97 protein-coding genes, 1 pseudogene and 1 riboswitch are annotated in these 110946 nt (G+C 40.5%); of the genes and pseudogenes, 77 read left to right on the forward strand and 21 right to left on the reverse strand.

Features of this window, described 5'->3' with window-relative positions:
- The coding region (locus tag EKM65_RS11425; RefSeq protein WP_225420380.1) for a hypothetical protein at positions 1-197 on the forward strand (197 nt) is incomplete at its 5' end.
- 146 nt (positions 198-343) lie between these two features.
- Here EKM65_RS11425 and EKM65_RS02735 read toward each other — a convergent pair.
- The 3 genes from EKM65_RS02735 to rlmD are packed head-to-tail and all read right to left on the reverse strand — an operon-like array spanning position 344 to position 3069.
- Positions 344-823, reverse strand: coding sequence for a nucleoside 2-deoxyribosyltransferase (locus tag EKM65_RS02735; protein ID WP_125605265.1), 480 nt, complete (start codon positions 821-823; stop codon positions 344-346).
- A gap of 22 nt (positions 824-845) precedes the next feature.
- Positions 846-1646 (reverse strand): DUF975 family protein, encoded by an 801-nt coding sequence (locus tag EKM65_RS02740; protein ID WP_125605267.1) that lies wholly within the window; start codon positions 1644-1646, stop codon positions 846-848.
- A 40-nt stretch (positions 1647-1686) separates the two neighbouring features.
- The gene (gene rlmD / locus EKM65_RS02745; RefSeq protein ID WP_125605269.1) at positions 1687-3069 is read right to left on the reverse strand and encodes a 23S rRNA (uracil(1939)-C(5))-methyltransferase RlmD; all 1383 of its coding nucleotides are present in this window, start codon (positions 3067-3069) and stop codon (positions 1687-1689) included.
- A 95-nt stretch (positions 3070-3164) separates the two neighbouring features.
- On the opposite strand from rlmD, the gene recX reads away from it, so the two are divergent.
- The 4 genes from recX to EKM65_RS02765 all read left to right on the forward strand — a co-directional run bounded on the left by recX (position 3165) and on the right by EKM65_RS02765 (position 6366).
- The gene (gene recX, locus EKM65_RS02750; RefSeq protein WP_125605271.1) at positions 3165-3959 is read left to right on the forward strand and encodes a recombination regulator RecX; all 795 of its coding nucleotides are present in this window, start codon (positions 3165-3167) and stop codon (positions 3957-3959) included.
- A gap of 245 nt (positions 3960-4204) precedes the next feature.
- Positions 4205-4744: a nucleoside tri-diphosphate phosphatase gene (ntdP, locus tag EKM65_RS02755; protein WP_125605441.1), complete on the forward strand. Its 540-nt coding sequence runs from the start codon at positions 4205-4207 to the stop codon at positions 4742-4744.
- 102 nt (positions 4745-4846) lie between these two features.
- The gene (locus EKM65_RS02760) at positions 4847-5653 is read left to right on the forward strand and encodes a DNA/RNA non-specific endonuclease (protein WP_125605273.1); all 807 of its coding nucleotides are present in this window, start codon (positions 4847-4849) and stop codon (positions 5651-5653) included.
- Between the two features lie 188 nt (positions 5654-5841).
- Positions 5842-6366 carry a hypothetical protein gene (locus EKM65_RS02765; RefSeq protein ID WP_125605275.1) on the forward strand — a complete coding sequence of 175 codons (525 nt, stop codon included), beginning with the start codon at positions 5842-5844 and terminating at the stop codon, positions 6364-6366.
- Positions 6367-7201: 835 nt separating this feature from the next.
- Here EKM65_RS02765 and EKM65_RS02770 read toward each other — a convergent pair.
- Both EKM65_RS02770 and EKM65_RS02775 read right to left on the reverse strand, forming a co-directional pair.
- On the reverse strand, positions 7202-7669 hold the full coding sequence (locus EKM65_RS02770; protein WP_125605276.1) for a hypothetical protein: 468 nt from the start codon (positions 7667-7669) through the stop codon (positions 7202-7204).
- On the reverse strand, positions 7670-8122 hold the full coding sequence (locus EKM65_RS02775; protein ID WP_125605278.1) for a GNAT family N-acetyltransferase: 453 nt from the start codon (positions 8120-8122) through the stop codon (positions 7670-7672).
- 134 nt (positions 8123-8256) lie between these two features.
- Between EKM65_RS02775 and EKM65_RS02780 the strand changes: the two genes are divergently transcribed.
- The 3 genes from EKM65_RS02780 (at position 8257) to EKM65_RS02790 (ending at position 12751) form a co-directional block, all read left to right on the forward strand.
- On the forward strand, positions 8257-9408 hold the full coding sequence (locus tag EKM65_RS02780; protein WP_125605280.1) for an AI-2E family transporter: 1152 nt from the start codon (positions 8257-8259) through the stop codon (positions 9406-9408).
- A gap of 105 nt (positions 9409-9513) precedes the next feature.
- Positions 9514-10869: a hemolysin family protein gene (locus EKM65_RS02785; RefSeq protein ID WP_125605282.1), complete on the forward strand. Its 1356-nt coding sequence runs from the start codon at positions 9514-9516 to the stop codon at positions 10867-10869.
- A gap of 301 nt (positions 10870-11170) precedes the next feature.
- Positions 11171-12751 (forward strand): peptide chain release factor 3, encoded by a 1581-nt coding sequence (locus EKM65_RS02790; protein ID WP_125605285.1) that lies wholly within the window; start codon positions 11171-11173, stop codon positions 12749-12751.
- Positions 12752-12951: 200 nt separating this feature from the next.
- Here the strand turns inward: EKM65_RS02790 and EKM65_RS02795 are convergent, their stop codons facing one another.
- Positions 12952-13071: a DUF4044 domain-containing protein gene (locus EKM65_RS02795; RefSeq protein WP_125605287.1), complete on the reverse strand. Its 120-nt coding sequence runs from the start codon at positions 13069-13071 to the stop codon at positions 12952-12954.
- A gap of 90 nt (positions 13072-13161) precedes the next feature.
- Here EKM65_RS02795 and EKM65_RS02800 point away from each other — a divergent pair, with 90 nt between their 5' ends.
- From EKM65_RS02800 to EKM65_RS02910, 23 genes are all read left to right on the forward strand, one after another.
- Complete coding sequence (locus EKM65_RS02800; RefSeq protein WP_125605289.1) at positions 13162-13518, forward strand: DUF3397 family protein; 357 nt, start codon at positions 13162-13164, stop codon at positions 13516-13518.
- 167 nt (positions 13519-13685) lie between these two features.
- Entirely contained in the window at positions 13686-14117 is a 432-nt protein-coding gene (gene mraZ / locus EKM65_RS02805; RefSeq protein ID WP_125605291.1) for a division/cell wall cluster transcriptional repressor MraZ, read from the forward strand.
- 9 nt (positions 14118-14126) lie between these two features.
- Positions 14127-15074, forward strand: a complete 948-nt coding sequence (gene rsmH, locus EKM65_RS02810) for a 16S rRNA (cytosine(1402)-N(4))-methyltransferase RsmH (RefSeq protein ID WP_125605293.1) — start codon at positions 14127-14129, stop codon at positions 15072-15074.
- Between the two features lie 27 nt (positions 15075-15101).
- A complete protein-coding gene (ftsL, locus tag EKM65_RS02815) occupies positions 15102-15485 on the forward strand; it encodes a cell division protein FtsL (protein WP_125605295.1) in 384 nt (127 codons plus the stop codon).
- On the forward strand, positions 15482-17668 hold the full coding sequence (locus tag EKM65_RS02820; protein WP_125605297.1) for a penicillin-binding protein: 2187 nt from the start codon (positions 15482-15484) through the stop codon (positions 17666-17668). The genes ftsL and EKM65_RS02820 overlap by 4 nt, the downstream gene beginning before the upstream one ends.
- Positions 17669-17753: 85 nt before the next feature.
- Entirely contained in the window at positions 17754-18719 is a 966-nt protein-coding gene (gene mraY / locus EKM65_RS02825; RefSeq protein WP_125605299.1) for a phospho-N-acetylmuramoyl-pentapeptide-transferase, read from the forward strand.
- Between the two features lie 12 nt (positions 18720-18731).
- The gene (gene murD, locus EKM65_RS02830; RefSeq protein ID WP_125605300.1) at positions 18732-20117 is read left to right on the forward strand and encodes a UDP-N-acetylmuramoyl-L-alanine--D-glutamate ligase; all 1386 of its coding nucleotides are present in this window, start codon (positions 18732-18734) and stop codon (positions 20115-20117) included.
- Positions 20114-21226, forward strand: coding sequence for an undecaprenyldiphospho-muramoylpentapeptide beta-N-acetylglucosaminyltransferase (gene murG, locus EKM65_RS02835; protein WP_125605302.1), 1113 nt, complete (start codon positions 20114-20116; stop codon positions 21224-21226). Before murD ends, murG begins: the two co-directional genes overlap by 4 nt.
- 35 nt (positions 21227-21261) lie before the next feature.
- Positions 21262-22194 (forward strand): cell division protein FtsQ/DivIB, encoded by a 933-nt coding sequence (locus tag EKM65_RS02840; protein WP_125605304.1) that lies wholly within the window; start codon positions 21262-21264, stop codon positions 22192-22194.
- Between the two features lie 128 nt (positions 22195-22322).
- The gene (gene ftsA / locus EKM65_RS02845) at positions 22323-23786 is read left to right on the forward strand and encodes a cell division protein FtsA (RefSeq protein ID WP_125605306.1); all 1464 of its coding nucleotides are present in this window, start codon (positions 22323-22325) and stop codon (positions 23784-23786) included.
- A gap of 32 nt (positions 23787-23818) precedes the next feature.
- Complete coding sequence (gene ftsZ / locus EKM65_RS02850; RefSeq protein ID WP_125605308.1) at positions 23819-25063, forward strand: cell division protein FtsZ; 1245 nt, start codon at positions 23819-23821, stop codon at positions 25061-25063.
- A 33-nt stretch (positions 25064-25096) separates the two neighbouring features.
- On the forward strand, positions 25097-25531 hold the full coding sequence (locus EKM65_RS02855) for a cell division protein SepF (protein ID WP_125605309.1): 435 nt from the start codon (positions 25097-25099) through the stop codon (positions 25529-25531).
- Positions 25531-25806 carry a YggT family protein gene (locus EKM65_RS02860; protein WP_125605311.1) on the forward strand — a complete coding sequence of 92 codons (276 nt, stop codon included), beginning with the start codon at positions 25531-25533 and terminating at the stop codon, positions 25804-25806. Before EKM65_RS02855 ends, EKM65_RS02860 begins: the two co-directional genes overlap by 1 nt.
- A gap of 32 nt (positions 25807-25838) precedes the next feature.
- Positions 25839-26639: a YlmH family RNA-binding protein gene (locus EKM65_RS02865; protein WP_125605312.1), complete on the forward strand. Its 801-nt coding sequence runs from the start codon at positions 25839-25841 to the stop codon at positions 26637-26639.
- 19 nt (positions 26640-26658) lie between these two features.
- On the forward strand, positions 26659-27450 hold the full coding sequence (locus tag EKM65_RS02870) for a DivIVA domain-containing protein (RefSeq protein WP_125605314.1): 792 nt from the start codon (positions 26659-26661) through the stop codon (positions 27448-27450).
- A 363-nt stretch (positions 27451-27813) separates the two neighbouring features.
- A complete protein-coding gene (gene ileS / locus EKM65_RS02875) occupies positions 27814-30600 on the forward strand; it encodes an isoleucine--tRNA ligase (protein WP_125605316.1) in 2787 nt (928 codons plus the stop codon).
- 660 nt (positions 30601-31260) lie between these two features.
- Positions 31261-31962 carry a GntR family transcriptional regulator gene (locus tag EKM65_RS02880; RefSeq protein WP_125605318.1) on the forward strand — a complete coding sequence of 234 codons (702 nt, stop codon included), beginning with the start codon at positions 31261-31263 and terminating at the stop codon, positions 31960-31962.
- 13 nt (positions 31963-31975) lie between these two features.
- Positions 31976-32764: a PTS mannose/fructose/sorbose/N-acetylgalactosamine transporter subunit IIC gene (locus EKM65_RS02885; protein WP_125605320.1), complete on the forward strand. Its 789-nt coding sequence runs from the start codon at positions 31976-31978 to the stop codon at positions 32762-32764.
- Positions 32757-33557: a PTS system mannose/fructose/sorbose family transporter subunit IID gene (locus EKM65_RS02890; RefSeq protein ID WP_125605322.1), complete on the forward strand. Its 801-nt coding sequence runs from the start codon at positions 32757-32759 to the stop codon at positions 33555-33557. The genes EKM65_RS02885 and EKM65_RS02890 overlap by 8 nt, the downstream gene beginning before the upstream one ends.
- Before the next feature lie 22 nt (positions 33558-33579).
- Positions 33580-34059 (forward strand): PTS system mannose/fructose/N-acetylgalactosamine-transporter subunit IIB, encoded by a 480-nt coding sequence (locus EKM65_RS02895; RefSeq protein WP_125605324.1) that lies wholly within the window; start codon positions 33580-33582, stop codon positions 34057-34059.
- Between the two features lie 271 nt (positions 34060-34330).
- Positions 34331-35473, forward strand: a complete 1143-nt coding sequence (locus EKM65_RS02900; protein ID WP_125605325.1) for a glycoside hydrolase family 88 protein — start codon at positions 34331-34333, stop codon at positions 35471-35473.
- Between the two features lie 9 nt (positions 35474-35482).
- Positions 35483-37231 carry a glycoside hydrolase family 35 protein gene (locus tag EKM65_RS02905; protein ID WP_125605327.1) on the forward strand — a complete coding sequence of 583 codons (1749 nt, stop codon included), beginning with the start codon at positions 35483-35485 and terminating at the stop codon, positions 37229-37231.
- Positions 37232-37236: 5 nt separating this feature from the next.
- Positions 37237-37638 carry a PTS sugar transporter subunit IIA gene (locus tag EKM65_RS02910; RefSeq protein ID WP_125605329.1) on the forward strand — a complete coding sequence of 134 codons (402 nt, stop codon included), beginning with the start codon at positions 37237-37239 and terminating at the stop codon, positions 37636-37638.
- A 178-nt stretch (positions 37639-37816) separates the two neighbouring features.
- On the opposite strand, the gene EKM65_RS02915 is transcribed toward EKM65_RS02910, so the two are convergent.
- A complete protein-coding gene (locus EKM65_RS02915; protein WP_125605331.1) occupies positions 37817-39025 on the reverse strand; it encodes a toxic anion resistance protein in 1209 nt (402 codons plus the stop codon).
- Positions 39018-40049 carry a 5-bromo-4-chloroindolyl phosphate hydrolysis family protein gene (locus tag EKM65_RS02920; protein ID WP_125605333.1) on the reverse strand — a complete coding sequence of 344 codons (1032 nt, stop codon included), beginning with the start codon at positions 40047-40049 and terminating at the stop codon, positions 39018-39020. The genes EKM65_RS02915 and EKM65_RS02920 overlap by 8 nt, the downstream gene beginning before the upstream one ends.
- Positions 40050-40318: 269 nt before the next feature.
- Here EKM65_RS02920 and EKM65_RS02925 point away from each other — a divergent pair, with 269 nt between their 5' ends.
- From EKM65_RS02925 to recD2, 10 genes are all read left to right on the forward strand, one after another.
- Complete coding sequence (locus tag EKM65_RS02925; protein ID WP_125605335.1) at positions 40319-40885, forward strand: NUDIX hydrolase; 567 nt, start codon at positions 40319-40321, stop codon at positions 40883-40885.
- Positions 40875-41189: a hypothetical protein gene (locus EKM65_RS02930; protein ID WP_125605337.1), complete on the forward strand. Its 315-nt coding sequence runs from the start codon at positions 40875-40877 to the stop codon at positions 41187-41189. The genes EKM65_RS02925 and EKM65_RS02930 overlap by 11 nt, the downstream gene beginning before the upstream one ends.
- Positions 41190-41228: 39 nt before the next feature.
- Positions 41229-41945, forward strand: a complete 717-nt coding sequence (locus tag EKM65_RS02935) for a 5'-methylthioadenosine/adenosylhomocysteine nucleosidase (RefSeq protein WP_125605339.1) — start codon at positions 41229-41231, stop codon at positions 41943-41945.
- Positions 41945-43096, forward strand: coding sequence for a cysteine desulfurase family protein (locus tag EKM65_RS02940; protein WP_125605341.1), 1152 nt, complete (start codon positions 41945-41947; stop codon positions 43094-43096). The genes EKM65_RS02935 and EKM65_RS02940 overlap by 1 nt, the downstream gene beginning before the upstream one ends.
- Positions 43097-43145: 49 nt before the next feature.
- Positions 43146-43391, forward strand: a complete 246-nt coding sequence (locus EKM65_RS02945; RefSeq protein WP_125605343.1) for a hypothetical protein — start codon at positions 43146-43148, stop codon at positions 43389-43391.
- A 649-nt stretch (positions 43392-44040) separates the two neighbouring features.
- A complete protein-coding gene (locus tag EKM65_RS02950; RefSeq protein ID WP_125605345.1) occupies positions 44041-44385 on the forward strand; it encodes a DUF1831 domain-containing protein in 345 nt (114 codons plus the stop codon).
- A gap of 14 nt (positions 44386-44399) precedes the next feature.
- Positions 44400-45521 (forward strand): tRNA 2-thiouridine(34) synthase MnmA, encoded by a 1122-nt coding sequence (gene mnmA / locus EKM65_RS02955; RefSeq protein ID WP_125605347.1) that lies wholly within the window; start codon positions 44400-44402, stop codon positions 45519-45521.
- A 1004-nt stretch (positions 45522-46525) separates the two neighbouring features.
- Positions 46526-47194, forward strand: a complete 669-nt coding sequence (locus EKM65_RS02960; protein ID WP_125605349.1) for a histidine phosphatase family protein — start codon at positions 46526-46528, stop codon at positions 47192-47194.
- A gap of 20 nt (positions 47195-47214) precedes the next feature.
- Positions 47215-47850, forward strand: a complete 636-nt coding sequence (locus tag EKM65_RS02965) for a tetratricopeptide repeat protein (protein WP_125605351.1) — start codon at positions 47215-47217, stop codon at positions 47848-47850.
- A complete protein-coding gene (gene recD2 / locus EKM65_RS02970) occupies positions 47850-50309 on the forward strand; it encodes an SF1B family DNA helicase RecD2 (protein WP_125605353.1) in 2460 nt (819 codons plus the stop codon). Before EKM65_RS02965 ends, recD2 begins: the two co-directional genes overlap by 1 nt.
- Before the next feature lie 491 nt (positions 50310-50800).
- On the opposite strand, the gene EKM65_RS02975 is transcribed toward recD2, so the two are convergent.
- A complete protein-coding gene (locus EKM65_RS02975; RefSeq protein ID WP_125605354.1) occupies positions 50801-51988 on the reverse strand; it encodes an NADH-dependent flavin oxidoreductase in 1188 nt (395 codons plus the stop codon).
- A gap of 149 nt (positions 51989-52137) precedes the next feature.
- Here EKM65_RS02975 and EKM65_RS02980 point away from each other — a divergent pair, with 149 nt between their 5' ends.
- Complete coding sequence (locus EKM65_RS02980) at positions 52138-52515, forward strand: winged helix-turn-helix transcriptional regulator (protein WP_125605356.1); 378 nt, start codon at positions 52138-52140, stop codon at positions 52513-52515.
- Between the two features lie 210 nt (positions 52516-52725).
- Here the strand turns inward: EKM65_RS02980 and EKM65_RS02985 are convergent, their stop codons facing one another.
- From EKM65_RS02985 to EKM65_RS02995, 3 genes are all read right to left on the reverse strand, one after another.
- A complete protein-coding gene (locus tag EKM65_RS02985) occupies positions 52726-53190 on the reverse strand; it encodes a GNAT family N-acetyltransferase (protein WP_125605358.1) in 465 nt (154 codons plus the stop codon).
- A 307-nt stretch (positions 53191-53497) separates the two neighbouring features.
- Positions 53498-54268 carry an ABC transporter permease gene (locus tag EKM65_RS02990; RefSeq protein WP_125605360.1) on the reverse strand — a complete coding sequence of 257 codons (771 nt, stop codon included), beginning with the start codon at positions 54266-54268 and terminating at the stop codon, positions 53498-53500.
- Between the two features lie 2 nt (positions 54269-54270).
- On the reverse strand, positions 54271-55176 hold the full coding sequence (locus EKM65_RS02995; RefSeq protein WP_125605362.1) for an ABC transporter ATP-binding protein: 906 nt from the start codon (positions 55174-55176) through the stop codon (positions 54271-54273).
- Positions 55177-55636: 460 nt separating this feature from the next.
- Here EKM65_RS02995 and EKM65_RS03000 point away from each other — a divergent pair, with 460 nt between their 5' ends.
- The 4 genes from EKM65_RS03000 (at position 55637) to EKM65_RS03015 (ending at position 60069) form a co-directional block, all read left to right on the forward strand.
- A complete protein-coding gene (locus tag EKM65_RS03000; RefSeq protein WP_125605364.1) occupies positions 55637-56461 on the forward strand; it encodes a helix-turn-helix transcriptional regulator in 825 nt (274 codons plus the stop codon).
- Between the two features lie 88 nt (positions 56462-56549).
- Positions 56550-56966, forward strand: coding sequence for an SRPBCC family protein (locus tag EKM65_RS03005; RefSeq protein ID WP_225420381.1), 417 nt, complete (start codon positions 56550-56552; stop codon positions 56964-56966).
- 393 nt (positions 56967-57359) lie between these two features.
- Positions 57360-58802 (forward strand): basic amino acid/polyamine antiporter, encoded by a 1443-nt coding sequence (locus EKM65_RS03010; protein WP_125605366.1) that lies wholly within the window; start codon positions 57360-57362, stop codon positions 58800-58802.
- 13 nt (positions 58803-58815) lie between these two features.
- Positions 58816-60069, forward strand: a complete 1254-nt coding sequence (locus EKM65_RS03015; protein ID WP_125605368.1) for an arginine deiminase — start codon at positions 58816-58818, stop codon at positions 60067-60069.
- Positions 60070-60586: 517 nt separating this feature from the next.
- Here EKM65_RS03015 and murQ read toward each other — a convergent pair.
- A pseudogene (gene murQ, locus EKM65_RS03020) lies at positions 60587-61454 on the reverse strand (N-acetylmuramic acid 6-phosphate etherase).
- A 1-nt stretch (position 61455) separates the two neighbouring features.
- Entirely contained in the window at positions 61456-62304 is an 849-nt protein-coding gene (locus EKM65_RS03025; protein WP_125605370.1) for a MurR/RpiR family transcriptional regulator, read from the reverse strand.
- A 219-nt stretch (positions 62305-62523) separates the two neighbouring features.
- Between EKM65_RS03025 and EKM65_RS03030 the strand changes: the two genes are divergently transcribed.
- The 3 genes from EKM65_RS03030 (at position 62524) to EKM65_RS03040 (ending at position 66348) form a co-directional block, all read left to right on the forward strand.
- A complete protein-coding gene (locus EKM65_RS03030) occupies positions 62524-63819 on the forward strand; it encodes a PTS sugar transporter subunit IIC (RefSeq protein WP_125605372.1) in 1296 nt (431 codons plus the stop codon).
- A 476-nt stretch (positions 63820-64295) separates the two neighbouring features.
- Positions 64296-65330 (forward strand): MupG family TIM beta-alpha barrel fold protein, encoded by a 1035-nt coding sequence (locus EKM65_RS03035; protein ID WP_125605374.1) that lies wholly within the window; start codon positions 64296-64298, stop codon positions 65328-65330.
- A 268-nt stretch (positions 65331-65598) separates the two neighbouring features.
- Positions 65599-66348, forward strand: coding sequence for a sulfite exporter TauE/SafE family protein (locus tag EKM65_RS03040; RefSeq protein WP_125605375.1), 750 nt, complete (start codon positions 65599-65601; stop codon positions 66346-66348).
- A gap of 254 nt (positions 66349-66602) precedes the next feature.
- Here the strand turns inward: EKM65_RS03040 and EKM65_RS03045 are convergent, their stop codons facing one another.
- A complete protein-coding gene (locus tag EKM65_RS03045; RefSeq protein ID WP_125605377.1) occupies positions 66603-67172 on the reverse strand; it encodes a 5-formyltetrahydrofolate cyclo-ligase in 570 nt (189 codons plus the stop codon).
- A gap of 337 nt (positions 67173-67509) precedes the next feature.
- On the opposite strand from EKM65_RS03045, the gene spxB reads away from it, so the two are divergent.
- Positions 67510-69255 carry a pyruvate oxidase gene (spxB, locus tag EKM65_RS03050; RefSeq protein WP_125605379.1) on the forward strand — a complete coding sequence of 582 codons (1746 nt, stop codon included), beginning with the start codon at positions 67510-67512 and terminating at the stop codon, positions 69253-69255.
- A gap of 42 nt (positions 69256-69297) precedes the next feature.
- Complete coding sequence (locus EKM65_RS03055) at positions 69298-69924, forward strand: FAD synthetase family protein (RefSeq protein WP_164506791.1); 627 nt, start codon at positions 69298-69300, stop codon at positions 69922-69924.
- A gap of 30 nt (positions 69925-69954) precedes the next feature.
- Here EKM65_RS03055 and EKM65_RS03060 read toward each other — a convergent pair whose 3' ends face one another.
- Complete coding sequence (locus tag EKM65_RS03060; protein ID WP_125605383.1) at positions 69955-70782, reverse strand: helix-turn-helix transcriptional regulator; 828 nt, start codon at positions 70780-70782, stop codon at positions 69955-69957.
- 92 nt (positions 70783-70874) lie between these two features.
- On the opposite strand from EKM65_RS03060, the gene EKM65_RS03065 reads away from it, so the two are divergent.
- The 3 genes from EKM65_RS03065 (at position 70875) to EKM65_RS03075 (ending at position 74206) form a co-directional block, all read left to right on the forward strand.
- Positions 70875-71510 (forward strand): PAS domain-containing protein, encoded by a 636-nt coding sequence (locus tag EKM65_RS03065; RefSeq protein WP_225420383.1) that lies wholly within the window; start codon positions 70875-70877, stop codon positions 71508-71510.
- Position 71511: 1 nt separating this feature from the next.
- Positions 71512-72426 (forward strand): FAD:protein FMN transferase, encoded by a 915-nt coding sequence (locus EKM65_RS03070; protein ID WP_125605386.1) that lies wholly within the window; start codon positions 71512-71514, stop codon positions 72424-72426.
- A 121-nt stretch (positions 72427-72547) separates the two neighbouring features.
- Positions 72548-74206, forward strand: a complete 1659-nt coding sequence (locus EKM65_RS03075; RefSeq protein ID WP_164506792.1) for an ATP-binding cassette domain-containing protein — start codon at positions 72548-72550, stop codon at positions 74204-74206.
- A gap of 130 nt (positions 74207-74336) precedes the next feature.
- On the opposite strand, the gene EKM65_RS03080 is transcribed toward EKM65_RS03075, so the two are convergent.
- The gene (locus EKM65_RS03080) at positions 74337-74867 is read right to left on the reverse strand and encodes a DUF3278 domain-containing protein (protein ID WP_125605390.1); all 531 of its coding nucleotides are present in this window, start codon (positions 74865-74867) and stop codon (positions 74337-74339) included.
- Positions 74857-75060, reverse strand: a complete 204-nt coding sequence (locus EKM65_RS03085) for a helix-turn-helix transcriptional regulator (RefSeq protein ID WP_125605392.1) — start codon at positions 75058-75060, stop codon at positions 74857-74859. Before EKM65_RS03085 ends, EKM65_RS03080 begins: the two co-directional genes overlap by 11 nt.
- Before the next feature lie 214 nt (positions 75061-75274).
- On the opposite strand from EKM65_RS03085, the gene EKM65_RS03090 reads away from it, so the two are divergent.
- Both EKM65_RS03090 and EKM65_RS03095 read left to right on the forward strand, forming a co-directional pair.
- The gene (locus EKM65_RS03090; protein WP_125605394.1) at positions 75275-75640 is read left to right on the forward strand and encodes a pyridoxamine 5'-phosphate oxidase family protein; all 366 of its coding nucleotides are present in this window, start codon (positions 75275-75277) and stop codon (positions 75638-75640) included.
- 521 nt (positions 75641-76161) lie between these two features.
- Positions 76162-77070, forward strand: coding sequence for a hypothetical protein (locus EKM65_RS03095; protein WP_125605396.1), 909 nt, complete (start codon positions 76162-76164; stop codon positions 77068-77070).
- Between the two features lie 175 nt (positions 77071-77245).
- Here EKM65_RS03095 and EKM65_RS03100 read toward each other — a convergent pair whose 3' ends face one another.
- The 3 genes from EKM65_RS03100 to EKM65_RS03110 all read right to left on the reverse strand — a co-directional run bounded on the left by EKM65_RS03100 (position 77246) and on the right by EKM65_RS03110 (position 80634).
- A complete protein-coding gene (locus EKM65_RS03100; RefSeq protein WP_164506793.1) occupies positions 77246-78193 on the reverse strand; it encodes a diacylglycerol/lipid kinase family protein in 948 nt (315 codons plus the stop codon).
- Positions 78194-78721: 528 nt separating this feature from the next.
- Positions 78722-80419, reverse strand: a complete 1698-nt coding sequence (gene rnjA, locus EKM65_RS03105) for a ribonuclease J1 (protein WP_125605400.1) — start codon at positions 80417-80419, stop codon at positions 78722-78724.
- Complete coding sequence (locus tag EKM65_RS03110; protein WP_125605402.1) at positions 80419-80634, reverse strand: DNA-directed RNA polymerase subunit epsilon; 216 nt, start codon at positions 80632-80634, stop codon at positions 80419-80421. The genes rnjA and EKM65_RS03110 overlap by 1 nt, the downstream gene beginning before the upstream one ends.
- 345 nt (positions 80635-80979) lie before the next feature.
- Here EKM65_RS03110 and EKM65_RS03115 point away from each other — a divergent pair, with 345 nt between their 5' ends.
- From EKM65_RS03115 to EKM65_RS03215, 21 genes are all read left to right on the forward strand, one after another.
- The gene (locus EKM65_RS03115) at positions 80980-81441 is read left to right on the forward strand and encodes a hypothetical protein (RefSeq protein ID WP_125605404.1); all 462 of its coding nucleotides are present in this window, start codon (positions 80980-80982) and stop codon (positions 81439-81441) included.
- 249 nt (positions 81442-81690) lie between these two features.
- Positions 81691-82929: a chloride channel protein gene (locus EKM65_RS03120; protein WP_125605405.1), complete on the forward strand. Its 1239-nt coding sequence runs from the start codon at positions 81691-81693 to the stop codon at positions 82927-82929.
- Positions 82930-83059: 130 nt separating this feature from the next.
- On the forward strand, positions 83060-83716 hold the full coding sequence (locus EKM65_RS03125) for an ABC transporter ATP-binding protein (RefSeq protein ID WP_125605407.1): 657 nt from the start codon (positions 83060-83062) through the stop codon (positions 83714-83716).
- Entirely contained in the window at positions 83694-84458 is a 765-nt protein-coding gene (locus EKM65_RS03130) for an ABC transporter permease (protein ID WP_125605409.1), read from the forward strand. Before EKM65_RS03125 ends, EKM65_RS03130 begins: the two co-directional genes overlap by 23 nt.
- Positions 84459-84614: 156 nt before the next feature.
- Entirely contained in the window at positions 84615-85607 is a 993-nt protein-coding gene (locus EKM65_RS03135) for a LacI family DNA-binding transcriptional regulator (protein ID WP_125605445.1), read from the forward strand.
- A gap of 937 nt (positions 85608-86544) precedes the next feature.
- Positions 86545-88227 (forward strand): glycoside hydrolase family 13 protein, encoded by a 1683-nt coding sequence (locus EKM65_RS03140; RefSeq protein WP_125605411.1) that lies wholly within the window; start codon positions 86545-86547, stop codon positions 88225-88227.
- A 302-nt stretch (positions 88228-88529) separates the two neighbouring features.
- Positions 88530-89747, forward strand: coding sequence for an extracellular solute-binding protein (locus EKM65_RS03145; RefSeq protein WP_125605413.1), 1218 nt, complete (start codon positions 88530-88532; stop codon positions 89745-89747).
- A 218-nt stretch (positions 89748-89965) separates the two neighbouring features.
- Positions 89966-91315, forward strand: a complete 1350-nt coding sequence (locus tag EKM65_RS03150; RefSeq protein WP_125605415.1) for a carbohydrate ABC transporter permease — start codon at positions 89966-89968, stop codon at positions 91313-91315.
- A 3-nt stretch (positions 91316-91318) separates the two neighbouring features.
- Positions 91319-92173 carry a sugar ABC transporter permease gene (locus tag EKM65_RS03155; RefSeq protein ID WP_125605417.1) on the forward strand — a complete coding sequence of 285 codons (855 nt, stop codon included), beginning with the start codon at positions 91319-91321 and terminating at the stop codon, positions 92171-92173.
- A 142-nt stretch (positions 92174-92315) separates the two neighbouring features.
- Positions 92316-94097: a glycoside hydrolase family 13 protein gene (locus EKM65_RS03160; RefSeq protein WP_125605419.1), complete on the forward strand. Its 1782-nt coding sequence runs from the start codon at positions 92316-92318 to the stop codon at positions 94095-94097.
- Positions 94098-94295: 198 nt separating this feature from the next.
- The gene (locus EKM65_RS03165) at positions 94296-96584 is read left to right on the forward strand and encodes a glycoside hydrolase family 65 protein (protein ID WP_125605420.1); all 2289 of its coding nucleotides are present in this window, start codon (positions 94296-94298) and stop codon (positions 96582-96584) included.
- A gap of 178 nt (positions 96585-96762) precedes the next feature.
- Positions 96763-97725: a N(4)-(beta-N-acetylglucosaminyl)-L-asparaginase gene (locus EKM65_RS03170; RefSeq protein ID WP_164506794.1), complete on the forward strand. Its 963-nt coding sequence runs from the start codon at positions 96763-96765 to the stop codon at positions 97723-97725.
- Between the two features lie 42 nt (positions 97726-97767).
- The gene (locus EKM65_RS03175; RefSeq protein ID WP_125605424.1) at positions 97768-98484 is read left to right on the forward strand and encodes a GntR family transcriptional regulator, LSA1692 subfamily; all 717 of its coding nucleotides are present in this window, start codon (positions 97768-97770) and stop codon (positions 98482-98484) included.
- A gap of 14 nt (positions 98485-98498) precedes the next feature.
- Complete coding sequence (locus tag EKM65_RS03180; protein ID WP_125605425.1) at positions 98499-99023, forward strand: GrdB-related putative oxidoreductase; 525 nt, start codon at positions 98499-98501, stop codon at positions 99021-99023.
- A 14-nt stretch (positions 99024-99037) separates the two neighbouring features.
- Positions 99038-100354 (forward strand): PTS sugar transporter subunit IIC, encoded by a 1317-nt coding sequence (locus tag EKM65_RS03185; RefSeq protein ID WP_125605427.1) that lies wholly within the window; start codon positions 99038-99040, stop codon positions 100352-100354.
- Between the two features lie 24 nt (positions 100355-100378).
- Entirely contained in the window at positions 100379-101695 is a 1317-nt protein-coding gene (locus tag EKM65_RS03190) for a Sapep family Mn(2+)-dependent dipeptidase (protein WP_125605429.1), read from the forward strand.
- 51 nt (positions 101696-101746) lie between these two features.
- Positions 101747-101981: riboswitch (M-box (ykoK) riboswitch) on the forward strand.
- Positions 101982-102683: 702 nt separating this feature from the next.
- A complete protein-coding gene (gene mgtA, locus EKM65_RS03195; protein WP_125605431.1) occupies positions 102684-105317 on the forward strand; it encodes a magnesium-translocating P-type ATPase in 2634 nt (877 codons plus the stop codon).
- 215 nt (positions 105318-105532) lie between these two features.
- Positions 105533-106213, forward strand: a complete 681-nt coding sequence (locus EKM65_RS03200) for a TetR/AcrR family transcriptional regulator (RefSeq protein WP_125605433.1) — start codon at positions 105533-105535, stop codon at positions 106211-106213.
- The gene (locus EKM65_RS03205) at positions 106206-107942 is read left to right on the forward strand and encodes an ABC transporter ATP-binding protein (RefSeq protein WP_125605435.1); all 1737 of its coding nucleotides are present in this window, start codon (positions 106206-106208) and stop codon (positions 107940-107942) included. Before EKM65_RS03200 ends, EKM65_RS03205 begins: the two co-directional genes overlap by 8 nt.
- Positions 107935-109827, forward strand: coding sequence for an ABC transporter ATP-binding protein (locus tag EKM65_RS03210; protein ID WP_125605437.1), 1893 nt, complete (start codon positions 107935-107937; stop codon positions 109825-109827). The genes EKM65_RS03205 and EKM65_RS03210 overlap by 8 nt, the downstream gene beginning before the upstream one ends.
- A gap of 103 nt (positions 109828-109930) precedes the next feature.
- Complete coding sequence (locus tag EKM65_RS03215; protein WP_125605439.1) at positions 109931-110584, forward strand: hypothetical protein; 654 nt, start codon at positions 109931-109933, stop codon at positions 110582-110584.
- Positions 110585-110946: the final 362 nt, after the last annotated feature.

Here is a 110946-nt window from a genome sequence, read left to right on the forward strand (position 1 = left end):
ACTTACAACAAAGCTTGAGTTTGAGACGAATTGGTTTTGATTCGGCTCAAACCAATGCTCGCAGCGTTCCACCAGCGATTTACCGCAGGCACGAAGAAATGCAATATAACAGTTTTAGGTCTTGGCATTCGGTTCAAACCAATGCTCGCAGCGTTCCACCAGCGCATTTTCCGCAGGCACGAAGAACCGCAATATAACAGTTTTAGGTCTTTAATTAGAAACGCCTCAATATATACAAAAACGACCACGATATTTGTCGTGGTCGTTTAGTTAAATTATCATAAGATAAAATCAGCAAACAGAATCTACTACAAGCCAATCTTCGTCCTATTTTTAAAACCGATTATTTGGAAATGAATTGTTGAATACCCGCAAGTAAATCAATTTCGCTATTATAAATGGTGCCGTTCAGCTTGATTAAACCAGTGGTGTATAAATTTAGATAGTGGAATTGATTTTCGCAGATTTCGGCTAACGCGGCTAATTTTTTCGAGTTGTTGAAGCCTTGCTGACGTGAATCAGTGTATAAACCAAAGATGGGAATGTTTTTCGCATAAGCCACACCAATTTCACTGGCGACACCGGCATCAATGACCGGACCGTCTAGAATCGCAATCATTAAATCACTGCGTAGTACCTCATTGGTATCCGCTTGCGCAATCATCTTAGAGTCGGCATAGGCTTGTTTATCATTGATCGCCGCGTTTTCTTGTGGAAGATAAACGTCAATTTCTGGTGAAATCGCGCGAATCTTCGTGGCCAATTGTGCGTTGAAATTGACATCTGCTTGTGAGAATAAACCATTAGCAAAATAAAAATGCATTATTGTCCCTCCAAAAGCTGAATTAGTAATTAATAGTATCAGATGAATCAGTCGTATCGTTTGAGTTTTCAGTTGCCAACTCACTATTTTGATAAATATTGTCGTAAAAGGCTGCAAAGGCGAGATTATAATAAGGAATCACATAAAGTGACAATAAGCCAAAGGTGCAGATCACGCCTAAATACCACCAGAAGAAGCTTAATTGGAAGATGAATAAATCAAATTTGTGGCCGCGCATTAATTTCCAACTTAGCTTAAGTAATTCTAAGTAACCGTATTTGTCACCGACATCATAATAGAGTAGATAAACGATTCGTAGGGCATAGTCGAAGAGAATTCCGGGGATAATGAATAACATTAAACCAACTATGCTAGCAATTGACGTTAACAGATACAGCACAATGATACCTAAAAGATAGTCAAACTTAAAACCCTGAAAGGCTTTTTTGAAAGGGTGCTCCAGAACTTGGTCATCTTTGAGACGCAGCCATTCTAGTGAAGCAAAGACAATTCCCGTGTTGATAATTGTGCCGATCAAACTACCGCCGAAAGACGTGAATGGATTGATACCGCCGTTGCTAGCAGCTGAACCATCGCGGCCGGCTTTTGCAGCAGAATTAACGGCCGTGTTGACGGTATGGCGAAATGTTTCTGAAGTCAGATAGGCAGCGATGAAGACGCCAATACTGACAACCAGAATCAAACCGATTAAGATAATACCGATCATCGGTAACCAGTTGAGCGCAAACGCAGTGCCGTAATGATGTTTCATAGTTTGGCGTGCGCGTTTTTTAATTTGTGGTCGTGTTAAATAATTAGTCATTAGAATCTCCCTTCGTCTTTAAAAAGCTAGTTTTGCTATTTTAACGTAACTTTAGTTGGACGACTGCTTCAACGCGCGCTGTTTCTGGGAACATGTCGACCATTTGAATCTTTTCAACTTGATAGGCTTTCGTTAATTTGGTCAAATCACGAGCTAAAGTTGATTCATTGCAAGAAATGTAAACTATTTTTTCCGGTATTGCTGACAATAGGGTTTGAATCAAACTATCTGCTAAACCAACTCTTGGTGGGTCAACGACGACTGCAGAGAAGTAATTGCCTTCAGCTTGGAGTTTAGGCAGTTTGCTTTCCACTTTACCGGTGTAATAAATTGCGTTGGTAATCTGATTATGTTTGGCATTTTGCCGTGCATCAGCGACGGCGTCAGGAATTTCTTCAATACCGACTACTGAGTGAACTTTACTGGCGAGACTTAGACCAATCGTTCCTACACCGGCGTAAGCATCTAATAATTGATCGTCAGGTTGGGGAGCTAAGAATTTAGTCACAACTTGATAAAGTTTTTCAGTTTGGGCCAAGTTTAATTGTAGGAATGCACGGGGTGACAGTAAAAATTTTAAATCCCCTAGTTGTTCTTCAAGATAATCAGCACCAGCAAGTTTCCAAGTCTCGTCACCCCAGAATAATCCCTGTTTAGATTGATTGAGATTTTGAAAGATTCCTGTAACTTCTGGAATCTTCTCAGCAATCAGGGTTAGTAAGGGCTGTTTGTGAGGCATCTTCTTAGAATTAGTGATGAAAGTTAATTGCGCTTGGTGCCGTAATTGTGATTCGCGAACCGCCACAGCTTTAATAATCCCAGAATTAGTTTTAGCATCATAAATTGGCATCTGTAATTCAGTCAAGATTGGTAGTAAACGTCGCACAACACTTAAGGTCAGTTCACTTTGCGTGGGCATTTCCGGCAAATCGACTAAAGTTTGCGTATTTGGTTGATAGAGACCACTAATTAAAGTCCCATCAGCTAATTGCTCGATTGGAAATTGCGCCTTGTTGCGGTAGTGCCAAGGATTGTCAGCACCGATTGGTGGCAAGATTTGATAATGTTCGTAACCACGTGGCTTGAATTTCTCTAAAGCTTGTTTAATTAAATCATTCTTGTAAACAAGTTGGTCGGGATATTTAAGATGCGCAAATTCCAAACCACCAACTTTATTGCTGATTTCTGGAACGTCGGTAGCCCGCTGAGGGGATGTTTGCCGCAGCTTATGAATTTTGGCACGAATATAGCGATCAGTGACTTGTGTTGCTTCTACAACGGCAACTTCTTCTGGTAACAAGCCTGGCACAAATGTGACTTTATGTTGGAAATAGCCGATACCTTCACCATTAATGCCGATTTTATGGGCAGTAATTGGGAAACGTTGACCGACTTCGACGACAACATTATTTTGTTGTTTCATGGTTAACCTCTTTTTTATCATTCTCATGTTAAAATGATTAATGTTAGTCTAAGTATAAATGATTTCGTGCTTTAAAGCGATGTTGGAGGTAGTCAATGACTGCAAAAATTACAAAAATTACCGCACAGAAGCGTCCGGGTCGCTATAATATTTTCCTCGATGGTCAATATGCCTTTCCCGTTAGTGAAGATGTTTTGATTGATTTTGCCCTAATGAAGGATCAAGAAGTTGATGCTGAGTTAAAGAAGCAATTATTGGCGGCCGATGCTAATTCGCAAGCACATCAACTTGCCCTGAACTATTTAAGTTATCAATTACGAACGATCAAGGAAATGCGAACATATTTACACGATCACGATGTTGGTGCTGATACGATTGAAAAAATTATTGTGCAATTAACTGAACAGAAATATTTGGATGATGCTGAATACGCGAAGGCATACGTACGTACCAATATGGCGCTACATGAAAAAGGGCGGATTGTCATTGACCGTGAATTGAAACAAAAAGGTGTCGCGGCGACAGAGATTACCGATGCACTAGCGCTATATGACACTGAAACCACAGTCGAAAATGGAACAAAACTGGCTAAAAAAGTTTGGCAACGTCAGGCCAAACTAGCCCAACGTGTTCGCCAACAAAAGGTTCGGCAATCACTGCAACAAAAGGGATTTACTGGTGACGAAATCACGTTAATTTTTGAGCAGTTAGATTTTTCGGTTGATCCAGAAGATGAACACGATCTTCTCGACGAGACGGCAGCCAAAATTGTGCGCCGCTATCGCCCATTGTCAGATTCAAAGCAACGACAAAAATTCAAACAGGCACTGGCACGTAAAGGATTTAATTTCGACGACATTAATCGCTGGTTAGAAGATCATTCAGAATAATGCGTAAAAGATAGCGTGTTAAAAACTGCAGTAGGTGACTTTGAAATTTTAAAGTCAGAATCAATTAAGCTGTATTAAGTCAAAATACGCGCACTTTTATGGAATTAAATAATGGTAATCTTAAGGCCTGCTCAAACAATTACTTTTAGATTGGGCAAATTTAGCACCGGACAATGTAATTCAAACGCAGGTTTGTTATAATAATTAAGAATAGTTAAGTTCCATGAAAGTAGGTTAGATAATTGATGCAAGTTCCCAAGGAAGGGGACTATATTGCTATCCAAAGCTATAAGCATGACGGCAGTTTGCATCGCACATGGAAGGAAACAATGGTGCTCAAGACCAGCGAGAATTCATTAATCGGCTGTAACGATCACACTTTAGTTACAGAAGATGATGGTCGCCGTTGGGTTACTCGTGAGCCGGCAATTGTTTTTTTTCATAAGCATTATTGGTTTAATGTAGTCGCTATGATTCGTGACAGCGGAGTTTCTTATTATTGTAATTTAGCAACCCCTTATGCTTTAGATCGTGAGGCGTTGAAATATATCGATTACGATTTAGACATTAAGGTTTTTCCCAACGGAGAGAAACGATTGTTAGATGTCGATGAATATAAGCAACATAGTGTGTACTGGAATTATCCACCAGAGATTGATCATATTCTCAAGCAGAATGTTAAAGTGCTGGTTGATTGGATTAATCAAGGTAAGGGACCTTTTTCGCAGGCCTACATTGATATTTGGTATCGCCGTTATCAAGAATTATTGCATCGCCGTGCTTAAGTAATAGGTGCGTAATCTAGTTCTAGGAGCTGGGGATCAAAAGTCCTAGCTCTTTTTATTTTGTGCTTGGCACATTAGCGACTTTAGCGGGAGGAACGAACCATGGCTAAAAGACGGTATTCACGTAAACGTCAACAAAAATATAGTCTACCATCATTAATCGTCGTCATATTGATTGGTTTGGTCGGTTGGTATTTAAAGGGACCCAATAATCAGGACCAAACAACAACCACTAATACCAGTAGTGCCTTGACCAGTAGTAAAGTTGCTGCTGAGGCGCCAACTGCTGATGGTCAAACCAAAACAGAGGCTAACAGTGCTCCAAGTGAATTAGCTGGACTCACTTACGACCAGCAGCAAATTATCGCCGTTAATGATAATCAACCGACTTTTTCTAAAAGTGACTTAAGCTTGGCGAATGGAAGCTGGGAGCGTTATTCTGATCTTGATACATTGAATCGGGTGGGTGTTGCCAATGCAATGCTTGGCCGCGACATCATGCCAACTACTGAGCGTGAGCGATTATATATTAAGCCAACTGGTTGGCATCAACGGACGATTATAAACAATGGTCATCAAGATTCACTTTACAACCGCTGCCACTTAATTGGTTTTCAATTAACCGGTCAAAATAATAATGCTAAGAACTTGATGACAGGAACTCGTTCGCTAAATGATCCCGGCATGACCTACTATGAAAATACGGTTGCTCAATATATTCGTAAAACTAGCCATCACGTCCGCTACCAGATTCGCCCCGTATTTCGCGGTAATGATTTAGTCGCGCGGGGAATTCAAATGATGGCGCAATCCGTTGAAGATGATAAAATTAGTTTTAATGTTTACATCTTCAACGTTCAGGCGAATTACGTGATTAATTACGCCACCGGTACAAGCAGCAATGCTTAGCCTTAGTAAATGGGATAAAGCCTAGATTATTTGCTGATCGACTTAACTGTTCTAGTTGATTAAGTTTTTGGACGAGTACAATGTTACAGTTAAGGTGTTTACATTCAGATCTTTATTCCGCGCTATGTAAAATGACTGAGATTTGTTATTTTATTTCTGTTTCCAATTAATTCGAGGAGATGTCAGTCGTGAGTATTATTAAAGTTCCCCAACTAAAAATTATTGGTCAAGTTTCCTTGTCCAGTCAAATTGATCCTAATGGCAGTTTCTACAGTATGTGGCAGGAATTGGCAGCTGATCCTCAGACGGCTAAAATTGATCAACAATTATTGAAAGACTTTGGTCAGACAAATCGAGTTGGGTTAGTTGTTTTTGCACCAGAGAGCTATCTTTATTGGAGTGGTGTGGCGGTGCCAGCAGATTTCACGGTGCCGGAGAATTGGCAGTCGTATATATTGCCAGCCGGTCGTGCTTTTGAATTCCAACAAGCAGCGCCCGCATTTATGCCCCAAATTCCAGTTAATCTACTGTTGAGTAAGACCTTCGATCAGGCGAAAGCAGAAGATGTTAAGTTGCCGGAGAGTTTAGGTCACGCACAACAGCCTTACTTCTTAGAAGAATCGAAATTTACGGACATTGAGCAGATTGACCAGCAACGTTATTTAGTTTATCTCAGCGATGAAATTGAAGCGTTGGAAGATGATTTAGATTAAAGAAGATGATTTAAATTAAAAAAGAAGTGGGACGAAAACTGGATTGAGTTCGATGATTAATCACGTCGCACTATTTAACCAAGTTTTTAGTCAAATTGAACGTTGTATCAAGGCATTAGTGCTCCAGCTTTCGTCTCAAAGTAATATAAAACACAAGGCGCAATCAAAAATTTGCGCCTTGTGTTCTTTTTTGTCTAAGCTAACATGTCAGGTTCTAAAATCATTATTTTGTGGTTCTTCGCGCTTACGCCAAGGTTGCCATGGGATGTGGCGCGTTGCCGTGGCGGCGAAAGAATACTTAGCGCTGGAACGTAGTGGGCGTTGCTTGAAGCCAATTTTTGCAAAATTGTCTCCAAGACAAGCCTTCTTGTAACAGCTAAAGCTGCAACAAGAATGTCACTACTGAGCGGTATTCTTTCGCCGCCACTTAACAAACAAGAGGGCAACCTTTGCGCAAGCGCTAAATTGACAAGTGGTTAAATTGCTTCCCGGAATTTTGAGAAGTACAAACTTGAAGTTAAATCACACCATAGTATCTCTTTTGTCAGTGCCGGAGGGAAATCGCGGTCAGCTGTGAAATTGTCGTTGATGCTTTAGCATTTACGACAAGGCCGAGCTTTAAGACAATCGTAGATTGGCTTAAAGTCGAGCCCACGGCGTTCCACCAGCGCATTTCCCGCAGGCACGGAGAACCACAACATAACAGTTCTAGGTTTTGTTATTTTGATGATGCCCACAGCGTTCCACCAACGTATTTTCCGCAGGCGCGGAGAATAGCAACATAATAGTTTTAGGACTTAACGCAGAGCAATGTTTAATGCGGTAGCTCACCATATTAATATTTTGTTTCCGGTTCGCCCATTTTTAATAAATCAAAAGCCAAATAGGAACCGAGCATCACAGAGACGAACATAGCTATAATTAGCCAGCCAATTGCGGTGTCACTAATAAATTTAAAGGTGAAGAACAGACGCGTGAAATAAATCCCACAGATGCTTAAAACAGCATCAAGTCCCAAATTGAAAATTTGTAGTGGCCGATTGTGGCTAACGAGAAAGAACCGACCTAGATAACGCAACACACTTGGTTGCTTTTGTAGGACTAATAGTCCCAGTGGTTGTTGGATAATGACTTTTAACATCATCATGAAAATCGCACCAACGGCCGCGCCGACTAATAAACGCCAATAACTGGACCAGTGGATAACAAGTGCATTATAGGCTGTGCCAATTAAAAGAATTGCAAATACGTAAGGAATTAAGAAGAGAAATAAATAGGTAAAGAACAGTTTCATTTTTGACATTTAAGCTTGTCCTTTCTGATGCAGCGTTAGGATCATTTCGCGATGGCGAATGCCGGCATCAAGAAATTCTGAACGTTCGGTTAAATGGTAACCTAATTGCTGATAAAACGGGATAGCAGTTATTTGAGCATCGAGAATTAAGTAAGCGATGTTCTGAGCTTGAGCGTCTGTCGCAATGGCATTAAGTAATGCAGAGCCGTAGTGATGATGGCGGAATTCTTTGAGCGTCGCGACTCGTTGAACGTGCCAGCCATTATTTTTTGCGGGCACAATTCGCGCAGTTGTGGCTGGAACTTGTGCTAAGTAACCGACATAGTTAATGGCAATGGGATCATTTTCGTCAATCTCGATAGCTAGATCAACTTTTTGTTCAGTCACAAAGACTGTGCGACGAATCATTAAAGCATCTTGGTACGTTTTGGTTGTTAGACCTGTTTCTGATTTAATCTCCACTTGATATGACCAACTTTTTATTGTTCTTAGCATTGCGACCGAGTAATATGATAGCTATGATTGGTTAACCTAGTTTTAATGCTAGCTAATTTAAGTTTATTATAGCCTATTTCATTTCACGGAGAAAATAAAACATGATTAATAAGTTTAAAGAGTCCAAACTGTTCTTTTGGAGTGTCGAATTACTCATTATTGTGACGCTGATATTTGGCTTAAGCAAGATTTCTTTCGTCTTTACGCCAATTCAGACTTTCATAGGAACGTTATTTGGACCGTTTCTGATTGCCGGATTCTTGTATTATTTAATGAATCCACTAATCAATTTACTTGAGAAGTTTAAAATCAAACGTAATTGGGGTATTTTGATTGCCTTTCTAATTTTATTGGCCGTCATCGTTTTAGCATTCAGTGCGTTGATTCCCAATTTAACGAATCAGATTTCCAATATTGTCAGTAACCTACCCCAATTTGCGACGGATATTCAACGAGAAAGTCAGGCCTTATTAAAAAGCGACTGGGCACAGAAGTATCATTTAACGCAGTTGGTGGAACAAATGAACTTTGAACCCAAGACGTTGTATTTGCAAATTGGTAAATATTTTACTAGCAATGTCAGTAATTTTAGCTCATTAATCAGTTCGATTGGCGGAATTGCCGTTAGCGCGTTCACCATTCCGGTGATTTTGTTCTATTTACTCCACGATGGTGAGAAGCTGATTCCTAATATTCAACGTTTCTTTCCAGAAAGATTTCGCAGTGAAGTGGCAGAGTTATTGCGACAGATGAATCAAACAATTTCAACCTATTTTTCGGGTCAGTTTTTAGATATGTTATTTGTTGGTTCGTTAACATTTATCGGTTATTTAATTATTCAAATGCCTTATGCGTTGCTGTTAGGTGTTGTTGCTGGTATTTTGAATATCGTGCCATACTTAGGACCGTGGTTAGGCGTGCTGCCAGCAATTATTGTGGCGTTAACGGTGTCGTTCCCTAAAGCTATCGCGGTTGCGGTTGTCGTTATTATTGTGCAACAAGTCGATAGTAACTTGCTTTATCCCAACGTGATTGGAAAGACGTTACAGATTCATCCCTTGACGATCATTGTGCTGTTATTGGTGGCAGGAAATATGTTTGGCTTCCTAGGCATTGTGTTAGCAATTCCTGGCTATGCAGTTGTTCGTACGGTCATTCAATATTTGATTTCCTTTTATCGTTTACGCAAACGGGCGCAATCTGAAGCAGAAATTGTCGATCCCACCAGTAAAACGTCTGAAAAAACAAAATAAACTTAAATTTTGCTAGCAGAACTGTCCTGCCGTATTGAAAGCACCTATTCTGATTGGTATAATTACAATTAATAGACATAATTTTGAAAGTGAGTTGGTTAGATAATGAGTGGTGACCCGGCCAGTAGTTCGTTGGGTGGACAGATACTTTTGATCGTCATTTTAACGTTGGTTAATGCGTTTTTTGCAGCAGCGGAGATGGCGATCGTCTCAGTGAATCGAACAAAGATTGAAACAGAGGCAGAAAATGGTGATAAAAAAGCCAAGTCTCTGTTGGGTGTCATGAATGACTCAAGTGGTTTTTTGGCGACGATCCAAGTTGCCATTACCTTTGCGGGTTTTCTTTCATCTGCAAGTGCTGCAACTTCAATGGCAGGCTTATTAACGCCATTGTTTGGGAACGCGAGCTGGGCTGAACAGGCTTCAGTGATCGTGATTACGATTATTTTATCGTATGTTTCGTTAGTCTTCGGGGAATTATTCCCTAAGCAAGTCGCATTGGCTAAGGCTGAAGAGATTGCCAAGGCAAGTGTTGGACCGGTCAAAGTTGTCCGGGCCTTCTTGCGGCCGTTTGTGTGGTTGTTATCGGCATCAACTAATTTATTGGTGAAAGTAACACCAGTTGATTTAGCGAGCGAAGATAATAAGATGACGCGCGACGAAATGCTGTCCGTGATTGAACGTTCTCGTAAGACCGGCGCTTTAAATCCTGACGAATATAGCATGCTAGAAGGAATCATTCACTTCAATGACACCATGGCTCGCGAAGTCATGGTCCCAAGAACCGATGCTTTCATGGTTGATATTAATGATTCAAATAGCGAGAATATCGATAAAATTCTCAGTCAACCGTATTCACGGATTCCAGTTTATAAGGAAGATAAAGATTCTATTGTAGGTATTGTTCATATCAAGAACATTTTAAAAATGGCTCGGGAATCCGGCTTTGAACATTTGCAATTAGCAGATGTCATGTCAAAACCAATGTTTGTTCCGGAAACCATTACAATTGATGATTTGTTGCTAGAAATGCAACGAACTCATCAACAAATGGCTGTTTTGCTTGATGAATATGGCGGTGTCGTTGGTATCGCCACTATTGAAGATTTACTTGAAGAGATCGTCGGTGAGATCGATGATGAATCCGATTCAACTGAGACACTCTTCTCCAAAGTCGGCGACAGAACGTATGTCATCGCTGGCAAAATGCCGTTATCTGAATTTAATGATCAATTCAATACTGATTTAGAGAATGACGATGTTGATACGATTGCCGGCTTTGTCATCACTGAACTAGGTGCAATTCCCAATGATGGTCAACATTTAAAAGTAACGTTGGCTAATGGCATGATTCTAACAACTGGTACGATGCAGGGATCGCGAATGGAGAATGTGACCTTAATTCTGCCTGAAGAACATCACGATACCGATGATTCAGAAGAAACAACAGAAGAGGATTAGTCCAATGTGAGATCGACAATATAGTCGTCGTTTAATGATACAATTGTGAGCTGAATGAGCAGGATTTAGGACAAAATTAAAAGTAAACAAACGGTAAAGCCATCTGAGTGAAGCTAACTAATCAAGATTAGCTGGCATCAAAAAGAATCGGCAATTTTGTTTAAAATAACTAGGGTCTAAATCCCAAAAATGGATTTAGACCCTAGTTTCTTTGATACCGATTATCAGCTTGACTTTTGTCCTGATCCGTTGCTTTCGTTAAAGCAGCTTTACTAAAGGTTAGATTATTAGGAGTTTAAAAGTGGATAAAAAACAATTAGATGAAGAAGTTTCAAAGCGTCGAACATTTGCGATTATTTCGCATCCCGATGCTGGTAAAACAACAATAACTGAACAAATGTTGCTGTTTGGTGGTGTGATTCGCCAGGCAGGAACTGTTAAAGGTAAGAAGAGCGGCAACTTTGCCACATCCGACTGGATGGAAATCGAAAAGAAACGTGGTATTTCAGTTACCAGTTCCGTGATGCAATTTGATTTTGACGGCAAACGGGTTAATATTTTGGACACGCCTGGGCATGAGGACTTCTCTGAAGATACTTATCGAACGTTGATGGCCGTCGATGCTGCCGTCATGGTGATTGATTCGGCGAAAGGTATTGAGCCACAGACTAAGAAGTTGTTCAAAGTTGTCAAACAACGGGGCATTCCCATCTTCACTTTCATGAACAAATTAGATCGTGATGGTCGTGAACCGTTAGATTTAATTGCAGAACTGGAAGATTTATTAGATATCGAAGGCGTCGCGATGAATTGGCCAATGGGTATGGGTAAGGGTCTTAAAGGCCTTTATGATATTTACGGTCACCAAATTGAGTTGTATCGTCCTGAGAGTGCAGCTCAGCGTTTCATTCCTTTAAATAAAGAGACAGGTGAAATTGATGGTGCTAATTCATTAAAGGAAGATTCGATTTATCAACAAACGCTTGATGAGATTGAATTATTAGCGGAAGCTGGCAACACCTTCAATTTAGATAAAATTGCGGCGGGTAATCAAACACCGATTTACTTTGGTTCTGCTCTAACCAATTTTGGCGTCCAAACTTTCTTAAAGAGCTTTTTGAGTATGGCCCCAGCACCAGCTAGTCATCAACTACAAGATGGTGCAGTTGTTGCTGCTGATGAACCAGAGTTTTCTGGCTTTGTTTTCAAAATTCAGGCGAATATGAATCCTGCGCATCGTGATCGAATTGCCTTCGTCAGGGTCTGCTCTGGTGAGTTTGCAAAAGGAATGACCGTTGCACTGGCGCGAACAGGGAAAGATTTACGTTTGAATAACGCGACGGAATTCATGTCAGCACAACGTGAACAAGTTAGTTCTGCGGTAGCAGGCGATATTGTCGGCCTATATGATACTGGTAATTTCCAGATTGGTGATAGTATTTATTCTGGCAAGCAAAAAATCGAATTTGAAAAACTACCACAATTTACACCTGAACTTTTCGTTGAAGTCACTGCTAAAAATGTGATGAAACAAAAATCATTCCACAAAGGGATGCAACAGTTGGTTCAAGAAGGCGCGGTGCAGCTATATAAAACTTATACGACCGACGATTATATTTTAGGTGCAGTTGGTCAATTGCAGTTTGAAGTTTTCCAATATCGAATGATGCATGAATATAATTCAGAAGTTGTCATGAAGCCGATTGGTGCGCGAACTGCTCGCTGGATTAATCCGGAACAATTAGATACGAAGATGTCATCAAGTCGTAATCTATTAGTTAAGGACCTGCAGGGTCAGCCATTGTTCCTATTTGAAAATCGTTTTGCAGAAAATTGGTTCAAAGATAAATATCCAGATGTTCAATTAACAGCAAAACTTTAAAAAACTAAAAGGAGCCGGAATAAAAAATTCCAGCTCCTTTTAGTTTGCGTTGTTATGTGATGAAAACCTGAGTACGAATGTCTGAACTCAAACTAACTTTTATCTAGCACCATTGTTTAGTGATTAATTAGGGGATAGCCAATCGATTTCATAACATTTTTGGCTATTCGATCATTATGCGGTAAAATAACAATATAGAATTAAAGGATACTAAATGCGCTCAATGCACCAAGGACGACACCGGCAATTGTGATGATAATCATCAGCCAAACGAAAAACTTGGTAATTTTACTAAATGTACTGGTTTTTTTCTTTTTCAAAACTGCACCTCATTTATCTTTGCTATTATTCTACTGTAATTATTTTGATTTTTCAATAACTCTTGAATTATATTGCGAAAGTAGGCCGTTATGCAAATTAAGTATTTAATCTGGAGCTTGATTATTTTAATTATTGGCGGTGTCATTAGCTTTTTTGTGTTGCCTATTTTTAAGCGTGGTATTAGTAAGAAATGGCGTCTTTATGATGCTTGGCCGCCGTTTATGATTAGTGCGACTGCAGTCTTGGCAGCAAGTCGCCAAATTTCTTCAACAGCGTCGTTTATCCTAATTGATATTTGTGCGCTAGCACTAATTTATGCGATTTATTTGGCGGTGGTACCTCGAGCAATTAATTGGCGCCGCTTCATCCTAATAATTTGGCGTTGTTCGCTACTGATTTCGTTGTTCTGGTATGTATTTGTCTTTGTTTGGGTGCTTGCTGTATAACAGTTAGATTGTATTAATGTTACGATTGTTTTACAAAATTATAAAAGTGGTTCAGCCCTTGCTAACAAGGGCTTTTTTGCTGCTTTAAAAAAGTGGTGGGTTTTGGAAATCAAGTGGTTAATAGTGGGGGAATGTGGTAAACTTTATTCATGACAGGTGGTGAGACAATGTTAATGGGTGAATTTCATCACACGATTGATAGTAAAGGTCGCGTGATTATGCCAGCAAAATTCCGCGCCGATTTAGGCGAAACGTTTATTTTGACGCGTGGTATGGATGGCTGCTTGTTTGGATATCCAATGGCAAAATGGCAACAAATTGAACAAAAACTTGATAGTTTGCCACTGACTAAGAAAGACGCCCGGGCCTTTGTCCGTTTCTTTTACTCTGCTGCCACCGAGAATGAAGTAGATAAACAGGGTCGTATTAACATTGCCGCACCATTATTCAAATTTGCTAAGTTACAAAAGAATTGTGTCATCGTCGGTGTTTCAGACCGGATTGAAATTTGGGATGAAGCACGTTGGGAAGAAGTTAATCAAGAAGCTGAAGAGAATTTTGACGAAATTTCTGAAAATTTAATGGATTTTAATCTTTAAGGGGTCGCCATGTTTAAACATACAACAGTACTTCTTGAAGAAACAGTCAGTGGGTTAGCACCGCACGATAATGGTATTTATGTTGATGCCACTTTTGGTGGTGGTGGTCATACGCGGGAGTTACTGTCACGGTTTAAAGGCGGTCAAGTGATTGCATTTGATCAAGATGATCAAGCATTAATCAATGGTCGTGAACTTCTAGAACATGATCCAACTTTTGCAGACGCTAAACGGGTAACCTTAGTTAAAGCTAATTTTCGGGTGCTACGTGAAGAATTAGCACAACTAAATATTCAGCATGTTGATGGCATTATGTACGATCTGGGTGTTTCTTCACCGCAGCTTGATGAACAGCAACGCGGTTTTAGCTATCGACTTGAAGCACCACTAGACATGCGCATGAATCAAGATCAAGCATTAACGGCAAATACAATTGTTAATGAATGGTCGTTCCAAGATCTACGGCGCATTATTGAGCGATATGGTGAAGAACGATTTGCGAAACAAATTGCTCGTGCTATTGAACGTGAACGGGACATTAAACCGATTCAAACAACAACTGAATTAGCAGAAATCATTAAGAATGCAATCCCCGCCGCAACTCGGCGTACTGGTGGTCATCCGGCTAAACGAACTTTTCAGGCAATCCGCATTGCGGTAAATGATGAGCTGGGTGCCTTGCAAGATAGTTTGGATGAAGCTGTTGAGCTCCTAGCGGTTGGTGGCCGGTTAAGCGTGATTACCTTCCAATCATTGGAAGATCGTATCGTCAAACAAACCATGAAGAAGAACTCTGAGATTGATATTCCTGCTGGTTTACCAATAATTCCACCAGAATTACAACCTAGGCTCAAGTTAGTTAATCGCAAACCGATTACACCTAGCGAAGCAGAATTAGCGGTGAATCATCGAGCACATAGCGCCAAGTTAAGAATTGCCGAAAAGATGAAATTATAATCGATAAAACAATGGAGTAGACATAATATGGACAGCACAGTAAGAAAAATTCAACCCAACATCACACCAGAAATTACTCCAGAAATTGTAACTCAAGCGCAACCGCTTGAGTTACCACAGATTGAAGTTAAGCAAAAAGTTCGCTTCTCGGCGTTTGAAAAAGTGATGGCCAGCGTCATTGCAGCAATTGCTGTTATCATGATGGTTGCACTGGTACATACGACGGTCAGTGTTTCTGCAAGTCAACGTCAACTCCAAGATGTTCAAACATCAATTACAAAAGTCAAAACGGCCAATACGGATTTGCAGCAAGAAATTGGTGAGTTATCTAGCTCTGATCGCTTAGCAGCATATGCTAAGAAAAATGGCCTGACTTTTAAAGAAGCAAACGTTAGGAATGTTACTAAATGAAACAGTTCAGCCAAAATGATCAGCAAAAGAGTAGGAGGACACGCCGTAATCGTGTAATAGTCGGATTGATTCTGATTGTTGCGATGAGTGCTGTACTCCTGCTTTTTATTTCCAGATTTGCCTATATTGCGACTAGTGGACACGTTGGCAGTGTGGATCTGACGAAAAAATCAGAGCAGAAATATAGTCAAAACAAAGTGCTTTTAGGTAAACGTGGGACAATTTATGATGTTAATGGCAATATTATTGCTGAGGATTCTAATGTCTACTCTGTTTATGCTGTTTTAGATACGAAATATAACGATACCGCCGGCAAGCCGCTGCATGTGGTTAACAAGAAAAAAACGGCTAAGGTTCTCAGTCAATATTTACCATTATCTCAGAAAAAGATTCTAACGTTTTTGAATAAAAAAAATCAGTTTCAAGTGGAATTCGGCAGTGCAGGTAAAAATCTTAGTTTAAACACCAAGAAAAAAATTGAGGCAGAAAAATTACCTGGTATTCAATTTACCGATACACCCTCGCGGTTATATCCTAACGGCACTTTTGCCTCACATATTGTTGGCTTGGCGCAGCTCTCAACGGCCAATCAGAAAGCAACGAAGCGTGATGCAACGACTACTAATGAGAAGTTAACTGGCATTCTAGGCGTTGAAAAGTATTTCAACAATATTTTGGCGGGAACCAATGGCGTACAGACTTCTAAGCGGGATACGTTTGGTTATGAAATTCCTAATTCCAAGGTGGTGACTAAACAGCCTAAAGATGGCTCATCAGTTTATTTGACGCTTGATGCGCGTTTGCAAAGTTATTTAGAGCAACTAATGACCAGCGCTCAAGAAAAATATAAGCCGGTTAAATTAACCGCAGTTTTGATGAATGCTAAGACTGGTAAAATCATTGCTGCTTCACAACGACCGACTTTTAACGCCTCAACGAAAAAAGGAATTGGCTCAATGTGGCGGGATAGTTTAGTTGAAGATGCTTATGAACCGGGTTCTGTCTTTAAACTATTAACAATTAGTTCTGCAATTGATGCTGGTACTTATCAACCTAACAAGTATTATAAATCTGGTTCGGTTAAAGTTGGTGATCGGACGATTTATGACTGGAACAAAAATGGTTGGGGCTGGATTCCGTTTTACCAGGCGATCCCACGCTCAAGTAATACTGGCTTAGTTCAGATTGAACAGCAATTAGGAGCTAAGAAGTATGCGAAATATTTGAAGAAGTTCCATGTTGGTGAAAAGACGGGGATTACTTTACCTGGTGAAGTAAGTGGTAACTTGAATCTTAAATCAGCAGTTTCACAGGCAACAACTGCTTTTGGTCAAGGTGTTGATGTCACTGTTGTGCAAATGATGCAATACCTTTCTGCAATTGCAAATAACGGGACGATGGTGCAGCCACAGATTGTTGATCATACCGTTAGCAGTACTGGCAAGGTCAAAGATTATGATACGAAAGTTGTAGGTCATCCCATCAAGGCTAGCACTGCTAAAAAAGTTCGTAAGATAATGGAACAAGTTGTCACTGCAGATTATGGGACGGGCCGTGCCTACAAGATTCCCGGTTATCAGATCGCGGTTAAAACTGGTACGGCGCAGCTAGCTGGTTCTAATGGTAGTTATCTAACTGGTAGCGGTGATTACATTTTCTCTGTTGCGGGAATGGCGCCGGCTAAAGACCCTAAGTATATTTTGTACGTTACCATGCAACAGCCGAAAAATATGACGGCTTCAGAATCACAAATGATGAGTTCCATTTTTAATCCTTTGATGAAACGGGCTTTGAAGTCAGAGGTGAGCGACAGTGATCTCAATGCTAATTCGATTTCAATGCCAAAGCTAACAGACTTAACGATGAGTTCTGCTAAAACAAAGTTGCAAGCTTTAGGCTTAACGGTTTCGCAAGTTGGTACTGGAAGCAAAGTTGTCCAACAGCTACCGGTTGCTGGTGAAAAGGTCATTAAGAATCAACGCGTCGTTTTATTGACAGAAGGTGCCATGACTATGCCAAACGTTAAAGGCTGGTCGAAAAACGATGTTTTGAAGTTGGCCGAAATAACCGGACGTGATTTCAAATTGAGCGGGACAGGTTACGCAGCTTCACAAAGCGTTAAAGCTGGAAGTGTCATTCCCAGTACTGGTACTGTGACGATTAAATTAAAAGAACCTGATTGAGTCATGCAACATACCGAATTGAATCACTAAGCAATTAAAATTAAGTCAAAGAATGACGATCAAAATAATTGGAGCGAAAATACTCATGATATATCCACTAATAGCGTTACTGGCTACATTTGTATTAACTGCCATTGCCATGCCCTACTTCATTAAATATTTACGACGACATGATGAAGGGCAACAAATTCGTGATGAAGGGCCAAAATGGCATGAGAAAAAATCTGGCACACCAACAATGGGTGGTCTCATTTTCTTAATTGCAATTTTAATTGTGAGCTTGATTGTTGGCTTACTAATGAAGCAAGTTAACACAACGTTATGGTTATTTACCTTGGTCATTTTCTTATACGGAGCCATTGGTTTTGCGGATGATTCTGTTAAGTTAGCGATGAAACGTAACTTGGGTTTAACAGCTAGACAAAAGTTCAGCGCGCAAGTTATTACTGCCGTGATTTTCTTGATTATTTATTTCCATGATCAAATGCCAACAACATTATCACTGCCGTTCTTTGGCACGAGTCATTCTGCTGTTCTATTCGCTATCTTTGTTGCTTTTTGGATTGTTGGGTTTTCCAATGCGGTTAATTTAACTGACGGTTTGGATGGCTTAGTTGGTGGCTTAGGTATTTTTTCTTATGGAACTTATGCGATTATCGCAGCTCGACAAAATAACAAAGTGGTCCTAATGATTTGTTTGGCAGTTGTTGGCGGTTTGCTGGCCTTTTTGATCTTTAATCATTTGCCAGCGAAGATTTTCATGGGCGATACAGGTTCATTGGCCTTGGGTGGTGGTTTAGCAGCCATCTCAATTATTCTCGAACGACCTTGGTCATTATTGTTGATTGGCATTGTCTATGTCATTGAAACGGCTTCGGTTATTTTGCAAGTCTTTTCATTCAAGACCTTTCATAAACGTATTTTCAAAATGTCGCCAATCCATCATCATTTTGAGATAATTTGGGGCAAAGGTTCAGAGGAAAAAGTTGTTTTGGCATTTTGGTCAGTAGGTTTAATTGGCTCGATTGTTTATTTATTATTGTTCTTATAGAGGTGCGGTTTGATGAAGGAAATTACAGATTATCAGAATAAAAAAGTGATTGTTTTGGGTTTAGCAAAGAGTGGGGTCAACGCCGCTTTGCTGTTACATAAATTAGGAGCGCTGGTTACCGTTAATGATCGCAAGCCATTGTCAGAAAATCCCGAAGCACAGCAATTAGTGGAGGCAGGAATTCGGGTTATTGCTGGCAGTCACCCCGTTGAGTTGCTGGATGAAGACTTTACCATGATGGTTAAGAATCCGGGGATTCCTTATACTAATCCGATGGTTCGACGGGCTCAAGAATTAAAATTGCCTATTATTACTGAGCCAGAATTGGCGTATGAAATTCTAGATGGTGAATTTATTGGCGTTACAGGGACAAATGGCAAGACGACCACAACCACGTTAATTAATTTAATGTTAAATGAGGGCCAAAAAGAGCCACGGGCATTTGTTGCTGGTAATATTGGGGTACCGGCTTCAGTTGTTGCCCAAACGATTACTCCTGGACAAACAATGGTGACTGAATTATCTAGTTTTCAACTACTAGGAACGACTAAGCTTAAGCCCCATATTGCAGTCCTAACGAATATTTATGAAGCTCACCTTGATTATCATGGCAATCGGCATAATTATATTGAAGCAAAAATGAACATTGTCAAGAATCAGACGACCGCAGATTATTTCGTCATTAATTGGGATACGGAAGAATGGCGTGCATTAAGTAAACGAACTGCTGCACAAGTTGTGCCATTTTCTCGGCAAGGTTTATCTCATGATGGTAGTTACGTTCAGGATGGTTGGATTTACTTTCAAACTGAAAAGATTTGTTCAGTTGATCTGATTAAGATTCCTGGACAACATAATGTTGAGAACGCCTTAGCTGCTACAGCTGTTGCTAAAATCAAGGGCGTTAGTAACGAAGCAATTGCTAATGTCTTACGGACGTTTGCTGGTGTCCGGCACCGCATTCAATTCGTTGAGGAATGGCAAGGGCGGCGTTTCTACAATGATTCTAAGGCGACTAATATTGAAGCGACGACTGTTGCCTTACAGAGTTTTGAACAACCGATTGTCTTAATTGCTGGCGGTTTAGATCGAGGTTTTGTCTTTGATGAATTGGTGCCCTTGATTAAAGGGAGTGTCAAAGCAATGGTGGTTTATGGTGAAACAGCCGATTTGATGAAAGACGCTGGCGAAAAAGCTGGTGTTACAACCATCGTTAAGGTGGACGACCTAGTTGCTGCAACACACAAGGCAGTCGCATTATCAGCGCCTAATGACGTTGTGCTTTTGTCGCCAGCAGCAGCAAGCTGGGATCAATTCAAAACCTTCGAAGATCGTGGCGACTTATTTATTAAAACTGTTGAAGAAATTACGGGAAAAGTTGAGGAGCAGGCAAAATGAGATTGATGATTTCTGGTGGCGGTACTGGCGGACATATTTATCCTGCGCTGGCGTTAATCAAGAGATTACAAGAACGGCGCTTAATTGAATTAGATGAGGTCCTTTATGTTGGTACCTCTAAAGGCTTAGAAGCAGATATCGTGACTAAAGCTGGCATTCCGTTTGAAACAATTGAAATTCAAGGTTTTAAACGTAAGTTGACACTTGACAATATTCACACGCTAACACTTTTTCATAAAAGTTTAGCCCGGGCAAAAAAGTTAATTCAAGATTTCCAACCAGATATTGTGGTCGGAACTGGTGGCTATGTTTGCGCGCCGGTTTGTTATGAAGCTAGTCGTTTACATGTGCCAACCATCATTCATGAACAGAATTCAGTGGCTGGTGTCTCAAATAAATTCTTGGCTCATTTCGTTGATCGCATCTGTTACGTGTTCCCAGAGGTAGTTCATCAATTCCCTGAATCAAAGAAGCTAGTCTTTACTGGTAATCCGCGGGCTCAAGAAGTGTCAGCTTTGAAACCGCAAGGAATGTTAGCCAAGCTTGGTCTCAATGCTGAACTGCCAACGTTATTAATTGTCGGTGGTTCGCGTGGTGCAGCCCCTTTAAATAAAGCGGTTGTTGAGGGTATTCCTGAATTTTCTGAGAAGCCTTATCAAGTTGTCTTTATTACGGGTCGCGCGTTATATGACGACGTGATCAAAAAAGTCGGTTCACTGGAAGCAACACCAAATGTAAAGGTGTTAGCTTATCTTGATAACATGAGTCAACTTTTACCAGAAATCTCTGTCTTTGGCGGTCGTAGTGGTGCCACAACTTTGGCAGAAGTAACTGCCTTGGGTATTCCTTCAATTCTAATTCCCAGTCCTTATGTCACGCACGATCATCAGAGTAAGAATGCCGACTATTTAGTTAAGAATTCAGCTGCATTGCTGCTGCCGGAAATGGAATTAAATGGTCGCTCATTAGTTGCCGCTGCTGATCATATTCTCTTAGATTCAGAAGTATGGCAACGCATGCACATGGCGTCTTTAAAGTTGGCAACAACCGATGCCAGTGATAAGATGATTGAGCAAATGACTGAACTGATCAGAGCTAACCGTCATTAAATTTTAGACTTGTGAAAAAGGGGGTGAGCGTCCTGGTGAAAAAAAACGATGGTAAAAAAAATGCTGCTAAGCGTAACCCCAGTGCAACATTAGAATCATGGAAGAAATTCAAACGCGAACAAGATGAACGACGGCAGAATCAACAGACTCAACCAGTTGTTTCGGAGCAACAATCACCCCCAATAACTGAGAAACAACAAATGAAATCAGTAACGCAATCCAGAACCGCACCCCCACTAAAACCACCGCGACCTAAGCTAAGTAAAGCCAAGCGCTGGCGATTAACTTGGCAGATTATTGTCATCATCTTATTCTTCGGCACGATTCTTGGTGGCTTAATTTATCACGTTTCACCGGAAGCAAAAATTGCGGACGTTTCTGTTACCGGAGTTAAATTAACGGCGGCTCAAGATATTATCGATGCTAGCCATTTAAGTGGTCAGGATTATGTTTCAATAACATGGCTTCATCGGCAACGTACGGCTGCCACAATTAAGCAAAAGCTTCCGGCGTTAAAGCAAGTTACGTTGAAATTCAATCAGTGGAATAAAGTTGAGATCGCAGTTAAAGAGCATCAGACAGTTGGTTTCTTCGCAAAAAAAGATGGTTATCAACGGGTATTAAGTAATGGTTATGTTGATGATGAAGTGTTGGCCAAGCCATTAGGCAATTTTCCGGTCTATGATGGCTTTAAATTAGGGCAATCATTGAATCGCATTATCAAGTTATACGCCAAAATGCCCAATCAAATTCAAAATGCGATTTCTGAAATTAAAGCTGATCCTAGTAAAACGAATCCTTATCGTATTCATATGTATATGAATGATGGCAATGAAGTTGTCGCTGATTCACGAACGGTTATCAATCGTTTGAAGTATTATGGTAATATTGTGGCGCAAACGAAGAAAAAAGGGATCGTTGATTTAGAAGTTGGTGCTTATTTTGTACCTTTTGATGAAAAAAAATAAACTTTTTTCCGTAAACGAAAATAACAGTTTATTATCATATCCGTGATGTGTTAAACTTTAGTAAGTGCTAGTTTTTTTCAATATAATTAAACGAATTTTAAATAAATGATCGAGGAGGCTTTATTTTTATGGATAAAGCTCAAATATATGTGGGCCTCGATATTGGGACAACTGCAATTAGAGTTATTGTTGGCGAATCTGTCAATGACAAGTTGAATATTATCGGCATTGGCAGTGAAAGATCACATGGTCTTAAGAACGGCGTGATCGTCGACATTGACAAAGTTGTTACCGCAACTCGCAAAGCAGTCCATCAGGCTCAAACAAAAGCAAATATTAAATTTGATCAAGTTGTTGTTGGCATTCCTGCAAAGGACTTGGTAATTGAACCAGTCAAGGGAATGACCATTGTCGCTGATCAACCTAAGGAAATTACCACTGCTGAAGTTCGTCAAGTTGCTGCAGCTGCCTTATCCCGTAATTTACCGCCTGAACGAGAAGTTGTTGCGATTACACCAAAACAATTCATCGTTGATGGTCAAGAACATATTGTTGATCCTCGCGGCATGTCAGCTGTTCGCATTGAACTTGAAGCCATTTGCTATTCAGTACCTTCTATCGTTGTGAATAATATTCGCAAGGTTTTAGAACGTGCTGGTTTGAAGTTGAAGCATTTTGTACTTAATCCGTTAGGGTTGGCACATGTTGCTTTAAATGATGGTGAACAAGACTTTGGGACGGTTTTAGTCGACATGGGGGGTTCACAATCAACAGCTTATGTTATTCGTGATCATGAGTTGCAGTTTGTTGCTGCGGATGACGAAGGTGGTCAGAATTTAACTAAAGATGTTTCTGTTGTTTTGAACACGTCGCTTAGTAGCGCTGAGAAGATTAAGCGTAACTATGGCGTTGCTGATCCAGAAGCTACTTCTGTTACTGAGAAATTCCCCGTGGAGATTGTCGGTAAAGATGAGCTTATGTTGGTCGACGAAACATACTTATCTGAGATTTTGGAAGCACGGTTCGAACAAATTTTTGATCGCTTGGAAAAACAACTTGCTACCACAAAAGCTTTAGAGTTACCAGGTGGTGTTGTGTTGACTGGCGGTGTTGCAGAAACGATGAGTATTACGGCGCTTGCTTCTGATTTGTTAGGCCAAAAGGTTCGAATTTTTGCACCAAGGGAAATGGGTTTACGTAATGCGTCATTTGCAACGATTCTGGGGATTGTAAGTTATGCCGCTGATTTAAGTGAGATTGACTTATTGATAACTAGTGTGATCAATCAAAATGCTTTGGCTACATTTAAGAGCCAGCCGGCGACTGACAATAATCCTCAAGTTGAACAACAGCCCCAAGTTAATGAGAGCAATACTGGTAGTGGCTTCTTCAAGAACTTGAAGTCATTATTTAATGGTGATGCTCAAGAACATGATTCAGACGGTGAAGGTCCTAAGACGACATCAGCACAGCAACCTACGGAAAAGCCACAAAACAACGTACAGCCTAAGCAAAAGCCGAATGAGTCACAATCAAACAAGCCTGAATCAGAAAGTAAAATCCGCAGTTTCTTTAATAAATTTTTCGATTAGAAAACCGTTAAACCCATAGGAGGAAATCACACATGGACGCATCAAAAGATCAAAACCAAACTTCTGGCGCAGTAATTAAAGTTATTGGTGTCGGTGGTGCTGGTGGCAACGCACTAGATCGTATGATTGAAGAAGAAATTCAAGGCGTACAATTTATCGCTGCTAACACGGACTTACAAGTTCTAGATAAATCAAAAGCTGATATTAAGATTCAACTCGGGCCTAAATTAACACGTGGCCTTGGTGCAGGTTCAAAACCAGAAGTTGGCGAAAAAGCTGCTGAGGAAAGCGAAGAAGCTTTGACTAATGCTTTACAAGGCGCAGACATGATCTTTGTTACTGCCGGCATGGGTGGCGGTACCGGTACTGGTGCTGCACCAGTTGTTGCACGGATTGCTAAAGATCTTGGTGCCTTAACCGTTGGTGTTGTCACACGACCATTTACATTTGAAGGACCTGATCGTGCTCGCTTTGCTGCTGAAGGTATTGCACAAATGAAAGAGCATGTTGATACTTTAATTATTATTTCTAACAATCGCTTGTTGGAAATGATTGATAAGAAGACACCATTAAGCGAAGCCTTCCATGAAGCCGATAATGTTTTACGCCAAGGTGTCCAAGGTATCTCTGACTTGATTACTTCTCCTGGTTATATTAACCTTGACTTTGCCGATGTTACAAACGTGATGAAGGATCAAGGTACAGCCTTGATGGGTGTTGGTTCCGCTAACGGTGAGAACAGAATTGAAGATGCAACTAAGAAGGCTATTTCTTCTCCAATGTTGGAAGTTTCTATCGAAGGTGCACAAAAGGTACTGTTGAATATCACTGGTGGTTTAGACTTGACCTTGTACGAAATGGAAGCTGCTGCACAAATTGTTTCCGAAGCTGCTTCATCAAATGTTAATATCATCTGGGGTACTTCGATCGATGAAAGTATTGGTGATGAAGTTCGTGTCACTGTTATCGCAACTGGTATTGGCGATGGCACACCAAAGAAGCGTAAAGCAGCACCTAATCGCAATACGAATGCCCAACCTGTTGCAAACAATGTCACATCTACTACTAAGAAAGATGATGACCCTTGGAATATTTTACAATCTGAAACGGACAGTCGTAAGACGTCACAACGTCCAAATAATTTGAACCGTGAGTTTGAAAATATTGAGAAGCAAAATTTTGATACTTATCAATCACGTCAAATGAATGATGACAACAATAATTCTGATCAAGATGACGATGATGTACCACCATTTTTGAAACGTCGTCAGAAATAGTCAGTAATCGCAATCGTTATGAGGTGAATTAATATGGCTTTTGAAAAGCTAAGTCGTTTCTTCGGCATGACAGATGAGGATGATTACGACACGACTGATAATCAACCAGTCAAGATTGATAATGATTCAAATGGCGAAAAACTTGAGGTTGCCTCAAGCAATGTTGTTCCAATGAATAATAATACGCGTTCTGTTTCGCGGAAGATTGTCATCTCAGAGCCTAAGATTTACGCGGATGCCAAGGAAATTTCAACAAATCTATTAAACAATCAAGCTGTCATCGTTAATTTCACACAGATGGAAGAGGCTCAGTCACGCCGAGTTATCGACTTTTTGACTGGTACGGTCTTTGCCATTAAGGGTGAAATTCAACGAGTTGGCGATCAGATTTTTTTGTGCACACCACCCAAGTTTGAGATTGAAGGTTCAATTTCGGACATCTTACAAAGTGATAAGGATTTTGATTAATGACAACATTTCTGAATGGGATTTATCTCTTACTGAATTACGCGTTAACTGCGTATAGTTATGTGATTATCATTGACGTGATCATGTCGTGGGTACCACAAGCACGAAGCTCAAAATTAGGTGCACTTGTTAGTAAACTGGTCGATCCGTTATTTGACGTGATCGATCGTTTCATACCAACAATTGGCGGGATTAGTTTTTCACCAATTGTTGCGTTTTTCCTAATTTATTTGGTTCGTAGGTTACTTTCGTTGCTTTTCTTTGGTGTTTTCTAAACAATTAGGGTAAAGGATAAGGAGTGAGAAAATTGGATAGTGCTGTCTTTCAACATTTTCGCCCCGAGGAACGCCCTTTTGTTGAACGCATCAATGATTGGCACAATCAAGCACTTAACGAGTATCGGCCAATTCTGACTGACTTTTTAGATCCGCGGCAAATCTTCTTAATCGAAACCGTTCTTGGTAAGTTAGATGAGACTTTTCGATATTGGCAGGATGGCGGTTATAATCAATCTGAGCGGCGTCGCGTTATTTTTGCACCGGGCTATTTCCAACCGGAACCGGGGGATTTTCAAATTCAATTATTTGAAATCAAATATCCAACTAAATTTGCTAAGTTATCTCATGGTCGAATTTTAGGAACGCTGGTTAATTCTGGTTTGGATCGCAGTCAATTTGGTGATATTATCACTGATGGCGAACGCTGGCAATTCTTCGGGGTTGCGTCGATGGCGACGTTTTTCACCGAACAAATTACCAAAATTGGCTCAATTAATGTTCGAATTGAACCAATTCCATTGCTAGATGCCATCATACCGGTCGTTGACTGGCAAGATGAAACATTGATTGTAACGTCAATGCGTCTAGATACGATCATTTCCGATACGTTTAATATTTCGCGTCAACGGGCTAAGGAGTTAGTTGAGAATTCTCGTGTCCAAGTTAACTGGAGCGTCAATGAACGACCAGACTTTCAAGTGGATCTGCTCGACATGCTAAGCGTACGAAAATTTGGTCGCGTTCAAATTCGCGAAGTACTTGGTAAGACACGTAAGGAACGTTATAAGTTAAAAATAGCAACCTTGAGAAGAGAACCGTTAAGTCATTAATTGATAAGGAGATTTTAGAATGGCAGTTACACCTAATGATATTCAAAATCAGAAATTCGAAACACATTTTCGTGGTTATGATGTTGATCAAGTTCAAGATTTTCTTGATCAAGTTGCGGCAGACTACAATGATTTGTTATTGAAGAACCAACAATTAGAACAGTCACTGAAAGAAAGTCAAGAACGAGTCAGCTACTTCACCGATTTGAAGGATGCTTTGAATCAGTCGATTATTGTTGCTCAAGATGCCGGCGAACGTGTTAAAGCTAATGCCAGTCAAGAAGCAGAGCTAACAAAATCCGAAGCATTGAAGAAAGCAGATACTTTGGTTCGTGATGCAACTAACCGTTCTAATCAAATTTTGACCGACGCAACTGATCGTTCTCGTCAATTAACTGTTGAAGCAGAAGAATTGCGTAAGAGTACTCGTGTTTTCCATCAGAAATTACAAGTTCTCTTACAATCACAGTTAGCTATGGTTAATGCACCTGAATGGGATACATTGTTGAACCAGGCTGTTGTTGATCCTGCAGATGCTCGCTTTACTGATAATAGTCATGTAGAAGCTAACACCACTGCAGAGGTAGTTACGCCTAGCGATGTTCCAGCTGAGGATCCTGCTGATGTTAACGAGAGCACACAAGTTGTTGCTGATAATGATGCTGCACCAGTTGCTGAGGACACACCAGTTGATGATCAACCAGTTTTCCAACATCGTAACCGTGATGATCAAACGGAAGATCAAACAGAAGCACCAGTTGCTCCTGATGAAGATGGCGTAACAATTGTGTTTCCAGAGCAAGACAAGTAAACGATAGTTAATAATTAGGTTCAAGACTAAATGGTGAATTCAACATTTCAGCGAGTCGACGATGATGTGAGGTCGATATGTCAGTTCATTGTGCATCAACTTGAGCAACAATTAAACAATTAGTAATGAGTGGGAAGGTTAGTCCTTTCAATTTAGGTGGTACCACGGGAATCTCGTCCTATATTTTATAGGACGTTTTTTTGTATGCTAGTTTAAATTCATATCATTAGAAGTGAGTTAGAGCCATGTTTCAACTTGGTGAACTTCACCAAAGTTGAATGGACGTCGTAACGAACATCAAAAGTTTCTTAGTGGATTTTGCTAAGAAATTATCATTAGAAGTGAGTTAGAGGAGGAAGATCAATGAGAGTTAAAGATACCCTACATCTTGGTAAAACAAAATTTCCAATGCGTGGTAGTTTACCGAAACGTGAACCTGAATGGCAAGCAGACTGGGAAGAGAATCATCTTTATGAGCAACGTCAAAAATTAAATGAAGGGAAACCAACCTTCATGTTGCATGATGGCCCTCCATTTGCAAATGGTAATATTCATTTAGGCCATGCGCTTAATAAAGTTAGCAAGGATATTATTGTGCGTTACAAGTCAATGCATGGCTTTCGCGCCCCTTATGTACCTGGTTGGGATACTCATGGTTTGCCAATCGAGCAGCAACTTGCTAAACAAGGTGTTGATCGCAAGACAATGGCGCCGATTGAATATCGTAAAATGTGTTTTGATTACGCAATGAATGAAGTTGAGAAGCAAAAAGTCGGTTTTAAACGTTTAGGAATTTCTGGTGATTGGGATCATCCTTACATCACCTTACAACCAGAATTCGAAGCAGAAGAAGTTAGAATTTTTGGCAAGATGGCTGAGAAGGGTTATATCTACAAAGGTAAAAAACCTGTTTATTGGTCACCATCTTCTGAATCAACACTTGCCGAAGCAGAAATTGAATATCATGATATCAAGTCGCCATCAATTTATGTTGCCTTTAAAGTTATTGATGGTAAAGGCGTTTTGGATTCCGACACGTCATTGATTATTTGGACCACCACACCGTGGACAATTCCGGCTAACTTGGCTATTTCTGTTAACCCACGATTTGATTACAGTGTGATTGCAACAGCTGGTAAGAAGTATGTCATTGCAACTGAACGTTTAGCAGCAGCAACCGCTGCAATTGGCATTGAGGACTATACGGTTTTGAAACACGTCGCTGGCAAAGATTTGGAATACATCACTACTAAACATCCACTGTATGACCGCGAATCTGTGGTCATTCTGGGTAATCATGTTACCTTAGATGATGGTACCGGTTTGGTTCATACCGCACCTGGTCATGGTGCTGATGACTTTAACGTCGGTAGTAAATATCATTTACCAATTTATTCAGTTGTTGATGCACAAGGCTATATGAATGAGAATGCGCCAGGTTTTGAAGGGGTCTTCTATGATGACGCCAACAAGTTAGTGACAGATGCACTCAAAGAAAATGGCTCCTTGTTGAAGTTAAGCTTCTTTACCCATAGTTATCCCCATGATTGGCGGACTAAAAAGCCGGTGATTTATCGGGCAACAACACAATGGTTTGCTTCAATTGACGCTTTTCGTGAACAAATTCTTGAGCAGATCAAAGGAGTTAAGTTCTTCCCAGAGTGGGGTAAGACGCGTCTGTATAATATGATTCGCGATCGTGGTGACTGGGTAATCTCGCGGCAGCGTGCCTGGGGATTGCCATTACCAATTTTCTATGCAGAAGATGGAACTGCGATTATCACTCCAGAGACAACGCAGCATATCGCAGATTTATTTGCTAAGTATGGTTCAATTATCTGGTATGAAAAATCTGCCAAAGAATTATTACCAGAAGGTTTCACTCATCCTGGTAGTCCCAATGGTGAATTCACTAAGGAAAAAGATATTTTGGATGTTTGGTTTGATTCTGGCTCATCACATCAAGCGGTCATGGCTCAACGTGATGATTTGAGTTTTCCAGCGGACTTATACTTAGAGGGCTCTGACCAATATCGTGGTTGGTTCAACTCAAGTATTATTACGAGCGTGGCGGTAACTGGTCAAGCACCATATCGTCAAGTCTTGTCACAAGGATTCACTTTAGATGCTAAGGGTCACAAAATGAGTAAGTCATTAGGCAACGTGATTGACCCTAATGATATCTTCAAACAAATGGGTGCTGAAATTATTCGTCTGTGGGTTGCCTCAGTCGATACCAGTTCTGATGTTGCTGTTTCGATGGAAGTTATGCGTCAAGTTTCTGAATCATATCGTAAGATTCGTAACACAATGCGTTTCATGTTGGCTAATATTGCAGACTTCACTGTTGACCAAGATGCAATTGCTTATGAAGATTTACGCGAAGTCGATCAATATCTGTTAACTCGTTTGAATGAGGTAATTGCCAAATCATATGCAGCTTATGACGAGTATGATTTTGCAACCGTTTATAAGTTAGTTAATAGTTTCTTGGTTAATGATCTATCAGCCTTCTATCTCGACGTTGCCAAAGATGTTGTCTATATTGACGCTGAGAATGACCCTGAGCGGCGTTCGATGCAGTCTGTGATCTATGAATGCTTAGTGGACTTAACGAAGCTCTTAACGCCAATTTTGCCGCATACAGCAGAAGAAATTTGGTCATATCTCTCTGAACCGGAAGATTATGTTCAATTATCTGAAATGCCTAAAGTTAAAAAGTTAGCGAGTCAAGAAACGTTGTTAGTTCAGTGGTCGAACTTCATGAAGTTCCGCGCTGATGTTCATCGTGCGCTTGAAGAAGCACGTAATGAAAAAGTAATCGGCAAATCTTTAGAGGCCGCAATTACGATTTATCCTAATGCCGACTTGAAGAACTTATTGTCAATGTTGGATGCAGATTTAGCACAATTGTTAATTGTTTCTAAGCTAACGATTAGTGACCAAGAAGTACCAGCGGATGCAACAAAGTTCAATGATTTTGCAATCAAGGTGGAACACGCACCTGGTGAAGTTTGCGATCGTTGCCGTAAGACTTTAACCGATGTTGGTAGTGATCCGAAATTACCTAACTTGTGTGCAAGTTGTGCTGCCATTGTTCGTCAAGAATTCCCAGAAGTTCTAACTGAAGGTTTCGACGCCAATAAGTAACTGATTGTTGAAGGATGATTCAAGAGAAAAGTATGGTCTTTCGATGAACAAAAAGGTTCTGGGTTTGTCGCATCATAAGCCTACCTAGTCCGTTTGTTTGCTTCTCTGTGATAGTGCAGAGCAATTTGAGTACGGATGATTAAAACTTACAAAATTACGGAAGTATGATAAAAGTTAGATTAACTTCAATGCTTCATAACACTGTTCTATTGAATCAAAGTTTTGTTTGAAGGGAACGGTGTAATTAAGGCATTTAAGCGCAAGACTTTGGCCCATGATAACAACAAAAAAGAAATCAGGATTCTTTAGCCTGGTTTCTTTTTTGTTTGTTGAATATTCTGCGAATTATGATTTTAAGGAAGTGGGGTGAAACTCGAGTTGTGTTTGATGATTAATTAAACTAGTTGCTCTGCTTGATTAGTTTTTTAGTGAAGTGGAACGGTGTAGTTAAGGTATTCAAACTCAGGTTCGTATACTGCGTCAACAGAAAAAGTGAAGCTAGGATTTTTATTTCGACCTAACTTAACCAGATTTAACATCCAAGATTAACTAAAGCGCTATCAAAAGATCAACTTAAATTTAAAAAAATCGTTTACATTACAAATAAGATGTGTTATATTTTCATTTGTAAGGTTAACCGGTTAAGTGGAGGACTCCAAAATGCAATTAAAGTATCAGCAAGTTGAACAGTTTTTGTTACATCAATTAAAAAATGGTGATTTCAAGGAAGGTGATAAGTTTTATTCAGAGGCAGAATTAAAGGCCAAGTTCGAGGTTAGTTCTGCAACTGTGATTAAAGCAATTAATGAATTGGTTAGTAAAGGTTTGTTGACGCGTCAGCAGGGCAAAGGAACATTTGTTTCCAAAGCGCGTCAAGGACAACCAGTTAAGTTCTTTGATCACGAAAGATTCATTGATGCTGATGAAGAAGTTACAGTTCATACCATTCGTCAAGAAAATGAACCTCGCATCCTTGACGAATTGCAACTTAACACGGATGACAGTTATTACCACATTGTTCGTGTTCGTAAGATGAATCATGTTCCGGTTTATGTTCAGCATACGTATTTACGCACGGAATATTTCAATCAAAAAGCGTTAGTTGATCAAAATTATTATGCTTCTGTTTACGAACGTATTCGCGCAGATAGTGGCATTGATTTGTTCAATGCACCAATGGAAGAAACAACTAAAATTATTTTTCCAGTTCCTGATCTTGAACGTCAACTTTTGCAATTGACGGATCAGCAACCAGCAGCATTTATTAAACGTCATAGTTATTTACTCAATAATCAGATTATTGAATATGTTGAAAGTTATAAAAAATGGGATTATTTCGAATTCCAAATTAAATCAATCTAAAGGGAGCAGAATAATGCAGATTGCATGGTGGCAAATTTTATTGTTAACGGTTTATTCAGGATTTGCAATTTACGATGGTAATAACACAACTTTTGGTACGGTTAAACCTACAATGGCTGGATTTGTAGCCGGTTTAATTCTTGGCGATGTTCAAACTGGCTTAATTGTTGGTGGTACGTTGAACTTATTAGTCTTGGGTGTTGGTAACTTCGGTGGTTCGTCAATGCCAGATTACATGACGGGCGCATTATTGGGGACGGCATTTGCAATTATGAGTGGTAAAGGAGCACAATTTGGTGCAACTTTAGCTGTACCGATTGGCTTATTAATGATTCAATTGGATGTTCTGGCGCGGTTCTGCAATACGTTTTTCCAACATCGCGCTGAAAAGTTGGTTAGTGAGAAACATTTGAAACAAGCAACTTATATGAACTTATTCGGGATTATTCCAACGTCTATTTCTAGAATGTTACCTGTTTTCTTAGCATTAGTTTTTGGTTCACAATTCGTTCAATCCGTCGTTGATAACTTACCTATGTGGTTAATGAGCGGCTTGAAAACAGCCGGCGGTATTTTGCCAGCCTTAGGGATTGCGATTTTATTACGCTACTTACCAATTAAAAGAAACTTTGCTTTCCTACTTGTTGGGTTCTTCTTAGCCGCCTTTTTGAAAGTACCTGTTATAGGAGCGGCAATTATTGGCTTGGCTATGGCACTGATTGCATTTAATCGGGACACGTCAAAAACCGAGGCCGTTACGGAATCAAGTACAACTGAAGGGGAGGACATGGAAGATGAGTAAGAAAGATATTAAGTTAAGTCCAGAAATGAGAAAAGTTTTTTGGCGTTGGTATTTCTTCGGGCAAGCTGGTTGGAACTATGAGAAAATGCAAGGTTTAGGTTACTACTACAGCATGTATCCTTTGATCGATCAGTTATATGGTAATAGTGATGATGCAGTTAAGGCATCGTTGAATGAGTTGCAGTTCTTCAATACTAATAATTCTATGGCACCTTTAATTCTAGGTGTTGATGGTGCTATTCAAGAAAGCCAAGGTGTCGCTGCTAACGATGCGGTTGCTTCTCTTAAAACAGGTATGATGGGACCATTAGCAGGTATTGGTGATACATTATTTGCTGTCATTCCTAATACAATTATTGGTTCAATTGCATCATATATGGCTTTAAAGGGTAATGCGTTTGCACTGATTCTGTGGTTGGCTTACGGTGTATTGCGCTTAACAATCATGCGTAGTTTCGTGGCCATGGGCTACCGTGAAGGGGTTAAGTTAATCAGCTCATTAGGTAATCGCCTGAAAAAAATCACTAGTGCAGCTAATGTGTTAGGAATGACGGTAATCGGCGCGTTAATTCCTTCTGTTATTACAGCTGGTTTTGCTTACACTTTTAAAAATGGCGATGTTAAGATCACCTTGCAAAGTTTAGCTGATCAAATTATGCCCGGCTTAGCACCAGCACTTGTGGTTCTATTTACTTATTGGTTATTAGGTCGCAAGAAGATGAATTCTACCCGTGTTACGCTAATCTTAATTTTAGTTGGTATTTTAGCTTATAATCTTAAAATTTTTGCATAGAGAATAGATAAGGAGAACCATCATGAAAGGCTTTGTGAATATCAGAATTGATGACCGTTTAATTCACGGTCAAGTTGCAACACGTTGGTCAACTGGGTTGAAAGTAAATCGAATTATGGTTATTGATGATGAAGTAGCCGCAGATGAGGTTCAAAAGAGTATTCTCCGCATGGCGGCACCGGCGGGAATTAGTACGTCAATCATCACTGAAGAAAAAGCAATTCATAATATTAAAGCCGGCAAGTATGAAAGTCAACGTGTTTTATTAGTTGTTAAACGGCCTAAGGTATTGTTAGATTTAATCAACGCTGGCATTCCAATCGATAAAATTAATGTCGGCAATATGTCTAACCGGGACGAAACTGTTCAAGTGAAAAAGTCAGTTAGTTTAACTGCTGAGGAACGTCACGATATTGAAGTAATTATGGCCCAAGGTGTCAAAGTAACCGCACAAATGGTACCCGATGATCCAGAAGTTGATTTCAGTAATTTCTTGAAGTAAATCAAAATTAGCAATCGAACTAAAATAAATTGAACTCGATGCTTAACAACGCCGCTTTGTTTGACCAAACTTTTTTAGGTGCACAAAACGGCGTAATTAAGACATTCGAATTCAGATCTTTGTCCCATCACAATAAAAAATACTGGCATTGGAGCTTTATTCCAGTTGGCAGTGGGATATTTTTAAGGAAATGTCGGCAGATTGTGTAAAAGTAATGGCGATTGCAATTAAGTTATTTTTTTGTTCCAATCTTTTTAGAAGGTGGTCAATCATGCAAACAGAACTAATTAATCAAGGTCAAAAAGTTGATGATGCTTGGCTAACCAAGATGCTTAATCAGTGTGTTGGTAAGTTACGAAAAGCGTTGCCTAAATTTCAAAATGCTTTTCCCTCGGCCTGTACAACCAATATGAAATACCGTATTAAGGGTAATGATGATTGGACAAACGGCTTTTGGACCGCGATGATGTGGCAAGCGTATCAAATCACGAATGATTCGGAATTTAAGGTTCAGGCTGAAGAACAACTCGTTAGTTTTAAGCAACGTTTGGCGGACAACTTTATTCTTAATCATCACGATATTGGTTTCTTGTATTCTTTATCTGCCTATGCTGGTTATCAAATTACTGGTTCAACCACTGATCAAGCAATGGTGGTTGCGGCGGCCGATGTTTTAGTTGGTCGTTTTCAAAAGAAAGGTCAGTTTATTCAAGCTTGGGGAGACTTAGATAATCCTGACGAGTATCGTTTAATTATCGATTCCTTGCTGAACCTTCCCTTATTATTTGAAGCAGCAAAAATTAGTGGCGATTCGCGATATGCCACAATTGGTCAACAACATTATCAACAGGTGCTGGATTATATTGTCCGGCCAGATTTTTCAACTTATCACACATTTTACTTTGATCCGCAAACTGGTCAACCGCTCAAAGGAGCGACGCGTCAAGGTTATTCGGATAATTCTTGTTGGGCGCGTGGACAGGCCTGGATTCTATTAGGGATGCCACTGTATCGTCGTTTCTTCCAGGAGACTAATCAGCGAGAACGCTATCAGGAATTATTGAACTATTACTTACAACATTTGCCTGCTGATGGCGTTCCGTACTGGGATTTGATCTTTACTGAGGAAGATCAACAACCGCGAGATAGTTCGGCCGCGGCAATCGCGGCTTGTGGAATGATTGAAGCACAGAAACAAGGTTATTTAGCAAATGGTCAAGAACTAGCTCGTGGTATTATTTATCGATTGGGTGAATCCTATTTAACTGGCGCTGATCAAGAAGGTTTATTACAACATGGTGTCTATGCTTATGCAGATAATAAAGGCGTAGATGAAGCTAATTTATGGGGTGATTATTTCTTCATGGAAGCACTGATGCGATTGAAATATCATGATTGGCAAACTTATTGGTAAGAGGAAGATATGATAGATTTTAAAATTGGATCAGAATTTCTGATCGACGGACAACCAATCAAATTATTATCAGGTGCCGTTCATTATTTTCGGATTGCACCGAGTCAATGGCGTTATACCCTCGAAAAAATGATTGAGGCTGGTTTAAATACTGTTGAGACTTATATTCCCTGGAATGTTCATGAGCCAGTAGAGGGCAAATTTAATTTTAGTGGTCAGGCAGATCTAGTTAAATTTATTGAGTTAGCTGCAGATTTAGGATTGTATGTGATCGTGCGGCCCAGTCCCTATATTTGTGCCGAGTGGGAGTTTGGCGGCTTTCCAGCATGGTTATTACGGTATCCAGATATGATTGTGCGTACTAATACGCCACGTTTTATTGAGAAAGTTGCTCATTATTATCAACGTTTATTTAAAGAATTGGTACCATTACAATTTACTCACGGTGGTCCGATCTTAATGATGCAAGTTGAGAATGAATATGGTTCTTTTGGCAATGACAAGAATTATTTGCGTAAAATCAAGTCATTGATGGAAGAAAATGGCGTTGATGTACCATTGTTTACTGCAGATGGTGGCTGGCAACAAGCATTACAAGCCGGTTCACTAATTGAAGATGATGTTTTAGCTACCGCTAATTTTGGATCTCATGTTGCTCAGAACTTACAGGTATTACAATCGTTCTTTGACCAGCACCACCAGAAATGGCCTTTAATGTGCATGGAATTCTGGGATGGCTGGTTTAATCGTTGGGGCGATGACGTAATTAAGCGTGATGAGACTGACTTTGAAATTAGCCTGAAAGAGTTGATTGATCATCAGGCTAGTTTTAATCTTTATATGTTTCGGGGTGGAACGAACTTTGCTTATTATAATGGCTGTTCTTCGCGTCATGAAATTGATTTGCCACAGATTACATCATATGATTATGATGCAATTCTTCATGAAGATGGTACTGAGAATGATAAGTTTAAAGTATTGCAAACGGCTCTGGCAGCAAACAGCCAGCCAAGGCTTCCGCAACTAATCAATCAAGATTTACCGACAGTACAGCGAACTGATCAGGTACGTGTTTTTGATGTGCTTGCTGAACTGACGCAACCTGTTGTTAGTGATTTACCCCAATCGATGGAAAATTTGGGCTCAGGTTATGGCTATGTTTTGTATCAGACAATGCTAACCGGTTATGATGCAGAAGAAACTTTACAATTAGTTGATGCCCGTGATCGGGTTGATGTTTATCTGAATCAACACCTCATTGCCACTCAATATCAAGCAACTCTTGGTGAAACGATCACGGTAGAATTACAAACAACGAATCATGTAGATCTATTAATTGAAAATATGGGGCGCGTTAATTATGGCGCGCGGCTGCTTTCGCCAATACAACGAAAAGGCCTAGGCACTGGCTTAATTGTCGATCGCCATTTTCATTATCAATGGCGACAATGGGCCTTAGATTTTTGTCATCTTGAAAAGATTGATTGGACCAAGCATGTTTGTTCATACGGACCCACGCTTAATCGTTTTAAATTTGAATTGGGAGAACTAGCTAATACCTATTTGGATTGTCAAGACTTCGGTAAGGGGATTGTCTTAGTTAACGGGCAAAATATTGGGAAATATTGGTCGGTGGGACCGAAAAAGCGTTTATATATTCCAGCTGATTTCTTAAAAAAAGGCGACAATGAAATCGTTGTGATGGAAACGACAGCGTGTGACGTGACGACTTTAAATTTTATGAGTAATGGAGATTAACAACGATGAAACAATTAGTTCTAATTAGTCATGGTAATGTTGCAGCAAGTTATTTACAGAGCTTAGATATGATTGCTGGTAGTCACCATCAAGTAACAGCGATTACCTTTGATGGTGAGATTAGTAAGGCTGAGCTTGGGCAACAAATGGTTGAGCAAGTTGGTTCTGATGAAGCAATTATTGTTGCTGATTTGCCAGGTGGGACGCCGTGCAACGTTGCATTGGAGCAATTTATGAACAATGATAAGGTCACAATACTTGCTAGTCTGAATTTACCGATGCTTTTAGAGTTGTACTTAAACTTGAACAACACTGATTTTCAAATACCCCAAGCCGTGGCAACCGGTCAGGATAACATTTTTGATGTGAAGATCAAAATGAGAGCGACGGCTGCTGACGACGAATAGGGTTCTGATTTATTTATCAGTGGCGCCGATTAATCTTTCGCAGAATCATGGCGGATTGTTGACTTTCAGCTAAAAAGACTGGTTCTAACTTTTACCAATACCAGAAAGTGATGACCAAAAAACCTGATGATTGAGAAGTTTTGTTAACTTCTAAATCATCAGGTTTTTTAAAATCTAATTAATGGTTAGTGTCGGTGACGTCTTTGCGGTAGGTTGAACCGTCGCTTGTTGTCCCATGACTATAAGCGAGAAGATGATTCTTTAATTCATCTTCCATTTTTTGTAGTTCAACTTCTGCGTGTTGACGTTTAGTGTGACCTTCTTGTTGAATCTTCAAGGTTTCTTGTAAGGTTTCAATCAAATCGTTTTGCGTCTTCTGTAAAGTCTCGATATCAACCACACCACGTTCATTCTCTTTAGCAGTTTCGATTGCTGAGATTTTCAACATTTCAGAATTCTTCGTTAATAAATCATTGGTCGTTTGTGAAACCTGCCGTTGGGCCGTTACCGCATCTTTTTGGCGTAATAAGGTTAGTGCGATGGCGACTTGGTTCTTCCATAACGGAATTGCCGTGTTAATCGATGCCTGAATCTTTTCGGCAAGGGCCTGATTCGTGCCTTGAATCAACCGAATTTGCGGTGCTTGTTGGATGGTAATTTGTCGTGCTAATTCCAAGTCGTGGGTTCGCTTCTCCAAGCGATCAGCAAATTGCTTCAAATCATTAGCTTCTTGAACTTGCATTTGATCGCCAGACTTCTCAGCGGCAGCCAGAAGTTGGGGAATTTGCCGCTCCTGTAAATCTTGTAGCTTCACTTTGCCGGCAGCAATATAAACATTCAAGGCGTCAAAATAGTCTTTATTCTGATCGTAGAGACCGTCTAGCATTTTATTATCGACGAGTAGCTCATTCTTCTGATGATCCAGTCTGGTACCAATGGTGTCGATTTGTGCGCCGATTTTTTGATACTTGGCGGTTATTTCGTAAACAGAACGTTTCACTTTGCCAAATAACTTGCGAAATACATTACTATCTTCGGCGCGTAGTTCGGACGGATTTGCTTCGTTTAAGCGGTACATTAAATCAGTTAAGGCACCGCCAATTTCACCGGTTTGTTGACTTTGGACTGAATTCAACATTTGCTGTGAGAATTCTGATAATTTTTTTTGGGCGTTAGCACCGTAATTTAAAACCGCAGTTTGATTTTTAGTATCAATTTGTGTGGCTAATGCTTCAGCTTGTTTGCGTTGTTCAGGGGAGAGTTTATCTAAACTTTGATTAACATTCGTCTGCGGCGTTGCTGTCGTTGCAGCAGTATCCTCATTCGAAAACGGTGTTGCTAACAAATCATCGTATAAGTTTTGTTGGTTATCTTTTTTCTCAGTCATGGTTAACATCACCATCTTTATTAGTTTGTGCGTCAGAATCGTCTGACGTTGGGGTAGTTTGCTCGTTAGTCGCTTGTTGATCTAAATAATCTTTTTGGATTTGACTTAACTGATCTTGCATTTGAGCGATTGAACTTTCGCTATTACCACTAAAGTCAGGTTGTTTCTGTGGTTTGTTGACTGAATCTAAGGTTGAAGAAAGGTCGGAAATATCGTCAGCAACGAAATTGGTATAATCCTTTTTCATTTGTTCACTGAGGTTAGCGAGAACTTCGACACTTCGATCAAGAACAGCATAGGTATCTGCAGTTTTAATTTCGTGGCGATTGATCTCTTGATATTTCTTGGCAATTTGGACACTGCTAGGCAAATGTTTGTAAAGAAAATCAGCGGCCTCTTGTAAACGTTGTGGTTCTCTGACGAGTGCGGCAAACATTGCCTTGCTAACTTCCAGAGTGTCGTGGTTCAAGTTGATTGCCCGTAGTTTCGGTACAGCGGTCATCGTTGTTTGGAGTTCGACGATTTGTTGCTTGGCATCGGCCATCGTTTCACGGAAGACGTTAATGTCCGCGTCTGATAATCCGACTTGATAATAATGGTTCAAGAGTTTCTTACTCGGTTCTTTTTCCTTGCTACCGGCAGCTTTAGTAAAGGAATCAAGATGGGGTTGGGTGTTCTTCGTTGTTTTGAGACCGCCAAGAAGAAATGATGTAAAAGCGAAAACACCGGTAATAATAGACAGTTCAAAACCATCTTGGTTGATTGAAGTCAAGAAGGATCCTAGTGCGCAGGAGATTGTCAAAAAATAGAAGAAACCTGCACAAAATTTCCGGAAGCGTCCTTTATCACCTTGACGCTGGATTGAAAAAACAACGAGTGCAAACGAGGCAAAAATAATGGCCAATGATAAAATCCGAATCGCAATTGCTGTTGCATCATTAAAGGCAAAAACATCGATGAAAAAAGCAAGGATTAAAACGATCGGTATCAAGCCTAAGAGTTTAGTTAGATTTTTTTTGTTCATGATAGACCTCCATCACAACTTTCTATCCAAATTCTAGCATATCTGCGCCAAACCTAAATAAGGCTAAGGGTTGATTTTAGTCTCATGCTTTGGAAAGTCGTGTGGATTTCCGCCTGTAGTGCCATGTGTTCGGGCGATTTTTCAAGTATAATAGATTTATTAAATCAGCGGACTCGCGTTGAAATTTAGATGTACTAAAAGTAAGCTAAAATAATTTACAGTGTGAAACAGATAAGGTATTATAGTAACATTGTGGAAAGAGTGATTTCATGAATGATTTTAAAGAAACGGTCACCGGCGATGAGTTGGTTTATCACGGTCATATTTTAGATGTTCATCACCAGACTGTTGAACTACCCAATGGTCAAGCAGCCTATCGAGATATTGTCAAACATCATGGTGCAGTGGCAATTCTGGCTTTGTTGGATGAGAATCATGCCTTCTTTGTTCGGCAATGGCGGGCACCGCTTGAACACGAAACGGTGGAAATTCCCGCTGGTAAAATTGATCCTAATGAGACGGATCCACTGGCCGTTGCGAAACGTGAATTAAATGAAGAAATCGGTTATGCTGCTAATTCATGGCGGTTATTAAGTCGCTTCTATTCATCACCAGGCTTTGCTACTGAAAAGATGCATTTGTACTTAGCAACCGATTTGCAGGAACTTCCGCATAAACGAGCTTTAGATCCGGATGAATTTTTGGAAGTCAAAGTTTTAACGTTGAAGCAAATTCAATCGTTCTTAAGACAGTCAGATTTTATCGATGCCAAAACGTTGTTGGCTGTTAAGTACTGGGAACAGTTACAACATGATGAGGTTAGTCATGAAGCATAATCAAGAACAGCAGGGTGGATTCTTCCGCCGTTTACGTCGTCTTTCAGCGAAGAATGATCAACAGGAACAAGTGACTGCAACAACACCTAAAGGAACTTTCGTCGATGATTTAGATGTCAGTGCGGCTAAAAGAGCGACGGCTGCCACGGAATCAATGTCGCGCGTTGCCCGCAAGCAGGCTCATGAACAAGAATTCAAGAGTGCCAAAACGGTTCATCCAGATATGCGGCGCCGGTTGAATTGGGCAATTGGGATTGTTGCCATCTTAATTGTGGTCGTCTATTTAGTTCTGTTCTTCGTTTAATTGGATTCATTAAATACAAAAACAAATGGGGTATTTTTAGTGAAAATCGGAATTATTGTGCCGATGGCAGAGGAAATTATTTTATATCGGAAAAAACTTTCGGCGTTAACAACTGAAACAATTGGTGGCGCGGAATTTACTGTTGGAACATACGAAAACACAGAGTTGGTGTTAGCTCAATCAGGGATTGGCAAAGTGCAAGCTTCCATGACAGCAACTATTTTATTCGATCATTTTCAAGTTGCGGCCTTAATTAATACCGGTTCAGCGGCAGGTGTGGCCACTGGCTTGACAATTGGCGAATTAGTATTAGGTCAACAATTGGCTTATCACGATGTTGATGTGACTAATGGTGGTGATTATGTTGTCGGGCAAATTCCTGGGCAGCAGTTGTTCTTTAAGTCTAATCAAGCGCTGCTAAATGTTGTCGAACAGACAGCAACAGCATTAAATTTACCGGCGACCACCGGTTTAATTGTGACTGGTGATCAATTCGTTGCCAACGCTGAACATGTTGCTGCAATCAAAGATAATTTCACAGGGGTGGCTGCGATTGAAATGGAAGGTGCTGCTGTCGCTCAAATTGCCACGAACTTCAACAAACCATTTTTGATTATTCGTGCAATTAGTGACAACGGTGATGCAGATGCTACGGTCAACTTTGACGAATTCGTTAAACAAGCCGGTAAAAACGCTGCCGAATTATTATTAAAGGCAATTCCAAATATTGCCGCTTTAGAAGGGAACGAAGTATAGTGACTCATTATTATTTCGACAATGCAGCAACGACACCAATGAGTTCAACGGTCGTTACGGCAATGAGTCAAGCACTAGCTACCGATTTTGGCAATGCCTCTAGTACGCATTACTTTGGTCGGCTGAGTCATCATTTACTTGATGATAGTCGCCGGGTGATCGCCAATAGCATTCACGCGCAGACTGACGAAATTATTTTTACCAGCGGTGGTACTGAAGGCGATAATACGGCGATTCTTGGCACCGCATTAACTTACGGTAAAAACGGTAAGCACATTATTACCACGCAAATTGAGCACCCAGCGGTTTTGAAAACGATGCAATTTTTGACAACGTTAGGTTATGAAATCACTTATTTACCTGTTAATAAACAAGGTTTAGTCACGGCACAACAGGTTAAGGCGGCATTGCGGCCGGATACGATTTTGGTTTCAATCATGACGGGTAATAATGAGATCGGCTCAATTGAACCGATTGCAAAAATTGGTGCGGTCTTAAAAAATCATCAGGCTATTTTCCACACGGACGCGGTTCAAGCTTATGGGATTCTCGATATTGATGTCCAACAGATGGGCGTTGATCTGTTATCGATCTCTGGTCATAAGTTACACGGTCCAAAGGGAATCGGCTTCTTATATATGAACGAAAAGGTCAACTTAGAGCCATTTATGCATGGCGGTGAACAGGAACATTTACGCCGTGCTGGTACGGAAAATATTCCTAGTATTATTGGCTTGGCTCAAGCAGTGAAAGATTTAACACCAGTCAATAAAAAAGCCAAACGAGAAAAATTGCAAAATTTGAAACAGATCTTGCTTACTGACTTAACTGCGTCTGGTGTTGATTTTGCAATCAATGGCCCGGAGCCTGAACAGGCTTTGCCCCATGTTTTAAATATTTGGTTAAAAGGCGTGCCGTCCAATTTAGCGTTAACTAATTTGGACTTGAAGGGTTTTGCAGTTTCGGCTGGGTCTGCATGTACCGCTGGTAGTCTGGAACCATCTCATGTTTTAATTGCGATTATTGGCGATGAAAAGGCACCGCAAATTAGCGAATCCCTACGAATTTCCTTCGGTGATCAAAATACGGTTGAAAGTGTGCACTTGCTGGCACAAGCAATTGCGGAAGTGGCGCGGGATTATTTGGGGTAGTGGTTCTTCGCGCTTGCGCAAAGGCTGTTGATAAAGTGTGGTGGGTTCCGTGGCGGCGAAGAAATACTTTGCGCTGGAACGTAGTGGGCGTCGATTTGAGCCGATTAAAAGACAAATCGTCTCAAATACGAGCCTTAATGTAAGCAATAAATTGCCAACATTAATGTCACTACTGAGCGGTATTTCTTCGCCGCCACTAAACAAGCAAGAGGGCAACCTTTGCGCGAGCGCTGAATTGACGAGTGGTTGGATCACAAAAAATTTCCAATACAAATCTACAATTAAGTCAATTTAAATCTTTAGAAGTACAAACTTGCAGTTAAGTCGCACTAACGCACTTTAGTCAGTGCCGAAGGAAAATCGCGGTCAGCTGTGAAATTGTCGTTAGCAATTTATTGCTTACGAGAAGGCCGAGCTTTAAGACAATCGTAGATTGGCTTAAAGTCGAGCCCACAGCGTTCCACCAGCGTATTTTCTGTAGGCACGAAGAACAGCAGTATAATAGTTCTCTGATTTTGAAACGTGCTTAAAGCAACTGGCGATGTGTATTTAAGTGTGAATCTTCTTGCGTTGGTACGCAATGATCTTCCCATTTAAATACAGACACCAACCCGTTGCTTCTCCGCACTCTGATCTGAAACGTGCTCAAGCCAACTGGGTGTCATGTATTTAAGTGTGAATCTCACTGCGTTAGCACGCAGCAATCTTCCCATTTAAATACAGACACCCAACCCGTTGTCTTTCGCACTCTGATCTGAAACGTGCTACGAAGCAACTGGCGGTAGTGAATTTAAGCGTGAATCTCCTTGCATTGGCATGCAATGATCCTCCCGTTTAAATCCATATCGCCTACCCGTTGCTTCTCCGCACTCTTTTACCGTGCTTGGTTCTTTGTTATAATGGCCTTAGTATTTGATAACAAATCGAAAAAGAGGGATTTTCAAATGGCAAAAGATGAAGCAAAAGTTTTGGGCGATGAACGGGTATTTAAAATCAGCCCTCAGATTAAAAAGTATGCGTTACGTGATACTGGTTTTATCAAAACAAATCGGGGCAGCTTTCAATTCGATCGTCCATTAAGTGGCGATTCACCATATGCAGTTGGGAATAAATTGAAAATTACGATTGGGGCCGACTTAGACACGTTGAAGATGTCTGTCACTGACCCTAGTGGCATGAAGGCTGTTAATATTTTCAAAGATAAAAAAACAGCGAATGTTGTGGAACAATTTAACTATCAAATTGAGAATTTAATGGAGCGCGATATTTTAGTTGTTGCTCCAGAGTAGGAGCGAAGAGATTCATGGATAATTCTAGGACCCGCGTTGTTGTGGGTATGAGTGGTGGCGTTGATTCATCTGTTACCGCATTGTTATTAAAGCAGCAAGGTTATGACGTGATCGGTGTCTTTATGAAGAACTGGGACGATACAACGGATGCTGGTGTCTGCACGGCCACAGAAGATTACGAAGATGTGGCTCGAGTAGCCGACCAAATTGGGATTCCTTATTATTCAATTGATTTTGAAAAAGAGTATTGGGATCGGGTCTTTGAATATTTCTTAGATGAGTATCGGCACAACCGCACACCTAATCCTGATGTCATGTGCAACAAAGAAATTAAATTCAAGTCGTTTCTTGATTACGCCATGAAAATGAATGCTGATTATATTGCCATGGGTCATTATGCCCAGCTCGACCGCGATGCCGATGGGACAGTTCATTTAATTCGCGCGGCCGACGATAATAAGGATCAGACTTATTTCCTCAATGCACTTTCACAAGATCAATTACAAAAAGTAATGTTTCCGTTAGGCGGTTTGCGTAAGCCTGAAGTTCGGGCAATCGCGGCTAAAGCTGGTTTGGTAACGGCTACGAAGCGCGATTCAACCGGTGTTTGTTTCATCGGCGAGCGTGACTTCAAGAAGTTCTTGAAGGAGTTTTTACCGGCGCAACCTGGTGAGATGCGTACGCCTGCTGGCGAGTTGAAAGGTCAGCACGATGGTTTAATGTATTACACTATTGGCCAACGTTCTGGTTTAGGAATTGGCGGTAGCAGTGACTCAAGCGAGCCTTGGTTCGTTGTTGGTAAAAATATGGAAACAAACACGTTAATTGTGGATCAAGGATTTAATAATCCGTTGTTGTACGCCACGAGTTTAACTGCTTCTAATATGTCATTTGTAACTGGTGCTGCACCTGCACAAGAATTTCATTGCACGGCAAAGTTTCGTTACCGCCAAGCTGATACAGGCGTAACGGTGCAAATGAGTGAGGACGGCACCGAAGCAACGGTTAATTTCGATGAGTCAGTGCGCGCGATTACACCCGGTCAGGCGGTTGTTTTCTACGACGGCTCCGAGTGTCTTGGTGGTGGGGTCATTGATGTTGCTTATGACCATGCAAAAGTTTTACAATATGTATAGCGAATAATCAGAGCTGTGACAGAGGATTAGTATCCTTTGAAACGCGAACAATTGCCTTTGTAGACAAATTCGCGTCTTCAAAACTGTCATTGCTTTTTTTAATAGAGTGCGGAGAAAGTCGGGTTGACAATGAGCATTAAGTAAGCAATGAAAAAGTTCGTACTTTGAACTTATTCATTACTGGCTTAAGCGGAGTTGTCAGACTTTCGCAGCACGTTTCAAATCAGAGCGCGAAAAGCAACGGGTTGATGGCGAAGTTCTAACTAGAAAGCACAGCTGGGTGTCAACCCAGATGGGATTTTTAGTTAGACATAGCCATCAGTTGCTTTAAGCACGTTTCAACATCAGAGAACTATGATATTGCTGTTCTCCGTGCCTGCGGGAAATACGCTGGTGGAGCGCTGTGGGCTCGACTTTAAGCCAATCTACGATTGTCTTAAAGCTCGGCCTTGTCGTAAGCAATAAATTGCCAACGACAATTTCACAGCTGACCGCGATTTCCCTCCGGCACTGACAAAAGTGCGTTAGTGCCGTCTTAACCGTAAGTTCGTGCTTCTAAAGATTGAAACTGACTTAATTGTAGATTTGTACTAGAAAAAGTTTGTGGTCAACCACTCGTCAATTCAGCGCTTGTGCAAAGGTTGTCCTCTTGTTAGATTAGTGGTGGGAAATAAATACCGCTCAGTGGTGAAATTGTTGTTGCAGCTTTAGCTGTTACAACAAGACCTGTCTTGGAGACAATTTTGCAAAAAATTGGCTTCAAGCAGTGTCCACCATGTTCCAGCGCCAAGTATTCATTTCCCACCACGATAACACGCCGCGGTTTATTCGCAACCTTTACGCAAGCGCGAAGAAGCGTAATCATACTAGTTTTAGTTTCCACTATTTCGATTAGCGATACCTACTATACTTCAGCACCAAGTATTTCTTCACCGCGCACGTTCATCGGCAATCTTTGCGCGAGCACGAAGAAGTACAATACATAAATTAAGGATGACGGCAATATGACTAAATTTTTCTTCGTGCGCCACGGTAAAACCGAATGGAATTTGGAAGGGCGCTATCAAGGTGCTGGCGGTGATTCACCGTTATTACCTGGTAGCTATCAGGACTTTCACAGTTTGGCCCAATTCTTGAAGGATCATCATGTTAAGTTTCAGGCAATTTATAGCAGTCCCTTGTTACGCGCGCAAACAACGGCGGTTTTTTTAAGCGAGAATTTGAATCAGGCCTTACCAATCCATATTGAACCGCGACTGCGTGAGTTTGATTTAGGGATTATGGAAGGCAAAACATTTAAAGAAGTTGAAACTAAATACCCAGAGGCTGTCGACGATTTTCGCCATCATCCTGATCGCTTCGAACGTAACCGCGTCCATGCTGAAACATTTACTCAATTAATTATGCGCATGCGTAAAATTATCCTTGATATTGCCCAAACGTATCCAAACGACGATGACAATATTTTAATCGTCAGTCATGGCGCCGCATTGACGGCACTGATGCAGGCTTTATTAGGAACACCGTTGCCAGATTTGCGTAAACACGGTGGCTTAACCAATACGAGTTTGACAGTGTTGCAGACGGAAGATCAAGGTCATCATTTCCAAAAGGTTCTTTGGAATGAAACTTCGTATTTGGGTAAAAAGCTCGGCAAAACGGATACGATTTAAACAGTTGTAAGGAGAACAAGATGAATCAGGAAGCACAAGCTTTATTTGCTCAAGGTCAACGAGAAACAGCAATTGTTAAATTAACTAAAATCTTAAACGCTGATCCAGATAATGTGCTATTGCTGGTACAATTGGCGACCATGTTGATTCAAGTAACTGATCTAACGCAGGCGCAGCAATTGTTGGCTCGTGCGGCCGTTTTGGCACCTGAACAGGCTGACATTGCCTATAATCAAGCAGTCGTTGCGCATCAGTTGCAACAAAATGAGCAGGCGATTGCGTTTTTGACTCCCATTTTGCATTCTGAATATGCACGTGAAGCTAGTTATTTGTTAGCCGTCATTTATTTTGAAAAAAATGATTTACCGCGCGCCACCGTTTTTGCGTTAACAGCCGCCGAAGCACCAGCCGCCGGATTACCTGAAAACTTATTATTGACCCAAGTTTTTGCCAAACAACAATTGTGGGATCAATCTTTACCGTACGCGAATAAGATCTTAGCGTTAGATCCACAAAACGCGGATGTGGCTTTTACAGTTGGTGCCGTTTTTTTAAATACTAATCAACTAGAAGCTGGCCAAACGTTATTGCAACAAGCAGCAAATGATGCACCGAAAAAATATGGCGCTGCAGTTAATTTGATTTTAGCGGAGTAATGATGAAGACAATTTCAACGAACGCAGAACTGGAAGGATTAATTGACGGGGTCTTGTACGAGAATCCAACTAGTTTATTTAAAATAATTTCGGTTAAGGTGACTAAGAAAAATTTTGACTGGGACGATGAGTTGATTATCGTGACCGGTAGTTTTGGTGACCTAAATTTAGAAGAGAAGTATCAATTCAATGGCTTAATTGTGGCTCATCCTAAATACGGTCAGCAATTCCAAGCTGAAAGTTATTCGTTGGTGCGACCAGATACTGAGGCCAGCTTAATTAATTATTTCGCCGGTTCGCAATTTAAAGGGATCGGGAAAACAACGGCCAAGAAAATTGTCGATAATTTAGGTATTAGTGCGATTGATCAATTGCTGGCTAATCCCGACAAGTTGGCAACAGTGGGTATCAAAAAAGCACAACAAGATGTGATTATTCAGCAATTGAAGCAATCACATGGTACTGAGCAATTGATGATTAGTTTAGGTGAGTTTGGTTTTGGGCCACGGTTAATTGATCAGATTATTTCCAAGTATCATACAGAAGCGTTGACGGTTATTAAGAAGAATCCTTATCAATTAGTCTATGATATTCAGGGGATTGGTTTTAAACGGGCTGATCAAGTGGCTGAACATTTGGGCATTGAAGCAGATGCACCCATTCGAATTGAGGCGGCGTTGATTCAGTTCTTGCGGAATGATCAAGCTATCAATGGCAACACTTATTCGGATCCGAAGACGGTCTTAGAGGGTGCCTTGCAATTGTTACAATCTAATCGCGGACAAACACCATCTGACCAACAAATTGCTGAAGAACTGGTCTCGTTAGCTAGCCAAGGTGGTATTATTGTGGAAAGTAAACGCATCTACTTGCGTTCCAGCTTTCAGAGTGAATTCGACATTGCCAATCGGATAGAAAAATTAATGACCGTTAAAGTTAAACCATGGTCTGAAAAAGCTTTTGCTAAAGAGTTAAAGGCGCTGTCGCGTTGGCTAAAAGTAACCTATGATCAACATCAAATTGACGCGATTCAAATGGGTTTGAATCATCCGCTCAGTATTTTAACTGGTGGTCCAGGAACAGGCAAGACGACGATTTTAAATGCAGTGGTCGTCTTGTTCGCTAAACAACATCATTTGAGTTTGGATCCGAAAGATTATGCAGACGAAGCGTTTCCGATTCGCTTGGCAGCACCAACCGGCCGTGCCGCTAAACGTCTGAGTGAAACGATTGGTTTGCCAGCTCAGACCATTCATCGCTTACTGGGATTAACGGCTGTTGATGATCACAATTATTTAGACCAAGCACAAGAAATCAGTGGGCGCTTATTGATCATTGATGAAATGTCGATGGTTGATCAGCAATTGTTCCAAACTTTAGTTCAATCAATTTCGGAAGGGGTGCAAGTCTTATTAGTCGGTGATCAAGATCAATTGCCATCAGTTGGACCTGGCCGTGTTTTCGCCGATTTAATTGCCAGCGGCTGTATTCCGACAACCAAGTTGACTAAGATTTATCGCCAGTCAGCTGATTCAACGATTGTTTCTCTAGCACAAGAAATTAATCAAGGTAACGTTCCTGATGATTTAACCGCCAACTTACCCGATCGCTCTTTCATCAGTTGTTTACCCGGACAAGTAGCACATATTGTTGAACAAGTTGTCGCTAAATCTGCTGACCGCGGTTTTTCGTTAGAGGAAACACAAATCTTGGCACCAATGTATCGTGGCGTGGCGGGCATTGATGTGCTGAATAACGATGTTCAAGCATTAGTCAATCCCAAGAAGGCTGCTAACACTAAAGAAGTTGTTTTCGGCGATCTTAAATATCGCATTGGTGATAAAGTGATCCAGCTACAAAACGATGGTCAACGGGGGATTTATAATGGTGACATTGGTCGGATTACTGGGATTGAACTGGCCGGTAAGAAAAACGATCATCAAGCTAAATTATTCGTTGATTTTTCTGGGCAAGAAGTGGAATTAACACAAGCAGATTGGCGCAATTTGAGTTTAGCTTACTGTGTGTCGATTCATAAATCGCAAGGTAGCGAGTATCAGTTGGTTATCTTGCCGTTAACGATGCAAAATCGGCGCATGCTGCAACGCAAACTACTTTATACGGCAATTACCCGGGCTAAGGATAAACTCGTCATGGTCGGCCAAAAAGAGGCTTTCGTGCAAGCCATTATGGCTGAAGGTGAAGAACGCCGGACGACCTTGGCAATGCGAATTAAGAAATTATTGCAGCCTGAAACAGTTGCTGCAGCAACGACAACTGGTCAAGTTGTTAAAAAATCAACCAATTCTGAAGCAAACACGGTTGCTGAAGCGACTGACGATGGTGCGACTGTTAATGAACCAGTGGATTATCGGTTGACAGCACGCCTGATCGCTTCGGGTACAATCGATCCAATGATTGGGATGACGGGCATAACGCCGCAGACAATTGGTGCTTGAGACAGTAGAAAGAATTGTTTAGCGATAATAAAAAAGGAATTGGGATAGAGATCCCAGTTCCTTTTTTATGTGTAGGGGGTTAAAACGTTGGCGTGCTGATGTTGCTAATCTGTTGGCTTTTTGTGCACTGATTTGAAATGTGCTGCGAACAACTGACTGTGCATAATTTAAGCGTGAATCTCTCTGGGTTAGCACCCAGTGATCTTCCCGTTTAAATTAAGACAGTCAACCCGTTGTTCTCCGCGCTCTGATTTGAAACGTGCTGCGAAGCGCAGTTAGTTCCGGTTAAGATAAGACAGTTTAAATCTTAAAACCAAGATTTTAACTGTCTTGATCTTAATCCTCACTAACTACCCGCGCTTCTTTGCGCTATAATTTGAAACGTGCTCAAAGCAACTGCTGGCGAATAACCTTAGTGAAAATCTTGCTGCATTGGCATGCATCAATCTTTCCCCTAAAGTTAATGCCATCAACCCGTTGCTTTTCGCACTCTATAATTTCTTTTCAAATCCTTCCATTGGTGCGACTTGGTTTTGATAATTTTCTGCGGCATTTTTATCTGTGGTGAAGTGCATGACTTTAGCGAAGGACTCGCGTAAATAAACTTGCATGACGCGGGGAATTGCCAATTCATCCATTTCATTCGGACTCATTTGTAAACGGATGCTGGCTTCATCATCACCGGCGACTTTTTGGACCCATTGTGGTTCGCGCAGTAATTCGCGACCAATGGCAACTAAATCAGCGCCGCCTCTTAGCGCATTTTCTGCATCGGCTGGTGTTTCCACAGAGCCAATTCCAATTAGGGGAATCTCGTGATTCGTCACCTCAGCAAATTGGTTAAGTAGTGGGGTTTGATCTGTTTCGTCATTTAATGATGTTCGTTGATAGCTACCCATCGATAAATGTAAGTAGCTGATCAACGGCTTAATTTTTTTCGCGAAAGTTAAGGAGTCGGCTAGGCGGATTCCGGGCGTCTCGATTTCTTCGGGTGAAATTCGGTAACCCAGAATGAAACGTTCGTCAGCGTTTTCTTTAATGACTTCTTTAACAGCGTCAATGACGGCCAGAGCGAAATTCATCCGCTTCTCTAATGAACCACCCCAATGATCGGTGCGTTGATTAGAATTTTCAGAGAAAAACTGTTGTAACAAATAAGTGTTAGCACCGTGAAGTTCAACGCCATCAAAACCGGCGATAATGGCCCGTTTAGTTGCGGCTGCGAAATCTTTAATGATTTGTTGAATTTCGTCTTCGGTTAAGGCACGTGGTGTTTCAGAATCAAGCGGGTAAGCAGCAGCAATGGCACTCGCACTGACAGGTTGCTGTCCGCGCAGAACTTTGCTGGTAGATTTCCGACCGGCGTGGAAAATTTGCAAGATGGCTTTAGCACCATCTTGTTTAATTGTAGCAGCTAATTTGGTTAACCCAGGAATCATTTCGTCACTGGCAACAGATAATTCTCCTTCGAACCCCTTACCGCCAGCCGAAACATTAGCCACAGCCGTGATAATCATGCCGGGGCCGCCAGCGCGCGCTTGATAATAAGCTAATTCATCGTTGGAAATCATACCGTTATAGAAACTTGACATTGTCGTCATTGGTGACATGACAATTCGGTTCTTCAAAGTGACACCATTAGGAAATTTAAGTGGCGCTAAAAATTGATAGTTTTTCATGACAGACACTCCTCGTTTAAATAATTAAAAAAGCAATTAATGATATTGTCGACTTCATTAAGTATACATGCTATACTAACAAAAAGTAAGTATGTACAATAAAGTACGATAGGCACTTCAAAGTACTCAATGATGTCGAGGTAAGTTTAATGACGAAAAAAATTTATCAATTAGGTGTTGAAGCAACGCTAGATGTGATCGGTGGTAAATGGAAGCCAATCATTCTGTGTCACTTAGGTCAGGGTCCATTGCGTTCTGGAGAATTAAAACGACTGATACCGCAAGTTACGCAAAAAATGTTAACGCAACAATTACGTGAATTAGAAGCAGATGGGATTATTACCCCCCAAGTTTATCCACAAGTTCCACCAAAAGTGGTTTATTCAATGACTGCTGAAGGTAAATCATTGCGCGAACTGCTAATTGCCATGTCCAATTGGGGCGAGCAGCGGGTCAAACAAGCTCAAGCAGACGGACAAGAAGTGGAATTGGTTCATCATGGGCATACAGGATTTTTAGCGATGTAACGCTTAAGTTTAGTCAAATAAACGTCATTCACTTTAACAACGAGACAGGGTTACTAATGCTAAATTTTAATGAGGTAAAATGGCGTGGCCAAAGTAATAGTGCTCAAACTTTCGATCCATAACAATATCAAAAAGGAGAAACTGGAATAAAAAATCCCGGTTTCTCCTTTTGCTTTAGCTAAATTAAAACGAGCATCATTTTATCAGCGGTTATTTTACGTTGGGCTCTTTTTCTTCACCGGCTTTGGCAAATAGCTTTTGAAACTTGTATTGTTTTTTGGACTTCTGGTAACCGATATGCTCGTAGAATTGATGTGCTTCGGTGCGTTCTTCACCTGAATTCAGACGTACGCCTTCAGCGTTAATCTCATGACCCCACTGTTCCGCTTGGGCCATCAGTGCCTTACCAACGCCGAATCCTTGAAACTCCTGGCGGACAGCAAGCCCCATAATGTTGACCATCTTATTGCCAAACGTGCCGAGGTACTCTGTTACCTGCACGTAACCAGCGAACTCGTTATTGACTTCAGCAACGTAAATTTTTTGCCAGTCCTTACTTAAGATGTAATTTAGCATCTCACTGGTACCTGCCAAGGAATAGTCATAATGTAATTCCTGAGCATTGACCTTTTGAAGATCAGGTGCATCGCTACCTCTTGCCTCGCGAATATTCATGTCATCATCTACTTTCCAAATTGAAACATCATTATAGCATAATTGGGGAAGTGGCAGGAGAAACCGGATTGAATTTATTGATTAATGACGCCATGCTGTTTGATCAAATTTTAGTTAAACAAAACGATGTCAGTCAGACATTGTCACTCGAAACTTGGATACACGTCAACACAAAATAAAAGACACCGAGATATTTTCATCTCAGTGCCTGTTAAGCAGAGTTACATTGCGTTATACCACGTTAAAATTGATAAATTAACGTGGATTGTCAGATTAATCCTGCCTTAATGATGTTCTACTTTCCTGATTAAACACTGCGTTTGCGAAAGCTGAAATAGGCGATGAAGGTAAATAAGATGGTATAAGCTACCGTGAGTGTAATCATCAATGGCGTACTCATTAAGGTGATTGTGCTTAATTTTGGCGTCATGATTTGCGAACTGGTCATCAGCATGGTGAAGGGATTGAAGCGCAGCCAGTGCCATCTGCTGATTAAGGCGAGTAAAACGCTGGAAGCAGCCATTGAAATGAAATAGCCGATAAAACCACTCGTAATTGCCGCGGCGTTAGTTTTAAGCAAGGTTGCGATCAAGATGACGACGCTCAACAAGAGGAGATTGACAAGCGCATTACCACCCATGGCCAAGAAATATTGTTGTAACAGCGTTTGACCGCCGCCAACAGCCATTCCCCAGTTAAAGCTAGGAAAGAGTAGGGCAGTCAAGTTAAATGTCATCAGCGAGGCCAGCACTTGTAAGACAACCAACTGAATGATCAAGACAATGAGCTTGCTGATAAAGACTTGGCTACGATAATATTGCCGATAAAGAAGTTGTTTGACGGTGCCATATTGGAATTCCATGGCAATAATACTGGCCGCGCTAGCAATCATGATGAACAGATATAAGCCACCACCAAGGTAATCATTGCTAACCAGTGATGTCAACAGGAAGAATTTTGGAAACGCCTTTCGTAGTAAGGCAAAGCAGACCTGTGTTGCAAGCATGAATACGATGGCAATCCAAGTCCCTTTCTTGTGGACCAGTTTATAAAGCTCTTGTTTAATTAACGTTCCCATAATTAGTTATCCTCCTTTTTGGTATTAACCATATCTAAGAAGGATTCTTCAAGATCATGCTGAACCTTGACGATATCGGTAATTTCGATTTTTGCTGAAACCAAAATATTCAACGCTTGATTGAGGGTTTGACCCTCTTGCTGACGCAGCGTAATTTTTTCTGTAGGTGCGAGTTGAATGCCGGCGCGCCGCAAATGATCTTTAGCAGCAACATCGTCGGTTGTGCTAATCAAATATGAAGTACCGCCGGAAGTTACGAGGTCATTCATACTACTTTGTTGCACGATCTTGCCGTGATTTAGGATCAAAACGTCATCTGCCAGTTTCTCCAATTCACTGAGAATATGACTTGAGATTAAGAAGCTAGTACCTTGATCAGCTAGTTGACGAATGTAGTCTCGCAAATCTTTAACGGCTTGGGGATCTAGGCCGTTCATTGGTTCATCTAAAATGACCAGTTTTGGACGGTTGACTAGGGCTTGTGCGATACCGAGTTTTTGTTTCATACCTAATGAATACGACTTAGCTTTGTGGTCGATGTAGCGGCCCATGCCCAAGGCGGCTACGATAGCATCAATATTTTCAGTACGCTGGGTCTTGTTTGCAAATAATTTGAGATGTTGCTTGCCCGTCAAAAAGGGATAAATACCAGGATATTCGATTAATGCACCAACTTGTTTAAGCGCTTGATGGCTCGTAATCGAAACCGGTTGTGAATTGATCGTTAGGCGTCCGCCATCTGTTGGGATCAGACCCAGAATTGCTTTCATGATCGTACTTTTGCCGGCACCGTTTGGGCCAACGAGTGCGACAATATGACCAGTCGCAACCTCAAAGCTAACGCCATGCAGAACACGGTGGTTGCCAAACGACTTGTCTAATTGTTGAACACTTAATAGATTTGCCATAACTTCCCCCAGATATGTATTTGAGCGCTGGTGTTTAAATTTCAGTATGTAATCAATCACATCCATTTTAGCAGCACAATTGGCTCATGTGTTAAGTTTAGCATGAATGAAGCTGATGAACAAATCGGTAATTAGGGGAATAACAACTCAGACTTTGGGATGACACCAAGCTAAAAGAACCGGTTCAACCTTAATTTTTGTCGTTATTTGTGAATTGCCCCAAGGCGTTAGATTGATTGTCACGCGCCTTATTTAATTAAGAGATGAGAACGGAAATATTGAATGATGCATCATCCCCGACAACTGAGGTATGATGATAAGTAACAGAAATAATTTCGAAATAAAGTGGCAATCCCAGAATTGAATTGAATAAATCTGTGGTTGTGGTAGTCAACTTAACGCAGCGACAACTGCATCAAAAAATGATAGACGATTTAGTAAAGAAAGAAGTGTCGTTAACATGCAATACGCGATCGGCAATCTAATTAAAGAGGCACGAAAGGAGATGGGATTAACCCAACTTGAAGCTAGTCAAGGTATTTGTAGTCAAGCGATGCTATCTTCAATTGAACGCGCTAAATATATACCCAATGCGCAGTTGTTAATGCTACTGTGCCAACGCCTCCAGCTTGATTTAAACGACATTAGTTTAGCGACTAATTATCATGTGAGTCATCAAAAAGTTATCAATGAGACGCTCAATAGGTTGTGTCAGACACACCAGTACAGTCAGTTGCGTTCTTTCTTAGAACGTTCTAGTACGATCACTAATATTGGGGTCGCGGTACAAGAGCAAGCTTACGATTATTACTTAGGCGTTGCGCAAGTGAACACTGGTGACCTTAAGCAAGGTATTCAAAGCCTCAAACTCGCAGTGGCCGATCAGAAACGTAAGCAAAGTTTGAGTGCTTTATCGCGTTTATGCCTAATTGCGTTGGCTTATGCTTATTCTCAGAACAAGCAGTTTAAACAAGCCGCTGAATATTGCCAACTTGCCGAGTATCAAATTAGTGCCGCTTTTTATGAAGAGAACTTAAATATAATCGGTTATCTGGCCGCCTTAATTGCTTATGAACAGCAACACTATCTGGATGTGGTTAAGATTGTTACCGCGAATATTAATTACATTAGCGAGCATAATTCGCATTACATGCTAGCAAATTGCTACTACTTACTGGTAAAAGCGGCTGATAAATCACATCAGGCTAATTTGATTGATGAGGCGCAAACGCGGCAGCAAGTTTTTGCCGATTTATTTTCTGAGCAAATACATCGTTTAGATTGATGGTTAAATTTAAATATAAGAACTCTTATTTTTGTTTGTCGGCGATTCTCCATATACTAATGCCATACCATTAAGGAGGATTCAAGTTATGAACAAAATATTATTTTCAAACGTTGCGCTAGCACAGACAACTTTAGCTGCTGTGCACCAGATTTTAGATGATCCACAAGCATTACTGCGGTGGGTACCAGATGTCAAGACAGTTACTAGAGCAGCTGATAGTTTCAACGTCAGTCGTTCGTCTTCAGCACTGAATGATCAAGAGAACATCCGCGTTGAACGATCGGAGAATAAAGTTCGCTATATCAGTACGGGTGGTCGCTTGAGCTATCAACTACTTTTTACACTCACTGCTGAAAATGGCCGCGTGGCAATTCAAGAGGATTTGCTCGTTGATGAAACAGCCAACCGCCATTTTCCTTTGCGCTTGCTAGCGCCCATTGCCAAACAGGCCTTCAATGAGAACTTAAACCGTCTTGTTGGCTTAATTGAAACAGCCGTCTGAGCCTATAATCGGCTTGAGCGTATTCAGGCGGCGTGAATTCACGTCGGATAGAAGTATGTTTAAAAATAAGGTGGCAGTTAATATTGTCGTTAATTAGCTTAAAGTCAGTCAGTATAGTTTGTGCTGGAATCGGGAAAAAATCCCGGTTCCTTTTTTATTGATTCCATGGGCGGTGAACTTGAATCTCAGTGTCACTTAAGCTACCTTTTGCTGACATTGTCAGCCATGATTGGGCTGTACTTTTAGAAATGTGAAATGGCGCTATGTATAATGTTTGCATCTGTTTCAGTCAACCCGGTATAGTTATTAAACAGGGAAGATTTCTCCAGTTGTTCATAAGATAAGGTTATTGAGAGATGAGAAGTGGTCTATTACTGAAAAGAGGGGACTTGTATGGACAGTAAACGAGACGGAAGAACTGAAAAGTTAGGATTCACGGCTTTAACCGCGATGGTTGTTGGTTCAATGGTTGGTGCGGGAATTTTTATGTTGCCTCGCCGCTTCGCCGAAACCACCGGTGTTTATGGTGCAGTTTTGACATGGGTAATTGCTGGCGCAGGGATGTTGATGCTTGCCTTTGTTTTTCAAACATTGGCTGTTCGTAAACCGACACTTGATGCCGGTGTATTTGCGTACGCCAAAGCCGGCTTTGGTGATTATATCGGGTTTATAGCGGCAATCGGCTTTTGGGCGAGTGCTTGTGCGGGCAACGTGACTTACTTAGTATTAATCAAGTCAACCTTAGGATCGGTCATTCCCGCGTTGGGTGAAGGAGATACGCTGATTGCGCTCATCGCATCATCAGTTGTCATCTGGGCTTTTGTTGGCTTGATATTACGCGGTGTCAAGCAAGCCGCCACTATTAATACGATCGCGACAGTTGCTAAATTAATACCGATTGTCGTATTTGTACTCGTGGCGATTTTTGCATTTAATCCTGATGTCTTGATCAATAATCTGATGGGAACGACTACTGGCACAAGTGAAACGCTATTTTCACAACTTAGGGCCACCATGTTAATTACAGTATTTGTTTTTCTAGGAATTGAAGGTGCCAGTATATACTCGCGCTATGCTAAGAGCCGTCGAGATGTTGGACGAGCAACCGTCTTAGGCTTTCTGTCGGTGTTGTCATTATTCGCGCTGGTAACTTTGTTAGGTTATGGGATTTTGCCACGAGCAGAATTAGCCAATCTGCGGCAGCCATCTTTAGCGGGTGTTTTGGAGCATGTTGTTGGTTCGTGGGGCAGTCTCTTGATTAGTGTTGGCTTAATTATCTCTGTCCTTGGCGCGTATCTTGCTTGGACGTTAATGGCGGCAGAAGTATTATCGACAGCAGCTAAGAAAGGCGACATGCCTAAGTTTATCAATCAAGTCTCAAACAAGGGCGTGCCCAAAAACGCACTGTTGATGTCGGCGATGCTAACACAAATTATTCTGCTGGCAACTTACGCCGCAGACGGTGCGCTCGATTTTGCCTTAGATTTAACTGGTGCCTTAGCCCTATTGCCGTTTTTCCTAACAGCACTCTACGCTGTTAAAATTGCCATAACTCGCGACGGCTATTTACAGGTACCAGTCAAGAAGAGGCGCCATGAGTTAGTGATAGCTAGTGTAGCGCTAATATACACAGCATTTCTAATTTATGCCGCTGGTTTGGAATTCCTGTTACTTTCTTGTCTCTTATTAGCGCCGGCAACACTATTCTTTATGCACGCGCGCCGAGAGCGACACGTTAAAATGTTTAAGACTTATGAAAAAGTGATTCTAATCGTTCTTGTCAGCGGTGCACTATTAGCAATTGTCGGCCTAGCAACAGGTCGGATTACAATTTAAGGAGGATCTGCAAATGGCAAACACAACAAATAATTTCGGAGTTTATTCTGAGGTTGGTCAATTACGGCGCGTGCTGGTCTGCGCGCCAGGGTTGGCCCATGAGCGCTTGACACCTTCGAACAGTCACGATTTATTATTTGACGATTTACCTTGGGTTGAGCAGGCACAACGAGATCATCACGAATTCGTTGCGGAGATGACAACTCGTGGTATTGAGGTGTTGGAGCTGCATGCCTTGTTGGCGGAAACACTAGCAGTTCCCAATGCCAAAGATTGGTTACTTGACCGCAAAATCACGGCCAATGAGGTCGGTCTTGGACTTGTTGCGGGTACTCGCGCTTTTCTAAACACATTAGATAATCAAACACTAGCGGATTATCTGATCGGTGGTTTATCCACCCGTGATCTTCCGACAGACTATCGAACTGATTATATTGAGTTAGCCCGTGAATCAACTGGAATTAATGAATATTTAATGCCTCCACTGCCCAATACACTATATACGCGTGACACCACCTGCTGGATTAATAACGGTATGACCTATAACGCCTTGTATTGGCCGGCGCGGCATGATGAAACGTTGCTGATGAAAGCAATTTATAGTTTCCACCCGCTATTTGCCAAAGCTGCAATTAATACTTGGTGGGGTGATCCTGATGTTAACTGGGGACAGGCAACGCTTGAAGGCGGTGACGTGATGCCAATCGGCAATGGCACCGTTCTAATCGGGATGAGTGAACGCACCTCCAGACAAGCAATTACTCAAGTTGCGAGTTCATTATTTAAGGCACATGCTGCCAGTCGCGTGATTGTCGCTGGCATGCCTAAACTACGAGCAGCGATGCATCTTGATACCGTCTTTACATTTGCCGACTGTGACATTGTAACGGTTTATCCTGAAATAGTTGATCAAATTCACACATTTTCAATCTATCCAGAAGATGATACCGGAAAGGTTAAAGTGGTTAAGGAAAAGCAACCATTTCTGGAAGTAGTGGCCAACGCTTTGAAGCTGAAGCAGTTTCAAGTTATCGAAACACCAGGTAGTTTAGCAGCAAGCGAACGGCAACAGTGGGATAGTGGCAATAATGTGGTGGCGCTGAAACCTGGAGTTGTCATGGCTTATGATCGCAATACACAAATCAACGGTGCATTACGTGATGCAGGAATTGAAGTCGTTCCAATTGCTGGCGCGGAATTAGGTCGCGGTCGCGGTGGCGGCCATTGTATGACTTGCCCGCTTTTACGAGATGCCGTTGCTTATTAAATTATTTATTTATGAAAAAGGTTGAAAATCGCTCACGTCAGTTTTTGGCAGACTGCTGTGGACTATTCAAAAATTGATCGGTGTGATTCAGCACTAATGCGTTATTCTCTGATTATGACTTGTTGATACCGGTACGACCTACACAGATCATTGATGTGAATCGTTGAACCTCAAAGAAGTAGCTCTCTGCCTAGAGGGCTACTTCTTTGAGTTACACTAATATTAGATCTGTACATCGGTCATAAAACCGTGTTGATTTGCATAACTGAATCTAATACAACTTATTTATTTAATCATATGGCTAAGTACTTTAATCGGATTATCAGAATATGGACAGACTAACAAATTTAACGGAATTTACGATGTTCATAGCCCTGCTAATAATAATTGGGTATCAGGGCCAGCAAGGGTAGGCACATCAGATAAGATATTCGAATTTAACCTTTTGTTCCTGTTTCATATAATCAAAAAGTTTCACTGAACGGAATTTAAAAGCGGTATATATTTATTTAGAGAATCAATTATTCAAGGCACTAATAAAATCGCCAGAAGTGGCGGCCAGTTTTTGAAGTGCCTGTTCAGCACTCAAACCAAATTTAAGCATTAATATAGACTGCGCAATATTACCATTCGCTGCGATAAGAGTGTTGCTGGCATTTTCAGAAGTGACACCGACAATATTTTGAATAATTTTAATTGCACGTTTATTAAGTTTGTTATTGGTTGGTTGAACCATAATCATATAGTGATCATATACATACCCGACTCGAATCATAATTCCTGTTGAAAGTGCATTAAGAACCATTTTTTGTGCAGTTCCCGCCTTCATTCTTGTTGACCCATCAATAACCTCGTTTCCAACGATAGGGTTAATACCAATTTGGGCTATACTTTTTAGTTTGCTGTTTTGGTGGCAAGATATCCCAATTGTTAATGCATCTAATTTATTCCCATATTTAAGTGCAGAAACTGTGTATGGTGTATTACCGCTAGCCGTAATACCAATTAAAATATCGTTTTTCGAGAGGCGTATATCTTTTAAATCTCTTATTGCTGCATCAATGGAGTCTTCGGCACCTTCGATTGCCTCAAACATAGATTGTTTTCCTCCCGCCATCACAGCAAATGCACGTTTTGGATCGACGCCATATGTAGGCGTTAATTCTATTGCGTCTAATGCACCTAGGCGACCAGAGGTACCTGCTCCACAATAGATGAGACGCCCCCCCTTTTTTAAAGCGATCAGATGCTTTATCAATTGCAAGGGCAATTTGTGGTAATTCAGGTTGAATAGCTAACGGTACTTCTTTGTCTTCATTATTAATCAAGGTTGCAATTTCTAAAGAAGAGTATGTTTCTAAGTGCTGCTTGTTGAATACAGTCATATTATTTTTCCTTCCCTAATTTATTTACCGCATCGGTTAAAAGAATAATCTTTTCATCCAAGTCATTGTCAAGGGAATGCTGAAGACTTCCAAGATAGAGAAGATTTGACACAACCATTGACGATGCAATTGAAGTGATTGCGCCAACTCGGTACAAAGATTCACTGTCTGAAACAAGTAATAGTTTATCGACTTTGTCTGATAATTCGGAACTATTATTTTTAGTAACAATAATGACCTTTGCTTGATTTTTTTTAGCAATCTCTATTGCGAGCAATATCTCCTTTGTTAAACCGCTAAAGCTAAAAGCGATGATAACATCTTTTCTTCCAACGTAGTACATCATCTCAATATTCATCTGTGAATCAAAGTTATAAAAGCATTTTTTTCCGGAGCGATTCAATTTATGGTAAAGGTCATAAGCAGGTAAGGAGGAGCCGCCAATGCCTAGACAATAAATATGTTCGGCTTCAGTAATCATTTTGATGCTGTCTGCTAGTTCGTGAGTGCTGAGTGTTTCGTTAAGATCATCAATTGTGTTTTTCATTAGAGAGCTTACTTTTTTTAGCATTAACGATACAGAATCATCTTTTGAAACAATAGGATCAATTGCGATGTTATTATCTTGATCAAGTTGTGCAATACATAATTTCAGACTTTCAAAACCAGATAAATCTAGTACTTTTGCAAAACGAACAACGGTTGCTGAGGATGTATTGGTTCTATCCCCAAGCTCTTGTGATGTCATGTTTAGTAGTGAGTTCGGTTTTGTCAAAATGTAATCGGCAATTTTTTTATTTGATTTTGAAAAGTCACTATAGTTTGTTCGGATACGTGTAAGAATGTTCATTATTTCACCCCTGTAATTAAAGTTGAAGACTATAATTTTGAGTCTATTAAAGATGTTTGATGCTTACTAACTTATAGTACCATACATTTAGCTGAAAAATGAAGCGATATTTCATAATAAATTAAATAAAAATAATTATTGAAATATAAATTCTTTAGTGTTACTCTTAACGAGGAATGAAAGCGGAATCAAAAAATCTAATTAAAAGGAGTGGTAGTATTGTTTAAATCTATGAACGAGTGGATGAATAATAAAATTATACCCACTATGGGGAAGTTCTCCAATAATTCGTTTGTCAAGTCAATGCAAACTGGTATGACAGCACCAATGATTGCCACAGTTGTAGGGTCAATATTTACTATTATGGCGGTTCCTCCAGTCTCAGCAACTTCTAAGAATGCATTTGTTATTGCTTGGCGCGAATGGTCAGTAGCAAATGCAAGTTGGTTAAATTTGGGAATCGCATTGACAATTAATGCGGTTGCGTTGTACGCATTATTTGGATTCGTAATTGATTATTCAATTCAAAAGAAGGCAAAACCAGTTAATATGGTCGTTTTGTCAAAAATTATTTTTCTTTCGTTGTGTGCGACCCTTAACAAAGGACTGTTAACTCTTGATAATATAGGATCTAAGGGGCTTTTCTCTGCAATTATTATCGGTTGGTTAACTGTCAATTGTGGTCAATGGCTGCTTGATCACGGCGTTAAGATTAAATTACCAGCGACGGTGCCTCCTAATGTTGCTGAGCCAATTCAAGCGTTATTCATGAATATTATCATGATTGGTGGAACGTATGTAGTAGTTGTCATACTTGGACATTTTAACTTAGTATTGCCAAACATGATTAATGGAATTTTTGCACCATTATTTACAGCTGGTGATTCATTCTGGGCGGTTATTATTAGCTTCTTCTTCATTCGGGTACTTTGGTTCTTTGGCTTACATGGTGGTAACATCGGAGGCGCGATTTTGTCACCATTTTTAACTCAAACGATGGTTGAGAATATTTCAGCATACGCAAAAGGACAAACCCCACCACACATTTTTACCTTAGTATTTCACCAGACATGGGGATCCATGGGAATGCTTGCAATTTGTATTGCTTTAATGATTTTTTGCAGGTCAAAACAATTGCGTGCAATTTCTGCGATTGGTTTGGTTCCGGCACTTTTCAATATTGGTGAACCTATTACCTTCGGCTTACCATTGGTCCTAAACTTCAATATTGTAATTCCGTATTTAATTATTTTCCCGCTTGATGGTGGTGCGGCATGGCTAGCTACTAAAATGGGGTTAATGGCGCGGACGTTTATTAATGTTCCTTCTACTGTTCCAGCTATCTTTAAAGTGTTTCTCTCAAACTTAGATTGGAGATCAGTTGTTGTATACCTTGTTCTTCTGGTTATTGATGTTATTATATTTGCACCTTTCTTAAAGAGTTACGATAAACGTCTTTTAGCAGATGAAAAATTAGAAGCAGTAAAATTGAACAGAAAAGATGCCGGTATATAGGTATAAGAAGGATTTGGCGATATTAATATGATATTTTTATTCACTAAGCTCATCTTAATAATAATGCTGAGCTATCAATTAATAAAACTCATACATCTGATTTCAATTTCTAAAGGTATGACTTTTAGTGTTGATTTTGTGTCGAAATTTGAGTTAAGTACAGTTTTTGCCCTTATTGTATTTGCAATTTTTAGTCGAACGGTACCGAACACAGAATATTTTCAAATTATAATTAATCTTGCGATTACGTTAATCGTGTATCTTGAGTTTAAACGATTGATTCTAGTCGGAGAAAATGAAATTTTGCTTCGAGGACACCTTATAAAAATTGATGAGATTTATGGTTATGTCGTGGAGTTTGTACGCTTAACGGTTGAAGTTAATGGTCGGAGAATTCATGTGTTGTATCCGTTAGCAACACGCTCTCAGCTGAAGAAAGTTTTTACGAACAAAAGAGTTATTAAAGGAGAAATAATATGATTGGTGTTTCGTTATATTTTACTGATTATAAATTGGATTACTTGAAAGAAGCAATTAGGCTAGGAGTTAAGGCAGTTTTTACAACAATTGTGATGCCAGAAGAAAGTTATGATGGTTCCGAATTCAAGCAAAGACTTCACGATTTTCTAGAGCTAGCAAACGAACACAATATTGAGGTAATTACTGATATTTCTGAGCGTATTTACGACAAATTAGGAATAAAATCAATTTTTGAATTGAAGAATCTTGGCTTTAGTAGTGTACGTGTTGATAGCGGTTTTGGTTCTGCAGATGAAATTAAAGAGTTGGCCGATCAATTTCAAGTTTATCTTAATGGAAGTCACCTGAAAGAGGAGACGTTAGCAAGCTATCAGTCTATCGGCACAGACATGTCACATATTTCAGTAATGCATAATTTTTATCCACGTGTCAATACCGGATTGCGTGAGGATATGTTCAACAGAGTTAATCGTATGTTTAAAAGGTATGGTTGCAGAATTGTTGCCTTTATACCTGGTGATAAGAATTTTCGTAACCCGGTATTTATGGGGTTACCAACATTGGAGAAACATCGGGGTATTAATCCGTACGCTGCGTATTTGGAACTGAAATATTTGAATGTTGATGATGTATTTATTGGTGATACCGAGGCGGATTACAATACACTGAGCTTAATTCTGAAAAGTAATGAATCTAAAGTAACTGAGTTATCTGCTTATCTATTACCCAAGTATCGTTATCTATATGATCAGGTATTAGATGTTCGCGATGATTTATCCCCAGACGTTCTTCGAATTCGCAAAATTGATAATCGTCAAATCGAACCTAACCATTTGCTCAATCGTTTAGCAGGCTCAATTACTATTGATAATAAACTAGGAAATCGATATGAGGGAGAAATTAACTTGATTAAACACGAGTTGCCAATGGAAAACAGTGTTAATGTAATCGGTCATATTGATCCAGAATTGATTTATGTCTTGGATATTTTGCCACGCAACTCACAAGTTCGACTACGGCCCTTTATCTGATAAGGAGGTAATTATTCTGCTGACTTTAATGCAAATAATTTTCATTTTGAAGAACCATTTAGGCCTGTCATAGAATACTGTTGGTCTGTGGAGAATATTGATATTTTTTAATTGCAGGGTGATTTGTTAAACCACTAAATCGCGCTGCTTTTTTTGAGGACGCAAATTGTATTACTAGTTGATTTGAGAGTCATCGAGTGCTGGATTTATAAATTAAGATTTGAAGTAGGTGATAACTATATTAACCAACGCTGTGTATTTTTTTATCGTGTTAGTTGCCAATACAATTGGTGCGATATCTGGCATGGGTGGAGGGGTCATTATTAAACCGTTGATGGATGCTGTCGCTCAGAGCCCATTAAGCGCAATTAATTTTTATTCAAGTATCGCAGTGTTCACGATGTCAATCGTATCAACATATAAACAGATACGAAATGGTATTTCGGTGAAATGGATGGGAATTTCTGTCTTATCAGCTGGTTCCGTACTTGGTGGGTTAATCGGGGATAAGCTTTTTACTATATTACTTCAAAGTATAGGAGAGCATGGTACGAATCTGATCCAAATAGTTATCGTTATTATAAGTTTGATAGTGGCACTAATCTTTGTTTTCCCAAGTCATCTAAGACTAACCCAAGCGATGCGTTACATTATGTTAACTGTTAGCGGAATTTTTCTTGGTTGTTTATCAACATTGTTAGGAATTGGTGGCGGTCCAATCAATATGGCCATATTAATTTTTGTATTTAGTATGCCACCAAAAACAGCGACGGCTTATTCAATCGCAACAATCATTTTTTCACAGTTTGGAAAAATAGTTGTTTCTATTCAGCATTTGAGCAGTCTCCATATTCAAATAGATGCATTGCCATTTATTTTAGTTGCGGCAGTTTTTGGGGGATATCTTGGTGCACTATTGAATAAGCGCATACAATCCAAAACGATTCTTATTATTTATAGAATAGTTGTTGTATTTGTCATTTTGCTAAATATCTGGAACGGGATAAGAATAATTTAATGTGCCCATTTAATGGTCACAACTATGTAAGCATTCTATCACAAGTTGGTTCTCATCAACCCATTTAAAGACTTTTAACATAGATCTAGAAGTGTTACCTAAACCTACAGACTGCAGGTAAGATAACGCTTTTTTTGCTTTGATTCTTTATTGTAGTCCCAGAAATGAGTACAAAAAGACCGGTTCCTTAGGATAAAGAATCGGCAGTGGTTATAAAGCTTAGACGAAAAAATTGCTGATTGTCACGGTACTTCTTAATCAAATGACGATCTTTTAATTCCGTTAGCAGTAATTAAAATTTGGATGGGGATATCATATGTTTCAACCGGCCACTCATTCGTAGCAAATACCATTGACTGTGGTACAAGTGAAACGGTTGTTCCAGAATATGTTTCTAAGAAACGGTCATAGTAACCGCCACCAAAACCAACTCGGTAATGACGATCGACAGTAAAAGCAATCCCCGGAACGACGATTAGGTCAACCTTCTGATTAATCAATTGTTTATTTAACGCCGGTTCTAATAAGCCAAATTTGCTTTTAATTAGTTGTTCTTGACTCTCAAAAGGTAAGAACACCATTTGCCGTTTCGGCATTACTTTAGGAAGATAGACTTGCTTATCATCCGACTGAGCTTGTTCGATGATTGACGCGGTTGGGAATTCTATCGGACCGTTGATCACAGTAGCAATCGTCTTTGCCTGTTGCCATTCGGTCGTGGAGAATAGGTTCGTTAAAATCCGCTCGACTTCCTGTTGCTGAGCGTTGACAGGATCAAATTTAAGTCGAGCAAGTTGTTTTTGTCTAAAGCTTTGTTTATCCATGGGTAATCTTCTTCCTTAAATTCAATAGTTGTCAGCGCATTTGTTTAGCAGAATTGGTGCTGCATGTTTCATAAACACTAATTTTACAGAGTGTCTTGCGAATATAACTATAACAGATTAATAGATAATTTCAATTAGTGATACAGAACGTAACGAATAAATATAACAGATGAGATATAATTAGAATGTAAATAAGATAGATATCGTAATAGTTATATTATATAAAATCGATTATTATATATTCATGAAGCGTTTTCAAGTGACTTTTGCAATTCAATTAATACATTAGCCATTTAATAATGCAAAAATTTCATATAACAGTTATGGAGGAATTAAAATGACAGCAACAATTAGTGGTTCAGATGCTCTTTTAAAAGTAATCGAATCTTGGGACATTGATCATATTTATGGTTATCCTGGTGGCTCGTTTGACTCAACAATGAATGCCTTGCATAATCAACAAGACAAAATCAAATTTATCCAAGTTCGTCACGAAGAAGCAGGTGCTTTGGCCGCTTCTGCTGATGCAAAATATTCCGGCAAAATCGGAGTTTGTTTTGGATCTGCTGGTCCTGGTGCCGTGCATCTATTGAACGGATTGTATGACGCTAAAGTTGATCGCGTGCCGGTTCTGGCAATTGTTGCACAAGTTCCATCAAAGAATATGAATATCGACTTCTTCCAGGCTATGAATGAGGAACCAATTTTTAATGATGTGGCTGTCTTCAACCGCACCGTCATGACGGCACAGAGTTTACCTAAAGTTATCGATGAAGCAATCCAAGAAGCATATGAGAAGCGCGGCGTTGCTGTCGTTACGGTTCCTAAAGATTTTGGATGGGCACAAATTAAAGACAATTATGTTTCAAATGCGAGAACCCAAATCGAACCATATATCGTTCAACCAGATCCAGTTAAAATTAACGACGCCATTGCATTGATCAATGAAGCCAAAGGTCCGGTTATCTATTTCGGTCTTGGTGCTAAACATGCTCGCAAACAGTTAGAAGAACTTTCTGAGAAATTTAAGATGCCATTGATTTCGTCTGTTCTGGCTAAAGGAATTCTCGACGAAGGTTATCCGGCTTATATGGGTTCGGTGGGTCGAGTTGCACCAAAACCTGGAGTAGAAGCTGCAATGGCAACTGATTTAATTCTTTGGGTCGGAAATGATGTTCCGTTTGCTAGCATTTTATTCTCTCCTAAGACGAAAGTTATCCAGATTGATATTGAGAGCTCAAAGCTAGGTAAACGACATCACAACGAGATCTCTATTCTTGCCGATGCTAAAGATGCCTTACAAGCATTAATTGATGCTGGTGACGAACGTGAGGTAACACCTCTCTATACCGCTTGCCTTGAGAATAAAAAGAACTGGCGTCAGTGGCAGGATTCATTTAATAACTCTAATGAAATGCCTGTTCGGCCAGAACCAATTTTTGATGTTTTAAATAAAGAAGCTGAACCTGACGCTGTTTTTGCAATTGACGTTGGTAATATCAATATTAACTTTGAGCGGTTATTTGATATTAAACATACTCAGAAATGGTCAACTTCAGGGAAATACGCCACAATGGGCTGGGGATTACCTGCTGCTATTGCTGCCAAAACACTTTATCCAGATCGCGAAGTTTACAGCTTATCTGGTGACGGCGCCTATGCAATGCTTTGCGAAGAAATTTTAACGCAAGTGAAATATGGCTTACATGTCATCAATGTTGTTTTCTCAAACCAAACATTAGGGTTTATTGAAGCTGAACAACGCGATGACACTCACCAACCTTTATCCGGGGTCGATATTCCAGATACGGATTGGGCACAAGTCGCTGAAGGAATGGGAGCTAAGGGCTTCACTGTTCGTAACAAAGCAGGGTTCCAAGATGCGATTCGCGCTGCCAAACAGACAGCTTCACCAGTCGTAATTGACGTGAAACTCACGCATAAAATGCCGTTCACAACGCAGCACATGTTCTTAGATTCAGCATATCAAGACCAAAAGCAAATTGATGAATTCGTTGAGAAATATGATGCGCAATCATTGCGTCCATTACGTGAGTTCTTAAAAGAAGCAAAGAACAAATAGATCACGCAATCAAGTAACCTGTAAAAAGAGAAGTGGATGAGCTTGGAAATAAATAAATTAACTGAAGGCATGAACGATGAATTTGATTCAACAACGCCCTGTGTTTTGGCATTGGGATTCTTCGATGGCGTTCATCTTGGACATCAACAATTAATCACACAGGCTAAGCAGGCAGCAATTCAAGCGCACTTACCATTACATGTTTTAACACTTGATCGACACGCTTCGACATTGTTTAATCCTGACCGCCCCTTTCCTTATTTAACGACACTCTCCGAAAAGGCAAATTTGATGGCCGCACTCGGTGTTGACCGATTATATGTTGCAACCTTCAATCGCGTATTTGCCAATTTAACACCACTAACATTCGTTAATCGTTACTTGGTGGGTTTGGGTGCACAGCAGGTTGTCGTCGGTTTTGATTATACGTATGGTCGTCGGGGTGCCGGTACGGTAAATAGTCTGCAGTTAATGAGTCAAGGACGTTTCACCGTTCAGATTGTTGATGCCGTTACTTCAGAACAGCAAAAAGTTTCATCCACGCGTATTCGTGGCTTAATTATGGCAGGGCAACTTGATGAAGCAAGGGTACTATTAGGACATGATGGTCAAGTTTTACACGATCATCGCCTGACAGAGATGCACGAATTTCAATCTCAGTTAATATAAAGTAAACGTCTATCCTATTAGCAGTAGTTGTTAATGCTGCTGCCGTCGAAATTCTGAAGGTGACATGCCCGCGTATTTCTTAAATTGACGATCAAAATTAGCGACGTTGCTATAGCCTAGCGTATAGGCGATGTCCGTAATGTTTTGATCTGACAATTGCAGTAACTTTTTTGCTTGGTTCGTCTTGATGAATTGGACTTCGTGAGAAAATGGCCGTTGGAAAAGTTGATGGCACAATCTTGAAAAATAGTTTGGTTCATAGCCAAAATGCGTAGCGGTTGAGTTTAAAGTCACCGTTGCTAGGTTATTGCGAATATAGTTCAGAATAATCGCGGTTTGATGAGCCTTAGGAATATGATGGGTCTCTCGTTCTGAGAAGTTAGACTCGATGACCATCATGGCGTTTAAGCGCCATCTAGACAGCTCTGTTAATAATAGGCGGACAATCATTTGCTGTTCGTATTTTAGGATGCTGTCTTGAGGGTTGGCTTTGATTAAGTGAGCTAATTGATCGCAATAATTGTTGACAAGGTCATGATCAATTCTGCGAAAGACAATATGGGTGTCATCATCAGTTAATAGCATCATTTCAATTAACTGATTGGAACCAACTTCCACATCTCGCGCAATCGGAACTTGGAAAAGTCGTACTTTGAAGGGAAGGTTGCTTGCTGGTGCGAGTTGAATTGGCTGCTCTGTTCGAATTAATGTAATATCTCCTGCTTGTAATGCAATATCTTTTTGGCCAATCGTTAGTAAACAATTAGTTTGCGATTCAAGTACAGCAAAGGGCATTTCGATGGTTGGCGCGAGAAGTTTGATTTGTATCTGCTTCATTCCCAAATATGTGTTGAGCAATTTGTCCGACCTCCATGTCTTGATAAGTCTATATTAAACAATCACAAGTCTTAATTCAAAAGCAATTTATGATAATGAAAAGAGGAATTTTTATGTCTATGCCTGAATATGATGGTGCGTATATCAAAATGGATACTGGCCGTCTTTCATTAATTGAAGTTCAACAAATATTTAGCTCGATTCCCTTTGAAATCGATTTAATTGATCGTGCTGATAAGTTTTCCTGGTATTCTAATAAGCCTAATCGCGAACATGTTCGTCACACTTCCGAGCTTAATGAGAATGTAAAAGAATGTCATCCCGCTAAAGTTTGGCCGATTGTCAAGAAAATTATCGACAGTTTTAAAGACGGTAGCCGCGATTTTGTCGCTCGTCCTTTAACAATGCATGGACATCGCGTTTATATTCAATATTATGCCGTCCGTGATGAAGCTGGTAACTATCTGGGCACGATCGAGTTCACGGGTAGTGTGGAACCAATTCTGCAAGCTTATGAAAATGGCGGTTGGACGGATGCCTCGACAAGTGCTTCTAAGACAGATAGTAGCTCGCCCAAGGTAGATGCTTCTACCGGTGCATCTGAAGAAGAGAAAGTCACACAACCTGATGCTTCAACGGGTGCTTCTGAGGAAGAGGCCGCGCCTGCACCAGCACCTGATGCTTCCACCGGCGCTTCTGAGTCGAGTGCTAATTCTGATGCGCCTGGTCCTTTCAACTTCGATCTGTAGCATGCAAAAGCGAGTAAAGACGTTACATGCACTGGGAACAAGAATTAATTTAACTGTCTTTGGTGAATGTGATAACGATCCTTTAGAAGCAGCGGCAAGATTGATTCAAACTGAAGAGAACCGATTAACTGTTAATCGCCAGCAGTCCGAAATCATGGCAATTAATCACGCAGCTGGTAAAGAATCAGTCAGTGTTTCAAGTGCGACTTACCAGTTGGTTCGCCGTGCAGTAGCGGCAAGTCAAGAGGATTTTGGTTTTAATGCACTAATCGGTCCACTGGTGAAATTATGGAAAATTGGTTTTGCCGGTGCGAATGTTCCAGAACAAGCAGCAATTGATCAGCGTTTAAGCTTGAGTCATTATCAGGATATCAGTTTAGACGACCAAACACATCAAGTCATGCTAGCTAAAGAAGGGATGGAACTTGACCTCGGCGGTATCGCCAAAGGTTTTATTGCAGACCAAATTCGCACACTCTGGCAAGCTTTTGGCGTTGAAGCAGGCATTATTGATCTGGGGGGCAACTTATTAACGGTTGGTCAATCCCCTAACAGATCGGATGGAGAATGGGTCATTGGTGTTCAAGACCCAGGGCTCAGTCGTCATCATGATCTCGGTGTCACTGTTTTACCAGCATGTTCCGCAGTAACTAGCGGCATTTACGAACGCTTCTTGATTAAAGATGGTGTCAAGTATCACCACTTAATGGATCCACGGACCGGTCGGCCATTACAGACCGATTTAGCAGGGGTGACTATTTTTACGCATGATTCAATTCAAGGTGAGTTAGAAGCTAAGCGATTATTTTTTAATGGTCATTTAACGAAAGATTGGCTTAAGGATCCCGATCATTTAGGCGCAGTTTTTGCCTATCAGGATGGCCATCATGTTTCGTTCGGTATGACGCTGTCATAGACGCGTTCGAACGAAAGGCGTACACTAAAAACCAAGAGAAAATGTGGCAATTAGCTTGTAAAAGAAGTCTAATAAAAGCCGCTCTTGGTAAACAATGACACCTGAAAACGGAGGCTTAATCTTGAACTATCTCACACGTAAACCTTGGTGGTTGATACTTGATGTTGTGCTGTCACTCTTGGCGGCTGGATTTCTCACATTATATGCCTATGCGCTCCAATTGATTGTCGATATTGCGACGGGCAAAATAAACTTGACATTTGCTGTAGCAGCGCCGTTGTTACTCGGCTATTTAGTGTTGCAGGCGGTGACAGATGGTCTAGCAAAGTATCATCGCAAGTGGTTTCCTCAGCAGATTGGCCGCTGGTTGCGACATGATTTATTTGCAAAGCTGATGCGATTAAACTTTACCCAAACAGAAGCTGGTCGTGACGTTGCCCGCTTGACTAAGCAGGTTGATGTTGCTGTTGAAAGTTACTACGAGGTTGTCTTATTGGTCAGCTACTTGGTGCTACAGTTGATTGTGGCAGCAATTGGCACGCTACTCATCTCACCCATGATTACGCTTGGCATTGTGTTACTAGGATTACCAGCGTTAATTTTTCCGTTTTTGCTTAACCGACGATTGCAGCAAGCAAAGACGCAGGTAATTGATACAGTGACGCGTTACACGGCTTTTCTGACAGACACTTTTCAAGGGTTGACCACAATCCGCTACGCTTTAGCTCAGCCGTTATTCACAGCTCGGCACGCCAAACATAATTCAGCAGTGACGATGGTGACGACGCGTGAACAGAAGTTACAGATTATCACGTCTGGAATTGCTGACTTTCTTTCTGACTTTATGTATTTGGGAACGTGGATTCTTGGTGCCTGGTTCGTGATGAAAGGGACTATTAATTTAGGACAGCTTGTGGCGTTCTCTCAGCTGTCTGCACTGTTAAATTGGCCGTTGTTGCAATTGCTTGAAGCACTACCAGAGCTTGCTGGTGGTCGGGCAGCGATTACAACACTGACCGATTTTTTGGCCCAACCGGATCAGGCTGTAAGACCCCGCCAATCATTAGCCTTGACTGAACCATTGTTTATCGTGAACCACGCGGCAGTGACTTTAGATTCCCGGCAGGTACTTGCTGATATTAACTTGACCATCGGACCACAAGAAAAAATTGTGGTAGTGGGGGCAAGCGGTAGTGGTAAAACCAGTTTGGTGCGGCTGTTAACTGGTGATTTAGCTTTAACCGCTGGACAAGTGCTGCTTTCGGGCCAGCCAGTGGCGAAACTGAATCAGTTAGATGTATTTCAGCGAATCGGTATGATGTCTCAACGTAGTGAATTGTTCACTGGAACCGTCCGCGAGAACGTGACACTCTTCGATCCCAAGTATCAAGATACAACGGTTGATCAGGCGTTGACTCGCGCGGGACTTGCGGCTTGGCGTGCTAGTGTGACGTTGACGACTAAGTTGAGCCCGCAATCACCGCTAGTCTCTGGTGGGGAGCGTCAACGTCTTGCTTTAGCACGATTACTATTACGCGACTATCGTTTCTTTATCTTTGATGAACTGACCACTGGCTTGGATCCGGCGGTTGCAGCGCGACTTGAGCAAGATCTGTTTGCAATGTCGGCAGGATTTCTGCTAATTACCCATCAATACGACGCGGCAAGTTTTGCCAAAGCTGATCGCATTATTGTCCTGCATGCTGGTCGAATTCAGGCGACTGGAGATTTGACAGACGCTGCCGTGCAAGCAGGACTTCACCAGCTCGGAATGTGTTAAGCTTTTCAGTATTAACGCGATTGAGCAACATGAATTCTGTAAGCACAGATGTATTTTAAAGTGAATTTGCGGTTGTTCGGGTAAAAAAGTAAATCGTCATTAGAGATACTTTCAGTATTTTTCTTGCTAATTAGTCAGTTTCTTTGAGTCGACTTCTAAGTACGAAATACATTAGCAGGCCAAAGAGGAGACCACCACCTAAAGATGAAATTATTTTAGCAGGTGACGTGATAATCTCAAAGAAATTTTCTTGTTCCCAGATGAGGTCAATAACAGTGCTTAAGAAATGAAACGCAATTGCGAAATAAAGACCTAGTGCGATTCCTTTGAAAATCACCGTTCTTTTCGCTTTTACGAGATGTTTGGGCGCTATCTCATTTGTTGTTAGGTTTAAACGACTGGTCGCGATGATCACATATCCACCGATTATAAAAATGACGAAAAATAGGTTGACCCCGATTAAGATCCATAATGACATTGTAGGAGAGCTGGTCGCGAAAAGAGCAGCAACAAAGTTTGCTAACAGCATATACCAAAATAGTAGCATGAATGCATTATTTCCAATGTGTTCGACTTGGCTTCTTCTATATTCATCCAATACACCAGAAATGCCATAGAATCGTTTAATTATTTTTGTCATCAAATCTTCTTTATTTTTCATGATCATCTACCTCCCAAAATAATGTGTTTAAATCTGTATCTAATGCTTTGGCTAAACGGATGCACAAAGCTAGTGACGGATTATATTTATCGTTTTCGATTAAGTTAATCGTTTGTCTAGCTACTTCAATTTGCTGTGCTAAAGTATTCTGAGATAGTTTTTTTGCAAGTCGGAACTCTCTAACTCGATTCATGGTTAACGCCTACCTGTCATTTATATGTGACAAGCTCAAGATACTACTTACCTGTTATGATGTCAATTATAAACAGCGGCGAATTTATTCTCGACGAATCGCACCGGCAAAAGCGAATCTATCAGTTTGTGACACAATAGCGTTCGTTATGATTTAGACAGTTGATCAGGTAAAATTACAAGGCAACTTAAAATGAGCAATGGAGGAGAACAGTATGAATCAAAAATTTTTGGAAGTCCTTAACCATGAAGGTCCGGTTACTATCGTTACAATCAATGGTAATCCTGCTCATGTTGTTAATACATGGGCCTCGTATATTACAGTCAAAGATAATAAATTAATGATTCCTGCGGCTGGAATGCACAGCATTGAGGCTGATTTTGCCAAGGATAATCATGTCTTATTAACGTTTGGTTCGAAAGAAGTAACAGGAACTGTTGGCCCAGGTGCTGGATTCCACGTTACAGGAACAGGTGAATTTGTTACAGAAGGAACAGAATTTGCAGAGAAGCAGCAACAATTCCCTTGGTTAACAAGGATGTTAGTTATTTTCATCACAGAAATTCAGCAAAAAATCTAAAATAGAGCAGCGAGTAGATTCAATTTATCATCACTAGCTTTAATATTCACCGCCTCAGAAAAGAAAATGTTGTCCCAGCAATCGTGCAGACAACATTTTCTTTTTTTAATAGGCGTCTTTATTTCGGCTTTTTTATATTAACAACGGCCAAGATATTCGCATGATTTTGATAGATCGCAATGAAGTGAATTCTTTTATTTAGCTATCAATTTATTAATGAGTTTAAGCAGGTGATTGTGGTATGCTGATATCATTAATAGCTCGTATGTTTAAAAGTAATTGGGTTGAATAACGCATAAAGTTTTCAGCAATTTCTTTTAAATTGAGCCCACTCTTTTCCAGTTTTCTGATATGGTCTCAAGGTTATTCAAGGATTCAGTTCATTGAGGGGATTGCAAGCTCTCTGTAAAAGTTTTGAGATAAAAAACTGTGGAATACCGATACAGCGATTAAAGGCTTAGTTGGCGTCCAGAGGTTCTGATGTATTAGAATTTATCTGAGGTGAACGAAAGGATAGAGATATGGCAGAGACTATGGTTACATTGGGAACATATCCAATGCCCGGTTTGACGTTTCAGCAATTAAATGGAAATGAAATTATTAATAACACGTCATTTATCGGTGGCAAAACTAAATTGCTTTATCGATTTCGAAACGCTGAAAAGGATATTATTGCATTGGATAAAGTCAAGGCACATACCTTTCATGACTTTATGCTGATGACAAAGCAGTTCAAAGGGATTGACTTAATTTTTGATGATAGTTTGTTCTGTGAAATTATGTCAGCTGCTTTACGACTTGCGCAAAAGATTCAATCGAAAGAAATTCAACAACAATTTGCTCTAGATGTTAAAAGCACCCAGATTATTTATAATATTTCTGCGAGCATCAACTCTAAATCCGCAATGTCAATTCCAGCATTTCATTTGCATTTAAACACACTTTCTAAGGTTGAACGGCGATTAATGGCTGTCAGTAGCGTTTCATTATCAGAAATTGATACTACTGTGAGTGATTACTGTCTGGCATTTCAGACTAATTTTCAGGGACCATCAATTTCAATCTTTGATAGTCTACGCTTGAATCTTGCGGGTGGTGTCAACATCAGAACCGAATGGCAACATTTTGGTGATGTCAATGTTACTCAATTAGTTACTATTCTTCAAAAGGTTGATCTCGCAATGGAAAGCACGTTGCTTAGTTCTGATTCAGAAAAAATCGTTAAGAATTATAGTGTTGCGTTATATGTTAAGGATGTTGTTTATATTTTGGTTCGGCCAAGGATGGGAACATCAATTGGTGGTGCTGCGGAAATGTTTTGGCCGGGCCAAGTGAATTTTGCGCGGCCGATTAGAAATTCTGGCACAATGACTAATGAAATGTTGGACAGGCGCCGAAAATTTCAAAGCATGGTATTAACTGATAATTAGCACCAATATTAGCAAAAAGACAATTAAGGCGAATTCAATAATTAATAACACCGTCCTATTCAGCCCAAGTTTTGGTTGAATAGGACGGTGTTGTTTAAGCATTTGAAGTCAGCATGATCGCATTAAAATAACGAAGCTGAGTTTTTTACTTCAGCTTCGTTATTTGTTGCTTAGTTTAAATCCAAAAGGGATGGTTAGCATTTTTGGCCGCGATACTGAATTGATGAGCACCCATATCTTCACCATCCATCTGACCAAATTGTTTGGGTTGAATTTTATAATTGAGCGTGTCACCTTTGAAGACATGTACAGCGGGATCTTTAAGGTGACTGCCAGTCGTTAAAATCTTAACAAACAATTGTAATAGTCTAGGCAAATTGGGCTTTTCAATCACCACCAAATTTAAATCATGGATGTGCGGATCGGCAGTAGGCATAATATTAACGCCACCACCGAAATAAGGAATGTTAGTCAAGGTCACTAAATAAGCCTGTTTGAATTCCTCGGTTATTGCACCATGAACTTTTAGATTAAAAGTTTGTTGTGTGCGGAAAACCGATATTAAATTGATAACGTAAGCAAACTTACCCAAATGAACACGATTTAATTTGGCCTTAAGACGGGAATGCTCAGTCAGGTGAACGACATGAGCATCAAAACCCGTTCCAAAATTATTGATCAAATATTTGTGCTGATGGTAAGTTTTATCAGCACTATCAGTTAAATCAATATCGAAAATATTTAAATTTGTGCTGCAGTGAATACTCTTGAGATTTTCTACAAAAGTTGACGCGCGCTTCGTCAAGTGAAGACTGCGCGCGAAGTCGTTGCCTGAGCCGGCCGGGAAATAGGCGATTGGTGTTTCTGGATGTGCTGATTGTTCCAGCCCGTTAAGCGTTTGATTAACCGTGCCATCACCGCCAACAACAATGACAACAATAAAGTCGTCATCGGCCTCGTCGCCAATTTTTTTAGCCAATTCAATAGCATGGCCGGAATATTGTGTGAAGTGAGTCGTATAATTAATCCGTTGGTGCTTTAATTCAGTTTTTAATAGCGGCCAAGCTTTTGCGGCCGCGCCTGAGCCAGCTTTCAGGTTAACAATAATTGAGTAATTGGGCAAAAGGATCCCCCCGAATAATGGATAGTAACAAATTATTATAACATTTTTTATAAATAATCGTTATATAAAAATTAATCGCAATGGCATAGTATACAAATTTTTGTTGGATCATTATATTTGGCAGCAAAAAAGATCTAGGGGTTAACCTAGATCTTTTGATGTTTTTCGCGGGTTGAAACGTGCTCCAAGCAACTGCTGGTACGAAATTTAAGTGTAAATCTTGCTGCATTGTCATGCATCAATCTTTCCATTTAAATTTGGACCATCAACCCGTTGCTTTTCGCACTATGATTTGAAACGTGCTCAAAGCAACTGGTGGTAGTAAATTTAAGCGTGAATCTCACTGCATTAGCATGCATTGATCTTCCCGTTTAAATTCATACCACCAACCCGTTGCTTTTCGCACTCTGATTTGAAACGTGCTCAAAGCAACTGATTGCTATGTCTAACTAGAAATCCCATCTGGGTTGGCACCCAGCTGTGCTTTCTAGTTAGAGCTACGCAATCAACCCGTTGCTTTTCGCACTCTTAATTTGTTGCTGAAATGAGCATTGGTAGGATCATTGGGTGGCGTTCTGTTTTTTCGAAGAGGAAGTCTTGGAGTGAGTCAATTGTTGCGTCGCGCAACATTGATTCAGTTACCTTTTCTTCATCGGCGAACATTTTGCGGATTAGGCCGTAGATTCGTTTCTGGGCAGTTTCAATTAGTGGACCTGATTCACGCATGTATACAAAACCACGTGATAAAATATCGGGACCGGCCAAAACTAGTTTCTTCTGATAATCGATTGTGGCGACGACCACGACTAAACCTTCTTCGGAAAGAACATGGCGGTCGTGCAAAACGACGTTGCCAATATCACCGATTCCACTGCCATCAACATAAACGTCGTCAGCAGGGAAGTGACCGGCAACGCGAGCCCGAGTTTTCGTCAGGGCCAGGACATCGCCGTTTTCTAGAATAAAGCTATTACTCTTCGGCACGCCGCAAAGTTCAGCTAATTCGGTATGAATCTTTAACATTCGATATTCACCATGAATCGGCATGAAGAACTTAGGCTTCATTAAGCGCAACATTAGTTTTTGTTCTTCTTGGCCACCATGACCAGAAGTATGAATGTTGTTGACTTTACCATGAATCACATTGGCGCCGGCTTCAGAAAGTTGGTTGATCAAATGATTAACGCTAATGGTGTTACCAGGGATTGGATTACTTGAGAAAATAACCGTATCACCAGGTTGAATCGTAATTTGGCGGTGGGTACCGTTCGCAATTCGGCTCAATGCTGCCATTGGTTCACCTTGCGAACCTGTGCAAAGAATCATGACTTGGTTAGCAGGTAACGAATTGATCTCGTGAGCATCAACTAAGACACCATCAGGAATCTTCAAATAACCAAGTTCTTGACCGTTAACAATTGCGGTCTCCATACTTCGGCCGAAAACAGCAACCTTGCGATGATGCTCAATGGCTGCAGAAATGGCTTGTGCCACCCGAGAAATATTAGAAGCAAAGGAAGCAAAGATGATGCGTCCTTCAATACCTTCAAAAATATGACGAATAGAATTACCGACGAAGCGTTCTGACTTAGTAAAATTAGGCACTTCGGCGTTGGTTGAATCGGACATCAATAGTAAGACGCCTTCTTCACCTAATCTAGCCATTCGTTGCAAGTTAGGTGAAGGTTGATCACCAACAGGCGTTAAGTCAAATTTAAAGTCACCAGTTTCAACGATGACACCTTGAGGCGTATGAACGGCAACGCCAAGGGTGTCAGGAATCGAGTGGGTAGTTCTGAAAAAGGTGACGCTGACTTTAGGAAATTTCAAGACAGTATCTTCGTTAATCTCATGCACTTCAGTACTGTTTAATAAACCGTGTTCTTCAAGCTTGCCTTTAATTAAGGCCATTGCTAGTGGACCGGCATAAACAGGAATATTAGGGATTTGTTTCAATAGGAAAGGAATACCACCAATGTGATCTTCGTGCCCATGGGTAATGACGAGGGCTTTAACTTTATCAATGTTTTCTGCGATATAGCTATAATCAGAAATGACATAGTCAATTCCTAATAATTCATCCTCGGGGAATTTAATACCAGCGTCAATAATGATGATCTCATCTTGGAATTGAACGCCGTACATATTTTTACCGATTTCACCCAAACCGCCAATGGCATAGACTGCCGTTTCATTGTTTTGAATCTTAGGCCGTTTGTTGTTCATTAATTAAACTCCGTGAGCTTAAAACTAGGCTCTTTTTGCTCAAACTCTAAGAAATTGCCAGTCAATTCTTGAATGAGTTCAATGTTATAATCCGTGTTGCTCTCGATCAGCTCGCGTGCTTCAATAGCAGAATTAGCTTTTACGTAAAGAGACTGAGTCAATTCCCGCTGAGGATTACGTGTTTTGTCAGCTTGGTATAAAACTTTAAAAATCAATATAAAAAACTCCTTTTAATTGTTTAATTTATCCGCTCGATTTGGTTGCATAACGCAACAGTTATGTCGATATTATCATATTTTTAAGGAATTGTATACTAACTAAATCACTGTCAGTGCGTTGCTGAGCAGGATAAGTTATCGTGCATAAATTCTTTTTAATAGTTTTTATCAGTGGGGAACCTTATACTGATTGTAGCAACGTCAGTTAGAAGTGAACGAATTGTCTTAAAGCAGCAAGCAAGCCAAAGTCAGATTAATCACTGAACTTAAGCTACCGTTTCACGACAAGGCAACATGAAAAGAACTATTTTTTATCCTAGTCTTTAAAAAGAGGTGACCGCAATGTGGTGGCAAATTCTTTTAGTTGTGGTGGCAGCCATTGTCTGTTATTTCACGGCCTATCATCTATGGCTACGTCAACGACAACTTCGTTATAAAAAACAACTTGATACGCAAATGAAATTATTATTACCCAAAATTCAAAAAAAGATTCCGCAAATACTTCCCCAAACATTGCAAAGTACAATCCCACTCTCAATTTGGCATCGCGATGTTTTAGTTTATGAATACCAATTGCAGTTGGCTAACGCTAATCCAATTAAGATTACGGCATCGCAATTAAGTGTGCTCTTAAATGAAGCGTTACATTTACCGGCACGGCTATTGGTGACTGAGTGTTGGCAACGCGAGCAAACTTTTCACTTCGATGTGGTTTATTTGAATAATCCCACAACTTTGGAATACGTGGATGATATGGAAAAGATTGACGCAGATAATCATGAACATGATGTACCTGAAGGATAATGATAGTTGGCTAAAGGGGCAGGAGTAAAAATTCCTGCTTCTTTTTGACGTTGTCGCGGCACTTAACAAGTATTTGCAACGCTTTACCAGCCTATCTTTCGATTGTCTGCAGAACAACTTGTCTACCGTTAACGTTATTACTGGTTTTAACGACATCATAACTTTAATTTATTAGCACTTAATAATTGATTGCTAGTTAACGTACTTCATGATAAAGTGTTGTAGAAAGTATAGCTTGGAAGTGATAAGTTGACGCATAATCTTAAGAAAAAAATTTGGTTAGTCGTTTCTGGTTTAATTTTAAGCGCCTTGATTGCTTTAATCTCGTTTGTGTTCCTTATTAGTGAACATTTGTTGTCAGATTTATTGTGGCAACATTTAATTCCTGCTAAAGATGGGCGCGTCTTGTACATTGTGATGCTGACACTCATTGGTGGAACCGTTGTTAGTTGGTTGCATCAGAAATGGGGTGCCTTGCCGCAGACTGCGGAGGCATCGCTTGCTGAATTACGACAACAAAAAACAGTTGATTATCATCATGTTTTTAAAAGCCTATTCCTCGCGTTAATCATTTTGGTTTGTGGTGCTGGTGTTGGTCCGGAGGCAGGATTACTGGGTGCAGTTGTCGCGTTGTCAGTTTGGGAATCCGATAAGCTGCGGTATTTCTATTTTGAAGAAGCTGATTGGGATCAGTTGCATGGCTGGAAATGGTTGCAGCGTTTATTAGCACCTAATCATTACTTATTGACCTACGATGAGGCGCGCTCGCAAGCCACCAATAAACAGACCGTCAAGAAATTCTTTGATAGTTTGTTGATCATCAATGGTTTATTTATGTTTGTGGTCTTGATGAAAATGTCAGGTCAGCCTTCATTCGTGACTAAAATGGGTCAATCAAATTGGCATTGGTCCGAATTGTGGCTGATTGGACCGTTAATGGGAGTCAGAATCTTGTTTGGCGTTGGTTATCGCTATTTTGCTAAAGGTTGCCAGTACCTATTCTCACTGTGGCGACGATTGCCGTTGCTTAAAGCTTGGTTAGGGGCGCTGGTCATTGTTTTGGTGGCTGTCTTTGCACCTAACCTGCTATTTTCTGGTCAGATTTCAATTGCCTTAGCACCATTCATGGGTCAGGAAAAGTCATTTCTATTCTTAATCACTGCTGCCATCTTAAAATTGATCTTTTTACAAATTTGTTTAAATACCGGTTGGCTCGGCGGTGATATCTTTCCAGTGACGTTTGCATCGATTATTGCTGGCTTTGCCATGGCACAGTTATTGCCGCAATTTGATCATTTATTGGTAGTTGTGATTGTGGCAACCATTAGCTTAATTGTCATCATGGGTAAACCATTGTTGGCCACAGTTTTTATCGCACTATTTTTCCCGCTGAATTTATGGCCGATTATTGCAATGATCCTGCTGATCGTATTGGTTTATCAGAAGGTAAAAGTAAAATTGCTGCCACAAACGACTGGACACGTTTGATTAAGTCGGTAATTTTGCTGGGTGCCGACTTTTTACACCTCATTCAAGGGCATGACGTACTCGATCAAATAAAAAGATTTAACTACACTTATAAGAAGATTTAACTGTACTTAAAGGGAGAGAAAATGGTATGGCAATTTTGGAATTACAGCAGGTAACATTTAATGCCATCGGCCATCAGATTATTAATGGTGTTGATCTACAAGTTAATTCTGGTGATTATTTGACAATTAGTGGGCCGTCTGGCGGTGGCAAAAGTACGATTTTGAAATTAATCGCGACGTTGTTAACACCAACGAGTGGTGAAATTCTATTTAATGGTCAAGCACAAGCGGCTTATCAGACGACGGCGTATCGGAAGGAAGTTTCGTACTGTTTTCAACAACCGACTTTATTTGGCGAGACCGTTCAAGATAACTTAGCCTTTCCTTTTACAGTGCGTGAACAAGTTTATGATCAGGGCAAGGTCCAGCATTTATTGGATCTGGTTGATTTGCCTGAAGATTATTTAACCAAGAAGGTCACAGAATTATCAGGTGGTGAGCGCCAGCGCGTGGCTTTAATTCGTAATCTAATTTTTCTACCAAAAGTTTTGCTGCTTGATGAAGTCACTGTCGGATTGGATCAGGCCAATAAAGCTATCGTGAAGAAGTTGATTGAACAAGTTCATACTGATGGGGTAACAATTCTAATGGTGACGCACGAGAGCGATATTTTAGCGCAGGCACAGCAGATTATCTGGGTTAAGGAAGGTCGGATTGTTGATGAAACAGCTATCAGTGAATAATTTATCATTAGTGTTTTCATTTGCGTTAGTTTTAATCGGTGTTGCGATTAGTGAACGAGAAAAGTTGGGCTTGACCAAAGATATTTTTTACAGTATTGCGCGCGCAATTGTTCAACTGGTCATTGTTGGTTATTTGTTGAAATATATTTTTCGTGTTGACAATGTGATTTTAACAAGCGCGATGAGCTTATTTATTGTGGTGAATGCTGCTTGGAATGCCTATAAACGCAATCCTAATCAATATAAACGTTATTGGGATTCCTTCTTGGCCGTTTTTGTTAGCACTTATGTCACGATGGGTGTGCTCGTCGCTTCGGGTGCGATTAAATTTGTTCCGTCGCAGATTATTCCTATTAGTGGCATGATCGCCAGTAATACGATGGTCGGTATTGGTTTATGTTATCGTAATATGGATCAACAATTTCACGATCAACATCAACAAATCTTAGAGAAGTTGGCCCTGGGTGCTGATACGAAATTAGCCTCGTTGCCGATTTTGCGTGCTAGCATTAAAACGGCGATGCAGCCAACTATTGATTCAGCAAAGACGATTGGTTTGGTCAGCTTGCCCGGTATGATGTCTGGATTAATTTTTGCCGGTGTTGATCCTGTCCGTGCCATTAAATATCAAATTATGGTGACGTTCATGTTAATAACGACCACTAGCCTAGGTTCGATCATTGCTGGTTATGCCGCCTACAAGAATTACTTCAACGCGCAAGCTCAATTAATTAACGGTTAAGTAACACATCTTTCTCGTTAAACTTATTTTGGCCCGTTTCGGTTAGCTGACCGATCAGATAAAACGTCAATAATTTGGCAAGTCGTTGAGGTTTAAACTTGTTTAGCAAAAGTTCTGTCGATATAATTAAGATAAGACAAGAAATGGGTGAGTATGATCGCAACTTTAAATGATGTAGCAAAATTGGCAAATGTTTCAAAAATGACTGTTTCGCGTGTGATCAATCACCCGGAACAAGTAACCGATGAATTAAAACAGTTAGTTTTTAAGGCGATGACGGCATTAAATTACCAACCTAACTTTGCTGCCAAAGCTTTAGCAGCAAATACAACACGAATTATTAAATTGATCATTCTAGAAAAAGTTGATACCGTTGAACCTTATTATGCAACTTTATTAATGGGTGTTGCCCAAGCACTGAATGAACATCAGTATGCGTTGCAAGTCGTCACGCAGAAAAACGCCGACATTGGTGATTGTGATGGTTACATTATTACTGGCGCTCGTCGCGAAGACTTTGATTGGATTAATCAATTGAATCGTCCGACAATTCTTTTCGGTGAAAATCGGCACAACTATGATTATGTTGACTCGGATAATAAATACGGCACGTTCTTGGCAACTAGCGCGGCGATTAATGATGGTTATGAAGATATCATTTTCTTTGGCATTGAATTAAAAGAGTCCTTTGAGTATTCTCGCGAGCGTGGCTATATGGATACGATGCAAAAGGACGGTCGCGACCCGCAGATTGTTCGTTTTGGCAATCATTCTTCCGAGTCACAAAATTATATTGAAACGCACTGGCAAGAATTTAAACCGAATACTTGTTTTGTTTGTTCCAGCGACCGTTTAGCAATCGGTGTCGAACGGGGCATTCAACATATGAATGGCAATATTCCTGATGAATTTGGCATTATCGGCTTTGACGGTGTTTTCCTTGATCAAATTGCTGACCCTAAATTAACGACGGTTAAACAACCGGTCATGACAATGGGCAGCAAGGTCGCCGAATTGCTGTTGCAAAAGATCAATCGTGCGTTACCAATGACGGAGGACCACGATGTTAACCGTAGTAACCGGATTGAAGTTATGTTCTCCCCAGAATTGATCCGCCGGCAAACGACGCGTAATTATCATCGTAGCTAATCAGTTAAATGAATTGAAACGAAGGCCGAACAATTAATTGTTCGGCCTTTTTTAATCCACTCGTTTTGACCTCACTGTTGTGGATTTGCACCACTAAGTTAGCACGCTAGACACTAGAACTATTGTTTTGTACTTCTTCGCGCTTGCGCAAAGGTTGCATATGAAACGTGCGAGGTACCGTGGCGGCGAAGAAATACTTTCGCTGGAACGTAGTGGGCGTCGATTTGAGCCGAAACGTGCTACAAGCAACTGATGGCAAGTAATTTAATTAAAAAAATTGCTGCATTGGCTTGCATCAATTTTTCCAATTAAATTAATGCCATCAACCCGTTGCTTTCCGCACTCTCCGATTTAAGTGCGAATCGTCTCAAATACGAGCCTTAATGTAAGCAATAAATTGCTAACATTAATGTCACTACTGAGCGGTATTTCTTCGCCGCCACTAAGCTAATAAGATGGTAACCTTTGCGCAAATGCTGAATTGACGAGTGGTTGGATCACTTCTAAATTTTGAGAAGTACAAATTTGCAGTTAAGTCACACCACTACATCTCGTTTGTCAGTGCCGGAGGAAAATCGCGGTCAAGCTCGCAGCGTTCCACTAGCGTATTTTCCGTAGGCACGAAGAAGCACAACATAACAGTTCTAGGTTTTGTTCTTCAGATGAATTTTGTGTTTAAGGTGAGTTATTTTGATTCGGCTCAAACCAATGCTCGCAGCGTTCCACCAGCGCATTTTTCGTAGGCACGAAGAAACGCAACATAACAGTTCAAGGTCTTGGCATTCTGCTCAGACAAATGTTCACAGCAGCCTACCGGTAGTTTTCTGTTAGTTAAACCTGTTACCGATAACATCAGCCTAATCACTTGTTGTTTGCGCAGGGGTTTTCTAAGATAAGGGAGTAATAACAAGTGTTGTTTAAGTTAGGAGGACTAAAAATGACGAAATGGTATGATAACGCCATTATTTATCAGGTCTATCCTCGTAGTTTTCAAGATAGTAATAACGACGGTTTAGGCGATTTACGTGGTGTAATTCAACGATTGGATTATATTAAAGCGTTAGGTGTCAATACAATCTGGTTGAATCCGGTTTTTACCTCACCACAAGTTGATAATGGTTATGATGTGTCGAATTATTACACCATTGATCCGAAGTTTGGTGACATGGCGACAATGACTGAATTAATCGACAAGGCTCATGCTTTAGGGTTGCATGTATTGCTGGACTTTGTTTTGAATCACACGTCTGATAAACATCCTTGGTTTCAGGATGCTTTGAAGAGCCCTAATAGTCTTTTTCGTGATTATTATATTTGGGAGAAGACGACCAATGGCTTACCACCTGATAATTGGGGTTCGTTCTTTGGTGGTTCAGTTTGGGCGGAACATCCTAGTGAACCAGGGTCATATTATTTCCATTTATTTGACCAGCACATGCCTGATTTGAACTGGAAGAATCCCGAAGTTCGCGAGGCAATGATTGAAGTGGCGAAGTTCTGGGTTGAAAAAGGTGTCGATGGATTACGTTTGGATGCATTTATTCATATCGCTAAAGGTAACTTGCACCAGAATTACCCCACCGATTCCGACGAACCAGTGGTAGCCGAGCCCATGTTTGCTAACCTGCCAAATGTGGTAACGTATTTACAAGAATTCGTACAGGAATTGCGTAAAATTAATCCCAATCTTTATATCTTAGGTGAAGGTGCTTCGGCTGACCCTAATCTGGCCGCTCTTTATACACGACCAGTTGCTGGCAGTGCGTTGTGCGATGCAATTGTCAGTTTCCGCAATTTGCCTAAACAAGCGCGGCCACAGACAAAAGTTGAACAACAATGGCATTTACGACAACAGGAAAAGTTAGATCTAGCTGCTTTGCCAGATTCAATTGTGACTTGGCAAACTGTTCTGGCGCAAACAACAGAGCCGGTGCTTTATTTTAGCAATCATGATATGCCACGCATGGCTACAGTCTACGCTGATCCTGAAGCTCAAGAGCAAAGCCTAAAGACATTAGCGACGATGCTTTACTTACAAAAAGGCGCACCGATTATTTACTACGGTGAAGAGTTGGGATTGACTAATGTTGAATTAACACGTTTTGCAGCATTTCAAGACAATACAGTAGCGGCGTTAAAGGATCAAGTTCCTGCTGCTGAGCAGTCCGCAGTGCTTAAAGATTTGTCGCAAACGCATAAGACCGCTGCTCGTCAGGTGATGCCGTGGGATGATACGCCTAATCAAGGCTTCTCAAAACATGAACCTTGGCTACGTGTCAAAGGGAAACAAACGTCAGTTGCTGAGCAAGAGCAAGATTCCGACAGTGTGTTGAATTTCTATCGTTCTCTGTTGAGATTAAAACAAACCGCGCTGTTCATGAAGGGTGACTTTTGTTTATTGAATTCACCAGCGAAGACGATTGTTTTCACCCGTGAGTTAAATGGCAAAGTTGGCTTAGTCTTAACGAATTTATCTGCCCAAAGCGTAGCCGTTTCATTGCCAGATCTATCATTGGGTAAGCCAGAATTAGCTGTGGGACACTGGCAGATCACAGATTCAGAATTGCAACTTGCTCCTTGGTCTAGTGCCGTCTTTATGACTGAGCACTTTGATAATTAGATTTAACCAAATGTTGAGGTTGTCTCTTTAAGCATTACCACGTGTCGCTTTCGGAAAAAAGGGTACTGATTATTCTGCCATTTACAGAAAAGGTCTTGATCCGTTTGTTCAATAAAGCTGTTCTGTAGTTTGATCATGACTAGGATCTAGGAGATTATTTTGGAGTCACGTTGTTACAAGCCAAGTGAGTACGCTTTTTCTGTTATCGGTAACAAGTTCAATCGCCTTGATTAAAAGAGATTAAGTTGTGATAATGAATTTGTAAGCGAAATCATATTTTAATTATTTGGGAGGAACCAAAAATGAAGTCATGGAAAAAGATTATGATGGTCGGTGTTTCAGCTTTGGCACTTGCAACAGTAGCATCTATTGATAGTCAGAGTGTTTCTGCCGCAACAGCTAAACCAAAGGGTAGCATTACATTGTGGGTTGATACCAATAACGTCCCTTCATATAAGAAGTTGGTTAAGAAATTCGAGAAGAAGTATCCAAAAGTTAAGGTTAAAGTATCAACAAGTCCTTCAGGCTCTGCATCAGCTAAAACAGATTTGGCTAAAGATCCTTCAAAAGCTGCAGACGTCTTTAAAGTTCCTAACGATCAATTGGGGGCAATGTTTAATTCAGGCTACATCAACCCATTGTCACCATCTGCAACTAAATGGGTGAAGAAGAACGATGTTAAGTTAGCTGGTAAGGCCGTAACTTGGAAAGGTCAATACTTAGCTTATCCTCAGGATGTTCAAGCTAACATCATTTACTATGACAAGTCTAAATTGACGGCAGACCAAGTTAGTTCATGGTCAACATTAACTTCTAAGGGTGTAATCGGGACTGACTTTACTAATGCTTATAACTGGTATCCAGCATTCTTATCAAATGGTACGAACTTATATGGCAAGTCAGGTGAAAAATTAACAGGTACTAAAGTCAACAACAAAAAAGGCATTGAAGTAATGACTTGGTTAGCTGCCCAGAAGAATAATAAAGGGGTTCGTCAATCAGGTTCAGCTTTGTTGAGTGACTTAGAAAATGGTAAGACACAGGCAATCCTTGATGGTCCTTGGGATGGTCAAAGTGTTAAGAAGATTTTAGGCGACAACTTCGGTGTTGCAATTTTACCTAAGTTAAACTTTGAATCTGGTGACAAACAAATGAAGGCATTCTCTGGTGTTGGTACATTAGCCGTTAATGCTAAGTCTAAGAATCAATTAGCCGCTGCGACATTAGCACAATACTTGTCAAACAAATCTTCACAAGTTGCTCTTTATAAAGGGACAAATGCCATTCCAGTTGCTAAGAAGGCACAAAAAAATAAGGCTGTTAAGGCAGATTCAGTTGCTAAAGCAGTTATCAAACAAGCAAACTTAAGCGTTGTTATGCCTAAGATGAACCAAATGGCTACTTTCTGGAACTTAGCAGCGCCATTAGTTGACAATGCTTATACTGGTAAGACTAAGCCTGCAGATTACAAGACACAACTTGCATCATTTGAGAAGCAGATTTCTAAAGGATCTAAGTAACGTCAGCATTATCTGTAGAGGAAACGGAACAAAGTTAGATTGAGTTCGCTGATTAACTTAGCCGTTCTGTTCGATTGAACTTCAAGTCAGGCAGAGCGGTGTAGTTAAGGCAGATGAACTTGGCCGTTCGTTTCATAACAACATTAAACAAAGGAACTGGGTTTTCGTCCCAATTCCTTTGTTTTTCAAGATTAGATTAAGAAAAGGACCGTAAACGTATGTTCAAAAAGAAAGCAAACACCGCGCCCGAGGCCACATTTAAAGAGACCTGGCAAAAGGGAGATTGGGCTACAAAACTTAGCTTCATTATCATGGGGATCAGCCAGTTAAAAAATAAGCAATGGCTTAAAGGTCTGATCTTCCTACTCAGTGAAGTTACTTTCTTAGTCTGGTTCTTCTACAGTGGCATTAGTGCAATTAGTCTGTTAAGTAGTCTAGGTAAAGTTAAGAAGTTGACTCGTGTTTTTGACAAGAGCCAAGGAATCTGGGTAACGAAACAACCTGATTCTTCCATGGTTATCTTGTTATTCGGGATTGTTTCGATCATTCTAATTATTCTCTTACTCGTCCTTTATTACGTCAGTTTGAAGTCAACGCGTCATTTGTACGCATTGAATCGTGATGGGAAACATATTCCAACAACTAAAGAAGATTTAGCATCATTGCTGGATACACGGTTACATCAATTGTTAATGTTTTTCCCGTTAGCTGGAATCTTTGCTTTCACGGTTACACCAACAATTTATATGATCACGATGGCGTTTACCAACTTTAATCAATATCATCCGATTGGTTTTTCTTGGACAGGACTTCAGGCTTTCGGCCAGATCTTAACTGGTGATATGGCTGGAACTTTCTTCCCAGTCTTGGGTTGGACGTTAATTTGGGCCGTTGCTGCAACAGCAACTACTTTCCTTTTCGGGGTACTCTTAGGGTTATTAATCGAGTCTAAGGGGATTAAGTTCAGAGGTTTCTTCCGGACATTATTCGTCATTGTATTCGCCGTTCCTCAATTCGTTTCATTATTGATGATGTCAATGTTTTGGGATAATGCTGGTCCAGTGAATAGTTGGTTACAACGCATGAACTGGATTTCACAACCGATTCGTTTCTTGCAAGATCCTACCTTAGCTAAAATCACAGTTATCGTTACTAATATGTGGATTGGGATTCCAGTAACCATGTTAATTGCGACTGCCATCATCCAGAATTTACCGCAAGATCAAATTGAAGCGGCCAAAATGGATGGAGCGAGTGCACTTGAAGTATTCCGACACATTACCTTCCCACAAATTCTCTTTGTAATGGGTCCATCTTTAATTCAACAATTCATTGGTAATATTAATAACTTCAATGTTATCTTCTTGTTAACTGGCGGTGGTCCGTTAAATTCTAAGTTCTATCAAGCTGGTTCGACTGATTTGTTAGTAACTTGGTTATACAAACTGACGATGCAGTCAGTGCCTGATTATAATATTGCCGCAGCATTAGGTATTATCATCTTTGTTATCTCTGCAGTCTTTTCATTGTTAGCTTATCGTCGTACAAATGCGTTTAAGGAGGGCTAAATCATGCATTCATATAAACAACAAAGAAGGCTTTCTTTAACGTTCAGATACGCTTTGCTAATTATTTTAGCGATCGTTTGGATTTTTCCAATTGTTTGGATCATCATGACCAGTTTCTCGGTTAATTTGTCAGGATTTGTGTCCTCATTTGTTCCTAAGCAATGGACCTTTAGTAATTACGCCAAGATCTTTAATAGTAAATTATATCCGTTTGGTAGTTGGGTTTTAAATACGTTTGTCATTGCGGTGATCTGTGCGGTTGTTAACACCTTCACCACAACCGTGATGTCTTATTGCTTGTCACGGTTACGTTTCAAACTGCGTAAACCATTCTTGCAATTTGCCTTGATTCTAGGAATGTTTCCTGGCTTCATGTCAATGATCGCGTTGTACTATATGTTAAAAGCAATCGGCATGACAAACTTGGCTGGTTTAACATTAGTTTATATTGGCGGTGCCGGTTTAGGATTCTACGTTATGAAAGGCTTCCTTGACACGGTTCCTCGCTCTCTAGATGAAGCGGCCGAATTGGAAGGCGCCACTAAATGGCAAATCTTTATTCACATTATTTTGCCGTTGGATCGCCCAATGATTATTTATACGTCGTTGACTGCTTTCATGGCACCTTGGACAGATTTTATCTTCCCAAGTATTATTCTTTCAACGGATAGTCCAAAGAATAAGACCGTTGCCTACGGACTCTTCAACATGATGTCTAACACCAAAGGTTTAAGTAGCCAGTATTTCACCGCATTCGTTGCTGGATGTGTGATTATCGCAGTTCCAATTACGATTCTATTTATTATCTTGCAACGTTATTACGTTAGTGGGATCACAGCTGGTGCAGATAAAGGTTAATCTTTCTCAAATAAAAGCCATCCAGTAAACGGGTGGTTTTTATTTAATTTATAGCTAGTCAAGCGGGACCTTAAGTGGTTCAAACTTCAGCGAGGCTAGTTTAACAATAATCAGTTATTAAATTAAAAAGAGGTATTTAGTTATGGAAACAGCAGCAATCTATCATCGTCCTGAAAGCGAATTTGCTTATTTATATCAACCAAATGATTTTCGAGTTTGTTTGCGGACAAAACGGGGCGATGTTGCCCAAGTTAACTGCTTCTATGGTGATCCATATTTAAGCACAACTGATGATTTAACGAATAATTCTGGTAGTTCACACTGGGATTATCAAACAGTGACGATGCACATGATTGCCACGACTGAAGATTTCGATTACTGGGAAGCAGCATTGCAAGTGCCATATAAGCGTGTTCAGTATGACTTTGAAGTTATTGGTAAAGACAGTCAAGCTGTACTTTATGGTGATCGTGGCGTTTTCCCCTTCACAACAGAAATCATTGGTACGAATGGCAATCCTTTTCGCATGCCTTACTTACATGAGGTTGATCGTTTTAAAGAACCAGATTGGGTTCGTCAGACAGTTTGGTATCAAATTTTCCCAGAGCGTTTCGCAAATGGCGACACGAGTAATGATCCTAAGGGTGTTAAACCTTGGCGCAGTGATTTAAGTCCTAATCGAACGGATTATTACGGTGGCGATTTGCAGGGTGTACTCGATCATTTAGATTACTTACAAGATTTGGGGATTAACGGCATTTATTTCTGCCCAATTTTTAAGGCCTACTCTAATCATAAATATGACACAATTGATTATTTAGAGATTGATCCTGATTTTGGTAACAAGGATTTATTCAGACAAGTTGTTGAAGCTGCGCACCAACGCGGTATTAGAGTGATGCTGGATGCTGTTTTTAATCATATTGGTGATCAGTCGATACAGTGGCAAGATGTCTTGGCAAATGAAGAACAGTCACGTTTTGCGAACTGGTTCCATATTAATCAATTTCCTGTTGCTTATGAAGAGACCGATAATTTTGAAAGTGCCAAGAAGTTGACCTTCGATACCTTTGCCTTTACACCGCACATGCCAAAATTAGATACGGCCAATCCTGAAGTTAAGCAATATTTGTTAGATGTTGCCGCTTATTGGATTAAAGAATTCGATATTGATGCTTGGCGCCTAGATGTTGCCAATGAAGTCGATCACGCTTTTTGGCGTAGTTTTGCGCAGACTTGTCACCAGTTGAAACCGGACTTCTACATTCTGGGTGAAGTCTGGCATAATTCGCAACCTTGGTTGTCAGGTGATCAATTCTCTGCCGTGATGAATTATGCCTACACTGAAACAATCATTAATGGTGTTGTTAATCATACGTTGACACCAACACGGATGGTTGATGGCCTGAATTACCAACGGACGCTTTATCAACGTCAGGTTAATGAAGTGATGCTCAATACATTAGATTCGCATGATACTGCGCGGTTATTAACCGTTTGTGGAAATGATCAAACGTTAATGCGCCAGGTTCTAGCTTTCACGTTCCTTCAAGAAGGTGAACCTTGTATTTATTATGGCGATGAAATCGGTCTGGATGGCGGGAATGATCCTGATTGCCGCAAGCCGATGAATTGGGATACGACAACGCAAGATCGCGACTTATTCAAGTTCTATCAACAATTAATTCAACTACGTTTACGAAACGCTGATTTGTTAACGCAAGGTGATTTCATTTGGAATAAGGCAGACGACGAACAACGGTTAGTGCAGTTTACTCGGATTCAAGGTAAGCAAAAGTTGACGGCCGTCTTTAATTTAGGCACGCAACCTCAACTAATTTCTACTTCAGGGCAAAGTTTGTTGAGTCAAGGTCTGATCGACAATCAGTTGCAGGCTAAAGGGTTTGCGATTTGGTTGGCTTAATTCGATAACTAGGATCGACGTAAGTCAGCACATCTGCAAAGAGCTTGATTGTTAGTGCTGTTATGCGCGAGCTTTTTTGATATCGGTAACATCGGAATTTAGCTTGAATAACGGCCGAGATGTTGTGATAATAACCATTGTAAGCACTTTATCATTATGTAAATGACTAATTTATTCAGCAACAAGAGGAGTAGAATCATGACGAAACGATTATTTGATATTGATCCATGGGTGATCAAAACAAGCGAGTTGGCCGTTGCTGATAAACGTCTTCAAGAAAGTATTACTTCAATTGGTAATAGTTACATGGGGATGCGCGGTAACTTTGAGGAAGATTATTCTGGCGACACTCACCAAGGAACCTATTTAGCTGGTGTTTGGTTCCCAGATAAGACTCGAGTTGGTTGGTGGAAGAATGGCTATCCTAAATATTTCGGCAAGGCCATTAACTCACCAGATTTTCTCAGTATACCCATTACTGTTAACGGCGAAAATGTCGACTTAGCCAAAATTAACTATTCAGATTTTACGCTAGCTTTAAACATGAAAAATGGTTCATTACAACGTAGTTTTGTCGGCAGCTTTGGTGCTACGAAAGTTAAATTTGAATTTGCCCGTTTTATGAGTAACGCGACCCAACAATTGGGCTTGATTTCGGTTAAAGCAACAGTTCTAGCGGGACAAGCAGAATTGGTTTTCAAACCATTAATTAATGGTGATGTTCATAACGAGGATTCTAACTATGATGAAACGTTCTGGGAATTGAAAGGTCATGGCAAACAACCAGATAATCGTTACAGTTTAACGATGGAAACGAAAGCTAATCCATTCGGTACACCACGCTTCACCGTGACGGAAGAAATGCAAAATTTGGTCAATACCGAAGCTGATTATACAAGAACAGCTGCAATTAGTGATTTGGCTGTCGCGGAACAAATTAGCGCAACGTTAGTCACCGGTCAATCATTAGATTTATTGAAGCAAGTTGCGGTGGTAACCAGCCGTGATGTTCCTGAAGCAAAGCAAGTTGTTCAAGCAACAGCAATTCTGCAAACCGCACAACAAAAATCATACGCTGAACATTTAGCAGCTCAAGATGCTGTTTGGTCAAAACGGTGGCAACAATCGGACGTACAAATTGATGGTGATCCAGCAGCTCAACAAGGAATTCGATTCAACATTTTACAATTATTCATGACTTATTATGGTGAAGATTCACGTTTGAATGTTGGTCCTAAAGGGTTCACTGGTGAGAAATATGGTGGCGCAACATATTGGGATACCGAGGCTTATATCGTTCCGATGTATTTAGCGGTTACTAAACCAGCTGTACCACGACAATTACTTGAATATCGTTACAATCAATTACCAGGTGCCTTCCATAATGCACAGCAACAAGGTCTAAAGGGCGCATTATATCCGATGGTAACGTTTGATGGCATTGAGTGTCATAACGAATGGGAAATTACTTTCGAAGAAATTCATCGTAATGCTGCCATTGCTCATGCCATTTATGATTATACTGATTATACTGGCGATGAGACTTATGTGCTTAATCAAGGGATTGTGGTCTTAGTAGCCATTGCGCGTTTTTGGGCCGATCGGGTTCATTACTCACAACATGCACACAAGTATATGATTCACGGTGTTACTGGACCTAACGAGTATGAAAACAATGTTAATAATAACTGGTACACTAATCAGATGGCCGTTTGGGTCCTGAAATATACTTTGGAAATTCTGAACAAAGTTAGTGCTGACAAAGCAACTGAATTGGCCGTTGCTAAGACTGAGCAAGACAAATGGCAAGATATTATTGATAATATGTATTTTCCAGAAGATCAAGATTTGGGTATCTTCGTTCAAAATGACGGCTACTTGGATAAAGATTTACGGCCGGCTTCAAGTCTGTTACCAGAAGAACGCCCGATTAATCAACACTGGTCTTGGGATAAGATCTTACGCTCACCATTTATTAAACAAGCCGATGTTTTACAAGGAATCTATTTCTTGAATGATCAATTCACGCTAGAGCAGAAGAAACGTAACTTTGACTTCTACGAGCCAATGACGGTGCATGAATCATCATTATCTGCTTGCATTCACAGCATTATTGCGTCAGAAATTGGTGAAGAAGATAAGGCCGTTAATCTTTACGAACGGACGGCTCGACTTGATCTGGATAATTACAATAATGATACCGACGATGGGTTACACATTACCTCAATGAGTGGTAGTTGGTTGGCAATCGTTCAAGGCTTCGCTGGAATGCGCCATCAAAATGGTAAATTGTCGTTCAAGTTATTCTGTCCGCAGAATTGGAATAGTTATCAATTTAAAATTAACTTCCGCGGTCGTTTGTTGGCGGTTAAGGTTGGTCATGATGGCAGTAAGTTGACATTATTATCAGGTGCCGATCTTGAATTAGAAGTAAACCAGCAATTAGTTGTTTTGAAGGAAAACGAAGATTTAGTTGTTAAGAATTAAAGTACGAATTAAGTTCCACCTCAGTTTGGTGACGTTAGTCGCTGAACCGAGGTGGAATTTTTTTAATATTTTTTGAGAAGTAGGTCAGCAGATCATAAAAAAATTTTCAGAAGTGTGTTGATTGTATATACAATTTTGGGTATACTTTATTTATGATAAGCGCTTACATGAAAAGGAGATGGTTGGCTTGACGTATGCAATGATTGGTACGTGGCGGATGGCATATGAAGGACTGGCTAAGGCGTTAACAGATTTGCAGAATGGTGGCAGTAGTAATGATGCTGTGGAAACAGCAATCAAGGAAGTTGAGGACTATCCATTTTTTAAATCGGTTGGTTACGGTGGTCTACCTAACGCCCAAGGTTTAGTTGAAATGGATTCGGCATTTATGGATGGTGATACCTTTGCAATTGGCGCAGTTGCTGGAATTAGTGACATTAAGAATCCGATTAGTGTCGCTCGTAAACTGAGCCATGAACACTTTAACAGTTTCTTGGTGGGAACTGGGGCAACACAATATGCAATGGCCAATGCGTTTGAAGCACGGAATATGCTGACTGAGCGAGCCCGTAAGATTTGGGCTAAGCGCCTACGAGAGATCAGCGAGAAAAATTTGAGCCCCTATGATGGTCATGACACTGTTGGCGTGATCAGCCTTGACCAAAATAATTCAATGGCTGTAGGTACGTCAACTTCGGGCCTATTTATGAAAAAGCCGGGTCGAACTGGCGATTCGGCACTTTCTGGCAATGGTTTCTATGTTGATAGCGAAATTGGCGGCGCCGCTGCAACTGGTCTTGGTGAAGACTTGATGAAAGGTTGCTTGTCCTATGAAATCGTTCGGTTAATGGGGACCGGCTTAACGCCGCAACAGGCTTGTGATCAAGCTGTTTATCCATTCGTCGACAAATTGAAACAACGCTATGGTAAAGCTGGTGAGTTTTCTTTGGTTGCTTTGAACAACCAAGGTGAATGGGGAATCGCGACTAACGTTGAATTCACATTTGCCGTTGGTACTGAAAAGCAAGAGACTCAAGTTTACATGGCCAATCCTGGGCCGCAGCACACAACACTGATCAAGCCAGTTTCCAGAGAATGGCTGACAGCATATGCTAAACGAATTAAGGCACCGATTGACTAACGCATCATGTTTCAACAGAAGTGAGATAGGAGTTTCGGCTTAATGGTTGAGTATTTATACGAAAAAATTGCCACTGCAATTGATAAAGATATCAAAAGTGGTGTTTACGGTGTTCATCAAAAATTACCTTCAGAAAATGATCTTGCCCAGCAATTCCAAACAACACGGTTAACAATCCGTAAGGCGATCGATAAGTTAGAGAAGCAGCATGTCGCCGTTCGTGATCGTAATCGAGGGACATATGTCTTAGCGGCCCACGATAAGATCTCCAGTGGTGCAGACGGCTTGGTTGGCTTTACCGAGGCAGCTAAAAAGTTTCAGCTGAACGTTAGTACAAAAATACTTGATCTGAACTTAATGACTGAATACCCCAATTATATCCAAGATAAACTTGATTTAATGGACAATGAACCAGTTTGGCAGATTTCACGGTTGAGATTTGCTGATCACGAACCGATGACCCATGAACAAATCTATATTAAACAGCGAATTTTGCCTGAATTGACGATTGATGAAGCAGAAGGATCATTGTATCAGCTGATTGAACAAACGATGGTCATTGGCTATGCAGATCAAGAATTAGAAGCTGTTTTACTTGATCAGGATTTAAGTCGTCTACTAGCAACTAGTACAGGTAGTCCAGCATTCTTTGCGCACACAACAGCTTATTCCGTTGATGGTTATCCCATCTTATATGATGATTCCCATTATCGTGCTGATAAATACACGTTCCATAATATTTTGTACCGTAAACATTAAGGGAGGTTGATCTGATGAAGGTGATTGTATTACTTGACCAAATACAAGCTGGACTTGGCGGCAAAGAAAAGGCCGATACACCATTGGGTGGTAAAAAGTTAGCGATGGGCGCGGCCGATACATTGGATAAAGTTTTTAAACGGTATGATGCTAAAATTGTAGGGACTTTTTATTGTGGTACTGATTATTATCAGCAAAACAAAACTGAAGTGCAGCGTAAAGTAGTCAAAATGTCTGAAAAAATGGGTGCAGATGTTGTTGTGGCTGGGCCAACTTATGATTATCCGGAATTTTCAACAATGGCCTGTGAATTGGCATTAAAAATTCAGCAAGAGACTGATATTCAAGTTGTGCCCATGATTGCGATTGAAAAGAATCAAGATCTAATTGAAGGTTATCGAGCACAATTAACAATCATTAAGATGCCTAAGAAAGGGGGAACTGGACTTTCTGATGCTATCGATCATTTAGTGGAACTTTGTCAACTAAAGGCTCAAAAACAGGATATAACAGAATTCACGCAACAATATTGTTATTAGGGAGGTAAGCAACAATGCAAAAAAAGCTTGAACAAGTCTTAATGCCAGTTGCAACAAAGTTGGGTAACAACGTTGTACTAATGTCTCTACGTGATGGTTTTCTGATTATCACACCTTTAATTATTGTCACTTCTATTTTCCTACTGATTGGTAACTTTCCGATTCCCGGATGGAATGAATTTTGGACCGGTGTATTGGGTCCACAGTGGTCCGAATGGTTTAGTTCCGTTTCTAATTCAGTATTTAGTTTTACAGGTTTATTAGCTTGTTTTGGGATTTCTTATGCTTATGGTAAGAACCGGGGTTTACAAGCTATTCATTCAAGTGCAGTTGCGATTATTTCGTTCCTGATTTTAACGCCAACTACTGTAACGTTGGGCAAGAAAACGGTTGGTGCAGTTCAGACGATGTATTTAGGACCAAACGGAATTTTCTTGGGTATCTTTATTGCAATCGTCAGTGTTGAAATTTATCGCTTCGCAATTAAGCGTAATTGGACGATCAAAATGCCTGATGGTGTACCACCGGCAGTGAGTCAGTCATTTGATGCATTAGTTCCTAGTGGATTGGTTGTTTTAATCTTCTTCTTGGTCCGCATTGGTTTTAGTATTACTAGCTTTGAGACGGCTTATAATTTCATCTACACGATGTTGCAAGCACCATTAAAAGGGGCAGGCAATTCCTTGCCATCTGTGTTGTTGTATAACTTTATTGCGATGTTACTATGGTGCTTTGGTATTAATGGTCCCACAATTACCAATAGTGTTTGGTCACCAATCTTCTTCGTTTTAACGCAAGATAACTTAACCGCATTTCAGAAGCACTTACCTTTGCCACATATCTATACGCAACAATTTATTGATATTTTTACGACTTACGGTGGTGGCGGTAGTACCTTATCATTATTAATCGTCATGTTGACGGTCTGTCGTTCAAAGCGGGTGCGCGAATTAGGGAAGCTTGCAGTTTTACCTGGTATTTTTGGTATTAATGAGCCAATTATTTTCGGTTTGCCAGTCGTTCTTAATCCAATCATTGCAATTCCGTTCATTATCGTTCCAGTATTAAATACGTTAATTTCTGGACTTGTTTTTCAAGCTGGTTGGGTGCCATACACGAACGGGGTGATGTTGCCGTGGACTACGCCACCAATTATTTCCGGTTGGTTATCGACGGGTAGTTGGACCGGTTCCGTCTTACAAATATTCGAGCTGATTTTAGGTGTATTGATTTACTATCCATTCATCAAAATGTTGGATCGTCAATATTTATCAGAAGAACAAGCCGCGGCCAATAAGAATGATGTTGAGATCGATTTTGATGAAATTTAGTCCTGATAGAAAGAAGTTCTCACGATGAAAGAGACTCGCACAGATTTTGCATCATTGTTCAGTCAATATGAAGAATCATTTTTAAGCGATTTGCGGCAGATCTTACGAGTGCCAAGTGTTAATGGGCCCAAAACTTTCGGTGCGCCATTTGGTATTGGGCCGAAGCGTATTTTGGAAAAGGTACTCGATATTGCCCGGCAAATGGATTTTCGAACTGGTCAAATTGACAATTGTGTTGGTTGGGCTGAGTATGGACCAACCGAAGCTGAGTGTCCTGAATATTTTGCAATTCTCGGGCACTTAGATGTTGTCGATGTTGAGGATGACTGGCAGTACGATCCATTTGATTTAACACGCGTCGATAATTTTATGTATGGTCGCGGTGTGTTGGATAACAAAGGACCGATAATGGCGAATTTGTTTGCGCTCTATTTAATCAAGCAACAAGACATTAAGTTGCGGCAACGGGTGCGAATTATTTTTGGAACCGATGAAGAATCAGGTAGTCGTGACATCCCTCATTATCTTAAAAAAGAACGGGCACCATATGCGGGTTACACACCAGACTGCAAATTTCCGGTGGTTTATGGCGAACGCGGTTTGTTGGATGTGCGGGTGAGTATGCCGATTACCGACGATTCTGCGACGCAAGTTAAATCATTGAGTGGTCATTTTGATCGCAGCTACTTGCCTGACAACGCCCAATTAATCTTTGCTGACGGTACAGTGAAGCATTATCATGGCAAAAAAGCACCAAGTAACGCACCAGAAATGGCTGAGAGTGTTCTGCCGCTCATTGTGACTGATTTAAAGCAATTGTCAGGTCAGATTGGCGAGTTTGGCCAATGGTTAGCAATTAACCTTGGTTCAGAAACAACGGGTCAAAGTTTAGGGATTGATTTTAAAGACGAGGCGTCTGGTGCACTTCAATTGGCTTTCTATGATTTAACAATTTCTAAGCAGGAAGTAGCTTGTCAACTAACTTGTCGCTACCCAATTACTGTTACCGAAGAGCAACTGTTACAACGGCTACAACAAAAATTGTTGTCAACAATGACCTTGACTGTTAATCGTTCTTATCCATCACAAGTGACAGATAAAGATACACCGTTGATCAAACGCTTGAGTGCAATTTATCAAGCCGATACTGGACTTGACGGTACGCCCGTTACGACCACTGGTGTCACTTATGCACGTGCGATGCCAAATATTTTTGCCTTTGGTCCCTCTTTTCCAGGACAAAAGGGGATTGCGCACAAAGGTGATGAATGGTTGCAATTTAGTGATTGGCGAATGATGATGCAGATTTATTACGACACATTGTTGTCCTTAAATGATTAGTTCTTTCTTGACATTAAGTTCGGACTGCCTTAGATTGGATGCAGAGAATAAAATATGATTTGTTAGGTGAGGCTCCTATACAAACACAGGCTACTGCCCAAAAACGTCGAGAGACACCAATGGGTAGAACAGGGATTGTCGAATACAAGGCTTTCCATAAAGTAGCTGTTATGTTGTCCGAGTGTCCATAATTACGACGATTGAGCAATACGTTGTATAATTTCGGACTCCGAATTACGGCATAACTACGTTGTACAGTGCTAAAGCCCAACGACTAGATCAATTGAGCTTATTTGTTAAGCTCTTTTAACCTTTCGCTGAGTTTTAGCGAAAGGTCTTTTTTTGTCAGAGTGCGGAGAAGCAACGAGTTGCTGGTATTAATTTAAGTGGAAAGATTGGTGCGTGTCAACGCAACAAGATTTTCATTTAAATTACGTACCAGCAGTTGCTTCGCAGCACGTTTCAAAATCAGAGCGCGGAAAGGCAACGGGTTGGCGGTATGAATTTAAACGGGAAGATCGCTGCGTGTCAACGCAAGGAGATTCACGTTTAAATTCACTTTCGCCAGTTGCTTTGAGCACGTTTCAAATTCAGAGTGCAAAAGGCAACGGGTTGATGGTCTAAATTTAAATGGAAAGATTGATGCATGCAAATGCAGCAAGATTTTCACTTAAATTTTGCACCATCAGTTGCTTTGAGCACGTTTCAACTAGCTGCTGATGGGAAAGATTTAACGTGTGATTTGCGGTGGTGTTCAGTGTCGACCTAATGAACAAAAGAAAGGGTGTGATTTCATTGGTAAAATTGTGTCATTAAAGTTGTTAACAGGATTGGTTTTTATTCAGCAGGTAAGGGAGATGGATGTTGATGGATGATGGTCACAGTTTTCAGTTGATTGTTGAAGCATTGGGTGTTGTGACGATCATTTGTCGACAACCCTTTGTTTCCACGATTCGTGAGATTGGTTAAACGAAGAGGAGGAAACACAATGAAGAAAAAGATTGATTACGATTCATTCGCTCGGGCAACAAGTGAGCAAATTGAGCAGAAATTTGACACACCTAAAAGTGGGCTAACAGACACACAAGTTAAAGCATCTCGTCAAAAAAATGGTCGGAATAAGTTAACCTATCAGCAAAAAACGCCATTGTTGGTTGAAGCAATTGAGGCGTATATCACGCCATTTACACTCGTATTGATTGCTTTAGCGGTTATTTCATTTTTTACCGATTACGTTCATGCTGCACCAGCAGATAAAAGTTTGCTTGGTGTAGGAATTATTATCATCATGGTATTTATTAGCGGCACAATGTCGCTGATTCAATCGGTGCGTTCTAGTCAAGCGGCGACGCAAATGGAATCGTTGGTTCAAGTCAAGATTACGGTGAAGCGTGATGGTCAAAATTGCGAAGTGGACATGGACGATTTAGTTTGTGGTGATCGCGTTCAACTTTCTGCCGGCGACATGATTTCTGCAGATATGCGTTTATTAGCTAGCAAAGATTTAACCATTTCTCAAGCAGCGTTAACCGGTGAGAGTTACCCGGTTGAGAAAAAAGCCGATACTGAAGTTGCCGAAGCGGCAACTGAAACGAGCTATCCTAATTTGGTTTTTATGGGGAGCAATGTCGTTAGTGGCACTGGTGAAGCAATTGTGATTGCGACGGGCGACCACACAGTTTATGGCGCGGTCGTCAAAGATCTCGGTGAAAAACCGGTGGCGACTAATTTTGATATTGGCATCAAAAAAACATCGTTATTGTTAATTCGATTCATGGCCTTAATGGCGCCGGCAGTGATCATTATTAACGGTTTCACTAAAGGCAACTGGGCGCAAGCGCTGATGTTTGGTTTATCAGTAGCCGTGGGATTAACGCCGCAAATGTTGCCGATGATTGTGACCACTAATTTAGTTCGTGGTGCTAAAAAAATGGCCGCTAAAGGCACAATTATTAAACATCTTAGTGCAATTCAAAACTTTGGTGCCATTGATGTTCTTTGCACGGACAAAACTGGTACTTTGACGGAAGATCAAATTGTTTTGGATTCCTATCTCAGTTGTACCGGTCATAAAGATGCTGATATTTTACAAGCAGCCTATTTAAATAGTTCTTTTCAAACTGGCTTGAAAAATTTAATGGACGGTGCAATTATTCAAGCTGCAGAGCAGGCAAAGTTGTCGACGACGAACTTTGTTAAGGTTGATGAAATTCCTTTTGACTTTCAACGGCGGCGGATGAGTGTGGTGGTTGGCACTCGGAGTGGTCAAGTTCAGTTAATTACGAAAGGCGCCATTGAAGAGATGCTTGAAGTTGCCACGAAAATTAAGCTTAATGGCCAAGTTCAGGTGTTAGACATTGATGCGCGCCAACAAGTTTTACAACGGGTTGCGGCACTTAATCGTCAAGGCTTGCGAGTGATTGGCCTGGCGCAAAAAACGGTCGTTGCAACCAAAACCGATTTTAACGTGACAGATGAAAACGAGATGACCTTAATTGGTTACTTAGCTTTCTTAGACCCACCTAAGGAAAGTGCCAAGACAGCGATTAAGGAATTAAAAAAACTTGAGGTTAATGTTAAAGTACTGACTGGTGATAATGCACTCGTTACTAGAGCAATGACCAAAAAGGTGGGTTTAGGTAACGCCGCATTAATTACTGGTGAACAATTAAATTCGCTTGATCAAACGCAAATGGCGGCGGCTGTTGAACGTAATCAAATTTTCGTGAAGCTAAATCCGCAACAGAAAAAAGAAATTATGGGTTTATTGAAACAAAATGGTCACACTGTTGGTTTCATGGGCGATGGTATTAATGACGCGCCAGCGATGAAGACGGCAGATGTGGGAATTTCTGTTGATACAGCAGTTGATGTGGCGAAAGATTCAGCTGATGTTATTTTAACTGACAAGGATTTAGGTGTTTTAGAATCTGGATTACTAGTTGGTCGCGAAACTTTTGGCAACACGATGAAATATATTAAGGCCACAACTAGTTCTAATTTTGGTAATATGTTCTCTGTTTTAGCTGCCAGCCTTTTTCTGCCATTTCTACCGATGTTGCCGATTCAATTGTTGTTATTGAATTTAATCTACGATTTATCTTGTTTATCAATTCCTTGGGATAAAATGGATCCGGAGTTCCTGCAACATCCGAAGCAATGGACGGCGGATAGCATTGGTAAATTTATGTTTTGGTTTGGACCGACGAGTTCAATTTTTGATATTACCACTTATGCTTTAATGTATTTTATGATCTGTCCAATGGTTATTGGCGGATCGTACACATCGTTAACGCCAAAACAGCAATTAGCGTTTGCCGCGTTATTCCATGCGGGTTGGTTCGTCGAGTCGATGTGGACGCAGACGTTAGTCTTACATTCATTGCGGACACCTAAAGTACCATTTTTGCAAAGCACCGCTGCTAAACCCATGTTAATTGCTTCTGCTGTGGAAATTATTTTTGGTTCCATACTGCCTTTCACATTCTTAGGTCGAGATATTGGTTTAAGTGCGCTGCCAGGTATTTATTGGCCGTGGTTACTGCTAACAGTGATTGCATATTTGATCTTAGTTACAATCGCCAAGCAATTGTATGTTCGTAAGTTTAAAGAATTGTTGTAAAAAAGTTATTGAAGTCAGACTTTAGACCGGCGAATCGAAACAACACAATTGTATAATGAAGATAATGAAATGGTAATTGAAAACGGTACTAAAAAATTTAGGCTACCTGTTGATTTTATCAGATAATCGGTTTATAATGACACTTTGTCACATGACATAGTGTCATTTATTTTGCTTTCATTTTGAAATTAAATTTTTAACGAAGGAGGATTATCATGCCAAGTAAAACTTTTTTAGGTTTGCCTGCAGAGAAACAAGTTAAGATTATCGCAGCGGCACGAGAAGCTTTTTCACAGGCGCCATATTCTGAAGTTACAATTACAGATATTATTAAGCTTGCAGAGATTCCCCGCGGCAGTTTTTATCAATACTTTAAAGATAAAGAAGATATTTATTTTTACTTATTAGAAACTTTCCGTCAAGATTTCAAAGATATTTTATCCAATAACTTGCAAGAGCAGCAGGGCGATTTATTTGCTGCTTTTAGCATCACCTTTCATGAAATGTTGAAGTTTTTATCGACAACGATTGATCGACGTTTATTGCAAAATATTTTTATGGAAATGGACTATCGCGGTTATCAGCATTTATTGAAGCGTGAATTTCATCATCCTCATCATCAAGGTCACGAACCGGGTCACCTATCAGAATGGCAACAATCAATCAAAGATCAAACAGATTTTTCGAAATTGCGGGTTTCCCAAGATGAATTCGATTTGATGTTGCACATGTTATTAGGATTCATGGGACAATCAGTTGCCCGTTACTTTATGGCACAACGCGATCCAGAACGAAAGATGACACCAGAACTTTATGAACATAAGTTTGATTTATTACTTGATTGGTTTGAACATGGTGTTTTAAAAGAAAATGCGGGGAGGGAACTGAATGCTTAAACTTGCCAAAAAACGCGTCTCAAGCTGGGCGGTCTTGTTTGCTGTTTTATTCATGATCGGTCAAGTCGTCACGAGTTTATATTTACCAAATTTAACTTCAGATCTAGTTAACTATGGTGTTGCTAAAGGCGACACGAATTATATTTGGAGTGCCGGAATGAAAATGCTGGTTGTTTCGGTTTTGTCAGTTATTTTTTCATTTGGCAATGTGTTACTTGCCGCGCAAACGTCACAGGGTTTAGGTAAGAAATTACGTCAAGATATTTATCGTAAAGTTCTGAATATGTCGAACGATGAATTCGATCAAGTTGGAACTTCTTCGTTAATTACTAGAACGACTAATGATGTGGTCCAAATCCAAAACGTGGCGATGATGACATTACGTATGATGATTATGGCGCCGATCATGTTAGTTGGTGCCAGTTTCATGGCCTATCAAAAAGATGCGCAATTAACTAGTATCTTTGTCGTCGTTATTCCCATTATGATTGTTTTTGTCGGTGTGGTGATGTTCTTCGCTGTCCCATTATTCAAAGCGATGCAGACTAAAACGGACCGTTTGAACTTGGTTTTCCGTGAGGGATTAACTGGCGTGCGCGTTATTCGGGCATTTGTTCGTGATAAATTTGAACAGAAACGCTTCGATGATGCTAACGTTGACTACACTAAGAATGCGCGCAAGGTTTACTCAATTATGGCGGTAATGTTTCCGTTAATGACATTAATTATGAGTGGCACAAACATTGCCATTATCTGGAATGGTGGTCATTTAATTGCCAACCAAGCGATGGCTGTTGGTAATATGTTAGCCTTCATGACTTACGCTATGCAGATCTTAATGAGTTTCATGATGCTCTCGATGGTTTTCGTTTTCATTCCGCGTGGACAAGCTTCTGCTGATCGGATTAACAAGGTGCTTGATCTGCAATCTGATATTAAAGATAGCAATCAACCCAAGGACTTTTCTAAAAGTACACCAGCTAGTCTTGACTTTGATCAGGTTGACTTCCGTTATCATGGTGCCGAAGATCCAGCCTTAACCGGTGTTGATGCCCATATTAAAGCCGGGCAGATTTTGGCAATTATTGGTGGGACTGGTTCGGGTAAATCAACCTTAATTAACTTGATTCCGCGTTTTTACGATGTCGAATCAGGTGCGGTCAGAGTTAACGGCCTAGATGTTAAAGACGTTGACCAACATGCACTACAAGATCAAATTTCATTAGTACCGCAAAAGGCCGTCCTCTTCAAAGGAACCTTACGTGAGAACTTACTTTATGGGAATGCTAACGCAACGGATGATGACTTGTGGCACGCACTAGAAATTGCCCAATCAGCTGATTTTGTTAAAGAATCTGATGGCCTTGATACGTTTGTTGAACAAGGTGGTAACAACTTTTCCGGTGGTCAAAAGCAACGTTTAGCAATTGCACGAGCTTTAGTTAAACAGGCTGCTATTTATGTCTTCGATGATTCTTTCTCAGCTTTAGATTTCAAGACTGATGCGAATTTGCGTAAGGCATTACGTGAAGATGAAATGATCCAAAAGGCAGTCGTTGTGATTGTTGGACAACGGGTTTCAACCGTTGCTGATGCAGATCAGATTATTGTCTTAGATGACGGTAAGATGGTCGGCTTAGGCACACATACTGAGTTAAAAGCGAATAACGAAACTTATCGTGAAATTGTTGAATCACAAATTAAGGAAGGGGATGAACCGAATGAGTGAGCAATCAGAAAGAACTAATCGTCCAACTCGTCCAGCAGGCGGTCACGGTCCTGGCGGTCCAGGCATGGCCATGCCTGGTGATAAGCCTAAGAACTTCTGGGGTACAACGCGCCGTTTATTCGGTTACATGTCCAAATATAGTGTGGCTTTAGTCATTGTCATGATTTTTGCCATTGCGTCACAAGTTCTACAAGTTCAAACGCCTAAGATTTTAGGTAAAGCAACAACGGAAATCTTTAAGGGCGTGATGCGTGGTGAGGCTAACCAAAAGGCCGGCATCGCCATGAATCAATATCCAGTCAACTTTGATAAGATCCAAGAAATTGTCATCACAGTTATCTTTATGTATTTAGCGTCAGCATTATTGAACTTCGTCATGCAGTTCGTCATGACGCGAGTTTCACAGGATACCGTTTATCGTCTGCGTAAACAAATGAAAGAAAAAATGCAGACTTTACCAATCAATTACTACGATACACATTCAAATGGTGATATCATGTCACGGGCAATCAACGATATGGATAATATCGCGGGTACCTTGCAACAAAGTTTGACGCAGATGATCACCAGTACTGTGATGTTTATCGGAACTTTATGGATGATGTTAACGATTAGTTGGCAATTAACTTTGTTGGCAATCGCTACGATTCCGTTGAGTTTGATCGTTGTCGGTGTGGTTGCACCACGTTCGCAGAAATACTTTGCTGCACAACAGAAGAGCTTAGGATTACTCAATGATCAAGTAGAAGAGAACTATGCCGGCCACATTGTTAATCGTAGTTTCAATCATGAAGCAACGGCCATTAATGTTTTCGAAAAAGAGAACGAAAAGCTTTATGCCTCTGCATGGAAAGCACAAATGATTTCTGGCTTGATCATGCCATTAATGACGTTTGTTAACAACTTAGGTTATGTCTTTGTTGCTGTGCTTGGGGGTGTTAAAGTTGCCAACGGTAATATGACGTTAGGTGATGTTCAGGCTTTCTTACAATACACGCAGCAGTTCTCACAACCGATTTCACAGCTTGCTAACCTGGCCAACACGATTCAGGCAACGGTTGCTTCTGCAGAACGTATTTTTGAAGTTTTTGACGAGTCAGATATGGTTAATCCTCATGTTGATGTGGTGGATGATCGAAATACTGCCGATATCTTAACGATGGATCACGTTCAATTCGGTTATCAAGGTAAAGATTTATTGTTGACTGATTACAACTTGAATGTTAAACCTGGCGAGATGGTGGCGATTGTTGGGCCAACTGGCGCTGGTAAAACGACGATTATTAACTTGTTGGAACGTTTCTACGACGTTAGTGACGGTTCAATTCGTTTGAAAGGCACGGATACCCGCAACATGACGCGTGATGATTTACGACGCCACTTTGCTATGGTTTTGCAGGATACTTGGTTATTCACAGGAACAATTTACGACAACTTGAAGTATGGTCGTGAAGATGCAACGCGTGAGGAAGTTATCGCCGCTGCCAAAGCTGCTCATGTTGATGAATTTGTTCGGCAGTTACCTGATGGTTATAACACGATTCTGAATGAAGAGGCGTCTAACATCTCGCAAGGTCAACGCCAATTATTGACAATTGCTCGGGCCTTTGTTGCTGATCCCGAAATTCTGATCCTTGATGAAGCCACTTCATCAGTTGATACACGGACAGAAATGCATATTCAACATGCGATGAGTCGTTTATTGAAAGGGCGGACAAGCTTCGTCGTTGCCCATCGTCTTTCAACAATTCGCGATGCTGATAACATCCTAGTGATGAATCACGGTTCAATTGTTGAGACCGGAACACATGACCAGTTAATGGCTCAGAATGGTTTTTACGCTGACTTGTATAACTCGCAGTTCTCAGGCAACGTTGCAATTTAGACTGGAGGAAAATAAAATGAAAATTAAAAAATTAATCGCCAGTCTAGCCTTAGTTGTGGGTAGTGCAGCTGTTTTAGCTGGATGTTAAAGTAGTTCGGTTAAATTGAACCCGACTAAATCTGCCTATTCAACCAACGGACTGGTTGCAGTTGTGAAAGGTACTGTTAGTAAAAATGCTCAAGTCACTTATCAAATTGGTGACGGTGCGGTTCAAAAGGGTGCTAATAATGATGGTACCTTTGTTATTCAAGTTCCCGGTCAATTAAAGAAGACGACAGTCACTGTTAAGGCTAAGAAGTCCGGCAAGACAACGACTAAGAAAGTTAGTGTTAAGAAGACGAAAGTTTTGGCGAGCTATCCAGAATTCGCCATGAAATATAATCTGATTAACCAACAAATGAAAGTTGTGGCAGATCCGTTGCCAACGACGCAAAAAAACGGGTTGGTTGATTTATACAAGAAAGATGGCATTCGTATTCGCGCTAATGTTCAAAACCAACAAGTCGTCGGCATCGCTTATGTTTTTCCGGTTAAGTATATGAAGAACAAAGCGAAGATGAAGGACTTTGCAATGCGGTTGATTGTACTTTCTAGTGCTGTTGGCGCTGATGGTAAGCAAGTCTTGAAGGATTATCAGAAACTCGCTAAGGATGCTCAGAACGGCCAAACAACCGTTGATAACATTCACAACAAAGGTGTTACCTTTGAAACGAATTTCTCTGATAAAGGGTTGTATATGTATTTGGTTAAGAAGTAATTCATCTTAATAAGTAAACTAAAGAGTTGACGTAGATTAAATTCGCGTCAACTCTTTTTTTGTACTTAGGTCCTAGAACTGTTATGTTGCTGTTCTTCGTGTCTCCAGAAAATACGCTGCTGACCGTGATTTCCCTCCACTACTGACAAAAGTGTGTTAGTGCGTCTTAACTGTAAAATTGTATTTTTGAAAAGATTTACGTTGGTTCAATCACTCGTCCGTCAACGTCTACACAAAAGTTGTGTATGGAACGTGCAAGTGTCGTGGTGGAAAATAAATACTAGTCGCTGGAACGTAGTGGGCGTCGATTTGAGCCGAAACGTGCTACAAGCAACTGATGGCAAGTAATTTAATTGAAAATA

It is taken from the genome of Lapidilactobacillus bayanensis (genome assembly GCF_003946695.1).
GTDB lineage: Bacteria > Bacillota > Bacilli > Lactobacillales > Lactobacillaceae > Lapidilactobacillus > Lapidilactobacillus bayanensis.

What these genes read in the sequence shown, in the direction of transcription:
- ftsL (WP_125605295.1), top strand. Translation starts at nt 15,102, where the DNA reads ATGGACAGCACAGTAAGAAAAATTCAACCCAACATCACACCAGAAATT.
- EKM65_RS02820 (WP_125605297.1), top strand. Translation starts at nt 15,482, where the DNA reads ATGAAACAGTTCAGCCAAAATGATCAGCAAAAGAGTAGGAGGACACGC.
- EKM65_RS03165 (WP_125605420.1), top strand. Translation starts at nt 94,296, where the DNA reads ATGACGAAACGATTATTTGATATTGATCCATGGGTGATCAAAACAAGC.
- EKM65_RS02985 (WP_125605358.1), bottom strand. Translation starts at nt 53,190, where the DNA reads ATGAATATTCGCGAGGCAAGAGGTAGCGATGCACCTGATCTTCAAAAG.
- EKM65_RS02915 (WP_125605331.1), bottom strand. Translation starts at nt 39,025, where the DNA reads ATGACTGAGAAAAAAGATAACCAACAAAACTTATACGATGATTTGTTA.
- EKM65_RS03140 (WP_125605411.1), top strand. Translation starts at nt 86,545, where the DNA reads ATGACGAAATGGTATGATAACGCCATTATTTATCAGGTCTATCCTCGT.
- EKM65_RS03175 (WP_125605424.1), top strand. Translation starts at nt 97,768, where the DNA reads ATGGTTGAGTATTTATACGAAAAAATTGCCACTGCAATTGATAAAGAT.
- murG (WP_125605302.1), top strand. Translation starts at nt 20,114, where the DNA reads ATGAGATTGATGATTTCTGGTGGCGGTACTGGCGGACATATTTATCCT.
- EKM65_RS03085 (WP_125605392.1), bottom strand. Translation starts at nt 75,060, where the DNA reads ATGAATCGAGTTAGAGAGTTCCGACTTGCAAAAAAACTATCTCAGAAT.
- EKM65_RS03185 (WP_125605427.1), top strand. Translation starts at nt 99,038, where the DNA reads ATGCAAAAAAAGCTTGAACAAGTCTTAATGCCAGTTGCAACAAAGTTG.
- EKM65_RS03045 (WP_125605377.1), bottom strand. Translation starts at nt 67,172, where the DNA reads ATGGATAAACAAAGCTTTAGACAAAAACAACTTGCTCGACTTAAATTT.
- EKM65_RS03155 (WP_125605417.1), top strand. Translation starts at nt 91,319, where the DNA reads ATGCATTCATATAAACAACAAAGAAGGCTTTCTTTAACGTTCAGATAC.
- EKM65_RS02950 (WP_125605345.1), top strand. Translation starts at nt 44,041, where the DNA reads ATGGCAAAAGATGAAGCAAAAGTTTTGGGCGATGAACGGGTATTTAAA.
- EKM65_RS03150 (WP_125605415.1), top strand. Translation starts at nt 89,966, where the DNA reads ATGTTCAAAAAGAAAGCAAACACCGCGCCCGAGGCCACATTTAAAGAG.
- EKM65_RS03205 (WP_125605435.1), top strand. Translation starts at nt 106,206, where the DNA reads ATGCTTAAACTTGCCAAAAAACGCGTCTCAAGCTGGGCGGTCTTGTTT.
- rlmD (WP_125605269.1), bottom strand. Translation starts at nt 3,069, where the DNA reads ATGAAACAACAAAATAATGTTGTCGTCGAAGTCGGTCAACGTTTCCCA.
- EKM65_RS03015 (WP_125605368.1), top strand. Translation starts at nt 58,816, where the DNA reads ATGGCAAACACAACAAATAATTTCGGAGTTTATTCTGAGGTTGGTCAA.
- EKM65_RS03000 (WP_125605364.1), top strand. Translation starts at nt 55,637, where the DNA reads ATGCAATACGCGATCGGCAATCTAATTAAAGAGGCACGAAAGGAGATG.
- EKM65_RS02930 (WP_125605337.1), top strand. Translation starts at nt 40,875, where the DNA reads ATGAAGCATAATCAAGAACAGCAGGGTGGATTCTTCCGCCGTTTACGT.
- EKM65_RS02860 (WP_125605311.1), top strand. Translation starts at nt 25,531, where the DNA reads ATGACAACATTTCTGAATGGGATTTATCTCTTACTGAATTACGCGTTA.
- mnmA (WP_125605347.1), top strand. Translation starts at nt 44,400, where the DNA reads ATGGATAATTCTAGGACCCGCGTTGTTGTGGGTATGAGTGGTGGCGTT.
- EKM65_RS02740 (WP_125605267.1), bottom strand. Translation starts at nt 1,646, where the DNA reads ATGACTAATTATTTAACACGACCACAAATTAAAAAACGCGCACGCCAA.
- rsmH (WP_125605293.1), top strand. Translation starts at nt 14,127, where the DNA reads ATGTTTAAACATACAACAGTACTTCTTGAAGAAACAGTCAGTGGGTTA.
- EKM65_RS03160 (WP_125605419.1), top strand. Translation starts at nt 92,316, where the DNA reads ATGGAAACAGCAGCAATCTATCATCGTCCTGAAAGCGAATTTGCTTAT.
- EKM65_RS02905 (WP_125605327.1), top strand. Translation starts at nt 35,483, where the DNA reads ATGATAGATTTTAAAATTGGATCAGAATTTCTGATCGACGGACAACCA.
- EKM65_RS03170 (WP_164506794.1), top strand. Translation starts at nt 96,763, where the DNA reads ATGGTTGGCTTGACGTATGCAATGATTGGTACGTGGCGGATGGCATAT.
- EKM65_RS02975 (WP_125605354.1), bottom strand. Translation starts at nt 51,988, where the DNA reads ATGAAAAACTATCAATTTTTAGCGCCACTTAAATTTCCTAATGGTGTC.
- spxB (WP_125605379.1), top strand. Translation starts at nt 67,510, where the DNA reads ATGACAGCAACAATTAGTGGTTCAGATGCTCTTTTAAAAGTAATCGAA.
- EKM65_RS02920 (WP_125605333.1), bottom strand. Translation starts at nt 40,049, where the DNA reads ATGAACAAAAAAAATCTAACTAAACTCTTAGGCTTGATACCGATCGTT.
- EKM65_RS02785 (WP_125605282.1), top strand. Translation starts at nt 9,514, where the DNA reads ATGAGTGGTGACCCGGCCAGTAGTTCGTTGGGTGGACAGATACTTTTG.
- EKM65_RS02770 (WP_125605276.1), bottom strand. Translation starts at nt 7,669, where the DNA reads ATGTCAAAAATGAAACTGTTCTTTACCTATTTATTTCTCTTCTTAATT.
- EKM65_RS02760 (WP_125605273.1), top strand. Translation starts at nt 4,847, where the DNA reads ATGGCTAAAAGACGGTATTCACGTAAACGTCAACAAAAATATAGTCTA.
- EKM65_RS02890 (WP_125605322.1), top strand. Translation starts at nt 32,757, where the DNA reads ATGAGTAAGAAAGATATTAAGTTAAGTCCAGAAATGAGAAAAGTTTTT.
- EKM65_RS03065 (WP_225420383.1), top strand. Translation starts at nt 70,875, where the DNA reads ATGTCTATGCCTGAATATGATGGTGCGTATATCAAAATGGATACTGGC.
- mraY (WP_125605299.1), top strand. Translation starts at nt 17,754, where the DNA reads ATGATATATCCACTAATAGCGTTACTGGCTACATTTGTATTAACTGCC.
- EKM65_RS02735 (WP_125605265.1), bottom strand. Translation starts at nt 823, where the DNA reads ATGCATTTTTATTTTGCTAATGGTTTATTCTCACAAGCAGATGTCAAT.
- EKM65_RS03090 (WP_125605394.1), top strand. Translation starts at nt 75,275, where the DNA reads ATGAATCAAAAATTTTTGGAAGTCCTTAACCATGAAGGTCCGGTTACT.
- EKM65_RS02990 (WP_125605360.1), bottom strand. Translation starts at nt 54,268, where the DNA reads ATGGGAACGTTAATTAAACAAGAGCTTTATAAACTGGTCCACAAGAAA.
- EKM65_RS03035 (WP_125605374.1), top strand. Translation starts at nt 64,296, where the DNA reads ATGATTGGTGTTTCGTTATATTTTACTGATTATAAATTGGATTACTTG.
- EKM65_RS03025 (WP_125605370.1), bottom strand. Translation starts at nt 62,304, where the DNA reads ATGAACATTCTTACACGTATCCGAACAAACTATAGTGACTTTTCAAAA.
- EKM65_RS02900 (WP_125605325.1), top strand. Translation starts at nt 34,331, where the DNA reads ATGCAAACAGAACTAATTAATCAAGGTCAAAAAGTTGATGATGCTTGG.
- EKM65_RS02880 (WP_125605318.1), top strand. Translation starts at nt 31,261, where the DNA reads ATGCAATTAAAGTATCAGCAAGTTGAACAGTTTTTGTTACATCAATTA.
- EKM65_RS03210 (WP_125605437.1), top strand. Translation starts at nt 107,935, where the DNA reads ATGAGTGAGCAATCAGAAAGAACTAATCGTCCAACTCGTCCAGCAGGC.
- EKM65_RS02965 (WP_125605351.1), top strand. Translation starts at nt 47,215, where the DNA reads ATGAATCAGGAAGCACAAGCTTTATTTGCTCAAGGTCAACGAGAAACA.
- EKM65_RS02780 (WP_125605280.1), top strand. Translation starts at nt 8,257, where the DNA reads ATGATTAATAAGTTTAAAGAGTCCAAACTGTTCTTTTGGAGTGTCGAA.
- mraZ (WP_125605291.1), top strand. Translation starts at nt 13,686, where the DNA reads ATGTTAATGGGTGAATTTCATCACACGATTGATAGTAAAGGTCGCGTG.
- EKM65_RS03080 (WP_125605390.1), bottom strand. Translation starts at nt 74,867, where the DNA reads ATGAAAAATAAAGAAGATTTGATGACAAAAATAATTAAACGATTCTAT.
- murD (WP_125605300.1), top strand. Translation starts at nt 18,732, where the DNA reads ATGAAGGAAATTACAGATTATCAGAATAAAAAAGTGATTGTTTTGGGT.
- EKM65_RS03115 (WP_125605404.1), top strand. Translation starts at nt 80,980, where the DNA reads ATGTGGTGGCAAATTCTTTTAGTTGTGGTGGCAGCCATTGTCTGTTAT.
- mgtA (WP_125605431.1), top strand. Translation starts at nt 102,684, where the DNA reads ATGAAGAAAAAGATTGATTACGATTCATTCGCTCGGGCAACAAGTGAG.
- EKM65_RS03145 (WP_125605413.1), top strand. Translation starts at nt 88,530, where the DNA reads ATGAAGTCATGGAAAAAGATTATGATGGTCGGTGTTTCAGCTTTGGCA.
- EKM65_RS02855 (WP_125605309.1), top strand. Translation starts at nt 25,097, where the DNA reads ATGGCTTTTGAAAAGCTAAGTCGTTTCTTCGGCATGACAGATGAGGAT.
- EKM65_RS02960 (WP_125605349.1), top strand. Translation starts at nt 46,526, where the DNA reads ATGACTAAATTTTTCTTCGTGCGCCACGGTAAAACCGAATGGAATTTG.
- EKM65_RS02895 (WP_125605324.1), top strand. Translation starts at nt 33,580, where the DNA reads ATGAAAGGCTTTGTGAATATCAGAATTGATGACCGTTTAATTCACGGT.
- EKM65_RS03070 (WP_125605386.1), top strand. Translation starts at nt 71,512, where the DNA reads ATGCAAAAGCGAGTAAAGACGTTACATGCACTGGGAACAAGAATTAAT.
- EKM65_RS03180 (WP_125605425.1), top strand. Translation starts at nt 98,499, where the DNA reads ATGAAGGTGATTGTATTACTTGACCAAATACAAGCTGGACTTGGCGGC.
- EKM65_RS03125 (WP_125605407.1), top strand. Translation starts at nt 83,060, where the DNA reads ATGGCAATTTTGGAATTACAGCAGGTAACATTTAATGCCATCGGCCAT.
- EKM65_RS02870 (WP_125605314.1), top strand. Translation starts at nt 26,659, where the DNA reads ATGGCAGTTACACCTAATGATATTCAAAATCAGAAATTCGAAACACAT.
- EKM65_RS03095 (WP_125605396.1), top strand. Translation starts at nt 76,162, where the DNA reads ATGGCAGAGACTATGGTTACATTGGGAACATATCCAATGCCCGGTTTG.
- rnjA (WP_125605400.1), bottom strand. Translation starts at nt 80,419, where the DNA reads ATGAACAACAAACGGCCTAAGATTCAAAACAATGAAACGGCAGTCTAT.
- EKM65_RS03190 (WP_125605429.1), top strand. Translation starts at nt 100,379, where the DNA reads ATGAAAGAGACTCGCACAGATTTTGCATCATTGTTCAGTCAATATGAA.
- EKM65_RS03005 (WP_225420381.1), top strand. Translation starts at nt 56,550, where the DNA reads ATGAACAAAATATTATTTTCAAACGTTGCGCTAGCACAGACAACTTTA.
- ftsA (WP_125605306.1), top strand. Translation starts at nt 22,323, where the DNA reads ATGGATAAAGCTCAAATATATGTGGGCCTCGATATTGGGACAACTGCA.
- EKM65_RS02980 (WP_125605356.1), top strand. Translation starts at nt 52,138, where the DNA reads ATGACGAAAAAAATTTATCAATTAGGTGTTGAAGCAACGCTAGATGTG.
- EKM65_RS02925 (WP_125605335.1), top strand. Translation starts at nt 40,319, where the DNA reads ATGAATGATTTTAAAGAAACGGTCACCGGCGATGAGTTGGTTTATCAC.
- recX (WP_125605271.1), top strand. Translation starts at nt 3,165, where the DNA reads ATGACTGCAAAAATTACAAAAATTACCGCACAGAAGCGTCCGGGTCGC.
- recD2 (WP_125605353.1), top strand. Translation starts at nt 47,850, where the DNA reads ATGATGAAGACAATTTCAACGAACGCAGAACTGGAAGGATTAATTGAC.
- EKM65_RS02800 (WP_125605289.1), top strand. Translation starts at nt 13,162, where the DNA reads ATGCAAATTAAGTATTTAATCTGGAGCTTGATTATTTTAATTATTGGC.
- EKM65_RS03130 (WP_125605409.1), top strand. Translation starts at nt 83,694, where the DNA reads ATGAAACAGCTATCAGTGAATAATTTATCATTAGTGTTTTCATTTGCG.
- ntdP (WP_125605441.1), top strand. Translation starts at nt 4,205, where the DNA reads ATGCAAGTTCCCAAGGAAGGGGACTATATTGCTATCCAAAGCTATAAG.
- ftsZ (WP_125605308.1), top strand. Translation starts at nt 23,819, where the DNA reads ATGGACGCATCAAAAGATCAAAACCAAACTTCTGGCGCAGTAATTAAA.
- EKM65_RS03010 (WP_125605366.1), top strand. Translation starts at nt 57,360, where the DNA reads ATGGACAGTAAACGAGACGGAAGAACTGAAAAGTTAGGATTCACGGCT.
- ileS (WP_125605316.1), top strand. Translation starts at nt 27,814, where the DNA reads ATGAGAGTTAAAGATACCCTACATCTTGGTAAAACAAAATTTCCAATG.
- EKM65_RS03200 (WP_125605433.1), top strand. Translation starts at nt 105,533, where the DNA reads ATGCCAAGTAAAACTTTTTTAGGTTTGCCTGCAGAGAAACAAGTTAAG.
- EKM65_RS02885 (WP_125605320.1), top strand. Translation starts at nt 31,976, where the DNA reads ATGCAGATTGCATGGTGGCAAATTTTATTGTTAACGGTTTATTCAGGA.
- EKM65_RS02995 (WP_125605362.1), bottom strand. Translation starts at nt 55,176, where the DNA reads ATGGCAAATCTATTAAGTGTTCAACAATTAGACAAGTCGTTTGGCAAC.
- EKM65_RS02910 (WP_125605329.1), top strand. Translation starts at nt 37,237, where the DNA reads ATGAAACAATTAGTTCTAATTAGTCATGGTAATGTTGCAGCAAGTTAT.